The 109391-nt window shown below is 61.6% G+C and carries 123 protein-coding genes, 6 pseudogenes and 1 riboswitch (1 of these 130 running past the window's edge); of the genes and pseudogenes, 68 read left to right on the top strand and 61 right to left on the bottom strand.

Annotated elements, in window-relative coordinates:
• Positions 1–206: pseudogene (locus B9A15_RS10925) on the bottom strand (YkvA family protein); it reaches 184 nt to the left of the window's first position.
• A 134-nt stretch (positions 207–340) separates the two neighbouring features.
• Here B9A15_RS10925 and B9A15_RS10920 point away from each other — a divergent pair.
• The 10 genes from B9A15_RS10920 (at position 341) to B9A15_RS10875 (ending at position 9435) form a co-directional block, all read left to right on the top strand.
• Positions 341–640 (top strand): hypothetical protein, encoded by a 300-nt coding sequence (locus B9A15_RS10920; RefSeq protein ID WP_084410095.1) that lies wholly within the window; start codon positions 341–343, stop codon positions 638–640.
• A gap of 193 nt (positions 641–833) precedes the next feature.
• Positions 834–1199: a hypothetical protein gene (locus tag B9A15_RS10915; protein ID WP_139798334.1), complete on the top strand. Its 366-nt coding sequence runs from the start codon at positions 834–836 to the stop codon at positions 1197–1199.
• 193 nt (positions 1200–1392) lie between these two features.
• Complete coding sequence (locus tag B9A15_RS22970; RefSeq protein ID WP_170923263.1) at positions 1393–1776, top strand: PepSY domain-containing protein; 384 nt, start codon at positions 1393–1395, stop codon at positions 1774–1776.
• Positions 1777–1970: 194 nt separating this feature from the next.
• The gene (locus B9A15_RS10905) at positions 1971–2777 is read left to right on the top strand and encodes a COG4705 family protein (protein WP_084410091.1); all 807 of its coding nucleotides are present in this window, start codon (positions 1971–1973) and stop codon (positions 2775–2777) included.
• Between the two features lie 182 nt (positions 2778–2959).
• The gene (locus B9A15_RS10900; RefSeq protein ID WP_170923262.1) at positions 2960–4930 is read left to right on the top strand and encodes a bifunctional DedA family/phosphatase PAP2 family protein; all 1971 of its coding nucleotides are present in this window, start codon (positions 2960–2962) and stop codon (positions 4928–4930) included.
• A gap of 133 nt (positions 4931–5063) precedes the next feature.
• Positions 5064–5579, top strand: a complete 516-nt coding sequence (locus tag B9A15_RS10895) for a cytochrome b (protein WP_084410089.1) — start codon at positions 5064–5066, stop codon at positions 5577–5579.
• Between the two features lie 108 nt (positions 5580–5687).
• Complete coding sequence (locus B9A15_RS10890; protein WP_084410088.1) at positions 5688–7340, top strand: phosphoethanolamine transferase; 1653 nt, start codon at positions 5688–5690, stop codon at positions 7338–7340.
• Complete coding sequence (locus tag B9A15_RS10885) at positions 7337–7729, top strand: diacylglycerol kinase (protein WP_084410087.1); 393 nt, start codon at positions 7337–7339, stop codon at positions 7727–7729. Before B9A15_RS10890 ends, B9A15_RS10885 begins: the two co-directional genes overlap by 4 nt.
• A gap of 212 nt (positions 7730–7941) precedes the next feature.
• Positions 7942–8709 carry an outer membrane protein gene (locus B9A15_RS10880; protein WP_170923261.1) on the top strand — a complete coding sequence of 256 codons (768 nt, stop codon included), beginning with the start codon at positions 7942–7944 and terminating at the stop codon, positions 8707–8709.
• Positions 8710–8823: 114 nt separating this feature from the next.
• Entirely contained in the window at positions 8824–9435 is a 612-nt protein-coding gene (locus B9A15_RS10875) for a phosphatase PAP2 family protein (RefSeq protein WP_084410085.1), read from the top strand.
• Between the two features lie 153 nt (positions 9436–9588).
• On the opposite strand, the gene B9A15_RS10870 is transcribed toward B9A15_RS10875, so the two are convergent.
• The 5 genes and pseudogenes from B9A15_RS10870 to sorT form a co-directional block, all read right to left on the bottom strand.
• Complete coding sequence (locus tag B9A15_RS10870; protein WP_084410084.1) at positions 9589–10245, bottom strand: DedA family protein; 657 nt, start codon at positions 10243–10245, stop codon at positions 9589–9591.
• 467 nt (positions 10246–10712) lie between these two features.
• A complete protein-coding gene (locus tag B9A15_RS10865) occupies positions 10713–11177 on the bottom strand; it encodes a DUF411 domain-containing protein (protein WP_084410083.1) in 465 nt (154 codons plus the stop codon).
• A 122-nt stretch (positions 11178–11299) separates the two neighbouring features.
• A pseudogene (locus B9A15_RS23845) lies at positions 11300–11395 on the bottom strand (copper-binding protein); the annotation flags it as partial.
• Positions 11396–11506: 111 nt separating this feature from the next.
• Positions 11507–11842, bottom strand: a complete 336-nt coding sequence (sorU, locus tag B9A15_RS10855; protein WP_084410081.1) for a SorU family sulfite dehydrogenase c-type cytochrome subunit — start codon at positions 11840–11842, stop codon at positions 11507–11509.
• 266 nt (positions 11843–12108) lie between these two features.
• Positions 12109–13290, bottom strand: a complete 1182-nt coding sequence (gene sorT, locus B9A15_RS10850) for a SorT family sulfite dehydrogenase catalytic subunit (protein WP_084410080.1) — start codon at positions 13288–13290, stop codon at positions 12109–12111.
• A gap of 301 nt (positions 13291–13591) precedes the next feature.
• Here sorT and B9A15_RS10845 point away from each other — a divergent pair, with 301 nt between their 5' ends.
• Both B9A15_RS10845 and B9A15_RS10840 read left to right on the top strand, forming a co-directional pair.
• Positions 13592–14638 (top strand): YeiH family protein, encoded by a 1047-nt coding sequence (locus B9A15_RS10845; protein WP_084410079.1) that lies wholly within the window; start codon positions 13592–13594, stop codon positions 14636–14638.
• Between the two features lie 13 nt (positions 14639–14651).
• Positions 14652–15254 (top strand): uracil-DNA glycosylase, encoded by a 603-nt coding sequence (locus B9A15_RS10840; protein WP_139798333.1) that lies wholly within the window; start codon positions 14652–14654, stop codon positions 15252–15254.
• 305 nt (positions 15255–15559) lie between these two features.
• Here B9A15_RS10840 and B9A15_RS10835 read toward each other — a convergent pair whose 3' ends face one another.
• The 3 genes from B9A15_RS10835 to B9A15_RS10825 all read right to left on the bottom strand — a co-directional run bounded on the left by B9A15_RS10835 (position 15560) and on the right by B9A15_RS10825 (position 17781).
• The gene (locus B9A15_RS10835) at positions 15560–16366 is read right to left on the bottom strand and encodes an anti-sigma factor family protein (protein WP_084410077.1); all 807 of its coding nucleotides are present in this window, start codon (positions 16364–16366) and stop codon (positions 15560–15562) included.
• 21 nt (positions 16367–16387) lie between these two features.
• On the bottom strand, positions 16388–16873 hold the full coding sequence (locus B9A15_RS10830) for an RNA polymerase sigma factor (RefSeq protein WP_084410076.1): 486 nt from the start codon (positions 16871–16873) through the stop codon (positions 16388–16390).
• Positions 16874–16959: 86 nt separating this feature from the next.
• Positions 16960–17781: an extracellular solute-binding protein gene (locus B9A15_RS10825; RefSeq protein WP_084410168.1), complete on the bottom strand. Its 822-nt coding sequence runs from the start codon at positions 17779–17781 to the stop codon at positions 16960–16962.
• 352 nt (positions 17782–18133) lie between these two features.
• Between B9A15_RS10825 and B9A15_RS10820 the strand changes: the two genes are divergently transcribed.
• From B9A15_RS10820 to B9A15_RS10800, 7 genes are all read left to right on the top strand, one after another.
• Entirely contained in the window at positions 18134–19117 is a 984-nt protein-coding gene (locus tag B9A15_RS10820; protein WP_084410075.1) for a malate dehydrogenase, read from the top strand.
• Positions 19118–19275: 158 nt separating this feature from the next.
• A riboswitch (Fluoride riboswitch) is annotated at positions 19276–19342 on the top strand.
• A gap of 86 nt (positions 19343–19428) precedes the next feature.
• Positions 19429–19821 carry a fluoride efflux transporter CrcB gene (crcB, locus tag B9A15_RS10815; protein ID WP_084410074.1) on the top strand — a complete coding sequence of 131 codons (393 nt, stop codon included), beginning with the start codon at positions 19429–19431 and terminating at the stop codon, positions 19819–19821.
• Between the two features lie 22 nt (positions 19822–19843).
• The gene (locus B9A15_RS10810; protein ID WP_084410073.1) at positions 19844–20032 is read left to right on the top strand and encodes a hypothetical protein; all 189 of its coding nucleotides are present in this window, start codon (positions 19844–19846) and stop codon (positions 20030–20032) included.
• Positions 20033–20122: 90 nt separating this feature from the next.
• On the top strand, positions 20123–20428 hold the full coding sequence (locus B9A15_RS23170; protein ID WP_210190503.1) for a molybdopterin-dependent oxidoreductase: 306 nt from the start codon (positions 20123–20125) through the stop codon (positions 20426–20428).
• The gene (locus B9A15_RS23165) at positions 20425–20793 is read left to right on the top strand and encodes a molybdopterin-dependent oxidoreductase (RefSeq protein WP_210190502.1); all 369 of its coding nucleotides are present in this window, start codon (positions 20425–20427) and stop codon (positions 20791–20793) included. The genes B9A15_RS23170 and B9A15_RS23165 overlap by 4 nt, the downstream gene beginning before the upstream one ends.
• Positions 20794–20859: 66 nt before the next feature.
• On the top strand, positions 20860–21207 hold the full coding sequence (locus B9A15_RS23840) for a molybdopterin-binding protein (protein WP_210190501.1): 348 nt from the start codon (positions 20860–20862) through the stop codon (positions 21205–21207).
• Positions 21208–21216: 9 nt separating this feature from the next.
• Positions 21217–21621, top strand: coding sequence for a YidH family protein (locus B9A15_RS10800; protein ID WP_170923260.1), 405 nt, complete (start codon positions 21217–21219; stop codon positions 21619–21621).
• Between the two features lie 285 nt (positions 21622–21906).
• Here B9A15_RS10800 and B9A15_RS10795 read toward each other — a convergent pair whose 3' ends face one another.
• Complete coding sequence (locus tag B9A15_RS10795) at positions 21907–23109, bottom strand: IS256 family transposase (RefSeq protein WP_084410071.1); 1203 nt, start codon at positions 23107–23109, stop codon at positions 21907–21909.
• 265 nt (positions 23110–23374) lie between these two features.
• On the opposite strand from B9A15_RS10795, the gene B9A15_RS10790 reads away from it, so the two are divergent.
• From B9A15_RS10790 to B9A15_RS10780, 3 genes and pseudogenes are all read left to right on the top strand, one after another.
• Complete coding sequence (locus B9A15_RS10790) at positions 23375–23995, top strand: IS110 family transposase (RefSeq protein ID WP_084410070.1); 621 nt, start codon at positions 23375–23377, stop codon at positions 23993–23995.
• A 28-nt stretch (positions 23996–24023) separates the two neighbouring features.
• A pseudogene (locus B9A15_RS23835) lies at positions 24024–24416 on the top strand (transposase); the annotation flags it as partial.
• Between the two features lie 148 nt (positions 24417–24564).
• Positions 24565–24852 (top strand): annotated as a pseudogene (locus tag B9A15_RS10780) (multicopper oxidase domain-containing protein); the annotation flags it as partial.
• Here the strand turns inward: B9A15_RS10780 and B9A15_RS23830 are convergent.
• The 5 genes from B9A15_RS23830 to B9A15_RS10760 all read right to left on the bottom strand — a co-directional run bounded on the left by B9A15_RS23830 (position 24851) and on the right by B9A15_RS10760 (position 27552).
• The gene (locus B9A15_RS23830) at positions 24851–25147 is read right to left on the bottom strand and encodes an iron transporter (protein ID WP_416186716.1); all 297 of its coding nucleotides are present in this window, start codon (positions 25145–25147) and stop codon (positions 24851–24853) included. The pseudogene B9A15_RS10780 and the gene B9A15_RS23830 sit on opposite strands and share 2 nt — an antisense overlap.
• 577 nt (positions 25148–25724) lie before the next feature.
• The gene (locus B9A15_RS23635) at positions 25725–25850 is read right to left on the bottom strand and encodes a hypothetical protein (protein WP_280173790.1); all 126 of its coding nucleotides are present in this window, start codon (positions 25848–25850) and stop codon (positions 25725–25727) included.
• A 112-nt stretch (positions 25851–25962) separates the two neighbouring features.
• Positions 25963–26352, bottom strand: coding sequence for a type II toxin-antitoxin system VapC family toxin (locus B9A15_RS10770; protein WP_084410068.1), 390 nt, complete (start codon positions 26350–26352; stop codon positions 25963–25965).
• Positions 26352–26630, bottom strand: a complete 279-nt coding sequence (locus B9A15_RS10765; protein ID WP_244556902.1) for an AbrB/MazE/SpoVT family DNA-binding domain-containing protein — start codon at positions 26628–26630, stop codon at positions 26352–26354. Before B9A15_RS10765 ends, B9A15_RS10770 begins: the two co-directional genes overlap by 1 nt.
• 364 nt (positions 26631–26994) lie before the next feature.
• Positions 26995–27552 (bottom strand): recombinase family protein, encoded by a 558-nt coding sequence (locus tag B9A15_RS10760; RefSeq protein ID WP_084410066.1) that lies wholly within the window; start codon positions 27550–27552, stop codon positions 26995–26997.
• 233 nt (positions 27553–27785) lie between these two features.
• Here B9A15_RS10760 and B9A15_RS10755 point away from each other — a divergent pair, with 233 nt between their 5' ends.
• The 3 genes from B9A15_RS10755 (at position 27786) to B9A15_RS10745 (ending at position 28965) form a co-directional block, all read left to right on the top strand.
• On the top strand, positions 27786–28094 hold the full coding sequence (locus B9A15_RS10755; RefSeq protein WP_244556901.1) for an AbrB/MazE/SpoVT family DNA-binding domain-containing protein: 309 nt from the start codon (positions 27786–27788) through the stop codon (positions 28092–28094).
• Entirely contained in the window at positions 28087–28479 is a 393-nt protein-coding gene (locus B9A15_RS10750) for a type II toxin-antitoxin system VapC family toxin (protein ID WP_084410064.1), read from the top strand. The genes B9A15_RS10755 and B9A15_RS10750 overlap by 8 nt, the downstream gene beginning before the upstream one ends.
• 264 nt (positions 28480–28743) lie before the next feature.
• Positions 28744–28965 (top strand): hypothetical protein, encoded by a 222-nt coding sequence (locus B9A15_RS10745; protein ID WP_084410063.1) that lies wholly within the window; start codon positions 28744–28746, stop codon positions 28963–28965.
• Here B9A15_RS10745 and B9A15_RS10740 read toward each other — a convergent pair.
• Both B9A15_RS10740 and B9A15_RS10735 read right to left on the bottom strand, forming a co-directional pair.
• A complete protein-coding gene (locus tag B9A15_RS10740) occupies positions 28939–29334 on the bottom strand; it encodes a helix-turn-helix domain-containing protein (protein ID WP_139798343.1) in 396 nt (131 codons plus the stop codon). The two genes, B9A15_RS10745 and B9A15_RS10740, sit on opposite strands and share 27 nt — an antisense overlap.
• Positions 29335–29503: 169 nt before the next feature.
• Positions 29504–30193 (bottom strand): thermonuclease family protein, encoded by a 690-nt coding sequence (locus B9A15_RS10735; protein WP_244556899.1) that lies wholly within the window; start codon positions 30191–30193, stop codon positions 29504–29506.
• 215 nt (positions 30194–30408) lie between these two features.
• On the opposite strand from B9A15_RS10735, the gene B9A15_RS10730 reads away from it, so the two are divergent.
• From B9A15_RS10730 to B9A15_RS22960, 12 genes are all read left to right on the top strand, one after another.
• Positions 30409–30732, top strand: a complete 324-nt coding sequence (locus B9A15_RS10730; protein WP_084410061.1) for a hypothetical protein — start codon at positions 30409–30411, stop codon at positions 30730–30732.
• Between the two features lie 391 nt (positions 30733–31123).
• On the top strand, positions 31124–31378 hold the full coding sequence (locus B9A15_RS10725; RefSeq protein ID WP_084410165.1) for a type II toxin-antitoxin system Phd/YefM family antitoxin: 255 nt from the start codon (positions 31124–31126) through the stop codon (positions 31376–31378).
• The gene (locus B9A15_RS10720) at positions 31378–31803 is read left to right on the top strand and encodes a type II toxin-antitoxin system VapC family toxin (protein WP_084410060.1); all 426 of its coding nucleotides are present in this window, start codon (positions 31378–31380) and stop codon (positions 31801–31803) included. The genes B9A15_RS10725 and B9A15_RS10720 overlap by 1 nt, the downstream gene beginning before the upstream one ends.
• 119 nt (positions 31804–31922) lie before the next feature.
• Entirely contained in the window at positions 31923–34067 is a 2145-nt protein-coding gene (locus tag B9A15_RS10715; RefSeq protein WP_084410059.1) for a ParB/RepB/Spo0J family partition protein, read from the top strand.
• A 295-nt stretch (positions 34068–34362) separates the two neighbouring features.
• Entirely contained in the window at positions 34363–34647 is a 285-nt protein-coding gene (locus B9A15_RS23825) for a hypothetical protein (RefSeq protein WP_425292955.1), read from the top strand.
• A 141-nt stretch (positions 34648–34788) separates the two neighbouring features.
• Positions 34789–34980 (top strand): antitoxin VbhA family protein, encoded by a 192-nt coding sequence (locus B9A15_RS10705; RefSeq protein WP_084410058.1) that lies wholly within the window; start codon positions 34789–34791, stop codon positions 34978–34980.
• Positions 34977–36176, top strand: coding sequence for a Fic/DOC family protein (locus tag B9A15_RS10700; RefSeq protein ID WP_084410057.1), 1200 nt, complete (start codon positions 34977–34979; stop codon positions 36174–36176). Before B9A15_RS10705 ends, B9A15_RS10700 begins: the two co-directional genes overlap by 4 nt.
• Before the next feature lie 179 nt (positions 36177–36355).
• A complete protein-coding gene (locus tag B9A15_RS22525; protein WP_139798332.1) occupies positions 36356–36616 on the top strand; it encodes a hypothetical protein in 261 nt (86 codons plus the stop codon).
• 2 nt (positions 36617–36618) lie between these two features.
• The gene (locus B9A15_RS23630; protein WP_273506684.1) at positions 36619–36741 is read left to right on the top strand and encodes a hypothetical protein; all 123 of its coding nucleotides are present in this window, start codon (positions 36619–36621) and stop codon (positions 36739–36741) included.
• A gap of 702 nt (positions 36742–37443) precedes the next feature.
• The gene (locus B9A15_RS10695; protein WP_084410056.1) at positions 37444–41820 is read left to right on the top strand and encodes a strawberry notch family protein; all 4377 of its coding nucleotides are present in this window, start codon (positions 37444–37446) and stop codon (positions 41818–41820) included.
• Between the two features lie 143 nt (positions 41821–41963).
• A complete protein-coding gene (locus tag B9A15_RS10690; protein WP_170923258.1) occupies positions 41964–42995 on the top strand; it encodes a DUF7146 domain-containing protein in 1032 nt (343 codons plus the stop codon).
• Between the two features lie 186 nt (positions 42996–43181).
• A complete protein-coding gene (locus B9A15_RS22960) occupies positions 43182–43334 on the top strand; it encodes a hypothetical protein (RefSeq protein WP_170923257.1) in 153 nt (50 codons plus the stop codon).
• Here the strand turns inward: B9A15_RS22960 and B9A15_RS10680 are convergent.
• Positions 43304–43834, bottom strand: coding sequence for a ProQ/FINO family protein (locus tag B9A15_RS10680; RefSeq protein ID WP_170923256.1), 531 nt, complete (start codon positions 43832–43834; stop codon positions 43304–43306). The genes B9A15_RS22960 and B9A15_RS10680 overlap by 31 nt on opposite strands.
• Before the next feature lie 201 nt (positions 43835–44035).
• Here B9A15_RS10680 and B9A15_RS10675 point away from each other — a divergent pair, with 201 nt between their 5' ends.
• Complete coding sequence (locus B9A15_RS10675) at positions 44036–44299, top strand: hypothetical protein (RefSeq protein ID WP_139798331.1); 264 nt, start codon at positions 44036–44038, stop codon at positions 44297–44299.
• A 625-nt stretch (positions 44300–44924) separates the two neighbouring features.
• Here B9A15_RS10675 and B9A15_RS23820 read toward each other — a convergent pair.
• Positions 44925–45119, bottom strand: a complete 195-nt coding sequence (locus B9A15_RS23820) for a PDDEXK family nuclease (protein ID WP_170923255.1) — start codon at positions 45117–45119, stop codon at positions 44925–44927.
• Positions 45058–45411, bottom strand: coding sequence for a hypothetical protein (locus tag B9A15_RS22520; RefSeq protein WP_139798330.1), 354 nt, complete (start codon positions 45409–45411; stop codon positions 45058–45060). Before B9A15_RS22520 ends, B9A15_RS23820 begins: the two co-directional genes overlap by 62 nt.
• A gap of 430 nt (positions 45412–45841) precedes the next feature.
• On the opposite strand from B9A15_RS22520, the gene B9A15_RS10665 reads away from it, so the two are divergent.
• From B9A15_RS10665 to B9A15_RS10625, 9 genes are all read left to right on the top strand, one after another.
• Positions 45842–46237, top strand: coding sequence for a DUF3768 domain-containing protein (locus B9A15_RS10665; RefSeq protein ID WP_084410164.1), 396 nt, complete (start codon positions 45842–45844; stop codon positions 46235–46237).
• 137 nt (positions 46238–46374) lie between these two features.
• The gene (locus B9A15_RS10660; RefSeq protein ID WP_139798329.1) at positions 46375–46614 is read left to right on the top strand and encodes a FitA-like ribbon-helix-helix domain-containing protein; all 240 of its coding nucleotides are present in this window, start codon (positions 46375–46377) and stop codon (positions 46612–46614) included.
• On the top strand, positions 46611–47042 hold the full coding sequence (locus tag B9A15_RS10655; RefSeq protein WP_084410049.1) for a type II toxin-antitoxin system VapC family toxin: 432 nt from the start codon (positions 46611–46613) through the stop codon (positions 47040–47042). Before B9A15_RS10660 ends, B9A15_RS10655 begins: the two co-directional genes overlap by 4 nt.
• A gap of 962 nt (positions 47043–48004) precedes the next feature.
• On the top strand, positions 48005–48907 hold the full coding sequence (locus tag B9A15_RS10650) for a DUF2493 domain-containing protein (protein ID WP_084410048.1): 903 nt from the start codon (positions 48005–48007) through the stop codon (positions 48905–48907).
• A 440-nt stretch (positions 48908–49347) separates the two neighbouring features.
• Positions 49348–49629, top strand: coding sequence for a hypothetical protein (locus B9A15_RS23155; RefSeq protein WP_139798328.1), 282 nt, complete (start codon positions 49348–49350; stop codon positions 49627–49629).
• 147 nt (positions 49630–49776) lie between these two features.
• The gene (locus B9A15_RS10640; RefSeq protein ID WP_084410046.1) at positions 49777–50664 is read left to right on the top strand and encodes a helix-turn-helix domain-containing protein; all 888 of its coding nucleotides are present in this window, start codon (positions 49777–49779) and stop codon (positions 50662–50664) included.
• Between the two features lie 537 nt (positions 50665–51201).
• Positions 51202–51513 (top strand): single-stranded DNA-binding protein, encoded by a 312-nt coding sequence (locus tag B9A15_RS10635; protein WP_084410045.1) that lies wholly within the window; start codon positions 51202–51204, stop codon positions 51511–51513.
• Positions 51514–51616: 103 nt separating this feature from the next.
• The gene (locus B9A15_RS10630; protein ID WP_084410044.1) at positions 51617–51859 is read left to right on the top strand and encodes a type II toxin-antitoxin system prevent-host-death family antitoxin; all 243 of its coding nucleotides are present in this window, start codon (positions 51617–51619) and stop codon (positions 51857–51859) included.
• Positions 51849–52268, top strand: coding sequence for a type II toxin-antitoxin system PemK/MazF family toxin (locus B9A15_RS10625; RefSeq protein ID WP_084410043.1), 420 nt, complete (start codon positions 51849–51851; stop codon positions 52266–52268). Before B9A15_RS10630 ends, B9A15_RS10625 begins: the two co-directional genes overlap by 11 nt.
• A gap of 61 nt (positions 52269–52329) precedes the next feature.
• Here the strand turns inward: B9A15_RS10625 and B9A15_RS10620 are convergent, their stop codons facing one another.
• From B9A15_RS10620 to B9A15_RS10610, 3 genes are read right to left on the bottom strand one after another with little or no spacing between them, the layout of a single operon-like run.
• The gene (locus B9A15_RS10620) at positions 52330–54168 is read right to left on the bottom strand and encodes a type IV secretion system DNA-binding domain-containing protein (RefSeq protein WP_084410042.1); all 1839 of its coding nucleotides are present in this window, start codon (positions 54166–54168) and stop codon (positions 52330–52332) included.
• Positions 54169–54177: 9 nt separating this feature from the next.
• The gene (locus B9A15_RS10615; protein WP_084410041.1) at positions 54178–54402 is read right to left on the bottom strand and encodes a conjugal transfer protein TraD; all 225 of its coding nucleotides are present in this window, start codon (positions 54400–54402) and stop codon (positions 54178–54180) included.
• Positions 54377–54769, bottom strand: coding sequence for a TraC family protein (locus B9A15_RS10610; RefSeq protein WP_170923253.1), 393 nt, complete (start codon positions 54767–54769; stop codon positions 54377–54379). Before B9A15_RS10610 ends, B9A15_RS10615 begins: the two co-directional genes overlap by 26 nt.
• Before the next feature lie 208 nt (positions 54770–54977).
• Between B9A15_RS10610 and traA the strand changes: the two genes are divergently transcribed.
• From traA to B9A15_RS10590, 4 genes are all read left to right on the top strand, one after another.
• Positions 54978–58847 carry a Ti-type conjugative transfer relaxase TraA gene (traA, locus tag B9A15_RS10605; protein ID WP_170923252.1) on the top strand — a complete coding sequence of 1290 codons (3870 nt, stop codon included), beginning with the start codon at positions 54978–54980 and terminating at the stop codon, positions 58845–58847.
• Between the two features lie 118 nt (positions 58848–58965).
• Complete coding sequence (locus B9A15_RS10600; RefSeq protein ID WP_084410038.1) at positions 58966–59481, top strand: DotD/TraH family lipoprotein; 516 nt, start codon at positions 58966–58968, stop codon at positions 59479–59481.
• Positions 59478–60395, top strand: coding sequence for a type IV secretory system conjugative DNA transfer family protein (locus tag B9A15_RS10595; RefSeq protein WP_244556898.1), 918 nt, complete (start codon positions 59478–59480; stop codon positions 60393–60395). The genes B9A15_RS10600 and B9A15_RS10595 overlap by 4 nt, the downstream gene beginning before the upstream one ends.
• A gap of 18 nt (positions 60396–60413) precedes the next feature.
• Positions 60414–61643 carry a type IV pilus twitching motility protein PilT gene (locus tag B9A15_RS10590; protein ID WP_084410037.1) on the top strand — a complete coding sequence of 410 codons (1230 nt, stop codon included), beginning with the start codon at positions 60414–60416 and terminating at the stop codon, positions 61641–61643.
• Positions 61644–61986: 343 nt separating this feature from the next.
• Here the strand turns inward: B9A15_RS10590 and B9A15_RS10585 are convergent, their stop codons facing one another.
• The 3 genes from B9A15_RS10585 to B9A15_RS10575 form a co-directional block, all read right to left on the bottom strand.
• Positions 61987–64629 (bottom strand): AAA family ATPase, encoded by a 2643-nt coding sequence (locus tag B9A15_RS10585; protein ID WP_084410162.1) that lies wholly within the window; start codon positions 64627–64629, stop codon positions 61987–61989.
• Between the two features lie 400 nt (positions 64630–65029).
• On the bottom strand, positions 65030–65476 hold the full coding sequence (locus B9A15_RS10580) for a type II toxin-antitoxin system VapC family toxin (protein ID WP_084410036.1): 447 nt from the start codon (positions 65474–65476) through the stop codon (positions 65030–65032).
• Positions 65473–65727: a type II toxin-antitoxin system Phd/YefM family antitoxin gene (locus tag B9A15_RS10575; RefSeq protein WP_084410035.1), complete on the bottom strand. Its 255-nt coding sequence runs from the start codon at positions 65725–65727 to the stop codon at positions 65473–65475. The genes B9A15_RS10580 and B9A15_RS10575 overlap by 4 nt, the downstream gene beginning before the upstream one ends.
• Positions 65728–65901: 174 nt before the next feature.
• On the opposite strand from B9A15_RS10575, the gene B9A15_RS10570 reads away from it, so the two are divergent.
• Positions 65902–66327, top strand: a complete 426-nt coding sequence (locus B9A15_RS10570) for a hypothetical protein (protein ID WP_139798327.1) — start codon at positions 65902–65904, stop codon at positions 66325–66327.
• A gap of 9 nt (positions 66328–66336) precedes the next feature.
• The gene (locus B9A15_RS10565) at positions 66337–66657 is read left to right on the top strand and encodes a hypothetical protein (RefSeq protein WP_084410033.1); all 321 of its coding nucleotides are present in this window, start codon (positions 66337–66339) and stop codon (positions 66655–66657) included.
• 83 nt (positions 66658–66740) lie between these two features.
• On the opposite strand, the gene B9A15_RS10560 is transcribed toward B9A15_RS10565, so the two are convergent.
• From B9A15_RS10560 to B9A15_RS10515, 10 genes are read right to left on the bottom strand one after another with little or no spacing between them, the layout of a single operon-like run.
• Positions 66741–68996, bottom strand: coding sequence for a DotA/TraY family protein (locus tag B9A15_RS10560; RefSeq protein WP_084410032.1), 2256 nt, complete (start codon positions 68994–68996; stop codon positions 66741–66743).
• A gap of 6 nt (positions 68997–69002) precedes the next feature.
• Positions 69003–69488: a hypothetical protein gene (locus B9A15_RS10555; protein ID WP_084410031.1), complete on the bottom strand. Its 486-nt coding sequence runs from the start codon at positions 69486–69488 to the stop codon at positions 69003–69005.
• Entirely contained in the window at positions 69485–70651 is a 1167-nt protein-coding gene (locus B9A15_RS10550; protein ID WP_084410030.1) for a hypothetical protein, read from the bottom strand. The genes B9A15_RS10555 and B9A15_RS10550 overlap by 4 nt, the downstream gene beginning before the upstream one ends.
• Positions 70648–71223 (bottom strand): hypothetical protein, encoded by a 576-nt coding sequence (locus B9A15_RS10545; RefSeq protein ID WP_084410029.1) that lies wholly within the window; start codon positions 71221–71223, stop codon positions 70648–70650. The genes B9A15_RS10550 and B9A15_RS10545 overlap by 4 nt, the downstream gene beginning before the upstream one ends.
• A complete protein-coding gene (locus B9A15_RS10540; protein ID WP_084410028.1) occupies positions 71220–72002 on the bottom strand; it encodes a hypothetical protein in 783 nt (260 codons plus the stop codon). Before B9A15_RS10540 ends, B9A15_RS10545 begins: the two co-directional genes overlap by 4 nt.
• A complete protein-coding gene (locus B9A15_RS10535; protein ID WP_139798326.1) occupies positions 72002–72790 on the bottom strand; it encodes a hypothetical protein in 789 nt (262 codons plus the stop codon). The genes B9A15_RS10540 and B9A15_RS10535 overlap by 1 nt, the downstream gene beginning before the upstream one ends.
• A 38-nt stretch (positions 72791–72828) precedes the next feature.
• Entirely contained in the window at positions 72829–75843 is a 3015-nt protein-coding gene (locus tag B9A15_RS10530) for a hypothetical protein (protein WP_084410026.1), read from the bottom strand.
• A 3-nt stretch (positions 75844–75846) separates the two neighbouring features.
• Positions 75847–76245: a hypothetical protein gene (locus tag B9A15_RS10525; RefSeq protein WP_084410025.1), complete on the bottom strand. Its 399-nt coding sequence runs from the start codon at positions 76243–76245 to the stop codon at positions 75847–75849.
• 17 nt (positions 76246–76262) lie between these two features.
• A complete protein-coding gene (locus B9A15_RS10520; RefSeq protein ID WP_084410024.1) occupies positions 76263–76814 on the bottom strand; it encodes a hypothetical protein in 552 nt (183 codons plus the stop codon).
• Between the two features lie 6 nt (positions 76815–76820).
• On the bottom strand, positions 76821–77450 hold the full coding sequence (locus B9A15_RS10515; RefSeq protein ID WP_139798325.1) for a hypothetical protein: 630 nt from the start codon (positions 77448–77450) through the stop codon (positions 76821–76823).
• A gap of 343 nt (positions 77451–77793) precedes the next feature.
• Between B9A15_RS10515 and B9A15_RS10510 the strand changes: the two genes are divergently transcribed.
• The 5 genes from B9A15_RS10510 to icmT are packed head-to-tail and all read left to right on the top strand — an operon-like array spanning position 77794 to position 82161.
• Positions 77794–78615, top strand: coding sequence for a thioredoxin fold domain-containing protein (locus tag B9A15_RS10510; protein WP_170923251.1), 822 nt, complete (start codon positions 77794–77796; stop codon positions 78613–78615).
• Complete coding sequence (locus B9A15_RS10505) at positions 78612–79253, top strand: type IVB secretion system apparatus protein IcmL/DotI (RefSeq protein ID WP_084410021.1); 642 nt, start codon at positions 78612–78614, stop codon at positions 79251–79253. Before B9A15_RS10510 ends, B9A15_RS10505 begins: the two co-directional genes overlap by 4 nt.
• Positions 79250–80284, top strand: coding sequence for a DotH/IcmK family type IV secretion protein (locus B9A15_RS10500; RefSeq protein WP_210190500.1), 1035 nt, complete (start codon positions 79250–79252; stop codon positions 80282–80284). Before B9A15_RS10505 ends, B9A15_RS10500 begins: the two co-directional genes overlap by 4 nt.
• On the top strand, positions 80281–81711 hold the full coding sequence (locus B9A15_RS10495) for a DotG/IcmE/VirB10 family protein (RefSeq protein WP_084410019.1): 1431 nt from the start codon (positions 80281–80283) through the stop codon (positions 81709–81711). Before B9A15_RS10500 ends, B9A15_RS10495 begins: the two co-directional genes overlap by 4 nt.
• A gap of 3 nt (positions 81712–81714) precedes the next feature.
• Positions 81715–82161: an IcmT/TraK family protein gene (icmT, locus tag B9A15_RS23150; protein WP_210190499.1), complete on the top strand. Its 447-nt coding sequence runs from the start codon at positions 81715–81717 to the stop codon at positions 82159–82161.
• On the opposite strand, the gene B9A15_RS10485 is transcribed toward icmT, so the two are convergent.
• Complete coding sequence (locus B9A15_RS10485; RefSeq protein ID WP_170923250.1) at positions 82141–82746, bottom strand: DUF922 domain-containing protein; 606 nt, start codon at positions 82744–82746, stop codon at positions 82141–82143. The genes icmT and B9A15_RS10485 overlap by 21 nt on opposite strands.
• Before the next feature lie 284 nt (positions 82747–83030).
• On the opposite strand from B9A15_RS10485, the gene B9A15_RS10480 reads away from it, so the two are divergent.
• A complete protein-coding gene (locus B9A15_RS10480) occupies positions 83031–83699 on the top strand; it encodes a ParA family protein (RefSeq protein ID WP_084410017.1) in 669 nt (222 codons plus the stop codon).
• Here B9A15_RS10480 and B9A15_RS22950 read toward each other — a convergent pair.
• Both B9A15_RS22950 and B9A15_RS10470 read right to left on the bottom strand, forming a co-directional pair.
• Positions 83692–83940, bottom strand: coding sequence for a hypothetical protein (locus B9A15_RS22950; protein WP_170923249.1), 249 nt, complete (start codon positions 83938–83940; stop codon positions 83692–83694). The genes B9A15_RS10480 and B9A15_RS22950 overlap by 8 nt on opposite strands.
• A 695-nt stretch (positions 83941–84635) precedes the next feature.
• Positions 84636–85427: pseudogene (locus B9A15_RS10470) on the bottom strand (IS110 family RNA-guided transposase); the annotation flags it as partial.
• Between the two features lie 51 nt (positions 85428–85478).
• On the opposite strand from B9A15_RS10470, the gene tnpA reads away from it, so the two are divergent.
• The 3 genes from tnpA to tnpC all read left to right on the top strand — a co-directional run bounded on the left by tnpA (position 85479) and on the right by tnpC (position 87964).
• Positions 85479–85916: an IS66-like element accessory protein TnpA gene (gene tnpA, locus B9A15_RS10465; protein WP_084410015.1), complete on the top strand. Its 438-nt coding sequence runs from the start codon at positions 85479–85481 to the stop codon at positions 85914–85916.
• Complete coding sequence (tnpB, locus tag B9A15_RS10460; protein WP_084410014.1) at positions 85913–86260, top strand: IS66 family insertion sequence element accessory protein TnpB; 348 nt, start codon at positions 85913–85915, stop codon at positions 86258–86260. The genes tnpA and tnpB overlap by 4 nt, the downstream gene beginning before the upstream one ends.
• A 72-nt stretch (positions 86261–86332) precedes the next feature.
• Entirely contained in the window at positions 86333–87964 is a 1632-nt protein-coding gene (tnpC, locus tag B9A15_RS10455; protein WP_084410013.1) for an IS66 family transposase, read from the top strand.
• Positions 87965–88121: 157 nt separating this feature from the next.
• On the opposite strand, the pseudogene B9A15_RS10450 reads toward tnpC, so the two are convergent.
• From B9A15_RS10450 to B9A15_RS10420, 7 genes and pseudogenes are all read right to left on the bottom strand, one after another.
• A pseudogene (locus B9A15_RS10450) lies at positions 88122–89033 on the bottom strand (NAD(P)/FAD-dependent oxidoreductase).
• A 147-nt stretch (positions 89034–89180) separates the two neighbouring features.
• Entirely contained in the window at positions 89181–89903 is a 723-nt protein-coding gene (locus B9A15_RS10445) for a heparan-alpha-glucosaminide N-acetyltransferase (protein ID WP_170923248.1), read from the bottom strand.
• Between the two features lie 86 nt (positions 89904–89989).
• Complete coding sequence (gene lspA / locus B9A15_RS10440; RefSeq protein ID WP_273504400.1) at positions 89990–90514, bottom strand: signal peptidase II; 525 nt, start codon at positions 90512–90514, stop codon at positions 89990–89992.
• Positions 90515–90687: 173 nt separating this feature from the next.
• A complete protein-coding gene (locus B9A15_RS10435) occupies positions 90688–91323 on the bottom strand; it encodes a recombinase family protein (protein ID WP_084410010.1) in 636 nt (211 codons plus the stop codon).
• A gap of 61 nt (positions 91324–91384) precedes the next feature.
• Positions 91385–92092 (bottom strand): plasmid pRiA4b ORF-3 family protein, encoded by a 708-nt coding sequence (locus B9A15_RS10430; RefSeq protein ID WP_084410009.1) that lies wholly within the window; start codon positions 92090–92092, stop codon positions 91385–91387.
• A 44-nt stretch (positions 92093–92136) separates the two neighbouring features.
• Positions 92137–92316, bottom strand: coding sequence for a cation efflux transmembrane domain-containing protein (locus B9A15_RS10425; RefSeq protein ID WP_084410008.1), 180 nt, complete (start codon positions 92314–92316; stop codon positions 92137–92139).
• Between the two features lie 49 nt (positions 92317–92365).
• Positions 92366–93361: a cytochrome c oxidase assembly protein gene (locus B9A15_RS10420; protein ID WP_084410007.1), complete on the bottom strand. Its 996-nt coding sequence runs from the start codon at positions 93359–93361 to the stop codon at positions 92366–92368.
• Between the two features lie 235 nt (positions 93362–93596).
• On the opposite strand from B9A15_RS10420, the gene B9A15_RS10415 reads away from it, so the two are divergent.
• A complete protein-coding gene (locus B9A15_RS10415; protein WP_084410006.1) occupies positions 93597–94151 on the top strand; it encodes a L,D-transpeptidase in 555 nt (184 codons plus the stop codon).
• Positions 94152–94195: 44 nt separating this feature from the next.
• Here B9A15_RS10415 and B9A15_RS10410 read toward each other — a convergent pair whose 3' ends face one another.
• The 3 genes from B9A15_RS10410 to B9A15_RS23625 form a co-directional block, all read right to left on the bottom strand.
• Positions 94196–94930, bottom strand: coding sequence for a DsbA family protein (locus tag B9A15_RS10410; RefSeq protein WP_084410005.1), 735 nt, complete (start codon positions 94928–94930; stop codon positions 94196–94198).
• 90 nt (positions 94931–95020) lie between these two features.
• Entirely contained in the window at positions 95021–95815 is a 795-nt protein-coding gene (locus tag B9A15_RS10405) for a heparan-alpha-glucosaminide N-acetyltransferase (RefSeq protein WP_084410004.1), read from the bottom strand.
• Complete coding sequence (locus tag B9A15_RS23625) at positions 95815–95937, bottom strand: hypothetical protein (protein ID WP_273504392.1); 123 nt, start codon at positions 95935–95937, stop codon at positions 95815–95817. The genes B9A15_RS10405 and B9A15_RS23625 overlap by 1 nt, the downstream gene beginning before the upstream one ends.
• A 68-nt stretch (positions 95938–96005) precedes the next feature.
• On the opposite strand from B9A15_RS23625, the gene B9A15_RS10400 reads away from it, so the two are divergent.
• The 3 genes from B9A15_RS10400 to B9A15_RS10390 all read left to right on the top strand — a co-directional run bounded on the left by B9A15_RS10400 (position 96006) and on the right by B9A15_RS10390 (position 97670).
• On the top strand, positions 96006–96440 hold the full coding sequence (locus B9A15_RS10400; RefSeq protein ID WP_084410003.1) for a MerR family transcriptional regulator: 435 nt from the start codon (positions 96006–96008) through the stop codon (positions 96438–96440).
• Positions 96441–96533: 93 nt separating this feature from the next.
• Positions 96534–96782 (top strand): hypothetical protein, encoded by a 249-nt coding sequence (locus B9A15_RS10395; protein ID WP_084410002.1) that lies wholly within the window; start codon positions 96534–96536, stop codon positions 96780–96782.
• 363 nt (positions 96783–97145) lie between these two features.
• Positions 97146–97670, top strand: coding sequence for a hypothetical protein (locus tag B9A15_RS10390; RefSeq protein WP_084410001.1), 525 nt, complete (start codon positions 97146–97148; stop codon positions 97668–97670).
• A gap of 719 nt (positions 97671–98389) precedes the next feature.
• On the opposite strand, the gene B9A15_RS22945 is transcribed toward B9A15_RS10390, so the two are convergent.
• Positions 98390–98557 (bottom strand): hypothetical protein, encoded by a 168-nt coding sequence (locus B9A15_RS22945; RefSeq protein WP_170923244.1) that lies wholly within the window; start codon positions 98555–98557, stop codon positions 98390–98392.
• 124 nt (positions 98558–98681) lie between these two features.
• On the opposite strand from B9A15_RS22945, the gene B9A15_RS23370 reads away from it, so the two are divergent.
• On the top strand, positions 98682–99440 hold the full coding sequence (locus tag B9A15_RS23370) for a cell wall hydrolase (RefSeq protein WP_420537452.1): 759 nt from the start codon (positions 98682–98684) through the stop codon (positions 99438–99440).
• Between the two features lie 54 nt (positions 99441–99494).
• On the opposite strand, the gene B9A15_RS10380 is transcribed toward B9A15_RS23370, so the two are convergent.
• The 9 genes from B9A15_RS10380 to B9A15_RS10345 all read right to left on the bottom strand — a co-directional run bounded on the left by B9A15_RS10380 (position 99495) and on the right by B9A15_RS10345 (position 106728).
• Positions 99495–100271 carry a L,D-transpeptidase gene (locus tag B9A15_RS10380; RefSeq protein ID WP_084410000.1) on the bottom strand — a complete coding sequence of 259 codons (777 nt, stop codon included), beginning with the start codon at positions 100269–100271 and terminating at the stop codon, positions 99495–99497.
• A 183-nt stretch (positions 100272–100454) separates the two neighbouring features.
• Positions 100455–100802: a hypothetical protein gene (locus B9A15_RS22515; RefSeq protein ID WP_139798323.1), complete on the bottom strand. Its 348-nt coding sequence runs from the start codon at positions 100800–100802 to the stop codon at positions 100455–100457.
• A gap of 130 nt (positions 100803–100932) precedes the next feature.
• Positions 100933–101451 carry a copper chaperone PCu(A)C gene (locus tag B9A15_RS10375; protein ID WP_170923247.1) on the bottom strand — a complete coding sequence of 173 codons (519 nt, stop codon included), beginning with the start codon at positions 101449–101451 and terminating at the stop codon, positions 100933–100935.
• 74 nt (positions 101452–101525) lie between these two features.
• The gene (locus tag B9A15_RS10370) at positions 101526–102143 is read right to left on the bottom strand and encodes a hypothetical protein (protein WP_139798322.1); all 618 of its coding nucleotides are present in this window, start codon (positions 102141–102143) and stop codon (positions 101526–101528) included.
• A gap of 153 nt (positions 102144–102296) precedes the next feature.
• A complete protein-coding gene (locus B9A15_RS10365; RefSeq protein WP_084409997.1) occupies positions 102297–102917 on the bottom strand; it encodes an SCO family protein in 621 nt (206 codons plus the stop codon).
• A complete protein-coding gene (locus B9A15_RS10360; protein WP_084409996.1) occupies positions 102914–103399 on the bottom strand; it encodes a copper chaperone PCu(A)C in 486 nt (161 codons plus the stop codon). Before B9A15_RS10360 ends, B9A15_RS10365 begins: the two co-directional genes overlap by 4 nt.
• On the bottom strand, positions 103396–103866 hold the full coding sequence (locus B9A15_RS10355) for a DUF411 domain-containing protein (protein ID WP_084409995.1): 471 nt from the start codon (positions 103864–103866) through the stop codon (positions 103396–103398). The genes B9A15_RS10360 and B9A15_RS10355 overlap by 4 nt, the downstream gene beginning before the upstream one ends.
• Before the next feature lie 37 nt (positions 103867–103903).
• Entirely contained in the window at positions 103904–104494 is a 591-nt protein-coding gene (locus tag B9A15_RS10350; protein ID WP_084409994.1) for a methyltransferase family protein, read from the bottom strand.
• On the bottom strand, positions 104494–106728 hold the full coding sequence (locus tag B9A15_RS10345) for a heavy metal translocating P-type ATPase (protein ID WP_084409993.1): 2235 nt from the start codon (positions 106726–106728) through the stop codon (positions 104494–104496). Before B9A15_RS10345 ends, B9A15_RS10350 begins: the two co-directional genes overlap by 1 nt.
• 202 nt (positions 106729–106930) lie before the next feature.
• Between B9A15_RS10345 and B9A15_RS10340 the strand changes: the two genes are divergently transcribed.
• The gene (locus B9A15_RS10340; protein ID WP_170923246.1) at positions 106931–107761 is read left to right on the top strand and encodes an EipB family protein; all 831 of its coding nucleotides are present in this window, start codon (positions 106931–106933) and stop codon (positions 107759–107761) included.
• A gap of 213 nt (positions 107762–107974) precedes the next feature.
• On the opposite strand, the gene B9A15_RS10335 is transcribed toward B9A15_RS10340, so the two are convergent.
• Both B9A15_RS10335 and B9A15_RS10325 read right to left on the bottom strand, forming a co-directional pair.
• Positions 107975–108556, bottom strand: a complete 582-nt coding sequence (locus tag B9A15_RS10335; protein WP_420537454.1) for a transglutaminase-like cysteine peptidase — start codon at positions 108554–108556, stop codon at positions 107975–107977.
• Between the two features lie 561 nt (positions 108557–109117).
• On the bottom strand, positions 109118–109288 hold the full coding sequence (locus B9A15_RS10325) for a SpoIIAA family protein (RefSeq protein ID WP_170923245.1): 171 nt from the start codon (positions 109286–109288) through the stop codon (positions 109118–109120).
• Between the last annotated feature and the right edge of the window lie 103 nt (positions 109289–109391).

The following is a 109391-nucleotide window of genomic DNA, read 5'->3' as shown; positions in this document are numbered from 1 at the left end:
GCCGGGACGAGAACGAGATCATCGAGGAGCCCGAGGAGCGGAATAAAGTCCAGGATCAGATCGACGGGCGACAGGGCATAGGCCGTCGTCAGGAATGCGACCAAACGGGCGGCCAGGGGCGTTTCGGGATCACGAGCCGCCAGCCACAGGACGACGACGTCCCGCTTCAGCCACGTCGCCACAGCCTTCAGCCGATCGGCGAGGATCGAGAGGCGCTTCCGCAAGATCACGAAACCACAATCTTCCGTCCCGGATACGGCAATCTTCCGCTCCCATCTTGATCTCATGAGCTTGAGGGACGGCTCGTTAAAACGAAAACCCGATCCCACGGAGAAAGACAATGAACGCCTTCAGGAAGACTGCCTTCGCCGCTGTGGCCGTCGCCTCGATCATGGGCGGCTTCGCAGGCACCGGCGCCGCGAATGCGGCCCAGCGCACGGCCGACGACAATTTCGTGATGGTGCCGGGTTCGGACGCGAGCGCGAAGCAGGTCGCCGAGGACACCCGGATGGACATCGCGGAACACGGCTCCTGGTTCGCGCATGCGACGCCTGTCCGTCACCGTACCCTGGTGCCCGGCGACCAGTCGCTTCGCGATCATCAGGCACAGGTGGTTCGTGAACATATCGCTCGCGGATAATCGATCGCCTCGACGATCATTCTTTTGGGCCGCCGGATCTGATCTGGCGGCCCTCTCTGTTTTCTCGTCGATACTGCGGATGGACCAATTAAAACTATACAAAAACGTAGTCCTTCCGAAAAGAACGGGCAATCTGACGTGCATAGTTTCGGTTTCAGCCAAACCGGCGCAACCTCGATCAAGGATCATGACCATGAACGCCCTGAACAAGACCTTCGTCGCCCTGCTCGCTGCTGCCGCTCTTTCGACTTCGCTCGGCGTCGTGACCCCTTCCTATGCCGCCGATGACAACTTCGTCGTGGTCCCGGGTGACAGCGCTTCCAGCAAGGCGACGACCGACGAAGCCCGGACCGATGTCGCCGAACAGCCGGGTTCCGCCACCGACGCTCCTCGCGATACGATGAAGACTTTGGTGCCAGGCGATGAATCCATGATGGACAACAACGCCTCAGCCGTCCGTGAAAGCGTTGCCGGCCAGACTCCCCAGTCGGGGATGGCGACGGACGCCGACCAGGAAACCTATGTACCCGGAGATGGTTCGACCTCGAACTACAAGTGAGTTCCCGTCCTTCGAACTCAGCCTTTTCATGATGACAACCGGCCGCCTTCGAGCGGCCGTTTGTCGTTTTCAGGCTTCGCCACGGCATGCCGCTATACGCAGCCGTATAGTCTCGGAGCTTTTGACGTCATCTACGCCCCTCATCTTCCTTTCGAGCCACAACGAAACGGCTCCATCAACGAAAGGAAATCCCATGAAGAACCGCAACCGCATCACCGCCGCCGCCCTTGGAATGGCCGCGATCCTGGCCGCCGGAAGCACGGCCTTCGCGGCCGACAACGGCAAGGGCGAGACCGATCAGGCCGAGACGCAGAAGGCGATGTCCGCGACCGTCACGTTGACGGACGCCATCGGCAAGGCCGAGGCCGCTGTCGGCGGCAAGGCCTTCGACGCGACGATTTCCGACGAGAAGGCCGACAATGCCTGGGAAATCGAACTCGCGCAGTCCGACGGATCGGTGAAGACCGTCATGGTCGACATCAAGTCCGGCCAGGTCGACCAGAACGCCTCCGACGAGAACGAGACCGAGGCGAACGATCAGGGAGAAGAAGCCGAAGACGGCGAGATGGCCGACTGATTGGAAAAGACGACCTCCAGGCCTCTCCGATCGGAAGGACGCCCTCGCGAACTCTCGCGAGGGCGTTTTCGTGACCGATCACTCACATTACCGAAGCGTATTCTCCGCTCCATCGCACCGCGAAAGACGGGTCCTACAGAGGACGCGAACCGGACTTCGAGCCGGAATCGTCAACCTCTGGAAAGCTTCTCCCGATGACGGACAAACTCACTTCGACCGCGAGCAAGGTCGCTCAGGTCACGCTGGCATTCTGGATCATGAAGATCCTCGCGACCACGCTCGGCGAGACCGCCGGCGACTTCATCTCGATGACGCTCAATCTCGGCTACTATGTCGGTTTCGGTGTCACCTTCGCGATCCTGATCGCGCTCCTCGTCGCCCAGATCCGCTTCGATCGCTACCACCCGGCTCTCTTCTGGGCGGCGATCATCGCGACGACGACCGCCGGCACCGAAGTCTCCGACATGATGGACCGGTCGTTCGGCCTCGGCTACGCGACCGGATCGCTGATCCTCGTCGCGGGCCTCGCTGTCACACTCGCCATCTGGTACTGGCGGGACCGTGATCTCTCGGTCTATCCGATCCGCCGCAAGGATGCCGAGACCTTCTACTGGATCGCCATAGTCTTCTCGAACAGCCTCGGCACCGCCTTCGGCGACTGGCTGACCGACAATGCCGGCCTTTCGTACGTTCAGGGCGCGCTCGTCACGGCCGCCGTCATCGGCGTCGTCGTCGCACTGCATTACGGCACCCGCATCAGCCACGTGCTCCTGTTCTGGATCGCCTTCATCTTCACGCGCCCGTTCGGCGCGACCTTCGGCGATCTTCTGACCAAGCCTCTTGATCACGGCGGTTTCAACCTGCCGAGGGGTACCGCCTCGCTGATCACGCTCGCGCTTCTTGCCGGCGTCCTCGTCGTTTCGGAATATCTTTCCCGCAGGAAAGACGACCGGAACGATCCGGGTACGCTCGAGCGCCTGGAAGCTCGGGCAGGAGAGTAAACGAACGGCAGATTCTGCGACTGTAGCGGTCGCGGCGGGAAAAGTGGGACTCGGGGCAGGCTCGCCCCGGGTCCTTTTGCATGATCCGGCCTCCTATACCGAAGCGTATAGTTCGAGAAATCCGGCACGAAGCTTCGGCCCGTAGAGCATGGCAATCATTTCTGCCGCTCCGAGCCCTCCCGATGACCCAGACGCTTCTGAACCTCGTCGATCAGCACTTCGCGCTGGCCTACGTTTTCCTGTTCCTCGTCTGTATGGGAGAGGCGCTCTTCGTCGTCGGTCTCTTCGTGCCGAGCACCGTCGTGCTCGTCGCTGTCGGCGCGATGATCGGGGCGGGCAAGCTGCCTTTCCTGCCCGTTCTCGGCGTTGCGGCCGCCGGCGCTGTCGCGGGCGACGCGCTGTCCTACTGGATCGGCCATCACTACCGGGATCGCCTTCGCGGCCTCGGGCCCTTCAAGCGCTACGGTGCGCTGATCGACAAGGGTGAGGCCTTCTTTCACCGCCATGGCGGCAAGAGCGTCTTCCTCGGCCGCTTCGTGCCCGGTGTGAAGGCCATCGTCCCCGGGATTGCCGGGATGGCAGGCATGAGCATTCCGCGCTTTGCCACGGTCAACGTCGTTTCGGCCTTTGCATGGGCGGCCGCCCATCTAATACCGGCCGCCGGGGTCGGTCTCGGGCTGGCCCGCATCCATTCCCTCGATCCGCGCCTCGCGATCCTGGCGGCGGGTGGCGTGCTTCTCCTGCTGATCGCCTGGTATCTTGGAAAGATCCTGATCGGCTTCGTCGCGCCGCTCGCCTCCGGATGGCGTCAGAGCCGGATCGAACGGCGCTCCAGCGTCGAAACATGGCTCGCTCGGCTGGAAGTGCGCTTCCTGTCGAACGAGGCAAATATCGTCGGCCGTACGGCTGTGCTCGTTCTGGCGGCGCTCGCCGCAGGCGTCTTCATTCTGCTCCTCAGCAATCTCCTTCTCGATCCGGAACTGAAACTCGCCGACACGGCTGTCTACAACCTGCTTCAGGGATTGCGGACGAAGTCCGGCACCGACATCGTCACGGCGATCACCATGGCGGCGGACGGGTTCGTCCTCACGGCACTGACGGTCGCTCTCGTCGCATGGCTTGCCTTCCGGCGACATTTCCGGGTCGCGATCGCGGCGGCCCTGACGATGATCGGCTCGGAGACCTTCGTCCATTTCGTGAAAGGTATAATCCAGCGCCCACGGCCGACGGATCTCTATACCGGCGTTTCATCCTTTTCCTTCCCGAGCGGCCACGCGACGCTATCGATGACCTTCTTCGGCATCCTCGCCGTGATCATTGCTTCACGGCTTCGTCCCACAGGCCGGGTCGTCACGTTCGGAGCCGCGATCCTTGGCGGCCTGACGATCGCCTTCAGCCGCATGTATCTCGGCGCGCACTGGCTGAGCGACGTGTCGGCGGGCCTCAGTTTCGGCCTCCTGATGACCACGATCTTCGCCTTGACGACCCATCGCCGCGACCGGTCGATCCGACTCGCGCCGCTTGCCGGCATGCTCGCGATCGTCTTCACCAGCTTCTACGGCTTTCACCTCTGGCGCGACTATGCGACCTGGACCGAAAACTACGCGCCGGTGCTCGTCTCGAAGAAAATGACCGAGGCCGACTGGCAAAACGGCGGATGGCGCGATCTGCCTCGGCATCGGTTGACGATCGGAGGAGACCAGGCGACGCCGATCGTCTTCCAGACCGATCTGGACCCGCATGCGTTGACGCCGTTGCTGAAGCCTCTTGGCTGGTCGCGGGTGACGACGGGAGGGCTTCTGGACGCTCTTGTTCCTTCGAACACCGACCTCAATTCGCGACCGGCGCTGCCCGTCCTCAACGAGGGGCGGTTGCCTGTCGCGACGTTCGACCGACCGACTTCGGAAGGGCGAGACGTCCTTTCTTTCTGGCCGTCTTCCTACCGGATCGGACCCGATACACGCAGCAGGCCGATCCTCCTCGCAGGATGCTCGCACGAGACGTCCGAGCCGCTCGCGTTTGGCATGGCTTATTCCGACCTCGGCGCCTGTTCCGACGTCGCGGCGATCCGTTCCGGCCTCGAAAACCTCGCGGAGGCGAACCCGTCCGACATCCTTCTCATGCCGGCGTCGAAGGGCATGATCGCAGATTGATGCGCGGATACCCGGCGAATCCGAAGGAAATGGCGAGGATTACGAAATCGTATAGATCCGGCAAGGCGGATGACGATGGCAGAGGTTCAGAGGGGAAGCGGACCCATCCTTTCCGAACGGAGTGCCTTCGCCCATGTCCACCACCGTCAGCCGCGCCCACTGGACCGGCCTCAACGTCTTCCTTCACTGGACCATCGTCGTTCTGATCATTGGCCAGTGGATCGAAGGCGAATACATGATCGCCTTCTGGGACGGGACGCTGGAGGGCAAGGCGCTCGACCAGACGACCGTCCTCCTCGGCTACTCCCATATCGTGCTGGGAACCCTCGTCCTCGCCGCTGCGGCCGTTCGTCTTCTCGACCGTTTCGTCAACGGCCGCCCGCCCCATCCCGAAGGCGAGCCGACATGGGCCTCGACACTCGCGAAGGTGACGCATGTCCTCATCTATGTCGTGCTTCTGGTCATGCCGGTTCTCGGCCTCGCTGCATGGTTCACCGGCAATGACGATCTTGCCGGCTATCATACATTCTTCTGGAACCCGCTGCTGGCGTTGATCGGCCTTCACGTCGTCGGGGCTTTGGCGCAGCACTTCTGGTTCAAGACCGGTGCGCTCAAACGCATGCTGCCGGGCGTGCGACACGCATCCTGATCGTTCCCTCCCGCCATCCTGAACAGCTTCGGCTCGCTTTCCCGCGTTCTCAGGGCCCGAGAAGGCCAAGCCGAGGTGCCGTACTAATCGACGACAAAGTCACATTCCATGAAGCGTCCAAGCCTGACGAGCATCCAGTTGAGCATGCTCGTGACAGCCTTCGTTCTCTCCACCGCCAACGCCACCTTCTGGATGAAGGCCTGGACCTATTTTGAAGAATTTCCCGGCGCGCTCGCCGGGTTCGCGGTCGCGATTTTCCTCCTCGGCGCGTCGCTTCTGACGATGTTCTCGATGAAATATGTGATCAAGCCGGTGTTCATCGTCTTCGTCCTGATCGCGGCCGTCTCGTCCTATTATGTCGACACGTTCGGGATCGTCGTCGATCGCGACATGATCCGGAACGCGCTGGAGACGACGGCGGCGGAAGCCGGCGCACTCGTCACGCCGAACTTCATCGTTCACATGGTCGTTTACGGGCTTCTTCCGGCAGTCTTCATCGCGTGGGTCCGCATCCGGCACCGTGCCGTTCTGGCGAAGGCCAGATGGAACACGGCACTCATCCTGCCGTCGGTCCTCGTCGTGCTCGGCATCGTCTTTCTGAATTTATCGGTATTCGCCGCGACGTTCCGTAATCATCGCGACCTGATGGCGAGCCTCAACCCGGCAAGCGCTATCGTCGGCGTCGGGAAGGTGATCGACCGGCACTTCCAGAACCGGAACCAGATCCTGACAAAGCTTGGCGAGGATGCGCGCTCGACCCCTCGTGGCAACCGTGCACGACCGAAAGTCCTCGTCCTCGTTGCCGGTGAAACCGCTCGTGCGCGGAATTTCGGCCTCCTCGGCTACGAACGCGACACCAATCCCGAATTGTCGAAGCGGGACGTCATCGCATTCTCGAATGTCTCAAGTTGCGGAACGGCGACCGCAGTTTCCCTGCCTTGCATGTTCTCCGTCTATTCCCGAGACGATTATTCCGAAACCAAGGGAAAATGGACCGAGAACCTCCTCGATGTCCTCGGCCATGCCGGGATCGAAACGCTCTGGCTCGACAACAACACCGGATCCAAGGGCGTCGCAGACCGGACCGTTTATGAGTTTCTCCCCGATACTGCCGATCCGTCATTCTGCGAGGACGGGGAATGTCGTGACGATGTTCTCGCGAACCGTCTAAAGGAGGTGCTCGCCGGCGTGAAGAACGATACCGTCATCGTTCTTCATCAGATCGGCAGTCACGGGCCAGCCTATTTCCGCCGATACGGAGAGGAAGCACGGCACTTCGAGCCCGATTGCCGAACACCCCAGTTGGCGGACTGTACCAGCCAGGAACTCGTCAACGCCTACGACAACACGATCGTCCAGACGGACCGGAATCTCGGTCAGATCATCGATCGTCTTCGGGAACAGTCGGACCGTATCGACGCCGCCATGATCTATGTTTCCGATCACGGCGAGTCGCTGGGCGAGAGCGGGCTGTATCTTCATGCCGCTCCTTATTTCATGGCGCCGAAGGAACAGACGCATGTCCCGATGATCGCATGGTTCTCGGAGGCGTTCGCGAAGGACGATGGTCTCGACCAGTCCTGCATCGAGGCCCGAAGGGTCGAACCTCTCAGCCACGATAATCTCTTCCACTCCGTTCTGGGTCTGATGTCCGTCATGACCAAGGTCTATGATCCGGCTCTCGATTTCTCGGTTTCCTGTCGCGAAACCGGCCCGGGCGCCGGCAGCGCCCAACCTCAAGACGAGGAGCCGGGCGCTTGAACGAAAACGAGCCGGACATTCCGCCCAAACTGACCGGACCTGCCCACGTGCTCGCCGCTGCGAGCTATTCGCTGGGCGGTATCCGCGTCCTCTGGCGCGAGCAGGCGTTCCGCCACGAGATTCTCGGGGCTGCGATCATCTTTGCGCTCCATATCAGCCTTGGTGTTCGGATGTGGTGGATCGTCTTGCAGATCGTGCTCGTCGCAATGCTTTTCACCGCCGAAGCCCTGAACACGGCGATCGAGAAGGTCGTCGATCATCTCTCCCAAGACTGGAGCCTTTTTGCAAAAGAGGCGAAAGACCTCGGTTCGGCCTCCGTCTTTTTCCTGCTCATCGCGAACGGCGCTGTCGTTCTCATGAGCTGGTCGAAAGCATTCGGGCTAATCTGACGAAAGCGCTCTGCAAGGACGACGGCAGGTCCATATCATCCGTATAGTTCCGGCAATCTCGTGGCCACAGCGGAAGCATAGACAGGCGGCACGACGACGTCGTCAGGCGGACGGACTTAACCCCGTCCCGAGTCGCCACGATCATCGTCGATGCCGGTCCCCTGGTCGGGGCGTCGGGGGATCGGCTATGCATCAGTATGCCCCGAGGAGTGATGCTGTTGCGAAAGCTGGCAGTCATCGCGGCATCGAGCATGATGTCGACGACGATCGGCGCGTCCGCCGCCGATCTCGTCATACCCGAGAGGTCTCCATCCGAACCTATCGCCATCGTCGAGCCGAAGGGCACGTGGTCAGGCCTGTATATCGGTGGCCAGGGCGGAGCGGCGTTCGGCAGGGATGGTCCGGACGTCCTCTTCGACCCGACGCCGTTGTCCGCCACGACCGTCTACGACACCGGCAACCCGAAGGCAGGTTTCTCCGGCGGTGCGCGTATCGGTTACGATTATCGGATCGGCGATATCGTCGTCGGAGCGCTGACCGACATCAGCCTGATGAGCGGATCGACGGATCGAGGGTTTTCCGTCGGTGGCGTGGACTTCACCACCAAGGACAGGATCGACTATCTGGGGACTGTCAGGGGCCGTATCGGTTATACCTTCGACGATCTGCTTGTCTACGGCACCGGCGGCTTCGCCTATGCCGGGAGAAGCCAGTCGACCAGTGTTTCCGGTCCCTACGGCGGGTCCTTTTCCGAGAACAAGGACAAGTTCGACATCGGCTACACCGTCGGCGGCGGCATCGAATATCTGATCGATCCGCATGTCTCGCTCGGGCTCGAATACCTCTACACCGATCTCGGCAAGAGCGACTGGTCGGCGACGGGCCGAAACGCAGCCGGCGCGATCGACTTCAACGCCAGAACGAACGACCGGACCGATTTCAGCACCCTCTGGGCGACGGTCTCCTATCGCTTCGACTGACGGTCGAGGTCTGGTGCGGCGCATTCTGCGCCGCACTGTTACCGATCCGTATAGTTCCGGCCACACGCCCGCGAACCTCATCCGCGATCATCGGGCATCCATCGAGAGGATGTCATGCCTACCCAGTTCGACCTTTCACTGTTCCCCTTCATTCACGGCTTCGCCGCCGAAACGTTGGCGCCGTTCGAGATCGGAGCGGCGGACTGGCTGATCGCGCTCGTTCCGTTCGCCCTGATTGCACTCTGGCTTCGCGACAGGGACAGTGACCGGACAGACGGAGCCACGGCGGCGATCGCCGCAGGCATGGCTCTGGCCTTTTCCGGACTGATCTCGTTTCTTCTTTTCGAACCGAGACCCTTCATGATCGGTCTCGCGGGGAACGTCCTCGACCATGCCGCCGACAGTTCGTTCCCGAGCGACCACGTGGCCGTTATGGCAGCAGTGACCGCGAGCCTCGCCGTTGCCGGGCGTTCACGGATCGCCGCGATCCTCGCGACGGCGACCGTTCTCGTCGGCTGGTCGCGGGTCGCTCTCGGCGTGCATTTCCCGACGGACGTTGTCGCCGGCGCATCGATCGGCGTCTGTGCATCGGCGTTTCTCCGATCCGGCCTGCTGAGCCCGTTCGTCGCATTCGTCGTCCGCGTCGGGGAAACGGTGTCCGCCATGGCGGGGATCGACAAGGTCTCCGATTTCATCCGCAAACCGTCCCTGTTCCGCTCCCGTTGAGGTTGCCCATGCCACTCCGCCGTATCGACCTGCTCGCACTCGCCGTAACCGCCGGTTTCGCGGGCGAAGAAGCGAAATGGATGCTCTCGTTGGACGGCGATCAGCGCACCTCCATCGTATCGACCGATCGGGATTATGACTTTTCGGACCGGTTCAACGCTCTTGCCGAACCAACGACGCATTCTCGTCCGTTCGACGTTCCCGCTGTTTCTTCTGCCGCCGCCCGAACGTGACGACCCGGTAGACGTAGCCGAGGACAAGGAACGCGACGACCGCCTGCGTGACGGGATCGAGCCAGCCGGCGACAAGGTCGTACTGGGACTGGAGAACGTAGCCCGCGAGCGTCAGGAACGCAGTCCACATTACCGTTCCGAGCGCCGACCAGGCCAGGAACCGCACCATTCCCATCCGATTGATTCCCGCCGGCACAGAGATCAGGGTTCGAACGGTCGGGATGAGCCTTCCGAAGAAGACCGCGCTCGCGCCATAGCGTCGGAACCACGACGATGCCGTGTCGACATCGTCGGAAGTCATGGTCAGCCATCGCCCGTGGCGATCTGCGAGGCGCTTGAGCCGGTCGAGCTTAAAGTAGTACCCGGCGTAGTACCAAGGTAAGGCACCGAGAAGAGAGCCGATCGTGCCCGCGACCAGCACGCCGATCAGCGACAGATCGCCCTCGGCGGCGGAAAAGCCGGCGAGCGGCATGATGAGTTCGGAGGGAATCGGCGGAAAGATGTTCTCCGCGAACATCAAGAACGCGATGCCAAGATAGCCCGATTGCGTGACAAACCCCGTGATCCAGTCGAACATCGTCTTAGCCCCCGCCGTAAAATTTTTATAAAAACAAGATTATCTATCAAGCGTTCCACATTCGAAGTATACGAATTGGTATAGTTCTAGCGTTCTAGCTGCCGGCGCTTCTTCGAATGCGAAGGCGAAGCCCATCCAGCCTCCCCGAAAAGACCGGTTTCGTACATGCTCAGAAAGTCAGAAGCGCAGAAGATCTCGTAGCAGCATTGCGCCCGATCGCCGGCGCTTCGATTGCCGCAGAGATCGCATGAAAGCAGATTTCGCTGAAATATTAATTCACGCCGAAACCGCGCGATGTAACGGTACGGACCAGCGATTTGTCTCCGGCATTGGTAAGCCTTTCATACCCAAACCAATGGGGTTCTTCGCAAGGAGGCTGTCCGACCGGGACTCGCAGGTAGCTGCTTGCAGATCCACTGCCTGTCCGCATTTAAGGGACATGGTGGCCATGAAATCTATGCGAAGGCTCAACGCGGATAGCTCGCGAACACCTCGGTGGAGCCGTCCGCTTTGACGAGGAGTACGTCGTAAGGCGTGTTGCCGGATCCCATCCCCGGCGCATCCGCCGGCATGCCCGGAACCGACAGACCGACCGCGTCAGGACGTTCGGCAAGAAGCCGCTCGATCTCTGCCGCCGGAACGTGGCCCTCAATGGCGTAACCGCCAATAAGGCCGGTATGGCAGGAAGCGTGCTGCGGCGAGAAACCTGCCTCCTGCTTCCTGGCGTAGAGATCGGCCGAGGCGAGGTGGTCGACCGTCACGTCGTAGCCAGCGTCCTCGACATGTCGGACCCAGGCGGCGCAACAGCCACATGTCGGCGACGAATAGACCGTCATAGCCTCGCCGGCCTCAGTGAGAAACGTCGTCGAGAACAATGCGATCGCACCGGCTCCGAGAACGGCTCCGAGGGTCGTCTTCTTCGTAGCTGTCATTGTCAGTCTTCCTTCAAATGAACGTCTGTGAAGGGCTCGGTCACTACCGATTGGAAGGACCGAGCTTGCAGTGTCGGATCGGAGGACCTGGCGCCTTGTCGCATTGGCCCCCCGCAGAGGCGTCACTTCATCTCTGTGACGGTCAGCTTGCCGCGCACGCGCTCGGCAATGAACTCGATCGCCTCGCCCGCCTTCGCCCTTTCGAGCATCGCTGGGTCCCGGTCTTGTTGTCGCTGATGATCGAGAGCCGTATACAAAACCAATGGTCCGATGACGTTAAAACGTTGTGCGCTTCGACCGATCCGAAACGACGGGCCGAGCGCCATGCGCTACTCCTTCCCGGCGACCTCTGCCACATAGGCCGAAACAGTCGCGATCTCGTCGGCCGTCAGGCTGTCTGCGAACGCCGGCATTACGCCGATACCGCTCTTGACGGCTGCGGCGACGCGGTCCGCGCTCGGCTTCAAATCGTTAAGGTTCGGGCCGATCGCACCGGACGCATCGGCATCGGCGAGCGTGTGGCAGACGGTACAGGCTGGTTCAGCCTTCTTGGTGAAGATTTCACGACCCTCCTCAACATCGACCGATGGGTCGGCGGCAAGGGTTGGGAAACTCGCGAAACACATCGCGAGCACGGCGAAGAGTGACGTTGATCTGATGGGCATAGCTTTCAGTTCCTTTCGAAAGCGATTTAAGGGGTTCGTACGTGACATTCGGCGAAGGTGCGCGGGAACCAGGCGTGCATGGGAGCAGCGTCCCGCCACTCGGTCGCGGAGCAGCTTCGGGAGTGCATCGAATGTCGGTCGTCACAACCTGCATCGGGTTCGGGCCTTTGGCATACGAGGCCCGAACCCGATGATGAAGAGCAAGATCTCTCGAGGGTGCCGGCGTCTTCGGGCGATAGAGCACCGGCCAGTTTTGCGGCGCAGCGTCAGCTGACAGTCACGTCCACCGCATGAGCCCGCCAGCCGTTGTTGCCGTAGCCGCGCTCGTTGGGCGGGAAGTCCTCTGGTTGAGACAGCCCGTCTGCCGCCGTCGCCCGGCTCGCGAGCGTGTGCTGCCCTGCAGAAAGATCGGCGATCAATGCGAACGGTCTCCAGGCGTAAGGACCCATATCGGGTCCGAGGAACCGGGCTTCCGTCCAGGTCTCGCCACCGTCGGTCGAGACTTCGATGGTCTTGAGCTCGCTGATGCCACCCATGGCGACACCATGGATCTGCACCTTTCCGGCGGACGCTTTCTCGAGCGGACCGGTGATCCAGGATTTGACACTCATCTCGAACATCGAGGGCTGCGAGGGATCGCCTTCGACACCGATCGGGCGCATGCGGTAGCCGGTCTGTTGGATCTTCGCCGGCGACTGGTCCGCGGTGAGCGCGAGGCGCTTGATATACTTAATGTTGTTGACCCCGAAATAGCCGGGCACGATCAGCCGCAGCGGACCGCCATGGGCGAGCGGCACCGGCTCGCCATTCATCTCCCAAGCGAGGATCGCGCGCTCCATCGCGTCGATCGGGACCGAACGCTCGACCTGGACCGTCTCGGGTGGCAGGCCCGCAGGGATCTCTTCGCCGCCCGTACCGGTGAGCCATTGACGACCCTCCGCAGCACCGCCCATCGCCTCGGCGAGAACCCGTACGGGAACGCCGGTCCACACGACGTTGCCGGCTGCACCCGTCGCCCACTGCGAGCCGCTCGTCTCGTGATCGAAGAAGGCCCGGCCGTTGCCGGAACACTGGAGAACGCACACCACGGTCTCGACGCCGAGGGTCTTCATTTCACCGACGGTCATCGAACCCGGGTTGGCGAACCCTTCGAACTGGACCTCCCAGGCATCGCGATCGGCGACGATGTCTTCGGACGGCGCCGGCAGGTTGTTGCGGATGTAGAGATCGCTCGAGGGCGTGACGAGCGCGTCGCCCTGGGCGGCACGCTTGGTTTCCAGCGTCTGGTCGGTGTGGACGATGAGATCGTCGGCGTCCTTCCATGAGGCATAGGCCGGCAGCTTTCCACCGTCCTGCGCGAACGCTGGCATGCCGTAGGCCGCGACCCCTGCAAGCCCTGCGGAACCCATCAGGAATTGGCGGCGCTTGATGGCGAGTGTGTCGATCATGGTTTCCTCCCTTTATCGAACCCGGAGCCGCCATTTTCGACCGATTAACCCCGGGGCGTCGTCGTCGAGACCCTCGCGAATTGCTTCGGCAAAATCGCAACTCCTCATTTCAGACGCGCGAGGCACGCCGATTATTCCATAGACGATAGAATGGGACGGTTTTTTCGAACAACGGGAATAATCGACGACGCTGACGCGTCGGCACGAACAGGAGATCGCTTCGCCGAACGGACCGACCGCCATAGACCGAGACCGCTCCGGCGACATTCGTTGGAGCCGAGGAAAACATTTGGGATCGAACATGAACAATACCAGCGAAACGACAGCTTCGTCCGGAGCCGGTCCTTGGACCGGACTCATCCTCACCGCTGGTATTGCCGCCGCGTCTTTCGCTCTGCGAGCCATTCCCGGCGTCGACGTTCTGTCGCCACTGATCTTGTCGATCCTCATCGGGATGGCGCTGCATAACACGGTCGGCACGCCGGCGGTGGCCAAGCCCGGCGTCCAGTTCTCGCTCAAGGTCATCCTCAAGGCGGGCATCGTGCTGCTTGGACTGCAACTCACATTTTCCCAGGTCGTCGAGGTCGGCTGGCTCGGCGTCGCGATCATCACCGTGACGCTGGTCGCGACTTTCGTCTTTACCAAGTGGCTCGGCGCACGCCTCGGCATCGATCGCAAGCTAACCGAACTCATCGCCGCAGGGACGGCCATTTGCGGGGCCTCGGCGGTGATCGCGACAAACACTGTAACGCGCGGCAAGGACGAGGACGTCGCCTACGCCGTCGCCTGCGTGACGGTATTCGGCTCGCTGTCCATGGTTCTGATCCCGCTGATTGAGACGACCGTCCTGCAACTCGGTCCGATCGCCTACGGGCTCTGGTCCGGCGCGACGATCCACGAGGTTGCGCAGGTCGTGGCAGCCGCCTTCCAGCAGGGCGAGGCTGCGGGCCATTACGGCACCATCGCCAAGCTCACACGCGTCATGCTGCTCGCGCCGCTCGTCCTTGCGCTTGGCTATTTGGCCCACGAGCGGATGTCGGGTTCTGGCGAGAAACAATCCAGCGAGGACAAGTCCGGTGGTGGCGTGCCGATCCCCTGGTTCGTGTTCGGCTTCGTGGCGATGGTCGCGGTTGCCTCCACCGGTATCGTACCAGCTGCCGCGGACCCCTGGCACCAGGGACTGACGCAGTTTCTCCTCGCCATGGCGCTCGCCGCGATGGGGCTCGAGACCGACATCCGCAAGCTGGTTGCCGAAGGGGCACGCCCGGCGATCCTCGGCGCGGCGTCCTGGCTCTTCATCGTCGTCCTCGGGCTCGCTCTCGTCGTCGCGACCGGTGCCGGTCACTGACGAAGGACGAAGCGTGACCGCACCCCTCTCGTCTCAGCTGGAACGGACGGCACGGCTCACCGCCTGCGGTGAGGTCCACATGTCGCGGCTCAACATCTACTGGTGGAGCCTTCGAAGCCGCGGCTGGGACGTGCCCCATTTCGACCCGTTGGACGGTGGAAGCAATGCTAAGCTGCTCGTCCTTCTGGAGAGGCCGGCGCGGCAGGGAACGGCGCCGCGCTTCGTCTCTCGCGACAACCCGTCGCCGACGCAACGAAATCTGCGACGTTTTCTGTCCGAAGCCGGGATCGAGCGAAAGACGACGGTGCTATGGAACCTCGTCCCCTGGCTTCCACCGATTTCGAGCAAGCGAAACCTTTCCCCGCGCCGGGCCGAGATTGAAGGCGGGCTCGTAGAAATCCCGCGGTTTCTAAACTGTCTTCCCCATTTGCGCGGGGTCCTGCTCGCGGGTCGGACTGCAGCCTGCGCGGCCCCGGTCGTCACAGAATGCCGGCCAGAGCTCACGGTCTTCCGGATGCCGCATCCCTCGCCGATCCTTCTCGCCACCGATCCCCGTTACGCGACGACGATCGCCGATACGCTTGCGAGGGTTGCGCAATATTTGGAGATCAGTTGACGAGCGTCTTATTAAAACGGTGAGATCGCCGGGCGCAAAAGCGGCTTCAAAATTTTCCGATCGCCAAGCGCATGTGACCCAGGACATTACAGTATCAGGAAAGGCCTACTCCCCGAGGTGTCCAAGCCGTCCGAGCCTTCGATAGACAGCGACGGGTTGGGCCAACGTCCCTGACCACCGGGCACTGAGACAGGTTTCGGTCATATTCGTCCATACCTGACCGAAAGTCTCTGATCACTCGGAGATGGGCAAGCGGAAACATTGGGCTCAATTTTCCGACGGACCGGTGAACAACCGCCGAAGTCTCACGCGCAGCGAGGCGCAGCGTCGATCCGGTTCCGGAGTTCGGCAAAGACGAGGTGCCCTTTGTCGCGGCGCGTGACGAGGCGCAGATAGGTCTCGATCGCTGCGAACCGCTCCCTCGCCATGCTTCCCGCGATTATCTCGTAGGTCTTTCCGCCCGCGGACCATTGGGCGGAAAGGTTCGTCCCGGCTCCGGTCACGATGGGATCGCTACCGTAAAAAAGGCTGAGCCGGCATGCGTTCGGGCCGGCATAGTGGACAAAGCTCCCGTCCTTGGTCTCTGCCGTCGCAACGATCTCCATGCCGGCAATCGAAAGATCCGGAAAGGGTCCGTCGGTGGCCGCGGCCGGTCGCAGTGTGTCGGTTCCCCGCGGATGCAGAGGTACGGACAGGAAGCGTTCGTGCATGCCGACAAGGGTCGTGGGCCCGTCTGCGGCGCGAAGGAAAAGCCCGGCCGCGACGACAAAAAGGGCGAGGCACGCTGCGAGCGCAAGACCTAAGCGTCGCGACCTCAGGAACGTCGTCGGTCGCCCGGTCCTCTGAAAGATCCCGAGGACGTCCTGTCCGTTCGGGCTGCTTCCGGATTGTGAAACCGAAAGCGGAGCTATGCCGGGCCTCATGCGACGAAGCGCAGCTGTCTGTGCGTCCAGCTTTTCGAGCATCGCCGCGAGCGCCGGCTCCCGGCGCAGCCTTTCCTCAAAGGCGGCCGCCTCCCCCGGCGCCATTTCGCCGTCCATGTAGGCGGACAGGCTGTCCCAGTCCCGATCGGCCAGGTCACCGCTGTCCGCGCCATCCGTTTGCAACGACATCTTCTTTCCGCGCTCCAGTTGTCAGCGGTCCGGGCCATCGATCCGTTCGCGCAGCGCGCGGCGCGCGCGGCTGATCCGGCTCATCACCGTTCCGCACGGCACGCCAAGCACCGAAGCGGCTTCGTCATACTTGAGTCCCATGACGTCGATCAGGAACAGGATCTCGCGGGTCTGCGGCGGCAGCGCCTCGAAGGCCATGCGGACCAGCATGTCTCCATGCGAGTTTGCGTGCGCGACGTCATTTTCGCGGACCCCCGCTTCACGTTCGCAATAGTCCCTGCGTACCTTCGAGCGCCTTGCCGCATCCGTTCTGAGATTGCGGACGACCCGGAACATCCAAGGCCGCAGCTCCTCGATCGCGCCGGGCGGATCGGCGGCGGTCAGCGCCCGGGTCACGGCCTCCTGCACCATGTCCTCCCCGTCCTCGCGTCGTTCGCAGATCGAGCGGGCGTAGGCGTTCAGTTCCGGCAGGAGGCGTTCGAGATGGGTGCGGAGCGCCGTGGACATGGACCGGCTATAGCGCCGGTCTGATCCTTTCCGCAATGCAAGGGGTACCAGTGTCGCAAATCGTTCCGCTGCGTGGTCGCGGCAGATTAGCGCTGCCAGCCCTCGGTTGCCATGATCGTCTGGGCCTTCTGCGATACGAGGAAATCGAGGAACTCCTGCGCCGCCGGATCGGCCTTCGGCGAGATCACCACGTTGACGTCCCGCCAGATCGTACGGTTCTCGTCGATCTCGACCATTTCGAGAACGTCCTGATGGGTCAGCGGCCAGTTCGGCCAGGTGATCCAGGCATCGGCGTCCTTTTCCTTGAACTGGGCGAAACTCGCGCCCGAACCGAGGGCGTAAGCGACGATGTTCTTCCGGAACCGGGCGATGTCATCGAGGCGTCCGAGCCGTCCCGCAACGTCCTCCCAAGTTCCCGTCCCGGACGTGTTGTAGACGCCGGCACCTTCCGTCACGACGATCTTCATGCCGTCCGCGAGAAGGTCGTCGAAGCCTTCGATACCCTTCGGATTGCCGGCCTTCACCGCGATGACGGTCGGACGGATGTAGATCGGCTCGACCTCTTCATGGTCGAAGGCAGGATAGGTGAGCAGAAACGCGGTCATGGATTGCTCGGACGTGCCCCACATGATGTCGGCGTCGGCCTGGGCATCAGCGGACCAGGCCGATTCCGGCCCGGCAACGATCTCGACCTTGTTCCCGGTTTCTTCCTCCCAGACGTCCGCAACCTTGCGAAATGCCGTATGCGGACCGCCGGCGCCGTAGAGCTTCACCACGCCGTCCTGCGGCGCATGCTCGATCGACGGATCGGCGAGATCGGTCTTGCCGATCCGATCGGCGACGGTGTCGGCGAATGCGGGGCCTGACAGCATCGCCGCGGCGAGGGCAAGCGTGGCGGTTCGGGTCATCGTCATGTTCCTTCCCAATCGTTGTCGGAACGCGGAACCGCGCCCGTCATGGAAGGAACGGCTGGGCCGGCCCGATTATTCCAAGTCTTCCGAACCCGGTATGTGAGCCATCCGCCGCCGATCGATGTCCCTATACGCGAGGGATTGCCCTCGGCCCGGCCTCAGGGGCGGTCTTCAGGGCGGTTCCCGTGTCGTCGTGATCCCTTTCACCACACCCCCGAACTCCCCGTCGCGGTAATCGATCTGCTTTTCATATTGAAACGAGCAGCATTTCTCGTTGGTCGGATCGTCGCGGAACGCCAAATTCCAGTCAGGACATTACGAACGACCGCTTCAGGCAGAGGACACCCGCATGACCAAAGCTCCCCTTCGCATCGCCGTCAGCGGCGCTGCCGGACAGATCTGTTATTCGCTGCTCTTCCGGATCGCCGCGGGCGACCTCTTCGGCGCGGATCGACCCGTCGCGCTTCACCTTCTCGATCTGCCGCAGGCGCAGAATGCAGTGCGTGGCGTCGTCATGGAACTCGAGGACTGCGCCTTTCCGCTTCTTTCCGACGTTGCCGTCACCGACGATCCGAACGCGGCCTTCCGCGACGTCGATGCCGCGCTCCTCGTCGGCTCGCGGCCCCGCTCGAAGGGCATGGAGCGGCGCGATCTTCTCTCGGCGAACGCGGAAATCTTCAAGACGCAAGGAGCGGCGCTCGATGCCAATGCGAAGCGCGAGGCGAAGGTGCTCGTCGTCGGCAACCCCGCCAACACCAACGCCTTCATCCTGGCCGAAAGCGCACCGAATTTCCCGCGCGACAACATCGCCTCTATGATCCGTCTCGATCACAATCGTGCGCAGGGGCAGCTTGCGGCCAAGGCGGGGGTGGGCGTCGGCGAGATCGAGAAGCTCGTCGTCTGGGGCAACCATTCGCCGACCATGTTCGCCGACTGGACGTTTGCGACCGCGAACGGGCGTCCGCTCGCCGAGACGATTTCAGACGAGGCCTGGTACCGCGAAACGCTGATCCCGATGGTCGCCCAGCGCGGCAGCGCGATCATCGAAGCGCGGGGTGCCTCGTCCGCCGCCTCGGCGGCCAATGCCGCGATCGACCATATGCGCGACTGGATGCTCGGCTCGGACGGCCGCTGGGTGTCGATGGGCCTTTCGTCGACAGGTGCCTACGGCATTCCCGAAGGCCTCTACTGCGGCGTTCCGGCAACCTGCACTGCCGGTTCGATCGAGCGGATCGAGGATCTTAAGATCGACGAGTTCCAGCGCCGGAAGATCGACCGGACGGTCGCCGAACTCGTCGAGGAGCGCGACGCGGTCCGGGCGCTCCTTGCCTAATCGCCGAGGTCTGCGTCGTGTCGAACCTTCTGATGGCCACATCGGCGGATGCCGGAATGACATCCACACGTCATCCGGCGACCGCATCGAAGCCGATAAAAGATCGCGCCGCGAGCCTCGTCTTGCCTTGGCGATCGATCGGTCGTATCTTTGCAACGATGATGGATGGGGATGGAGTCCCCCGATAACCGCCTCGTCTTCGAGGCTGATGGCTCCTACCGCACGGGCGCGTTTCGAACGGCCGGTGGTAGGGCTCTGTCGTCTGCCGCTCCGATCGTTCGTACCGCCCCACCGAACCGGAAAGGGCGCATATGAACATGCTTATCGCCATCGCAGGAGCAGGGATCGGCGGAGGCTTGCGGCACGCGACGAACCTCGCCGTCGTCCGGCTTCTTCCCGGCCTCTCGTTTCCGTTGTCGACGGTGATCGTCAACGTACTCGGCTCGTTCGCGATGGGCATCCTGATCGAGGTCTTCGCGCAACGCAGTGCGAACGACCATCCGCTCAGCCTGTTCCTGACGACGGGCGTGCTCGGCGGCTTCACGACCTTCTCGACGTTCTCCCTCGACGCCATCTCCCTCTACGAACGGGGCGAATTCGTCACCGCGACACTGTACGTTCTCGGTTCAGTCCTGGCCGCGATGGCGGGGCTCGTCGCGGCACTCTTTCTCATGCGCACCGTGTTCGCCGGCGAAGCGGCCTGACGAACAAGGGGAGAACAAGGCGATGGATGACAACAGAAAACGGCAGGATCCAGAAGTCGAAGAGGTCAATGAACTCGCCGACTACGAGCGTCGGCGCAGGGCGTCGAAGGGGGCGAGTCCCAGGCAATCAAGGTCCGTCACATCGTGGATCATCGCGGTCGTCGTACTGACCGCCGCTGCGCTGGTCATCTGGGCGGTACTCGGCTCGTGATCGACGCGATGCTTCTGCTTCGGAACGAGCCGGCGCCCCCTTTGCCCGAAGCATGCTGTTCCCCAAGCCATAACGCGAGGAATTGAAACCATGACCGAAACGTCCGTCCGCGACACCAACCATACCTTTCTGCAGAACGACGATTCCCTTAACGTCGAGACGCGGTCCGAGCGGCTTCGGGATTCCTTCCTCACCAAGCAATCGGACTTCTACATTCGCTGCCATGGCGATGTGCCGAGCCTGCCGGACGATCATCCGATCAAGATCGTCGGTGGTTCCGGTAAAGAGACGACGGTTTCGGTTGCGGACCTAAAGGCGAGATTCAAGACGCGCACCATTGCGGCGACGCTCCAGTGCGCGGGCAACCAGCGTCAAGAGATGCAGGCTACCAGATGACGACCGGCGACGGCTGGGGCATCGGGGTGATCGGCAATGCCGAGTGGACCGGCGTTGCGCTCCGTGACGTGCTCGGCGGCATCGCGATCGATCCGTCCACAGCTCATGTCGCCTTCGGTTGCGCTGACGCGACCACGGTCGCAGGCGAGAAAACGAAATTCGGGATTTCGATTTCGATCGAGAAGGCGTTGCACGCGGACACGCTGCTCGCCTGGGCGATGAACGGCGAGCCGCTGTCACCGGAACATGGCGCGCCGCTGCACCTCGTGGTCCCGGGCTATGCGGGCGTGCGCAACGCCAAATGGGTCGAGACGATCGAATTGCGTTCGGCCCCGTGCGAGGCGCCGACGCAGAGCCGGGACTAGAAGCATTTCCATCCCTCCGTCTCGCAGGACGAAGCCGACTGAGACACCGCCCTGAAGATCAACGAGATGCCGGTCAACTCGGCGATCTGGATTCCCTCCGACGGCGCTTCGCTCCCGGCCGGTCCTATTCTTATCGCGGGGTACGCCATCGCGTATGGCCGCGCAGTCGCGCGGGGTGACGTCTTGAGCGATGGTGGAAAGACTTGGCGTTCCGCGGAGATCGACGAAACGGGCACGCCTCGGACTTGGGTCCAGTGGTCCGCCGAGTTTGAGTTGGAAGCCGGAAAACACCAGCTAGTTGTCCGCGCGGTAGACGATGCGGGTCAAGGTCAGTCCGATAGCACGGAAGGCATCTGGAACTTCGCTGGCTATCTCTGCACGAGTTGGCACCGCATCCACGTCACGGTCGCATGAGGTTCGATCGTGCCCGAGGATGACGCGGTCGCCTCGCGGACGGAACTGGCCGGCGACCGCACGGACCTTGCCGAAGATCGAACGATCCTGGCGAATGAACGCACGTTCGCCAGTTGGCAGCGCACGGCACTCGGCGCGATCGGTGTCGGGATCGCCTTCAATGGACTCTTCAACGAGATCGATCCGACCTGGGTCGCCAAGGCCGTCGCGACGCGGTTCATCGTCCTCGGCCTGTTCATCGTCGCGACCGCGCAGCTGAAGGCCTCGATGGTCTCGCATCGCCCGGAAGCCCATTGGATCAGCGCGGTCCAGACATCCAGCTTCTGGATCATGACGATCACCTTATGGATCGGAGGTCTCGGCCTGATCGCTGCGATCTGGCTCATCACCTATCCGGGATACGCCTTGCGATGAGACATTTTCTCGTACGCAAACGGGCAGGCAGCGTTTTTAGTCTTCCGCACGAAACCTGCCGGTCCGGTTTTGGCCGATCGGCCAGAGCGCGCTTTGCGTACCCATTCGGACCCACAGGGGACGCTTGTCTTATGACTTTCTGTGCCGATCAGGCAAACATGAACCGCCGCGGAAAGGGGTCCTATCTTTTCGCGGCGGCGAGGGATGGATCGCCCGGACGCTGGGGTTGTGTCCCGATGCGTGGTGTAGGAACGCCGATCTCGGAGGGTCCGAGATCATGTTTCGTCAGGCGTCCAGCATGGGCAGGCTGACGATGGGATTGTCGCAGACCTTTGCGAGGGTTTCCAGAGACATGTAGCGGCGCGAGACGGCCCACTCGTCGTTGGTCTCCAGCATGAGAGCTCCGACGAGGCGTTTGACGGCAGCATCGTTCGGAAAGATGCCGACGACATCCGATCGGCGTTTGATCTCGCGATTGACGCGCTCGAGCGAATTCGTCGAGGCGATCTGCGGCCAGTGGTCGTCCGGGAAGGCCATATAGGCGAGGACGTCCTCGCAGGAGGCGTCCATCATCTCGGCGAGCCGGTCGAACTTGTTGGTGCGCATGTGATCGGCGACCTCGCGCCAGCGGCGGCGGGCATCGTCGTGGGTCTCTTGGGCAAAGATCGTCTTCAGCATGGCGATGACGGCGGGACGGTGCTGCTTCGCGCCGACATGAGAAAGGGCGTTGCGCATCCAGTGAACCCGACATCTCTGGTGGGTTGCGGAAAAGACCTTGTTCGCGGCAGCGCGTAAGCCCTTGTGATCGTCGCTGATAACGAGCTTCACGCCCCGCAGTCCCCGATCGGCGAGCGAGCGCAGAAAGCTCTTCCAGAACGTCTCGGCTTCCGATGGCCCTGTCGCGACACCGAGGATCTCACGGCGACCGCTGGCGTTGACGCCGACGGCGACTATGACGGCAGTGGAAACAATGCGCCCGCCTTCGCGGACCTTCAGATAAGTGGCATCGATCCAGAGATAGGGCCATTCGCCCTCGATCGGACGGGAAAGGAAAGCGTTCACCCGTTCGTCGATCTCGCCGACCAGGCGGCTCACTTCGCTCTTGGACACGCCGCCGGCACCCATGGCGCGGACGAGGTCGTCCACAGAACGGGTCGAGACGCCGTGAATATACGCTTCCTGGATCACCGCAACGAGGGCCTTCTCAGCGGTGCGGCGCGGTTCGAGAAAGCTGGGAAAGTAACTGCCCTTCCTGAGCTTCGGGATCGCCAGATCGATCTGGCCAGCCCGGGTATCCCATGCTCGCTCTCGGTATCCGTTCCGGTGGTTCGTGCGATCCGGGGTCCGAACGCCAGCAGGGGCACCTGTGCGCGCTTCGATCTCCATCTGCATCGTCCGCTCGGCGGCGAATGCCAGCATGTCGCGGACAAGATCGGTGTCGGCCTCTTGCTCGATGAGGCTGACGAGCGCAGTCTTCATATCGGTCATCGTAGTCTTCCTTCAGGTTCAGGTTCGCAATCCGAACCCTACCGAAGATCGACGATGACCGCCGCAAATCCGCTCGTTTCGCTACGGCGCTATGGAGGGCGCATTCGCTCGCGGATTTACGCAGTTCCTACACCATCTGTTGGGACGCAGCCGACGCTGGCCGTTTGACGGGCCGAATTAGAGTTTGATCACCCTCGTCTTTTCTCGAAGGCCTGAACGGATACCCGGACTCTGGTTCCGGACGACAAGCAGAGGCTCGGAAAAGATGACAGAGGCTACCATCGGCATCGACATCTCGAAAGACAGGATCGACGTTCACCGTCTGCCGGGTGGCGAGAGCCGGCAGTTCGCCAACGACAAGACCGGCCTCAGGGCCTTTCTGCGTGGGGTGGAGCGAAGCGGTGAGCCACCCGCCCGAATCGTCTTCGAGGCCACCGGTGCTTATCACCGCGCTCTGGAACGCCGGCTCGCCGAGACCGGGCTTCCCGTCGTCAAGGTCAATCCGCGAAACGCTCGGCGCTTTGCCGAGGCGGCCGGACGGCTCGCCAAGACCGACCGGATCGACGCGGCGCTCCTGGCCCGGATGGGAGTTGCCCTCTCGCTCGAACCATGTGCTGTTCTGAGCCAGACCTTGAGCGATCTCAAGCAGATGATCGTCGCGCGCGAGGCGCTGATCAAGGACCGGACCGCGGCGAAGAACCGGGCGAAGGTCATGACGATCGCTGTCCTGAAGCGTCAGAATGCCGAGCGGCTGAAGCAGATCGAACGCCAGCTCGTTGCGCTCGACACTGAGATCGAGGCGCAGATCGCGGCCGAGCCCGATCTTGCGCCGCGTCTGGGCACCGATCGGACAGCGCCCGACCGCCGTTTTCCGTCCTCGCTATGAATGGCTGTAGGTCACCGCATTCGTCTCACCACAAACCGGGAACAGCTTTTTCTATCTGTCGAACGGCGTCTCGAAACGCCTGTTCGAAGAACTCCTGGCGCTGCTTGCCAGAGAAGCCGGAACTGGACCGGACGAAATCATCATCGTCGTTCTCGACAATGCTGGGTGGCACGCTCCGCCCGATCTTGCCATACCTCCGGGCGTCCGGCTGGCTTTCCTGCCGCCCTACACGCCGGAACTTCAGCCCGCCGAGACCCTCTGGGTCCTCGTCGACGAGCCCATCGTCAACCGATCGCTCGATACCCTCACCGAACTCGACGCCCTCGTCGCAAAGCTGTGCGTCCCTCTGACAACCCAAACCGACCGAATAATAAGCCGCACCGGATACAATTGGTGGTTCAAAATCTCAAACCCGAGCTAATCCCCCGGATTTGGTATAACTCTCTGATGAAGAAACGGATTTGTCCAAGAACCGATTTCCGCTTCTCGGTCCGATGCCTGAACTCTCCAGAAGAACAATTCGGGTTCCACACAACTGAGGCTCGCCCATGAAGAAGCAAGTCCAGATCTGCACCGACGGCGGCTGACTGCGCCCGGAAGCACGCTGGCCGGAGGTGACGATCGACATTCCCGTCGGCGCGATGCGCGCCTACGAGTTCGATGCGGTCCATCCCGGCGACTGGGCGCTCCATTGCCACAAGTCGCACAGTGCGATGAACGCCGTGGGTTACGACGTGCCGACCTTCATCGGCGCGGACAAGTCGGCAGTGGCGCGTAAGGTCAAGCTGCTGCAACCGGACTATATGCCGATGGGCACCGACGGCATAGCGGATACGGCCGAGATGTCGATCGCGGTCATTCGTGCCCGGTTTCGATCCTGATCTTCTCGAAAGTAACCTCGACCGGATCGGCGTAGCGCTTGCCGTTCTTCTCGTCATGACGCGGAAATGTCGGCGGCGCGATCTTGACGCTGAGGTCGTAGACGCCGTCACCTGGAAGCTTCAGGTCCCGGCCGTAGTGATAGAGCCCGGGATGCCAAAGGAATTCCGGCTTGAAACGCACGATCTCCTGGCCCTCCAGCGACAGCGTGCAGTCGATGTCGAGATAGGGGATGAAGCGGTGATCGGCCGCGTCGAGGACAGCGATCTCCATGTGACAGTTCATGTCGGATGGAGCCTCGATCCATTCGAGCTTTCCGTCCTTGCGGTGGAACATGCCTTCGGCGCGTTCCTGTGCAAAGGCGACGATATAATCCCCGGCCCGCATCTTGCCGCCGGTGTCGGCGACCTTCTCTGCCATGTAGTCGAGCGAGGCAAGATATTTCGCACCCTCTTCCTTGGCCATTTTTAGTTGGTTCTGGTCGGCCTCGTCGCTCGGCTTTGCCGGCGGCATCTTTGCGTCAATTCCGGTCGCTTCGGTCATCGCGTTTCTCCCTTGGGAATTGTCGGCCCACATGCAGCAAACAGGCGCAGCGTCGTCTTCGTTCCAGTTCGATTCCCCAATCGTTCCGATCTCAGATGAATCGGTCTTCGCGATCTGTCGCCGCCGGATAGCGGCGTACGGGATCGGACAGGCAACCGGGGAAGAGATTACGGCCGCTGGCACGATCGGTAGTTCCGCAACACTACATCGCTGGCTGAGAAAGCGGTCGCCGTCGCGAAATACCTAGGCGCCACGAGGGCCTGATCAAAATCCGATAAGACCACGCGACGGGTCCGAATACGGATGATCAACGGCGCAGATACTTGGTGGCTGCCGCCGCGCAAAGGCCGAGAACGATCAGAAACACGATAGCGCCGAGACCCGTGCCAAGCGCCATTCCTCCCATCTGCCCGATGCCCTTCATCGGCAACATGTTGTCTGTCAGAGGTCGGCAAATGAACGGCCACTTCCTACGAGTATCGCTTTGAAAGGGACATTCGTCTTGCAGCCAGTAAAAGCCGAGACCGGGACAATGCAGTAGATCGTCAGCGGACCAGGACAACCTTGACGCCGAGTTCGGCTTCCACGTCTTTCCACGCTCGGTCCGCTGTCACGGCAGGTACATCGAGTTGGCGGGCAAGAGCAAGGCAAGCGCGATCGCCGTGGCTGAGTCCGAGATGAACCGTCGCAATGCGCATGAGACCGGCCTCCATGGCGAGTTCGGCATCGAGCGCTCGCACATCGAGACGGAGCGCTTCGACCAGTCGAGGAACCGCCTCGGCAGGCACTCCTTTGTCGACGCTCTTCGAAACGACTTCCTGAAGGTTGATCGCGGAGATCGCGGCGTCGCGAAGCCAGCGTCTGGCTTCTGCAGCGCCGGTCTCCTCGTTGAGATCCACGAACACGGCCGAGGTGTCGACGACGCAAGACGGCATTAGGATGTCTCGCCTTCGGCAGACCGGTTTCCAAGATCGCGGTCATTCTCTTCGCGTCGGTCAGCGATGACCTCGTCCGCAATTTCTGTTCCTGGTGCCACGTATTCTCGAAAGATGGCTCTGGCTCGATCCAAGGCAGCGTCCGGAGTGGTGAGATGAACTTCACCATCGACCAGTTCGGCCATCACGTGACCGCCCTTCTGCACTCCGAGCTTTTCACGCAATGCGACAGGCAGGACTAGACGACCATTTGGGAGAACATTTACACGGATCATCATACTGCCCTTTCTCAATATATGGGGCCTAGACCTAGTGTGCCCTCTGGTGGCTCACTGGTCAAAATGTATTAGAGTGACCAAAAATAGAACATGACCAATCACCTGCCTTAGTCAAGAATGGTACGCTCATATGTGACCATTTATGAGCATTTTCAACGAAAAGCCTCATAAAGTAGATTATGCCACTTTCGCGCATGCGCGATAGCGCTGAGTACGTTTTCAATACAGTTTCTCCGTCCGGCTTGTCCTTTGTTGTCAGTTTCAGAAGACGCTCTCAGTAATTACCGGAAGTGCTCTGCAGCGAACTGAGCGGAGGGCGACATTCACTTCACGAGTTCTCCGGCCAAGAGCATTCGTCGGCGCGTCAGGCGACGTTGGCATTTCCCAACAGTCGGTAGACTGACGCTCGGCCAATCTTCATCTGCTTGGCAATTGCGGCTGGGCCGAGCTTCTCTTCCGCATAGAGCCGTCGCACTTCTTCGGCATCAATGGCCGGCTTTCGGCCGGTGTAGACGCCGCGTGCTTTGGCCGCTTGAATACCTTCGAGCTGCCGCTCGCGCCTCAGATTGGTCTCGAATTCGGCGAAGACGCCCAGCATATCCAGGAACGCCTTACCGGCAGCCGTTGCTGTGTCGACCGGCTGTTCGGTGGCGCGTAGAGCAACGCCGCGTTCTTTGAGATCGTAGACGATATCCTGCAGGTCCTTCATCGAGCGGGCAAGCCGGTCGATGCGGGTGACGACGAGCGTGTCGCCGGGACGCAGAAACTCAAGCAGGATGGCAAGTTCGGTCCGGCCATCGCGACGCGAGCCACTTTTCTTCTCCGCGCGGATGACGGTGCACCCGGCGGCGCGCAGAGCCGCTTCCTGGAGGGAGAGGTCCTGATCGGTGGTGCTGACACGAGCGTAGCCGTAAAATGACATGGAAATGGCCGAAACTGTCTCGTTAGAGTCTAGAGACCTCCCGCATAGCGTCTCGGAATCTCAAAAGCAACCCAAATGAGACGGCGGCGGGTGTCTCGCGGCTTCGTGTTTTTAGGGTAGACCCAAGCGGACGTGTGGGAATCACATCAATCCGAATTTTGGAATGGTTTGGGTGATGAGGTCTATTGCTCAGTTTAGTACCAAGATTCCATATTGGTAATACGATCTGAAAAATGTACAACAATCTCCAGATTGGTGTGACAGAAAATCTTACTTCCAGTGGAGACTTTGAAATGTCATCTCAGCGGGTCAAGATTGTGGAAGGCGGGAAATTAGTGATCCCGGCGGCCTTTCGGCGCGAACTCGGGATTAATCCAGGCGATACCGTTATTGTCGAAATGGCGGAGGGTGAGCTTCGGGTCCGCTCCATTCCATCGGCCATTCGCCGCGCGCAGGAACTGGTCAAGCAGTTCAATCCCGATGGCCGGTCCATGGTCGACGAGTTGATCGCGGACCGTCGAGCCGAGGCGGAACGTGAGTAGCCCGTATGTCCTCGACGCCTCCGCACTCCTTTGTCTTCTCAATGCGGAGAAGGGATCGGAGAAGGTCGCAAACGTCCTGCCTCAATCGGTCACCAGTTCGGTTAATCTGTCCGAGGTCGCCGCCAAGCTGTCCGATCTCGGGATGGATTCCGACGCGATCACGAATGCCCTTATCCCGCTTCATCTCAAGATTGTCGCATTCGATGATGCCAATGCCATCGCGGCGGGAACGATGCGCGCAGTCACGCGCTCTGCCGGTTTGTCGTTTGGCGACCGCGCCTGCCTTGCCTTGGCGGGCAGTCTCGGCGCGCCTGCCTTGACGGCGGACCGCGCTTGGAAACCCGTCGCCAAACTCTTGAATATTAGGATCGAGTTCGTGCGATAACCGCCGAATGATGGCTTCTCACGAACGCGTCATTTGGTGTCGCCACCGCTAGGTCGCATCTGCATTCAGGGATTCCGTTCCGGCACAAAAGGCCGCCGACTGGGTTCTCGATCAAGCCGCTTTGGCGGACTCGAAAGCGCTTGGTGAAATGGCCGCCTGACGCGGCCAGAGACTCAAATATCGCCATCGCCACGATGAACCGCTATTTCTGCGAGCGGCGGTCCCCAACAGGATCGCCGCTCTTGTCATGTCGCGAGGATCGCAATGGTCGACCTGTCCCAGTTTTCTCAGGAGCATAGCCCCGAGGCACTCGAGGCACGCATGGCGCTGCTGTGCGAGGATCCCGCGTGCAGCGATTGGCTGAAGGACGCGATCCGATCCGCGCTCGAACGCGATCCAGTGGACGCGGCGAACGACGCCGAAATCCTCGCCGATCTGCTTGCAAAGCGCTGCAATTCCTTACTCGGCAGCGCGGATCGCAGGTGATCGGGCCGTAGGCTCGCCGGCAAGGCTTTCCATGATCCTCAAGACGGCCTTGCGAATGTCTCGGTCGGGGATGGCCTTGAACAGCCGAACAGCACGATCGTCCTCGGTTTCGACGACCGGAGGACTGGAATCCGGCTCCAAGTCGATCTCGGACTTATCCAAGAGTTCACTTCCCGTCAGCCCAAACGATTTTGCGATCTGGCAGAATTTGCCGACCAACATACGGTTCAAGCCCTTCTCGTATTTTTGAACCTGCTGGAATGTCAGACCAAGAGCTCGGGCAAGTTCGGCTTGCGACATATCCCGGCTTCGTCGCTCTCGGCGATGGCGTCCGCGACGGCGTCGTCGATGCCGGCGGCCTCCTGCCATAGCCGCTCCACTTCGTCGGATATCGGGCCTTACGGTCCTTTGCCGGGGGGGGCTGCGTGGCATGAGGGTTTGTGGCGCCATATCGAATTCTTCGCCTTTCAATGCCTGAGAAAGCGGTTTGCCGTGATACTATCTAAGATGCGGACGCTCCACCAAAATACAACCAAAGCTAACGCTCCGCCCGTCGCCAGCCGGCGGCCTGTGCCTCCTCTTCGGAACAGAAGTACCGCTCGCCGCGGCCCTCGCTGATCCGCACGCGGTCGTAATCGGCCTGCCCCGGCATATGGTAGATTCGCCCATTGCGGCTGATATTGCCCTTGATCTCGCAATCCGTGCCGGAAGAGCTGACAGGCTGTTCGGCCGCTTCCTGGCGTTTGCGGTCGCGCCACTCCCAAGGCATGACGAACTTTCCTTGCCAGAGACCGACGCCGGCGGTCTTCGCCTCCTCTTCGTAGCCGGCATAACGCCCGTCGCTGTAGCGATCGAATTCGACCGCCCAGCCTGAGACCACCATGGCCGCGTTGAGTTCGAGCTTGCCGACCGAGCATGTTGCGAGAGGCCGGCCATAGCCGTCGAAGCCGCTCGCCTCGCAAGTTACCGGCTGCGAGCCGATCAGCGAACGCAATCGATCGGCCGCCATGACGCCGCAGGGATAGGTGCTGCCGCGGGCGTTCTCGCAGGTCTGGTGAGTTTCGGGCGTGTCGATGCGTTCCAGGCGGATGTTGTTCGGGTAGCCGTCGATGTGGAGCGTATCGCCGTCAACGACCCGAGCCGGCCCGGACATCGTTTGCCCACCTGCGCCCTGGACGCCAAGCGCCAAGATCGCACCGATCCAAAGGATGGTCGCAAGCCGCATCATTCACATCACTCCATCGCCATCCGCGCCTGCCATCCCAATCGTGAGGACTGATGGACGCCACTGACAGTTGCGCCGTTGCTGGCGCATCACGTCGCCGAGGTCAAGTGATTGGATTCCTGAACGGTTCGAGCGAAGAGGGAGAGACAGGCGAGCCCGAGACGACGGGCTCCAAAGGGAGAGAGAGGCTCTCCCGGCTCGTCGGAGGATGACATCCGATGATGCGCCAATACGCACCACCACGGTTTCGCTACGAGACAGTCTTCGACTCCCATTTTGCCTTGCCGGTCGGGACGGTCCCGATCGGAACACTCTTCCGCTTCGAGCCTTCCCGCGGTCGCACTTGGCGCCCTCGCAAATGCATCGTTCGCGCCTGGAAGACGCGGGAATACCCCCTCCACATCCAGCGCGGTGTTTGGACGAAGGTCTATCTCGCTCGCGGCGGTCACCTGGCCGTCGTCGAGGACTTGAGCACCGGCCAGCTCTTCGAACTCGCCGATCATCACATCCTGCGCGAACTCGACCGGGAGGACGTGCGATGACCGACCTTTCTCCTACGTCTCAGCAACCCCTCGATCTTCTCGGCGCGGCGACAAAAGCACCTCCCCCGCGCCGCAGGCGCGGGGCGACGACCTTATCTGGCCCGGTGCCCGACGTGTGTCTGCGGTCGTTGCGAGCACGAAAGCGCTTGGCATCGGATTGCTCTACAAGGGCGACGATTTCAGCCAGACCGATATCGGGTCGCGCCTGCCAGATCAGTAAGCGTCTGAAAGGGACGATAAAACGGGAGCCAGGGTGGAAGGGCTTGGAGAGAATGCGGCGGTGGCGACGAATTGCTTCGCTCAGTAACGTCTTGGCTGAGCTACCATCCTATAGATTGCCACGATCGTTTCGCGGCGCTATGTAGTGAAGTAACTACAATAAGGAATGGCCATGCCGATCGTTACCATGACCAGCCGGCAATTCAATCAGGACACTGCCGGCGCGAAGAAGGCCGCGCAACAGGGGCCGGTCTTCATCACCGATCGCGGACGGGCCGCCCATGTGCTCCTCACAATCGAGGACTATCATCGGCTCCGCGGTGAGGAGACCTCGCTGCTCGCTGCTCTCGCACATCCGGCCAGCGCTGACATCGACTTCGAGCCGGAACCGATCGCGACGCCGTTGCATCGTGTCCCGGAGTTCTGATGTTCCTCCTCGATACGAACGTGATTTCGGAGCTGCGACGGCCCGATCGGACCGATCCTGCCGTGCGTCATTGGGCGAGTTCGTGGTCGATTGCCAATTTCTATCTTTCGACGATCACCATTCTTGAAGTCCATCTCGGCGCGCTGCGCCTGGAACGGCGCGACAAGGTGCAGGGTGTGGCGATCCGATCCTGGGTCGAACAGCTTCTGGATCAGTTCGACGGCCGCATCCTTCCACTCGATTCAGGCGTCGCGCTCCGCACGGCCGAGCTTCATGTTCCCGATCCGAAGTCGGATCACGATGCGATTATTGCTGCCACGGGTCTCGTGCATGGCATGACGGTCGTCACGCGCAATGTCAGGGATTTTCAAGACACCAGCGTCGAGCTTCTTGACCCATGGACGTCAGCGACGTTGGGCGGTTAGCGTCTGACGATTGCAGCGGTGGAGGCACCGCAAAGAGGAAGAGGGAAGGGGAGCCCGGTTGACGGGCTCAACAGGGAGAGAGTGGCTTTCCCGGCTCGTCGCGATCAGGAGATGATCCGATGAAGTCCACCACCATTCGCAAGATCGCCCTTTCTCAGCTCGACCTTTCACCGAAGAACGTGCGCAAGGCCAGCGTCACCAAGGCCGAGGATGAGGCACTGGAGGCGTCGATCGCCGCCCATGGGCTGCAGCAGAATCTCGGTGTCGAGCACGCGGAGGACGGCCGCTTTCTCGTCTACGCGGGCGGCCGTCGCTTCAACGCCCTGTGCCAGCTTCTCATCAAGGGTGTCATCGAAGCCGACTACAAGGTTCCTTGCACGATCAGCGAGTCGGACCAAGCCATCGAACTCTCGCTCGTCGAAAACGTCATACGCGCCGGCATGCACCCGGCCGACGAGTTCGAGGCGTTCAATCGCCTGATCGAGGGCGGCGCCAGCGTTGAGGACGTTGCCGACCGTTTCGGCACGACGGTGAAGCATGTGACCCAGCGCATGAAGCTTGCTCGCGTTGCGCCGGAGATCGTCGCGCTCTATCGGGATGGCGAAATCCGTCTGGAAGTTATTCAGGCTTTTGCCGTGTCCGACAGCCATGATCGTCAGCGCGAGATTTTGGAGCGCGTTCGGTCGTATTTTCACTGGGGCGATCACGCTGTCCATCAGATCCGCCAGACACTGACCGAGACGTTTGTTTCGGCCAGTTCCCGGCTTGGCCGTTTCGTCGGCATTGAAGCCTATGAAGCCGCTGGCGGCATTGTCACGCGCGATCTCTTCAGCAACCACGATAGCGTCCATCTCAATGATCGCGACCTCGTCGAAACCCTGGCGATCGCCAAGCTTGAGGAGAGGGCGGCTGAGCTGCGCAAGGAATGGCGCTGGGCTGAAGTCATGATCGACCTGCCCTACGACGCGGCCTCCCCTTACGGCCGGGTCTACCCGGAGGTCGTCGAACTGGAGAGTCCTGAACTCCAGCAGGAATGGGACGAGATCGAGGAAAAGCTTAAAGCCTATGGTGAGTTGGACGAGCTGACAGCGGAGGACGAGCAGGATATCGAGCGGCTGAATGCCCGCTGGGAGGAAATCGACGCTGCTTTTGCACCCGTCGAAATCTACACCGACGAGGTAAAAGCCATTGCAGGCTGTCTCGTCGCAATCGACCATGGCGGCACGATCCGCATCGAGGCCGGCCTGATCCGGCCCGAAGACATGCCGGCGCCACAGACCGAGGACGAAGGCGATAAGGCGGCAGCGTATGTCCCGGATGCTGAAGCCAAGGAACCCGCACTTCGTATCATGCCGCCGCGCGCTGTTGCCAGCCATGTCAGCGCTGACGGCAAGATCGACAACCCTCAGACCGTCGCGCTGAAGGACGCGGGCTTGACCGGTGCGCTCGCTGACGATCTGAGGGCCATTCGCCATCAGATTACCCAGGCACACCTTGCCGGCGATTTCAGCGTGGCGTTCGACCTGATGCTCTACTCCATGTGCCAGGGCGTCTTCGGCTCGTACCTCAGCAGGGGAAAGCCGATCGACGTCAAACTAACGCCAGTCATGGTCACGGCGTCGCGGCCGCACCTTGAGGGGACGGTCGCAGAGCGGATGCTCGAGACGCTGAAGGCCAACCTTCGGCTCGACTGGATGAACCTGCCGAAGCCGGAAGATTTCGCGGCAATGTCGGCTCTGCCATCCGATGACAAGCAGGCTTTGTTCGCCTTTGCGGCCTCGCACGGTCTGACGCAGCAGCTCTCGGTCGATCATCGTGCCGATCCGGTGTTCGAGGCCGCCGGCAACCGGCTCGGCGTCGATGTCGCCGCGTGCTGGCGTCCGACGGCCGGGAACTTCTTCGGCCGCGTCACCAAGGACCACATGATGACGGCCGCACGCGAGACCGTCAGCGAGGCATGGGCCGAGGATCACAAGAGCTACAAGAAGGGCGCGCTCGCAGACATCATGGAGCGGGCCTTCTCCGAGGACGGTCAAGCTCGCGCCGGCCTCAGCCAGGACAAGGCCAGCCGGACCGCGCGGTGGCTGCCGGATGGCATGGGCTTTTCGGCGGAGATCGCCGAGGCCTCCGAAGCTGATCCGGCCGAGGAACCGGCCGTCGAGGTTGAAGCTCTCGGCGACGATCAGGAAGCACCGGTTGCCGGTGACGACGGCGACGAGGACGACACAGCTCTTCCGGCCTTTCTGACGACCGACGCCGCCTGAACCCTTCCATCATCCCAGCGGCCAGGCCGCTGCCTTCTCACCCGCCGCCGGATTCCGGCGGCGGCTTCCCTCATATTCGAAGAAGGAAAACACTCATGTCTGCTTCCATGATTTTCGACCACGTGCCTTTGGGCTCGATCGTCTCCTAGTCGGACGGCACGCCGCGTCCACCCGAGCGGCACAACAAGAAGCTCGCGAGCTGGAAAACCCGCAACTCTCAGGGGCGGCTAATCAGCAAAGCTGTGGCGACAGTGCTGACGAGCAGCACGATTCCCGCCGCGTTCACGCTCCATGAATGCGACTACGGCGCGATGGGATCGTCGTCATCCGCGTCCAACGGACTTTCGGTGTCGATAGTGCCTTGACCTTCAAGGTCGTCGAGGCGCCGGCGGTCGGTTCCGTGCGGAATTTTGACCGCCCAGGCGATCGGGCAGAACTCGTTCATCTGGCGCCCGACCAAGCCAGCGCAGAGGCGTGGCTGAGCGTTCACGGCTATCCGAATGCGGTCTTGTGTCCGGTGACGAATGAGGAGGGCACTGCAACCATCGGCGAAGCCATGATTGCGGCCAAGGCCGCATAGATTTACGGGGAGCGCCCGACACAGTCTCCAGCCGGGCGCCCTCCGACTTCAAGGAATGATACCGCGTCAAGCCGCATCTCAAAGTGGCATTGCCATGCTGACCTGGCGTATAATCGATCGGTAATTCTGGAGCTGAAATTCATGACTGACGACTATGAAGAAGCCGAAGTCGCTCGCCGCCGCGACGCGATTTCTCATGCAAAGCATAGCCTTGCTCTTGAGGGCCTTACGGTATCCCCGAACGCGGCCGCACTGCTCGAGGACGTCGCCAAGGGCAAGCTGACCTTCGACGAATACCGGGCCAAAATTCTCGCGGCGGAGCCCTCCGAATGAGCGACACGCTCGGCGATAGGGACAGCTACGCTCGCCCTTCCGGCGTACTGCACAACAATTTCGATTCCGACGACGCCGATTTCGTTCGCCAACGCGAGGCGGACCTGACGGCCGCCCGCATTGCTGAATTGCGAATGGGCCGAGGCCCACATCCGACCTTTGACCGGGACCATCTTTCCAAGCTCCATCGCTTCATCTTCCAGGACGTCTATCCTTGGGCCGGCCATATGCGGAACGAGCGGTTTTCGGTCGGTGACGTCACCTATGAGCCGGTCGAGTTCCTCACCAAGGGCACGACCACGTTTCTTGCTCAGTCGCGCTTCGACTACGGCTTTGCCGAAGCGATAAAGGACGTGCCGGGGAACGGTGATCTTGGCAATGATCGAGAGACATTCGCCAAGGTCGCCGGCAAGATGTTCGGCGAGTTGAACTACGTGCATCCGTTTCGTGAAGGCAATGGCCGTACCCAGCGCGCCTTCGTCGAGGACATTGCGCGTGCTTCGGGCATAGAACTTGATCTGCGGGTCATCACCCGCACACGCATGACCGACGCATCGACGGCAACCGTTGCCGATCCGGACGCGCCCGACATGGTCTCGATCCTGCGGGATGCCGCCGATCCGGCGCGTCATTACGCTCTGGCCAAAGCTTACGATAGCTTGCGTACACAGGGGCTCAATCCCCAGGCCTATAATGTCGAGGTGGCCGCTGAGGGACAAAAGATCGCCGGGCAAAGGTTTGCCGGCAATGCGGCGCTGACTGGCATTATCGTTTCGCAAAATCACCTGATCGTCGCACCTTCGCGCGACGTTCCGGTCCCCGATTTGGCGGGCAAGGTGAGCTTTGTCAGCTCGACACCTCTTAAGGAGGCTTTGAAAGCCGAGTACAACAGGAGCGTGACGCAGGATCTGACGCCGGAGGAACTTGCCCGACGTTTCAATCCGAAGGACCGCAGCATCGCCGAGGGTAACGACGTCCTCACACGCGCCCATGACGCCTTGGAGCGAGCGATCAAGACGATCGACCACGAACTGGGTGTGGATCATCCCAAACGAGATGCAGCCGTTGCAAACGCCGCGGAGATGATCCGCGACAACATTGAACATGGTCGCGGCCATAGTCGGGATTTGCCTGATCACGCGGTTGCGCACGCGACCGGTCGTCCCATCAATCGAGGATACGGGATCGCTCGGTAGTGTCAGCCCGGACGCAGCGAATCTCGGACGAAAACCAGAAGTAAGATTTGAGGCGGACTCTATCATTGAGCAATTAAAACCGGCTCTCCTGAAGAGGAGAGGCAGGGATGACGAGGCGAGCCTTCGGCTGACAGAGCCAGGCGAAACGTCCGAAACCGAATCCCTGGAGGGCCCATGATTTGAACGACGAAACCCCAGATCGCGTTCACCACGCACTGAATAAACTCAAAAATCGACGTTGGAACGAGAGGATCAAGAGTTATGCGAGTTTCAGCAATAGTTTGGGTCTCGGTGTGATCGGCTTCGGTGTCTTGCGCTTCGTCTCCGATAACGAGACGGAAAGACCGTCGGGCTGGGTTATCGCTGGAGCGCCTGGAACGGCTATTTTGTGTGTCGCGGCCGGATCCTATATTCTCGGCTATTTGAGATCGGAGGACTGACTATGAGCAGTTTACCCCCGGAGATCATCGTCGGCTTGATCGCAGCCGGAATTTCGGTTGCGTTGGCAATTGGAGTTCATATTGCCAGCAAGCGGATGGATCGAAAATACGGCAAGTCGCCATGAGATGGCATGGTGAGTTCGCAGCGACAGCAATACACAGATTATGACGCACGAGAATGATTTTATCGTTGGCTTCTTTCTTGGCTCCATCGCGACGTCAGTCTTCACCATCGTGATCATTTCCCTCGCTCGCTTGTGGGTGCGTTCATATTTCGAACGTCGCCAGATGGATTTGCGAAAGTAGCGTCGCATCGAAGGGCCTTCCGAGGCCCTTTTTTCGTGGACGGATTTGCCGTCGATCAACCCTCTTTGCCTCGCCGATTTCATTGGCGCGTCTTGGCGATTGTTGCCACCCTAAAGTGCAAGTAGTTTTAAGCCGGGGGACGAAGATCGGGGTTTGGTCTGCACCATGTTGGATTCGATTGAGAGGCAGGTTCGCGCCTTAGCCGACCGCATCCTCCAGCGTCGGAAAGAGCTTGGCATTCCAGAGGACGCCAAAGCGCCAGTTGGGATGGTCTCGGTGTCCGATTGACCGATAGCCCGGCCTGAACGCGGCGGCGTTCGGCGGAGGGCTTCAAAACAATCGCCAATCCGAAACGGTCGCGCCGCTGAGCGAGTGGCCAAACGGGATCGTGCGTCCTGTGACGGGTATCGATGTCCAGCCGTTGAAGAGAGAGGAGAGAGAAGGGCCGCGAAGGGCAAGCCTTCGCCGGGTCGAGAGAGAGCCGGCGGGGCGCCAATCCTTCCAAACGATGGAGCCCTTCGATGACCCTTTCCGAAGCAACACCCAGCCTCTTCCTCGAAGCCGCCAGCATTCCCGCCCACCGCGCAATCTTCCAGGCGGGAACCGCTTTGTCCCGCACCTTGGAGCAGGGCCGGCGGATTGATGCCAAGAACCAACGCGGTGTCATGGAGGCCGCCTTCGGTGGATCGGACGCCGACGGTCTCTGGACATGGAAGGATGCCTATGAAGCGACCGAAGTCGCACAGCTCCTGTTCCTGAAGAAGTTCGGCGCCGCGATGCGCCGCAAGGCCGGTTCGGTGGAGGCCTTCCTCGCGATGATCGAGCGCCTTGCCGGTCTCGCGCCGACCCAGACGAAACGCTCGGAGGACGCTCAAGTCCTTCAGCAGTTTTCGACGCCCCTCACGATCGCTCTCGCAGCCGCCGAGGCCGCCGCGATCGACGAGAATGATCTCGTGCTGGAGCCTTCCGCCGGCACCGGCATGCTGGCGATCTTCGCGCGCAATGCCGGCGCTCGCCTCGTCCTCAACGAATATGCCAAACTCCGAGCCGAGCTTCTGGCACAGCTCTTCGAGACCGACGGGGTGACCCGCTTCGACGCCGCGACGATCCATGATCGGCTCGATCCGAGCCTCGTTCCCTCCGTCATCATCATGAACCCGCCCTTTTCGGCCTCGCCCAAGGTCGAAGGGCGCTACAAGGCCGGCACCGCGCGGCATATCCGTTCTGCTCTTCAGCGCCTGGCTCCCAAGGGACGTTTGGTGACCATCACCGGCGAAAGCTTTTCGCCCGCGAACCCGGCCTGGCGTGATGCCTTCGAAGAGCTTCAGTCGGTTGGACGCCTCGTCTTTTCCGCGCCGATCGCCGGTACGGCCTATGCCCGTCACGGCACGACGATCGAAACCCGCCTGACGGTCTTCGACAAGGTGCCGGCGACCGACGTCTCTGATTTCTCAGGCTGTCAGGATGTCGTGCCCTGCAAGCCGTCCGATCTTCTCGCTCTCGTTCAAAGCCGCTGCCCCGCTCGTGTCGAGCGGCCATGCGCTAGGTCTGCTTCGATTCCTGCCGCTGCGTCCCCGAAATCGGTGACACGCAGCCTCAAGGATCTCCGAGAACAAGCCCGCGCCGAAACGCAGGAACTCGCCCTCGAGCGCAACAAGCACAAGCTCGATGGGGTCGAGACGGCCCCGGTCGACTATTTGCCGAAGGCGTGGGCGCCAACCACCAAGGCGCTGACCGCTTCGCTCTACGAGCCCTACGATGTTCAAAGCATCGACATCGAGGGCGCGCCCGAACATCCGACCCAGCTCGTGCAGTCGGCGGCCATGGCCTCCGTCGCGCCGCCCCTGCCGACCTATCGGCCGGTTCTGCCGGCGCGGCTTTTGAAGGATGGCGTTCTCTCAGCCGCTCAGATCGAGACCATCGTCTATGCGGGCGAAGCGCAGTCGGGTTTTCTCAAGGGCGAATGGGCGCGTCACCCCGACACCGGTGAGCTGGTGCGGGCGGCAAGCGGCGAGGGGCGGCAAATCCGCCGCGGCTATTTCCTCGGCGACGGCACTGGCTGCGGCAAGGGCCGGCAGGTCGCCGGCGTCATCCTCGACAACTGGCTTCAGGGTCGTCGCAAGGCGATCTGGCTGTCGAAGTCGGATAAGCTGATCGAGGACGCACAGCGCGACTGGACCGCGCTCGGCGGTGCTGCCTCCGACATCGTGCCCCTGTCGCGCTTTCCGCAAGGCTCCGAAATTCGGCTCGGTGAGGGTATCCTGTTCGTGACCTACGCCACGCTTCGCTCGGCCGAGCGACAGCATGGCGACCGCATCAAGGCGAGCCGCCTGAAACAGGTCACCGACTGGCTCGGTGAGAATTTCGACGGCGTCATCGCCTTCGACGAGGCCCATGCCATGGCAAACGCGGCCGCATCGGGCTCGGAGCGCGGCGAGAAAAAGCCGTCGCAACAGGGTCGAGCCGGGCTGCTTCTTCAGGACGCCGTGCCCGGCGCTCGCATCCTCTATGTGTCGGCCACCGGCGCGACGGAAGTCGCCAATCTCGCCTACGCCTCGCGTCTCGGTCTATGGAGCACCGGCGACTTCCCGTTTACGACACGTTCGGCCTTCGTCTCTTCGATGGAAGCGGGCGGCATCGCGGCGATGGAGGTCATCTCCCGCGACCTTAAGGCGCTCGGTCTCTACACCGCACGCTCGGTCTCCTATGACGGGGTCGAGTATGACATGCTCGTCCATGAGCTGACGCCGGCCCAGGTGGAGATCTACGACTCCTATGCCGACGCCTTCCAGGTGATCCATTCGCATCTCGAAAGAGCGCTGGCGGCCTCCGGCGTCACCAGCGACGAGGGCACCTTGAACCCTGCGGCCAAGAGCGCCGCACGCTCGGCCTTCGAGTCGAACAAGCAGCGCTTCTTCTCGCACCTGATTTGCACGATGAAGTGTCCGAGCCTGATCCGGTCGATCGAGGCGGATCTCGTCGCCGGCCACGCTGCCGTCGTGCAGATCGTGTCGACGTCTGAATCCCTGATGGAACGGCGCCTTGCCGACATCCCCGCATCCGAATGGGGCGATCTCCAGGTCGACGTCACGCCGCGCGAGTACGTCATGGACTATCTCGTCCATTCCTTTCCGACGCAGCTCTTCGAGCCCTACACCGACGAGGACGGCGTTCTGCGTTCGAAGCCCGTGGTTGATCCCGATGGCAATCCGGTCTTCTGCCGCGAAGCCGAAGCGTCCCGCGACGCCATGATCGAAAAGCTCGGCGCCCTCGCGCCGGTTCAGTCCGCCCTGGATCAGCTCATCTGGCATTTCGGGACGGAGGTCGTCGCCGAAGTCACCGGCCGCTCGCGGCGTATTATCAAGACGAGCGACAACAAGCTCAAGGTCGTCAATCGCCCAGCCTCGTCCAACCTCTCGGAAACATCGGCCTTCCAGAACGACGACAAGCAGGTTCTGATCTTCTCCGACGCCGGCGGCACGGGCCGGTCGTATCACGCCGATCTTTCGGCCAAGAACCAGCGTCTGCGGGTCCACTACCTGCTTGAGCCCGGCTGGCGTGCCGACAACGCGATCCAGGGTCTCGGCCGAACCCACCGCACCAACCAGGCCCAACCTCCTCTCTTTCGGCCCTGCGCCACCAACGTCCAGGGCGAGAAGCGCTTCCTGTCGACGATCGCCCGGCGTCTCGACACGTTGGGTGCGATCACACGCGGCCAGCGTCAGACCGGCGGTCAGGGGATGTTCCGCGCCGAGGACAATCTCGAAAGCACCTATGCGCGACTTGCGCTACGGCGCTTCTTTGCCGCCCTTTACACCGGCGCGATCAAGGCGTGTTCGCTAACGCGGTTCCAAGAGATGACCGGCCTAGACCTTCTGGACTCCGATGGAATGCTAAAGGAGGAACTGCCACCGATCAGCCGCTTCCTCAACCGCTGCCTTGCGCTTCGGATCGCGGACCAGAACGCGATCTTCGCGGAGTTCACCGGCATCCTCGACGACATCGTTCAGGCGGCGATCGCCGGCGGCACCTATGATGCTGGCTTGGAGACTTTGACGGCCGAAAGCTTCAAGATCGTCGAGCGTCGGGATATCTTCGAAGCCGCCTCCGGCGCCAAGACGACGGCGCTGACCGTCGAGGAGGTCCAGCGAAACCGTCCTTTGACGCTCGATGACGTGCGCGAGATGGCCAAGCAGCACTGCGACGCCCGCCTTCTCGTCAACGAGCAGTCTGGCCGAGCAGCACTCGAGCTTCCGTCGTCGGGTCTCATGAGCGACGACGGCAATGTCATCGAGCGGGTCAAGCTCTATCGGCCGATGACGACGGACTCCATGCTTCTTCTCGAAATGCAGGCCTCGCATTGGAAGCCGGTGCCCGACGCCGATTTCGAGACCGCCTGGAATGCCGAGGTCGCGGCCGTTCCCGAGTTCGCCACCTCCCGCATCATCATCGTGTCCGGGCTGCTTCTGCCGATCTGGGATCGGCTTCCCGAGGAGAACATGCGCGTCTACCGTCTTCAGACAGACGACGGGGAGCGTGTCATCGGCCGTCTCGTGACGCCCGAACAGCTCGGCGCGGTCTACGCCAAGCTCGGTCTCGACGGAACCGTGACCCTGACGCCGAAGGAGGCTCGGGTCGCAGTGATGGATCGGGGCGCGACCGTGCCGATCGGCAACACTCTCAACTTGAGGAAGTCGCGCGTTATGGACGCTTATCGACTGGAGGTGGTAGGCTTTACGCCTGACACCCTGAAGCACCTCAAGTCCCTCGGATGCCGCACGGAAATCATTTCCTGGAAAACCCGCGCCTTTATTCCGTTGATGGATCTCACGGTTCTGACGGCGGTGATGGACGCGTTCCAGCCACTCGAGCCTGCGCCGGAAGCGATCGCGGCCTGAGCGATGACGGCCGCGACGGCGGTCGCGGCGCGTCCCGCCAAGAGCCAGAGACAGGACCGGTTGAGGCGAAGGCGTCGACGGAGAGTTCGGCATCCGCCGCGCGCGAGACGTTTCGCGCGCGCCGAGCCCGAGGGATGAGGACCATGGAAAGCGCATCGGACTTGGCAGAGGCACTGGCCGCGCGCGCCGAACCGTTCTGTCGGGCCTATCTGCCCGATGGAACGCTTCAAGGAGACTATTGGGCCGTTGGTGATGCCACTGGCACACCCGGCCAGAGCATGCGGGTGCGGCTCGCCGATCGCTGCGGCCGCTCCGCCGGCAAATGGCGGGACTACGCTACAGCGGAATTCGGCGACCTTCTCGACATTATCGCCCATGTGAAGGGGCTGTCGGATTTTGCGGATGTCGCGAGTGAAGCGCGAGCCTTTCTCGGCCATACCGACGCCCAACGCGTCGAACCCAGCGCCAAGACGCCGGCGATCCAACAGAGCGACTTACAGGAAAAGGCCCGCCGCCTCCTCGGCACTGGCAAGCCCATCGCCGGAACACCCGTCGAAGCGTACCTCAAGAACCGCGGCATCCGCCGCTTCGGCCGCGCGCTGGCCTGGCATCCGAACGTCTTCTATCGCGCCCCCAGAGGATCGAAGATGTCGCCCGAACCGGCCATGCTGGCTTCGATCACCGACAATGCCGGGCGCACGACCGGGGTCGCGCGGACCTGGCTCGATGTCGAGCGGCGCTGCGTTGCCGACCTGGAAGACCCCAAGCGCGTCATGGGCACGCTTTATGGCAACGCCGTGCGCTTTGGCCGCCGCGACAGTGTGCTCGGCTGCGGCGAAGGGCTTGAGACCATGCTGTCGGTCGGGACCGTGCTGCCGTATCTTCCGCTTGCGGCCTGCCTGACCGCGACGCATCTCGGCCTGTTCGAGATTCCAGACCACGTCGCCGAGGTGTGGATCTTCCACGACGAGGATGAGGCTGGCCGTCTCGGCGCCGCCCGGCTTGCGCGGCGAGCCCGAAAGAGCGGCCGTCGCGTCGTCATCCACGGCCCCGTGTTTAATGACTTCAACGACGACCTTACGGATATCGGCGAGGAATTCATCTACGGTCGGATGCTCCACGAGATCGGTCCGATCGTCGAGGCCTTCGCCAGGCCCGGCATGGGCCCCGCATGAGGTTGAGCGGACATGATGGCGGGCGACCATGTCTTGATGAGCAGGATGTCGCATCTGACGAAAGGCGAATGATTCCAATAACTCAGCATTAGGCTATCACGTCTTATGCTTGTGTTCGAGGAATCAGGAAGCGAGACGTCGAAAGTGCCGGAAACCACGCTCGACCTCATTGAAGGATGCCTTTTCATGATCGCCGCCATCGGATTTTACGCGGCCGTGTCGACCGGCCTTCTCGTTCCGAGCGATGCGGCCGCTACCGTGACCGGATCGCAAGCGCTCGAACCAAATTCGGTTCGGGTGCCAGATTATCAGGGTGAGCCGGTCCGGTCGGGCGGCTGATTGCCGGACGCCGCCGCTTTGTCCGCGCGAGCCTTTCGCTTCGTCGCCATTCTTTCTAAGAAGCGCTTGCGCGAATAGTCTCGGTCCTCCTCGTTCACGGGCTCGACGGGCGCTCCGTCGATGTCATGGCGCATCGAGTCCGGCTGCGCGGCGGCCAGGAGATAGGACGTGTTGCTGGTATAGACGCGAACCGCCTTTGCCAGATCGCGAGAAGACACCTGGGGCCGGCGTCTCGCATGAAGGGCTGAGCCCATTCCCTTGATGAAGGGCCTCATCACCGCGTCCGCAGCGGACGGCAAGACCGCAGCAGGCTCGGTAAGATAGGAGTTGATCTCAGCGGCCAGGCGCTTCGCTTGGCCGTCGGCCGTGATCGGTCCTTTCGATTGCGCCCAAGAACCTCGCGGCGCGTCCTGACTCTGTTTTCGCTCGCTCGTCTGCGTGGCTTTTCCTGGCCATGTCTCCGCCGGCTTGGTCACCTTCGCGATTCGCGCGTCGTTCAAGAGGGTCTCCTTCCAAAGCGCTTTCAAAGCCAGCCAATCCCGAGATTGCGAACCCTTAGCCGAAGATCGCGCCACCGCAATCGCTTCGCGGTTCTTCACTCACGTTGCGACCCTTCGGGTGCGGCCGCGCGCTCCCCAGCTCAGCCAGGTTTCGCGGGGATTGGTCCCGCATCGAAAGCCACTTATATTTTGGAGACCCTCATGAAGATCGACCGGCTCAAAATCGTGGAAGGTTTGACCGGCGCGGGCATCGAGCACGAGAACGCCGTGATCGCCGCCACGAAGATCGGCGAGGCCTACGACGAAGCGGAACAAGACATGGCATCTAAGCAAGACCTGGATCTCATCGCCGAGCGCTTCGAAACGAAGATCAACGCCGCGATCAATCGCCAAATCCTCTGGGCCATCGGGACCTTCGCGACGTTCACCGCCATCATCCTCGCCGGCTTCAAGCTGCTCTCATAGCGCTTTTGCAAGGCCCGCCTCGGAGGGCCTTGTCTCATCCGGCTTTCGCTCCCGCCGCGATCGACAGCCACTCCCCACCTGACAATCTGCAATCTCCCGAACCCGGACGCTGAGGACCGACCGGCCATCGAGGCCGGACGGCCCTCTTTCGCGGTTCCAGTGCCAGGAATCTTTGCCTGCTCAGTCGGCCAAGGATACGGCGGCGCCTGAAAGGCCTCAAGGACGAGCGGTCCCTCCAATTTCGCCGCCGCTCCGCGTTGCTCCGCAACACCAAAATCGGCTCCTCCACTCGCCGGCTATGCCGGTCGCTCCGCGATCCCTGACCCCTTCCAGCCCCCGCCGTCGCGCTCGTCATCTTTCACACTCTCAAGGAGATGACGATGCTTATCGAACAGCACATCGAGGAACTGCGCGCCGAGCGCGGAATGCCGTCGAGCGCGAAGAGCGTCAGTGGATCATCGCGGAACTCGCCAAGGCGGAAGCAGAGCTCGAAGCGATCCTCAGCGATCCCCTCGAATGAGGGGTATTCGCATGATCGACAGTTCAAGAGCGGGCTTGTCACGCTCGTCGCCCCCCGACTTCGCCTCGAGCCTCCTTGCGCAATGATTGTGTTAGCGGGCCGTAATCAGGCAGCGGCCGTCAAGAAGGCCGTGCGTTCGCGAACGATGGCGAGATTTGGTCGTGGTTTCGAGGGAAATCGAACGATGCGACAATCGCCGGCCTCCAACATCGCATCACGCTGACGGTCCCGATCGGCGTCATGGCTTTTGTCGTCCAACTCGATCACCGCCTCGACACGCCCCGTATCCGGATCGATCACGACATAATCGACAATCTTCTGCGCGAACCTCCCCCCGGATCTGCCAGAACTCCTTTTTGCTCACGCCGCGCTTCGGCTTCAAAAGCGCGCCCATCGAGACCTGGTAGGACACATGATGGCCCGGCAAGACCACCTGGAGAATGCCGAGCATCTCAATTTCAGCCTTCGTCAAAAAGGGGCGTCTTTCGATCTTCAATTTCGAAGACCCCCGGCCAAACCAAATCGACCCTACAAAGAGCACGAAGCCGATCACGGCAATCAACGCGATGGTGTTAAAGCTCAAGTCGGTCATTCTCTGACCTATGAAATCTCCCGCGCTCTTTTCGTCAACGAGAGGTCGTATTTGCAATCCCAAGGGTGTAGATCAATGCCAATCCCGCGCTCACGCGGGACCGCGCCCTAGTAGTGCTGTAAGCGGCACTCCCCGAGCCTTCCCATCCCGGTCTCCCTGCGGCCCAAGAGCGGTAACGCACGTCTCGTCCCGAGCCGCGCACGACCGCGGCCGCATGGTCGCCCAGGACGACAAGTCTCGGCCCGTCCGGGTGCCGGTCGCTTGGGCGCTCCTGCGCCGGAGCAGAGAGGAAGAGAGAGGGACGATTGGCTGAAGCCAACCAGGACGAGCGAGAGCGCGTTGGGCTTCAATCCTCCTCCTCTTTCTGAAAGGCCTTCCCATGGCACAGTTCCAATGCACCGCTTGTGGCGCGATCGAAACCCTCGACCATATGATCCCCGATTGCTGCTCATCTTGCGGTTCATCCCTCGTCAAGCTCAGGCGCGCTGAAGCGATCGCGGCCAAGAATGATGCGTTTCGTCGAAACCTGTTTTTTCTTGATCAGAAGGAGGCGCCCGACGGACGGATGGTCGTGACACAGGGCATCGGCAATCTCGGCGGCGCTCTGATCGCTCTCATTTTGCGGGCAGTGGCCTTGCAGACCACGTTCCCAAAGGATGACGATCCTTACGGCGAACACGACTTTGGAACCGTGACCATCGACGACACCACAGTGTTCTGGAAAATCGACTCCTATGACGCGGCCTACGAATTTGGCTCGGAAAACCCGCTGGATGACGCCATGACCCGACGCGTCCTGACCGCTATGCTCGCGGAGGAGTATTGAGCGCGCCAGTGATGGATTTGACGGCTCGAAGCCATTCGGTTCTTGCCGTATCTCCAGGAGCATCCAAAAGCCGCCAGTTGCTTTGATAGCACTTCCGCAACGTGCTATCATTTTGCGATATCGCTGGAATTCTCTCGATGGCTCAAATCACCATTCGCCGCCTCCCGGACGAGGTTCATCGCGCTTTGCAAGCTGAGGCGGCGCGTGAGGGGATCAGCGCGGAAGAGAAAGCACGCCGTCTTCTCACCGCCGGCTTGTTTCCAAGGGGCGAGATGCCCTTCGGTGACTGGCTGAATGCCTTGGCGCGCGATCTGGATCTGGACGATGTCACCTTCGAGCGCGATCGATCCGGGATCGAGGCGCCATCCTTCGAATGATCGTGTTAGATACCAATGTCCTCTCGGAGATGATGAAATCATCCCCCGATCCAAATGTCTCCGCGTGGCTCAACGCGCAAAAGCGCTCGACGCTTTGGCTCACGACGATCACGGTCGCGGAGCTGAGATACGGCGCCGCGCGATTGGCGGAGGGGCGTCGTCGCGCCGCCCTGGAGCACCTGATCGATACCTATGTCGACGAAGGGTTTCCCGAGCGCATCGCGGCCTTTGATCTCGCGGCTGCATCACTCTTCGCCAGACATACGGCGGATGCCGCCAGACAAGGTCGCGAAATCGCTGGCTTTGCCGACGCCGCCATAGCCGCGATTGCTTTGTCGAAAGGGTTTTCGGTCGCGACCCGCGATACCGGCCCGTTCCTCGCCATGGGCGTCGACGTGATCAATCCATGGCGCGTCGATGACACGTGATCAGCCTTCAGCGCGGTCGCGAATGCTGTTGAGCCGCATGGCTCGTTGTCGCCCTCATCAGTCGCCATCATTGTGCTCGATCGACATGCTCCAGCCGATTGTTTTTAGTCGTGACGCTGGTGAACACCACCGGCTGCCATAGGCCATTCCCGGCACATCTCCTGTGCTGCCGCCGGCAAGCGTTCTGTGCCGGCCCATTCGTTGACCGCCGAGGACGCGGGATCGCCGTTCGATCGTCCTTGCCGCTCGAACGAAGTCGACTTGAGAGTACCCGGCTCGTGCTTACCTGCACGACCTTAGTCCGCCAGCCCTTCCAATCGCCGCGATGCGACATCGCGCCGTGAGGATGCCTCGCAACCGTGCGCGTTCGAGCTTGCGATGTTCTGGGTTTCGGACGCGATCACCGGCAAGGCCGAGAGGCTGCTTCCCTGAGAGCCGCTGCCGTCGATCCGCAGCCTCGTGTGTTCGGAGTCCTGTAGCCCCGATCTGTCATTGCCCGGCTGTCGTCAGCTCCATTGGAACATCCGCGATGAAATGATCGCCACAAGCATGACCTCATCTTCCGTGGCGGGTTTGGAAGGTGTGTCACGGTCTGCGTGACGCTCCCTTCGACGAAGGCTTCGCCGCGACAGTCGCGCTCTCTTCTTCCTCAGCCTTCAAGTCATTCACCCAAAGCGCGGCGGATCGATGCGGGGAGGATCGGAACTTCGTGGGACACCATCGGGAGGGCCATGCAGTCCGGGATCCCCTTTTCCTTGGGCTCGACAGGACGCGCGAGAGCGCGCTCGCGTCGAATGCAAGGCGGGATCAACCTAATTTCCCCGCCCTGACGGGCTCCTCGCCCAACAAATTAGGCTGCTCCTATCGCCTCTCGGCCAACGCCTCGCCTTCGGTGCATTCGCCACGCCGTCGAACCTCTTCGGGGGGACCCGGCCGCAAGGCCCAACCCGAAGGAGAAACCCATGAACGCTTTCCTCAACCCCGCAAGCTCGACCGCCTACCTGTTGGAAGAAATTGCGCTCTTTGGCGTGATGAGCGGCAAAGGCGAGCGCGACTACCGACCGCTGCCGGAAGCCGAAGACGTCGCCGAGAAGGTCGGCGCCATCATGCAGACCATGGCCGACCTCTTTCTGCAAACCCGCCTCGAGGGCGAAGCCGAGGAGATGCTGTGGAGCGTCGTCAATGGTTTCCATCGCCGGGTGTCCCACACTCAAAAGCGCCTCGACGACAAGGCCGGCGAGGTCAAGACCGCCTTGGGGCAGCAGGACGGCTCCGAAATCAAGGATGTCGAGCTGCAAGGCCTGACCGACGAGTGCCGCTCTCTCGAGGAAGCCCGAAATGCCTTCGAGGCCATGCGTGAGATCGCCTCCGAGCACTTCCAGGTTATCACGGGCAAGCCTTGGCTGCCGCGCACCGGCTCGAAAATCTCTCACGGCGCGACGACGGCCGCGGCGCTGGACGGCCGCCAGTATCTCAAGGCCAAGACGCACAAGGAAGCGAATGCCGGCTGCCCCGAGGGCACGCGTATCGCCTTCTCCGGCGGACAGGACTTCGAAGATGTCGACGCGATCTGGGGCGTGCTCGACAAGGCCAAGACGAAATATCCCGACATGGTCCTCTTGCACGGCGGGGGCCGCAAGGGCGCCGAGTTGATCGCGTCCCGCTGGGCGGCCAATCGTGGCGTTCACCAGGTTGCCTTTACGCCGGACTATTCAATCGGCCGAAGCGCGCCATTCAAGCGCAACGATCAGATGCTCGCTGAAATGCCGCAGGGCGTCATCGTCGCGCCAGGCGGCGGGATCCAGGAGCAGCTCATCCGCAACGCACGCCAGAAGGGCGTCGCTGTGAAGAGAATTGGCGCCTAACGGCGCCATCCCATCTCCGAATAACACAACCTTGAAGAACAGCACCGAACCGGGGGCGGGATGAGCCCCCGGGGAAATGCCATGGCATTGATCACGAAATGTAACGTTCTTGAAATAGAACTCTGTGGCCGTCATGCCAGAACCCCCTGCAATCTCGCATAATCAGAGATCGACCGAAGGTCTGCACCATCAAAATTGGTAAGTTAGCCGTCGCTTTGAGGTGCGCGAGGCGGGTCGGGATGATTTCACCTACAACTGGAGATCTGTGATCGGGCCTTTCTGTCGCGAGCATTGCGTAGCGGTGACATGAAATGGAAAATCTTGCCGGGCACGCCGGACGCTTCCTTGTCCGAATCGCATTGCGGGGTGATACTGCAACCGACCGAATCTTTGGAGTCGGCCGCGTAAGCATCCGTTTTACTAGTTATGGCTGAATGGCAATGGCCCGATCGAACCGTCCTGCATCATATGGAGCTGAGGCTGTCTCCGCTTTGCGTATGCGCAAGCGAGAGAAGGGTTTTCGGCAGAGCGAGATTTTTCTCCACGAGACCGAGATCCAAATGCTCGATCGTTTGAAAGCTCGCTTAGGTCTGCCGTCGCGGTCTGCCGCCATCAGCGCCGTGATGGCGTCCACGAATATCGACGCCATCACGCCGACCGTCCTTCAGCGCATGCCAAATTTCGCGCGCTGGAACGAGGATCAAAACGAGGAGACGCAATAGGCAAAGAAAAAGCCCCGAAGCGGGAGCCGCGGAGCATCTTCTCTGAATGATTTGACCGTCATCAGAGTTAGCTCCTTCCAACGACAATGTCAATACGAATCGCGGTTTCCCGCCACGGCCTAGCTTTGCCTCGCGCAAGGAAGGACCATGACGGAAAAACAATGGCGTTCGCCCATCACCAGGCGAGCGCAGGCGAACGCGTCCGATCGAAACCCGATCGCGACCGAACGGGGAATTGTTGCCCGCTGGCAGGCGCCGCGCGATCTCTTAAGCGGCCTCGACACGCAACAAGAGCCGCACGAAACCTTCGTAAAGCGCGCCGCGATTTGGCGTGAGCATCGCGAGGGGCGGATTTCCATCGAGGAAGCCTCGCGACGATCGGCATTGGTCGATAAACCGGCCAGCTCCGGCCCGGTCGGCATGCGCGGCCAAGGCGGCGGCCCCGGTCAGCCCCGGCCACCTGCACCGCGTCCTCGAGCGACACGATCAGCACCCGGTGACAGCCGGCAATATTCCAATCCGATGGCGACGACGGCGGCGCGTGACGATCGCCTGACGCCGCAGGCTAAAGCGCTCCTGCAGGTCATTCGCGCACGCGTCGGCAAGGGCTATGAGACGATCTGTACGAAGGGTGGGCTCGCCGGCGCGATCAGCCGCTCAACGCGCTCGATTGCGCGTTATCTCCGCGACCTGGAACGCTGCGGCTATCTTAAGACATCGATCCGTCGCGACGGACGCGGCTACCATCTGGGTCTCGTTCTGACGATCACCGAGAAGGTCCTGCCGTTCTTTGCCGAGACCAAAGGCCTCGCCCGCTGGCTTGGCGACAGCGTCTTCGGCCGAGGCTTCATGCCCTTTGCAACGCAAACGCTTGGCGGCGCGAGTTGGCCGGCATCGGCGACGCGCACAGATCTTTTTAGCGTTCAGGGTATGACAAATCTGTCGTCCAACAACCAAACCAGAAATGATTCTTACCTTGAGAATTCAAACGGCCAAAGAATAATAGCGGGGTCGGGGCAGTATCCGCCCGATTGATCACCGTTCAGCACGGTCACGACGCTCCATTACAGCCCACTCGCAGCGATTTTGGATCCTGCGGCTGATCCCCTGTGTCAAGCGAACAAGCTCCGTTCTCCAGGCTTCTATGTGTGTTCTTTCGCCGACAATCGGAGCTGTTGATCCGTTCAATTCCAATCTTTCTTTAGCGGCCCATCTTTACCCGATGCCGACCCAGAGCGATGTCTCGAGATGTCTTCGACCGCTCACCATGCAGCGCCCATGGCTGCCGTGTTCCCTGGCTCGAATCCCTGACGATCAATTCCGACAGCGACGGACGAAACTGGCCGGCTGCCATCGACGAGAAGCGGCGAGGTCGACGATTGTTATGTCGAGGTCGCTGGTCCTTCGTGCGCCGGGGTTTCTTCGAGATGCAAACTGGCCTTTCGCCCTCGCTATGCGGTCAAGCGGAATGACGGTTTCCAGCTACGCCGGACCCTCCGCAATTCCGCCTGACCGCGCTCACGCCCGGCCCTTTCGTATGCATCGAAACCCGATCACGAAAGGATCAGCCTCATGTTCACCGTCAACCGTTTCACCGTCCTCGGCAATGTCGGCAGCGTCACCGTCCTCAACGGCGCCACCAAGGTCTCGATCGCCACGGACCGCAGCTTCAAGGACAACTCAGGCAAACGCCAGCAGCGCACTGACTGGGTGCCGGTGACGATCTTCAACGAGAAGATGGCCGCGTGGATCGCCGAGAATGTCTCGAAGGGCCATAAGGTCTATGTGGAAGGCCGCATCAGCTCCGGCTCCTACGGCGAGGGCGACAATCGCAAGTTCTCGACAGACCTGATCGTCGACAAGTTCAACTCGCTGGAGGACTGAGGATCAGAGCAAGCGCGGCGGGCCTTGGAGCCCGCCCCAATGCTTGCCGTTTTCCAGAAAATCTGTATATTCTGAATATATGAACAAATTAGGATTTTCTGTCATGAAGAGCTTCCCCGCTGCCGATCTGACCCGCAAAACGGGCGATCTGTTCGAGGCTGCTACAGTGGCCCCCGTCGCGATTACCAAGCATCGCAAGCCGCGTTTTGTCATCATGTCGATGGAAACGTTCGAGGCCATGACACAAGGCCACAAGACGCAGCGGTCTTTCGAAGTGGCGAACATGCCCGATGACCTAGGAGCATTGCTGGACAGGGGCATTGAGGACTATCTGAATGACCGGTGACTTCCCTAAAGCCGGGCAGGTTTTCGGCTATCACTTCCTTTGGCAATGGCAGGCGAAGCGTGGAGAGACCGAAGGTCGAAAAAAGCGCAACGTTTGTGCCGCTGTTGTCGTCACGAATGACCGAGGCAAGCACGTTGTCTTCATAGCCCCCATCACCAAGCAGGAGCCGGACGACGATCGCGCAGCCATTGAGATTCCGAAGATCGAGGCACGTCGCGCGAAACTTGATACCGATATCCGCCTTTGGATCATTCTCGACGAGATGAACAGCGATATCGTCGAAGAGTCCTATACGCTCGAGGAACGAACGGCGAAGGGCGCTTTCAGCCCGGCTTTCACAGAAAGCATCGTGCGCGGCATTCTCGCCATTCGTAAGGCGGGCAAACTTCGAGTGACAGGGCGAGTTTAATCAGGCGGCCGCACGGCGCGCGGGACCGTACTCTCGTCCCTTCGAATGACGATCGGGGCGGCTATGCCGACTTCCGTCGCGGCGTTCCGGTCTCATCGATAATCCAGCGATCGGCGCTAGGAAGATCATCGGTTTCCTTCGCACCTGGGACGGTCGTCGATTGCTGTTTGAAGTTTGCGACCGTCGTCTCGCGCTCCCGCATCAACTGGCGTCCTTCCTCAAGCCAGTCGGCCGGTTCCCAATCCGCTCGGTATGTTTCCTCAGAAACGAAGGGCACGAGGATCTTGCATAAGACAGGACCGACACCGGTGACCAGAACGTCGATCCCGGTCTTCGACATCTTGTGCCACATCCCGCGATGGACATTCAGGTTCGTGGCGAAGTCGAACGCCGTGAAAGGCTCCTCCTCGCGTTCGTTTCCGGCATCGTAGGAGCCGGTCGCCGTCGGCGTCATCTTCTTTTCGCGAATGCGGGTCTTGCCGAACATCGACGCCAGATCATGGGCGCCTTCGCCGGGCTGTGTCTGACAGCAGATCTTCGTGCCAATTGTCGAGAACCAGGCCTTGTAGCTCTCCCGCCCATAGTGCTTGGCCACCTGTTCGAGAGACTGAATGCCGAAGACAAGCGCGACACCCTTGGCGCGTCCGGTCATGAGAAGATCATCGACCTTTTCGACCTTGGGCAGGCGAGGAAACTCGTCGAGAAAGAACCAAAGCCGTCGTGTACTGCTCTCGCTCAGATAGTTCGACTGAACGGCATCGGACGCCATTTCGACGAAGGTCGATATCCAGGCGCCCGACAGCTCGTCGTGATCGCCGGATCGGGCGATGATCACCGTCTTGGGATACGACTTCCCCTCGTCGAAAATGAACTCGCGGATCGAGAAGACGGGCCGATCCTTGCTGTCATTCCAGGCGATGCTCAAAAGCTTCAGATTGAGAAGATGAGCGAGCAGCGTCCCGCGTGTTCCTTCCGACTGTCGGGGGTCGGCCGAGAGGAAGGCCTCGGCCTCCGGGTAATACTGCTTAGCGACGGTGACCAGCACATCGAGCGGCTGCGTGACCTCACGATTGAGATCGGCCCAGCTCCACTCGGTTCCCCGGTCGCGCATCAGCCGCATGATCATCCCGGTGCAGACGGCCCGCGCTGTTTGGGTGAAAAACGGGATGTCGCCATCACGGTCTGGGACTAAGTGGGCCGACAGCCGGATCGCGCTCGCTTCGTCCTGGACGTCACGGGCGATGTCCCATCGCCAGCTCCGTGCGTCATGCGGCGCTAGCAGGACATAAGGCTCGTCGGGGTCCATGGCCGGAAAGCGTGCGACCATGTCCGGCTTATAGGCGTAGACGATCGATCGATCGCCGCGTTTGACGACACTATGGGCAAGGTGAAGAAGCGCATTCGTCTTGCCGCTGCCGCTTGCACCGACGATCGCGTGAGATTGAACCTCACGTGCGGTGGTCATCCGCCAGCCAGGGAACCATTCGACGCCCTTCGGCCCGGTCTCGGCTTTGGCTTGCCGCTTCAAATCTTCAAAGTCACCGACCGAAAATCCCGACAGGACCATCAGATAGGGCGTCGTGAAAACGCGCAGATAGAACGTCACCAGAAAGCACCCGAGGCCGACGATCGTGGGCGCGATCACAAATGCCTGCCGTGCGTGAACCTTTTCCAAATCGGGATAGCCATTGAACTCGAAGAGCCGCCGGCATTCAAAGAAGGATCGCGGGTCGAGGCACATGACGGCATAGTCCGTCGTCAGATGCATGATCGCACCCGACGCCAGCCGCCAGTATGTGTCATTGAACAGATAAAACCAAAGGGCCACCGACAGGCCAAGTCCCAAGACGATCGCGCCGAAAGACCACGCGATCGGCGTCGGGCGACGATGAACGATCATGGAAATCTCTCATGAGGAAGATGCGTTGAAGGCGCGCTGACCTCTGAAGCGCATTCGCGTTTTGGTCTCCGGATCGGCAGACTGCTCCAGGCCCTCGATCAGCAGCCCGAGGATGAACGCCTTGTCGGCGTCTCCGAGACCGGCTTTGACGACAAGACCGCCGAGTTCGATCTTGTGCCGCGTCTCGGCCGCTCTGCGACTGCGGGCGTCAGACGTTCGCTTGAGTTCCGTCATGACTACTCGAAGCCGTTGTCTGAGACGAAGGCTTTTCCGGCGCCTTTGTCTGCGAACTGTCGGACCCATTGGCCTGAAATCGAGCGGCCATATCTTGCAAAGCGCTTTGGAGCGCGACATCCGACAAATCGAGATCGAAAATGCCGGCCTTCCGGGCCATTTTACCGAACTCCAGTTCCTCGGATTTTTCGGCGACCTTCAGTAGCTCGTCGATCCGATTCCTCTCCGCCAGAAGCTCCTGACGCGATTTGCGCGGCTTTCTCATCGTAGTCTCCTTAATGCACTGCAATCGTCGGTTATCGAATGAACGCCGTGATCGCCACCATGATGTGGCGTCAACCTCGAAATGGTCCCGCGCACGTTGCAACTTGGCAACGTTTCCCTCTTTTCGGCCTTGATCGGGCCTTCGCGAAAGGCGCCTAAGTGGCACGGTCGCAGCACTTTCCGACCAGGCCCGCGGCAGCATCCTGATTTTATCAGGCGCAATTATGGGATTGCGATCTCAATCCCGCGCTGGCATGTCTGATGTCGTGGCTAGGGGAAGCCACTCAGTCGTTTTGCTCACGGACGTTCGCTTGGCCATCTTCCATCTTCGGCAAAGCTATATTGGGCGCTCCCAAGGCATGAGCGTCGTGCGCTCGGCTGCCTATCGCCATTCCACCCGAATGATGGTCGATGAGCGGGGCCGCACCTACGACTACTCAGGCAAGAACGACACGATTCATTCGGAGGTCGCGTTTCCGGATGACGCACCGGCCTGGATACGAGACCTCGCTCATGCCGAACCGACGGCCGCTGATATTCGGGTTTCCGGTCCTGAAGCAGTTGAGGTTTCCGAACGCTTTTGGAACGCGGTCGAAGCGGCCGATCAACGCGCCAACGGGCAGTTTGCCAGGGAAACGACGCTGGCTCTTCCGCAGGAGCTCTCGGCCGAGCAGAATATAGCGTTGGTGCGTGAGTTCGTCGCCTCGGAGATCACGCCGAAGGGCTATGTTGCCGATTGGGCCTTTCACCTTCCCGATCACGCCCAACACAATCCGCACGTCCACATTCTGACGACGTTGCGGCCGCTGACGGAGGACGGGTTTGGTCGCAAGTCAGTCGCGTTGGAGAAGGACGGCGAGTTTGTCCGCAAAAAGAACAGCCAGCTCGTCATGCAGCCTTGGGCGGGCGGACGTGCCGAGCTGCATGGCTGGCGAGAGGCGTGGGCGGATCATGTCAATGTCGCTTTGGCGCGGGCGGGTTGCGAGCAGCAAGTCGACCATCGCACGCTGAGGGCACAAGGACTCCCAGACCTTGAACCGGGTCTCCATAACGGACCGTCGGGGCATCTCGACAAGCGCGGGGTCGATGCCGAGACGGAAGCGCGGAACGCGGAGATCCGCCGGGAAAATTTTAAGCGGCTTCAGGCCGATCCGGGCCTCGTGATCAAGGGGCTTTCCCGCCAGCTCTCAACCTTCGACAATCGGGACATTGCCCGCTACATCCGTCGCTATGCCGGTCCCGGGGACGATGTGGCGGCGTTGATCATGCGGGTCGGCCAGCATCCCGATCTACAGGCGGTTCAAGCTGAAATCCATGACCCGGAAACGAACCGCGTGGTGCAGCAATCGCGCTTCACCTCCAGCGAGGTCATCGAGGGCGAAGCGCACATGATCGAGGATGCGCGGTCGCGCGCCGAGGATCGGTCGTTTCGACCTGACGATGCCGTCAAGGGCAGCGCGCTTGAGAGGGCTGAGCGAGCCCAGGGGTTCGCGTATACGGGCGAGCAGCGGGCGGCCATCGATCATCTGCTACGGGCCGAGGGGATCTCGGTCATGGTCGGCTTTGCCGGCGCGGGGAAGTCGACGGTCTTGCGCGCCGTCAAGGAAACCTATGCCGCCGAAACCCGCGCCGTCGTCGGGGCCGCGCTGGCGGGAAAGGCGGCGGAGGGTCTGCAAGCGTCGGCAGGGATTGAATCCCGCACGATCGCGTCATGGGAACGCTCCTGGGACAATGGCCGGGGTCATTTGAACCAGGGGGATATCTTCGTTCTCGACGAGGCCGGCATGGTCGCCTCGGCACAGATGCAGCGGGTTGTTCGCCGTCTGGACGAGTGGGGCGCGAAGATCGTGCTGGTGGGAGATGGTCGACAGCTCCAGCCGATCGAAGCGGGCGCGGCCTTCCGGGCGATCGCTCACGAAATCGGCTATGTCGAATTGAACGAAGTCCGCCGTCAGCATCGATCCTGGCAGGCCGAGGCCTCCGTCGCGTTCGGACGCGGATCGGCGGATGAAGCGCTCGCCGCCTATCACGAACGCGGACATATCCATGTCCATGGTTCGCGCGAGGACGCACGGTCCGCGATCATCGCGGCCTGGCAGCACGATTGGTCAGCCGGCGCCGATGTCTTGATGCTCGCTCACACCAACAAGGACGTTCTGACGCTCAACGCGGCGGCGCGCGAGGTTATCAAAGCGGACGGAGGGCTTTCCGAGGAGGCGCCCTTCGTCACGGAACGCGGGATGCGGCACTTTGCCGAAGGCGACCGAATCATCTTTCTGGAGAACGACCGCGATCTCGGCATCAAGAACGGAACGCTTGGGACTGTCTTGCTAGCCCGCTCGGGGCATCTGTCGATCGCGGTCGAGCATCTCGATGCGCCCGTTACGATCGACCAGTCGGAATATGCCAATGTCGATCACGGCTACGCGCTGACGATCCATAAGACGCAAGGGGCGACGATCGACAAGGCGCATGTCCTTGCGACCGGGACGATGGACGCGCAGCTCTCCTATGTCGCCATGACCCGCCATCGCGATGATGTCACGATGCACATCGCGGCCGACAGCTTCCGGGGCATCGCACCTGACGGCCCGGGTGCCATGGACGACTATCTGCAACGGCTGTCACGGGAGGGATTGAAGGATACGACGCTCGCCTTCGAGGCGAGCGAGGACTATCGTTCGGCGCGCGCGTCGATCGCCGAGCGACGGGCAGCCGAGATGCCGAACTGGCTTGCTCGTTTCATCGACATTCGCGGTTGGGCGCAACCCGACGAAGTTCGGGCGGCCATGCAGACGTTCGCCGAAAAGTTCACCCGTCGAGCTTCGGCGCAGGAAATCGATGTTCCGTCGCCGACGTCGTCGTACCAAGCGCCGGCGAGAACTGTTCCGCCGCTTCCCGAGCGCTTTAGCGGCATCGTCACGCGGCTCGAACACGTCCGGCTTCATTCCGATCGGATGGGAAACGAGGGCGTCGCACGTCGGGAAGCGTTCCATCTGGCCGACCACGCTCTCCATGGCACGCCGCGCGCCCATCAATTGCGACAATGGGGCATGGATGTCGGCGATCTGGCGTCGCCGAGCCAGGTGATGGCGATCGGACGAATCTTCGATCGCGCGAAGGCGGAAAGCCTGTTGCCGGAGCTTCCTTCGGCAAGCCTATCGTCGCTTGAAGCCAACTGGCGAGAGGTCTTCGCGGTATCCCGCGCCATCCACGATGTCGATCTCCTCGATGCTGCGCATGCAATCCATTCGAGCAAGCGGGCGGAGCGTCTTGAGGCCGAACTCGAGGCGCAGACCGCACCGGTGGCGGACGAGAAGATCGTCCCGGATAATGATGTCGCCCGTGAAACGACGGGCAGTGCCATCGGCGTGGATCTGCTGCGCAACGATCCACCCGCGCCGTCCTATCTCCATGTCGCTCTTCCAGCGGTCAAGGCTTGGCCGGAAACCGCCGAGGCGACAGCGTCGCGTTTGACGAAAGCCGACCCCAGTCTTCACCGTTATGAGGCACGGCTTGCGGCGAGGGCCGGCGAGATTTGGCGCGAGCCGGACAAGGCTTGGGCGGCCTTGAAGCCGATGATCGATGCCGGTCAAGTCAAAGAGGCATCGCAAATGGTTCGGGACCACCCGAACACGTTCGGGCCGCTCAACGGAAGCCGAACCGTCTTCATGAGAAACGATGCCGAGCGGCAAAAGGCTGAGAACCTCCTGCCGGCCTTTGCCACGTCACTCGGTGAACTCGCCGACCATGAACAACGCCTCTACGCCAAGCATCTCAACCAGGAAAAGTCCTGGCGCGCGGTCAACGCCATTCCGACACCGGCCTTGTCCAGTGACGCGCAAAAGCTGTTGAACCGGCTCCTTTCCGGCAACGACATCACCTACAAACCCGACGTCGATCTCGATCGACGCTACGAACTCAGCAAGGTTCTCGATACGCCGGCATGGGACGAGCTGAAATCCGTCAGCGCCGACTTCAAGCGCCGCTTCCCGAGCGAGGATCGGGGACCAGCTGCGTTGCCGGGCCTGTCGAAAAAAATCGCGACGGATGCAGCCCGTTTGCGTTTTGCATTGCCGCAAGCCGAGACGAACGGAATCGACCATCTCGATCGCGAGCGCTATCAACAACGTCTCGCCCTCGATCGCGCTCTCGGCCGCGATACCGGCCTCAGTCGCTGATCCGCAATTTTCGGCTGTAACTCACGAGTCACAGTGAGCCCTTTAAGCCTCGGACAAGGTTGAAACAACCTGCGGAACAAGCCACAGGAGCCGCACGAGTTTCTAAGGGGCGTTGAGTATGCAGAGGGACAAGCTGCGTTTGCTGGCGGTCATCGCGCCGGCATTGCTGTTCACCGGCTGCGCGAGACCGGTGGCCGATCCGTCGCTGGCCGGTGTCGAAGCCTATATCGATCAGCAGACGGCCTTTACCGTCGACAATAAGGCATACGCCGCCCGCTACAGCGCGCTGGCGAGCACCAATCCCAACGCCGTCGATGTCGTCCCGTCGGCGATCCAGAACGAGTGGCTCCTCCTGGTCGACGGCGATTTCAACGGCACGGTCGAGGACCTGACCAAGAAGATGGCGGCGCTTCTCGACTACCGGGTGGCGGCCGATGGTGAAAAGCCACCCTCCCCGATCTTTGTCGCCGTCCACCAATACAATCTCTCGGCTATCGGCCTTTTGCGAGAAGGTTTCGCCCAAGCGCGCACCCGCGCGACGCTGACCGTCGATCAGTTCAATCGCGTTTTGACGGTCCACTATCTGCGGCCCGAACAGAGCCCGGTGCCGCACCAGGACGATGTGATCCTATGATGCGCTCGAAGCTTCTCCTCATTCTCCTTGCGGGCGCAGCGCTGTCGGGCTGTGTCACCAATCGCGACTATGATCCGGCCACCGGTACGATCGCGATCAGCGAGGACGAGATCGCCCCGACGCCGCTGATCGGCGGCAACGACATTCTGGCCAAGGGCGCGCCGCCCGTCGACTTCAGGACCTTCAAGAAGCGGGCGAGCTCGGGCAAATACGCTGTCACCGAAGTCGAAAAGCTCCGCCAGCAGGTTCTTCGCGACGCCGCCACCGCCTATGCCGCCCAGGCGGGCTATTACAAGCGTGCCTATGACATCATGCGCCAGCTCGAGGTGGACAGTCCGAAGCTCTCGAAGGCTTTCGACTTCAACCGCGTCGTCTATGTCACGCCGAAGGAAGCCGGCTTCGTCGTGCCGCCGATCGTCACCCGCGGAACGTCGGCGCTGCAGATCAACGACACCGGCACGAAGTCCGTCGCCTCGGACGAATATTACCGCATCGAGCGGCCGGGCCATCTTGTCGGCGTCGTTCCGACCTGGCGCGACTACCTCGTCCTGCCGCTCGAGGAGCCCAACGAGCCCGATCCGGAGTTCATCCCCGCCGACGACGACGAGCGGCAGATCTGGGAAGCCTATCTCGATGAAGGCTGGCGCGCGGGCGTTGCCCAGGCCGACGCCGCCCTCAAGGCCAACATGAACGAGCTGCGTCGGGATTATCTCGGCATGGTCGAGTATCGCCGCCTCGTCGATGCCGGGCTGATCACGGAACTCGCGATCGTCTGGGAGGAGCGCAAGACCACCGGCGACATCAACGAGCTCTTCATCGGCGAGCGCACGGTGAAGATCGTCGATGCGGCGACCTTCGTCCATAATCCGAAGAAGTGGAAGCCGGTCACCCGGCGCCTTGCCAAGGCAAACTGACGGGGTGGGCCGCGGCCGATGATCGACCTCAGCCTATTCGACGAGGCTCCATTCGATCCGGGACAAAGCCATTGCCCGATCCTGAAGGACGAACCCTCCCGCTTCGACGGCGGCCATGAAGAGCTGTTCGATCATCTGATCGTCGGCGCGGCACTCAAAGGCGCGTCCGACATCACGATTCAGACCGAGACACGGCCGCGCGTTCAGATCCATGGGCGGCAGCACTTCGGGATGGTCCGACCTCTCTCGGCGACCGAGGTCGAAATCATCCTGGTCCGGCTCTGGGGCAGCAACGACGCCTCGGCGATCATCCGCCAGGCCCGCGCCCTCGACTTCTCCTATGAGGTTCGGGTGAAGCGCGGCCAGCGCCAGCGCTACCGCGTCAACGCGACCGGCATCCAGAAGGATGGCGTCAACGCGATCGAGATCACGCTTCGCGCTTTGCCCGAAACAACGCCGACCTTTGAAAGTGTTTCGCTAGAGCTGGAACTTCGCGACCATCTCGTCCCGCGATCGGGGCTGATCGTCATTGCCGGGGCCACCGGCCAGGGCAAGTCGACGACGATGGCGGCGATCACGCGCCATCATCTGGAATCCGACCCCGCCCGCAAAATCATCGACCTGCAGGCGCCGATCGAGTTCGCTTATACCGACATCCTCAACGACCGCGAGGATCGGGCCTCGGTCATCGGCCAGTCGGAAATCGGCGAAGGCCGCAATCTTCGCACCTTCGCCGAAGGCGTCTGGACCGCCCTGCGCAGGGCACCCCAGGTCATCAATGTCGGCGAGGCGCGCGATCGCGAGACGATGACGGCCGCGATCGAGGCCTGCCTGACCGGCCACATCGTGAATACAACGACCCATGCCGGCTCGATCGCCGAGGCGCTGCGGCGCATGGCGTCGGTCTTTCCGGCCGAAGAGCGGGAGGGACGCGCCTTCGACCTCATAACCTCGCTTCAGCTCTGCGTCGTTCAGCACCTGATCCGCACCGGCGACGAGCGCGGCCGCGTGCCGGTGCGCGAATATCTTCTCTTCGACGATGACATCCGCCAGCGCTTCACGTCAGTCCCGGTTGGAAGCTGGACCGATGTCGTGACAGAGCTTCTCGAGGAGCCGCCGGACGGTGCGCTTGCAAAGCCGCTCTGGCGATCCGCGGTCGATCTTGTTCAAGCCGGGCAGATTACCAGGGGCGAGGGAAGGCGCTTCATACCGCGTTCGAAATACGACCTGCTGACTCCGCTAAGTTGATTGTGGCATTGTTCGTTCCAAGCCCTTCGATTGGCGTCAGTAATATCGTCTGGGGTCATCAGGCAATAGTACGGGGTACGGATAAGCCCGCAAGCGGAATGCTGTCGTAGCTCCGTTTTGAAGCACCACTTCCAAAGCCGACTGCCCGCAATCCACCCATCTTGCACATTGGAGGACGGTCAGTTTCCTCTGCTTCGACGATCCTTTAGCGTATATCTCTCCGCCCTATGTGTTGACCTCAAGCGGGACGGTTGCGGTGCCTAGCCTACGTTTTCGACGATCCTCTCACCGGGCGCTGTTTAGCCCCTGCAAGCGCTGATCGTAGTCCCGACAGGCAGCGCTCCTATCTCTTTGGCTTCATGCCGGGCCGCGCCGCCTCGACAGCGTTCTTGGCTTGCTTGAAGTCGGCGACCAACACCTCGAGCGCCTTCAGGTCAGCTTCGAACTCGTCTGGCTTGGGGACCATCACTGTGTCGGAGGCGGGATTGTCGTGGCTATGCGTGTTGGCCTTCGTCATGCCATCGTGAAAGCGGATTGCAAGGTCGTCCGGCAACGTCACGTATCGCAGCATCTGCGTCTGGATCACGTCGCTTCCGCGGCGCACGATGTCGCTGAAGATGACTTCCTCGACCACGCGTTCGTAGGCATCGCGTAAACGTCCGTAGAGCCCCTTCACCTCGAATTCATAGTCTGCCGGGCTGGTGGCGCGCAGCTTGGGCAGCGACGCAGACTTATTCTTGATATAGCCGATGCGCTTGGCAACGTTCAGCCCCTTCCAAGCCATGCCGGCAGGGTCGACCTTGCCTGCGGCGTCACCGTCGCTAAAAACAGCGATTGTGACCGGTTCGATGCCGACCGCGTCGGCCGCCTGACACAGCTCGTTAAAGAAGACGATGTCATGGGTGAACACTACAACCTGCCGCTCCTTCGCCTCCCTAGCGATCCGCGCTGCGACGCGCGCGCTGCGGTCGCGATCAAGCGACGACACGGGATCGTCGACGATGATCGCGCCGGATCCATCCGTCAGCGCGACCTCAGTTAGAAAACCGGCGAGCGCCAGCGCGCGCTGCTCGCCCTCACTCAGGATCTGCGATGCAACCTTCGTCAGCGTGGTACCCGGATCCGTCTGGAACGCCGCAACCGTCTGCCCGCTCTTCCGGGTCAAATTGATCTTGAGATGGCCGATGTCGAACTCGTTACGCTCCTTCTCGAACCTCGTCACTACCGCCGTCGTTAAGTGTGTATCGATCAGTTCGTTGGCGCGCTTCGTGATGCCGGTCGTTGCGACCGAAGCGATCGCCTTCGCGTATGCCGTATTGAGCAGCATCAGATCCCGATGGGTCACGAGCTTTGCTTTATTGGCAGCGAGGACCTTCAGGTCCTCGAGTGCCGCCTTCTCAACGGCAAGCCGGTCGCGGCCCTCGGTGTCTTCGGCGGCTGCCAAGGCTTCCTTGTCGGCGGTCAGCTTCGCCGCTAGGGTCTGCATCCCGGTGAGTGGTGAAACCAGCTCGGAGACGACCTTGCGCTCGCTGCCGTCTAGCCGGGCCGCCGCGTCCTCGATCCGCTCACTTGCGGCCTTCTGGAAGGCCAACAGTGTGTCCGCTAAACTAGCATCGCGCGACCGCACCTGCTCGAGCCTCTCGGTGAAGTCATCCGCGCGGAGTTTCGCAAGTGCGGGCAGCGCCAACTTTGCCTCGACGAGGGCCTGCTCGGCTACGGACGCGGCCTTGTCGAGAGCGTCTTCCATATAATCTCGAAAACGTTTCATGCGCTCTGCGCCCTCCGGTAAAAGCGGCTGCTGGCACAGGACGCACGCCGCCGGGTCGTCCTCGGCGCCGGTGACTGGAAAGTCTTGGCCGGGGTAGGCCTCGGCAACAGAGAAGTCGCGCGCGGCTACCCACAACTGGCGCCAACTCTCGCTGCCTACTCCCTTGAGGGGTTCGTCGTCGAACAGGTCGCCTGCGGCTAGCTTCGCGATGTCACGCGCCGCGATCGCTTTATCGCGAAGAACCGTTAACGCGTCGAGCGCCTCGTCGGACAGCGACGTCAACGCCTCTCCGCACTCGCCGGCGACGGCTGCGACCCACGACAAGAACGTGGCGAGGTCGGTCTTTGCAGTCGATCCCGAGGAAAGAAGTGTCCCTATCTCGTCGATGCGTGCGTCGTTCGCCTCCGTGAACTTCGCGGCCTCCTCGATCTGTTCGTCGGTGGTCTTCGCGTTGACCGAAGCGGCGAAGCGTTGCGCGGCCGTGTCGCGAACCGGCGAGAACATCACCGCGCTCAGCTGGATCTTGTTCCCGGCGGCGATCGCCTGCTCGGCTTCCAGCTTTCTCTTGAGTTCCAAGCAGACAGCATTGAGGCGATGCAACAGAGCCAATCCGAAGGGAAGGAAGCGGATTTGGTTGCCGCTATCGACGTAGAGCTGAGCGGACGCCGTGTCGAAAACCGAGACCTGCATCAGTTGGGGTGCCGCTGGCATGCCAGCGGCCCACGAAATCGCTTCATCACCAGCGCCAGCATCAACGATGATGTCGGCCGACTGCACGCCGTCGCCGCTTCCGTAGACGTCGGCGAGGACCTTAAGCGTCGTCGTGTTCTCGATCCGAGTGCGGCACGCCGTTCGAAGAATGCGAACGAACCCGCTCTTGCCGCTGCCATTGCGGCCATAGACAATGGTCAGCGCGTCTGGACAGAAGTTCAGCGAAGCCTTGTCGGCCAGCCGGTTCACTCCCTCGACGTTAGCGATCCCCTTGAGCGTAATCGGCGCCTGCTTGCTCCCGCCGAAATGCTCTTTCGCAAACGGCACAGGTGCCGGCGGCGCCTCCGCAACGGCGAGGCCTGCCTCGGCCTTAATTATCGCCAGCAACTCGTCTAAGTCATCCTCGGCCAGCTCGTCCGTCGTTGCTAGGCGCCGGAGACAGTCCTGACGCCAAGCCGCTTGCCCGACCGACCAGCCGATGATGTCGTCGATCGGCTCGTTCGCCATGCTTCTCTCCGGTTCGCCTTCGTCTGCGCAAGTGCCGGGCTCGAAGTCGTCAGCACCGTCCCGCCCGAGAACGCCCGTCATCGAGAAACGAGTCAACCCAATTGGCGCACCGGATCGATTTGTGACGTGGCTCTCGGACGGTGCAACAGAGGATTTCGTGTGCAAAGGATGGCTCAGTGCACTCGCCGCTTCCGGCCCGCGGCGGTGGAAACGAGATGCAAAATGAACGACTGCTTTGAGATAGAGCGAGCGTCATTTGGAACGGCGCCGGTGGGTCGTCAGAAGTCTTTAGCCTGCAAACGGGATGCGAACATTCGCTACCGTAAATCCGTGTCCGAATAATGCACGGAGGCTACGATGGGTCGGCAGTTGCTGTTTGATGGCGGACCTTGGAATGGAATCAGGATTTCATACTCGTCGTCGAAGCGATCTCAACTGAAAACATTCCGAAATGACGCGCGTTGCGTGTGACCACGATCAGATCGTGAGCCTTCGCCGTCCCGGCAATCAGGGCATCGGCCATCCCAGGCGCATTACCGGCCGAGATCGCTTCGGCTTCCAGGCGGCCGCCAAGTTGTGCCGTCTCCAAATCGACGCTCAGGATCTTGTCATCGAAGCCTTTGACCAGGCCGGAGACCCAACCGCTAAGGCTTGCGGCTTTCGCGGTCGCTCCACGACGATTGAGCCGCTCGATGCCCTTCTCGAGTTCATGGATGCTGACGACCGACAAAAAAAGGCGCCCTTCTTGATCGGCCTTTTCCAACCAGGCATTGGCCTCGGCCGACAAGTCTGTCCGACCGGGTGCTAGCATCGAAATCACGTCGGTATCGAGGAGAAACCCTTTCACAGTTCGGCGTCCCTTGAGGGCGCCGAATTTCGTTCGAAGAGATCGTCGTCACCGGGAAATGTCCGAAGATAGTCGAGAAGGCCGGATTGGCGTCGCCCCATCGCATGTTGAGCAAGCTCCGCAGCCTCGATGGACACCAACGCCGCGACTGGTTTGCCATGGCGGGTGATGGTGACGAATTCGCCGGCGATCGCCTGATCGACCAAATTCGAAAACCCTGCCTTAGCGTCCTTCAAGCTGATGACAGACATTATCGGATTCCTTGACATTGTGGTCACATATGACCACTATCAACTTGTGCGAATTCGAATGCAAGGCGCGGTTTTCGCGAAGGTATTTACGATCGGCGGCATCGCCGATCCTGCCTCATTCCCTCCACCCGCCTTTGCCATGACGGGTTGCATTCACTGGACTGGAGGATATCGATGCGACGAACCGTTTTGAGCCTATTGGGGATGACGGCCATCGCGTTTTCGGCAAGCGTCTGTGGTGCGACCGCCGAGGACGCTGAAAAGCCGCGCGGCGAGCACATTCCGCACACGGCGGTTTGGGTCGAGCTGGCGCCTGCTTCGAAGTATTTCGATCCAGACAGCAGGTATGGAGATGTTTACGGGGACGAGGAAGCTGTCTTCATCACGCACGTAGAGGGAGCGCCTCTACCAGAAACGGTCGGTGACCAAGCTTACACGCCAAAAGTTGGCGATTTGATAGAGTGGGCGGAGGTCAGTGACATCTACGATGTCGAAAAGCTCATGAAAAATATGAAACGCGCACATAAATACCAAGATAAAGCAACACTCAATGTTATAAGAGGAGAGCGGAGGCTGATGGTTATAGTTGATTTTGATTAGGAGAGAGGCATGGCTTCGATGCGCTGGGCAAGGCCTTATCGGAAACCGCCCAATCATCTGACAGATCGCGAATATCGCCTGCGCAAGCGGGTTTTCTGGACGCTCTATTTTGTCATCGGCACGCCCTTTTATGCCTCGCTCGGCCTCTGCATGATGGCGCTCGCTCCGATCATCATGGCTATCGGGTTGCTGCCTCACGTCATCGGCACCTGGAGCCACCAGACTTTCGAGACGAAGGTGCTTTTGATCGGAGCCGCGACCTACCTCGTCGGAGGTTTCTCTGTCATCGAATTCATCAAGGCCTTCTATTTGAAGGACAAGGAATTTTGAGATTGGCTCGACAGAGCGTTCGTAATGAATAAGGGCGGCGCCGAGGTGACACCGCCCTTTTCTATTTGTGTCTCCTATCGCCTTCAGGATTTGGGCGGGTAGCGACTGATCGCCTTTGGATGCGAATAGCCGTCCATCTGGCCTTGCGGGCTGCTGGCATGGGATTGGCTCGCGGCATTGCGGGCTCCGATCCGCCCCTGTGCGCTTCTCCCACCACCGACAAGCGCGCCGCCGCCGACGCCGCCAGCAGTGAGGCCTGCGCCATGGGCCTTCGCTGAGGTCGAACCGTCGAGGTCGCCGCCGATATCTTCGAACCAGCGGAAGACGCGGGCCGGGAACTCCGCGATCAGCGCGAAGGAGCGCTCGATGATCAGGAGATAGACGAAGGCCATGAACAGCATGACGATGAGGACGCCGAAGATCCACAGCATCGACATGACGCTGTCGCCAGTCAGCGAGGCCGAGGAGGTCAGGGCGTAATAGAAGCCGCCATTGATGAGCGTGCCGGCGACCCGGAACAGGATCATGCCGATGAAGAGCCCGAACAGCATCAGCACCGGCGTCAGGAAGACCGATAGGAGCAAGATATAGCCGCGCCGACCTTGCCGCCCGCCAAGCCCTTCCTGGTCCATGGAGAGATGTGCCATCGCCCAGAGAGGCGCTGCAAAGATTGCCTCGACGATCAAGAGCAGAAAGGCGAGAACGCCGAACACCCAAATGATGGTGGGGAGCATCGGCAGAATCCAGGCGAGGAACATGCCGGCGAGCGCCATGCCGTTGAGGAGCCAGCCGCAGACCGTGCCGATGAAGCCCACCGCGCCGCCAACGAGCGGGAAGGCCGCCAGCACTGTCAGGGCCGTGATCGCCGTCGCCGAAATCGCTGCCATGGCGTTGCCGAAAGTGACGAGGCCAAGCATCGGGTCTTTGTCTGCGGCCGGGCTAAGAAATTGGGCTGCCTGGGACATGCTTTGCATCGAAGGCAGATAGGACGTCGTATCCCCACCGGAATCGGCGAAGACGACGCGCTCGTTGGTGAAGGCCTTCAGGTTCGATCGCGCGACGGATTCATTCCACCAGTTGACCGTGAGTGCATAGGTATTGCCGATCTCGGCGAGGAAATCGCGGACGTTCTGGTTCGTGTCCGAGAAGGGCCACCAACTGCCCATCTGCGATCGTATGGCGCGGAACGTCCCGCCCATTGGGTTGGTAGCGGCGCCGATCGCGTCGCCGGGCGTCATGACGGGTAGCATCTGTAAGATGCTGCTCGCATCCGTCGAATAACGAGCCATGGTCTGATAATAGAATCCGGCGCGCGTCCACCCATTCGCTTTCAAATTGCTGGCGAGATCGGAACCGTCGGTATCCTTCATGGCGGCCTCGACCTTGTCTTCCGCCGTCTCGGAAATCGACCCTGTAAACGGGTCGACGGCTTGCTTGTGAGCCTTACGCCATGCACTCATGTCCTTACTGAGTTCACGGCTTGCCGGCATTTCCTCGCGCGTGCTGGCGGCCGTCGCGACCTCTTCCGCGACAGGTCTGACCCTCTCGATCATCCCGTTGACCGCATCCTGCATATTCGAGAGCCAAGTGTCGTAATCGCTGCCGACGTCCTCGGCGATGCGCTTGAACCCCGACGTCGCTTCCGGCAGCTCGATCTTGCCGCAGGCGCCCTGATGGCCAGACAGCGAATAGGCATAGACCCGCGAGTTGCCCCCGGCCCATCCCGCCGTCATCTGTTCGAGATCGCCCGCCTTGGCGACCTCCTGATTGTAGGACGCCATGCAGAGCTCCATCCGCCAGAGCTGTTGGATGAAGTTGGCATCGAGGGACACGAAGTCGGGTGCCGCAACCGGCATGTTCTGATCGATCACCGCGTCGACGGCCTCCGACCAGAAAAAGGTGGCCGTCGCCGTACCGGCGCGAGTGACATAGGCCACACCATGCTGAAGGCCGTTATAGCCGCCCGGCAGCGGGATCAGCATGGCGGCCGCGACACAGAGCCGGATCGGCGCCCAAAGCGCCGAATGCCGCGCGCCGAAGACAGACCCGTCATGGGCGGTTTCGGTGACCGCGACGACGATGTTGTAGACGAGAAGAAGAACGCCGACGGCGAAGAAGATGACGTTGAAATTCGTCATCAGGGTCGAAATCAGCGTCTCGTCGGCGCCGCCGACCCCATCGGTCACCTCGAACAGCCCCGATCCGAAGATCATGTTGAGGAACTCGTTCGACTGCGGATCACCGGCGCCGGTGAAGATATCGGCGATGCTGATATCGGCGGCCGCGGCCGAGCCGGTGAGAAGCGCCATGGCGAACAGCGTGGCGAGGATCCTCAGCATGGCGGCTCAGTCCTTCTCGATGATCTGCATGTTCCGGGGAAGCCGGTCGTTCAGATATTCGGCAGGGGGCGCAAAGCGGCCTTGCTCGATCTGCCAGGCTCGGAAGTCGGCAACGATGGCCCGTGTCCCGAACAGAAGAGCCGCGCCGAGCAGCCCGATCAGAAAATACCAGGTTATGAACCCGCCGACGAAACCGAGCGGGATCATGATCAGGCAGGCGACCCCCATGACGGCAAACACCTGCTTCTGGTTCGACCAGCCGGTATGGGCGTTTTGGATATCGGCCGCCGACAGATTGGCCGACATCTGGCGAAACCGGGCGATACCGCCATCATGATCGCGACCGAAAAAACCACGCCGATCGAAACGGCGCGGTTTGAGGGTCGAGGCGGAATCCGCGACGAAATCCGCCCCGTCCTTGGCAACGCCCGACATCCGCCTGACACCGCCGATGCCGGACACCCGTCTGAAGAAACCCCGCCGCTCGCTCATGACCCGCCTCCAGCTGCCGGGATGTTGGTTGGGATCGCGGTCGAGGTGCCGTCGGACTGATCGAGATTGACGGCGAGGTTCGCCGCCTGGACGGCGGCCATGCGCTGCTCGAGCTGAAACCGCATCCAGTTGACGTGAAGGTTCAAGGCCATGGTGAGCGCCATTTCGCGGGCGACGGCCGCCGGCGACATCTTGGCGAGCTGCTGATGCCAGTCGGGATTGGCAAAGCGCGATTGCACGAAAATGTCGATCGCCTGCTGGTAGGAGACCTTGTCGCCAACCGTGTTCGGATAGGCGTCGGTGACGGCGCCCTTCGCCCAGTTCGCGAGTTCGGCTCCGCCCGTCGGCGCCGTCAGTTCGCCCAAATGCGCAAAGACCGCCGAGGCGGCGGAGCGACGGGCGTCGTCGACAGTGCGGGCGGCAATCTGTGCCCTGCCCTGCGGTGTCTTGGCTTCGGCTTCCGAGATCGGCCGGGCAGGCGTCGGATCGACGATGTTGTCGATCAGCCGCGCCAGGATCTTGACGTTATCCTCCTTGGAGGTGTCGAGGGTCTGGTTTTCGGTGAGGAACCGCAGATCCGACGTCGGATCGAGATAGCCGCCATAGCCCTCATAAGTGTCGCGGGCGCTGACGATTTCGGAGGCGACGGCGAGGCCACCGGAGCGCACGGCCGCACCTTCGCCGCCGTTGCCGCGCGAGCGATTGCGCGAGATGTTGACGACATCGTTGCCGCCGAGGCCCTGGACCGATTGACCGCCGCCGAAGGAGAAGATGCCGGTCAGGTCGGTGCAGGCGGAGGCCGCCGGATCGTAGCGGCCGCCCTCGGCTCGCGCCCGTGCTTCCTGTCTCGCACGGGTCGTGTCATTGATCTGCGCGGCTTCCTCGATACGACGGTTGGCTTCCGTGGTCTGGGCCTGATAGCCCGAGACCTGCGCGGTGCCTTGTGTGATCGCCGCGACGATGGCGTTCTGCGCCGTCACCACCGCGCTCGTCGTCTGGTTGACGGCCGCGGTCGTCTGATCTTGATGGGCGCTCAGATTGGCATTCATGTTGTGGATGGCGCTCACCACGCAGCCGTCACAGACGGCGGCCGCCGGCACGACGCCTGACAGGATCGTGCCGCCGGCGAGTACCGCGCCGAGAAAACTATGACGCGCGCTCATTGGTCGTCTCCAGACTGTTCGTAAAGCTCGCGCAGCGCCGTGCCGGCGTTGACGTCATAGGACGGATCGATCGTGATCTGTCCCTGGCTGCCGAAGCCGACCGACGGACCGTCGAAGTTCACCGACACGGAGGAGTTCTCGAAGCCGGGAATGCCGAGATTGTCGAAACTCGGCAGGGTCAGCGCGGAATTGATCGGCTCGGTCAGCTTGGCGAATTGCTCCTGCGCATAGGAGCAGATCTTCGCCTCGCCGGCGGCGATCGCCTGGTTGAGGATGTTGTTGATATTCGGAAGCGAAATCAGTGTGTCGAGATTGATGTTGAACAAGCTGTCGAGGCAGCCCATGTCGGCGATCGGCTTCGGCAGCTTGAGCGCTTCTTCGGCGCGCTGGACTTCCTGCTCGATACCGGTGCGGATTGCGGTCGTGAGCTGATTGGCAATCCCCTGATCGCATCCCGCGCCATCGACCTTGAAGAGCTGGCTGATCGCGTCGTCGAGCCCCTGCGCCGAGGCGGGCGCCGGCGTCAAAGCCGCGATCGCGACAAGTCCCAGAACGAGCCCCCACGTCCTCATTGTCCCCCTGCCCCCGCTGTCAGATTTTCAAGACGCCCCTGGAAGGGCGGAATTTCCTGGATCATGGTCGGCCGCTTTGACCCGAAGCCCGGAAAGCCCTCGGTCGCGTCATACATGCCGTCCTGGCCGTAGCCGTCGGCATAAAGCGAGTCCCCCGAGCTGCCATCCCAGGTCGAACCTGACGCGTCGGCCATGCGCTTCATCAGGTAGTCGTTGAGTTCGGCGTAGCTCGAAAAGCCGTTGGCGGAGAGGTAATCCGCCGGCAGGACGCTCGGATCGAAGCCGGACGCGACATAATCGTTGAGAGCGCCGACGCCCAGGAAGTGCGCGGCCGACAAAAGCCCCTCCTCGGTGATCGTCACCCCGTTGACGGTTGTCCCGATCGCGGCGCGTGTCGCCGAGGAGAAGGCGCTGGCATTGCTTGCCGTGAACCGATCGAAGGCGGCATCCTGAAGATTGTGGCCGGCGTCGGTGTAGCGCAGATCGTCGACGGAATAGACGCCAGCGTCGTGAGCCGCGTCGTTGAACTCGTAGCTCGACCAACTCTTTTTCGACCCGCCGGTAAAGGTCATGTACCCTTGCGCGGCGAAGGTCGACGGGATGAATTGGTAACGGCCGAGCGCCTCGGTATGGCCGCCAGCGTTGTAGACCGAATAGCTGCCGCTGCTCTCCTTGCCGGAGATATGGTCCTGATAGCTCTGACTGACGGCGGCAAACACCTGGATCGTCGGCCAGACCGCGACCGACAGAACGACGAAGAGGCTAAACGCTCGCCGCATTACTCCGTCTCCGTCCCGGCGCGAACGATCGGTTCAGCACCGAATGTCAGCGCGACCTGCCCATTGCCGGGGCTCACGATGTCGACGGTCGTCGGATGCATGACCTCGATCATCTTGTAGCCCTTGGGGTCTCGAAGACCTTTGCCCTCCCGGACGTCCGGACCAAGGGAATCGACCCGCGTCAGGACCTTGCCGCCGTCGACGATCAGGACGGGACATTCGGAATTGCCGCAGAAGGCGGTCCCTTGAAGAAATATCGCCTTTTCGTCGCCGGACTTCAGGTCCATGTCGACGACGGAGAGATTGGGCGGTGCCACCGTCTCGGGCAGGTTCAGATTGGCCTTCACCCAGTCGATCGCGAGCTTCATCTCGTCCTCGCTCGCCTGGCGGTATTTCGGGACATCGCCATAGGGCATGGCGTAGTAGTTCTTGCCGTCCCACTCCCAGGCTCGGCCCTCATGGATGATGGATTTCAGGCCGGTAAGCTCATCGAGCTCGCCGATCGCGAGGCTGTCGCCCTTCTCGCGCCAGATGTTTGCCCAGCCATTGTCGGTATGAAACAGGACCGCCACTTCACAGTCCTTGGCGCAGGGCTTGCGCGATCCGAGTTGGACGGCGAGCTGATCGCTCATGCCGTCCTTCGGCTCGATCAGCCAAAAGCGCTTGGCCGCGACATGGGCAAAGCGCTTGCCATACATGGCGCGCGCGACCGCCGTTGCGTCCTCGTCCGGCTTGTCGAAGTCGATCGTCTGCGTCGCGACCGTCTGGCCCATGGCCGTTGTCGCCATCACGCATGCCGCCAATAGGGCGGCCAGTCCCCTCAGCATCACGCCTCACCCATTTCCTTGATCAATTCGTCGGCGAGCGACTTCAAGACGTCGTCGCGGGCGCGGTCATCGACCGCCTCGCCCCGGTCCTCGAGTTCGGCAAGCCGGCGTTCCAGCGCCCGTTTGGCCGACCCGGAGGGAAAGCGCTTCGCCAGAAGCTGCCGCGCGGTCTTCGAACCGAGCCGGTCGTAGAGGATTTGCCGAAGGGCCGCGTCCTCGGCCGTGGTCGACAGCGCCCAGAGCTCGATCGGGCCCGGCTCGTTCATCAACATCTGCACGTAGGTGCCCGAGCGCAGATACATCATCGCAAGCACCGGGGCGCCCTCGCCCTGGATCGGCCCGCGCAGATTGGCCATCGCCTCTCTCGCGGAGGGACCGAGACCATAGCGTTCGCAGATCGCCCTGCGGCTTTGCTCGGACGGCACGTTGCAGAACCAGAAGCTCGTCGCGAGTTCCTGAATGGACGAGTCGAAATCGTCGAGGAGCTGGCTCGCCAACGAAATCTGCACACCGGCCTTACGGCCGACGCGGACATCCTGAACCACCTGGTCGCGGATGCCGAGGCCGCCGGTCAGATGGTATTCGTCGAAGCAGAGCCGCTTGGGCATTTTGCGATTGTTCTCGACCCGGCGAAGGTGGAAATCGCGATAGTCGGTCGAGATCGGAAGCCCGCGCAGCTCGTCGGCATTGAGCCAGAAATCGCTCGTCACCGCCTGGCGAGCCATCATGTACATGATCGCCGTCTGGCGCCGTGCCTGCGGTCCGGCCGTCGAGGTGACGTCGGCAAGATCGAAGGCGATGACGCGAGCGTTGGAAAGATCGAAGCGCGTCGGTTTCGCAAGGATCGGAAAGTCGCGGATCGCGCTGGTCATCATCCGCTGGAATGCAGTCAGAAGACCCTCGGAGGTCTTCGTCCGCATTTCCTTGAACGGCTCCTTCACCGTCGGCTCGTTCGAGACCGAGATCAGATCACCAAGGACGGGGACGGCCAGGCGTTGCGCGAGAGCGGCTTCGTGGGCGCGGCCCTTGTCGAAGAGCGCGTCGGTGATTTCCCACCACGTCGTTTCGGCATCGATTTCGATCCCGGCCTTGGCGATGGCGTCGTCGATTTCGTAGCTCTCGCCTTTTCGGTAGCGCTTGGCCTTGTTGCCGGCGAAGCTCTCATAGGCCGCATCGATCGTGGCGGCCGCCATCTGGGTGATGCCATCGAGCGGCGCGTCTTCGCCGTCTGGCGTGCAGATGAGCGAGATGAGATTGATCAGATAGGCCCGTTCATGGGCGACGGGCTTACGCAGTCCGAGCTGGGTGTCGAAGGGATTGACCGCATAGCGGTCATCCATCTTGAGCCGGTGATAGACCGCCTCGTGCCGCCGATGGACCGGCAGGGCATCGCGGATCAGGCTGATCAGGCCGGAGCTGGAGGGTCCGATGTCGATGATCGAGATTCGGGGCAAGAGCCCCTCGCCCGTCTCCGAGCGCCCGGTCTGGCGCGACAAAGCCACCCCGAGATTGATCGTGTTCATCAAAACCGACTTGCCGGAGCCGGGTGTCCCGACAATTACGTCGACGGAGGCAAGCTGTTCCGACGAACCCGGCTGATAGGGCCAGAGCTTGCCGTCGCGGGTGCGCAGCAAGACCGCACCACTTGGCCAAGGGCTTGCCGGGCGCGCGATCGGGGCAAGCGCCAAGGCTTCGCCCATGGAGGCGGAGGCAGCCGGCGCCGTCGAGGCCGACGTGATGCCGAGCGAGGATGACATGATACATTCCAGCGGATCGCCGACGAGCGCGTCGGTCTGGCAGTTGCCCCAGCGCTCGACCGTGCGTCTGAGGGTCGAGACGTGTCGGCGGAGCGCCTTCACCTCGTCCTTCGGCGCCCAGGCGGCGAAGGAGGCGCGCCAGCGGATTACGGTGTCGCCGGCGCCGTCCCACTGCCGGAGCTGCTCGAACGCTCTGCGGATGCGGCCGTTCGAGATCGCGGCCGTCCAGGTGAACAGGCCCGCATATTGCTCCTTGAAGACCTGTCCCTGAAACCCGCCGCTGTCGAAGCTCATCGAGCAGCGCCAGGCGATCTTGTCCTCAGCTTCCAGAATGCGCCGGATGAGCGCATTGAATTCGACGACGATTTCCGGCCCGAGTGTGATGTCGAAGCCGGAGGCGACATGATTGCCGATCTCGACCGTGTGCTGATCGATGACCTCGCAGTGATCGGTCATGAGCTGGCGGGAGATGATCGGCCAAAGCAGGTTCGAGATATCGCCGCGACGAAGTTCACGGTCATTCGCCGGCATGCGCGCCCGCACCTTGTCGCCGGGCAGGACGCCTTTCCAGGCGCGGCCCTCGGCCATGAAGTCGGGATTGATGACGCCGCGCATGACGGACAGGGCTTCGTGGGTCGTCAGCCGCTCGAGCACAATGCCGGTGTTCGAGAACTCCCGCACCAGGGCGTCGCCGACACTCACATGGCGGGTCAGAAGCGATTGAAAGCCGATGCCCGGCTGCTGCGCGGAGGTGGCGGGCTTGCGAGACTTCAGCGTTTCACGAAGCTCAGCCGTGTCGTCCTTCCGCTCGGCCTTGCTCATCAGTGACGGACGCGACCACAAGACGAGATAGGAGCGTTCGCCCGAGAGCTTCTTCGGCAGAAGCGCCCGGCGCTCGCTGAGGAGATCGACGAGATCGAGACCGCTGTCGGCGGCGGTCTTGCCGGTCGTCCGGACAATCGTCTCGATGTCGGACTTTGCCAAATCCGGCGCATGGCCGAACCAGAGCTGGATCGAGTGCCCCGGTGTCGACAGATAGGCCGAGAGCGCGATGCGCAGATGTTCGACGGCGACGCTGACTTCCGGCCCACCGGGGATCGAACGGAACCCATCGAGCGCGAAGACGCTCGACAGGCTTCCGTCATCCGAGACGAAGCTGTGCTCGTCCTCCGTCGTCACCAGACGGCAATAGCCGTCGAGCGACGATTTCAGGACAGAGCGGGCCGCGAAGGCGGCGAGGCCGTCGAACAGTCCCATGGTCTACTCGACCGAGCGCAGCGAACCGTCGATCGACGCGGTGGAAGCGCCGTCACCAAAAAGCGTCGCGACGCCCGTCCCCATTGTGGCGGGCAGAGCCAGAAGCAGCGCGCCGGCAACGGCGAAGGTCGCAGCCCGAGCGGGCGACGCGCTCGGATCACCATGATGGCCGCCCTGCTTCATCTTGTAGAATGTGAGGCCCATCATGATCAGCGAGCCGATACCGAGGATCAGGCCGCCGGCCCCAAGGAGATCACCAAGCGGGCCGAGCGTGCCGGTGCGCACCGTGTCGGCGACGGCGCCGAAACCTTGGCTGCCCTCAGCGAAAGCGGATGCCGTGCCGGCGAGAAGGGCTGCGGCCGCGAAGGGCAGCCGGCAAGCGAATGCGTTCATGCGTTTCATGTCAATCAGTCCCCCATCTATCCGATGATCAGGTTTTCCAGCATTTGAGCGAACACCACGATGTTCGCGGCCAAGGCGCCGCCCACGAGATGGGTGACGCCACGTCCCACCAGACCCGACCCTGGTTGCTGGGGAGCCTGGTTGAGAAGAAAGAGCCCGCGGACGACGCCGACGAAGCCGATGAATTGCACGACGGTCAGAACCGCGACGATGATCTTCTGTGCCACTTCCGTGGACGCCGGCGCCAGCATTTCCGGCGCGTAGGCCAAAATCTCGGTTGCCGCGACCGGCTCGCTGTCGCCGTAAAGCGAAGCGACCGCCGTAAAAAGCGTCTGCGGGATCGCGATCAGAAGGCTGCCGACGGCAATGTGTGCGACGACGATAGCCGCCAGGCTCCGATCGCCATAGGCAAGAGAGGACATCTGCCCGTTGCCGGTCGACCGTGAAGCGATTGTCACGCCGCGAATGATCAGCGCAATCCCTGCAATGAAGCAGAACGCGACGACGACTTTCTCGAAGGGCGGTATGAGCCCCTGGACCCGCTCGACGAAGGCAACGAACTCGTCCATTGCCCCCTACTCCGACGCCTCGCTAGACTGACCCTCGTCAGCCTTCGCGGCACTCGCTTTCGCGGCGACCGGAGTGACGACCTCATGGTGAGGCCGCGCTTGCGGGATCGGCGCCATGGCCGTCTGCCGCATGAGATCGGGATCGACGCCGTCGGTCAGACCGCCCATGTCTTCCGAAACCATCCCCTCTGCCATAGCCCCATCCCCTTTGAGACCATCATCGCCACGTAGCGCGTCGAGAACGTTGCGGCGCAGCACTTCTTCCTGCCCTTTGAGATTGCGAAGCTGATCGATGATGCGGGCCACGACCCCACGCGGACCCGACAAGAGTGCAACTTCACGCCGCAACTCGTTATTGGACGTTTCCAGTCTTGTCAGCCGGTTTTGCACGGCGGCAAGGCTGCGCTCGATCCGCACCAATCGATCGTTGTCGCTCGCAATGGTATCGCTTTTTGCCGTTGCGATGGTTTGGCGGAATGCTGGCGAATTAAGTAAAAAATAAGATGCAGTGAGCGTTATTCCAATAAAAAACAACAAGCAGAGAAGTGTAATTGCTCCATTTTGAGGCAAAAAGCGGCTATCCACTGGTGGGGATTGCTTATCCGCCGTCCAGCGATCATTTTGCTTTACTTTCATAATTGCCTCTTGCAATGCCGCTGATTTTCGGTATTCATCGCATACCCCATATGTGACGATAAAAAATCAACATTGCTACTTCGCCGAGGCGTTAACCTTGTGCGAGGCTTACTAATTCGAAGCGTGGGGAATCAAGGCATTGCGAACTTTTTTATGCGTGGTTCTGGCTGGGTGTGGCCTCGCAACCACAACATACAATTCCACAGCTCAAACTGTCGGACTGATGAATGGGGACGAAAGTTCCACTCGTCCGAAAGTTGTTGTGCAATCGGAGCAGCCGGTGTTGCAAGATGGGGATCGCGCGACCCCGTTTGCGACGCTCTCGGGGCTCCAAAGCTGGATTGTGACCGGAGCCGATGGCAATCGGCGGATCGTCTTCACGACGAATGACGGCATGACCATTGAGGGGAAGATGCTCACGCCTGACGGCCGTGATCTGACCGCTGCCCTTCTTGGTCCAGGCGCCTCCCCGATGGCCGCACCGGCGAGCGAACAGGACGCGTCCGTCGGCTCATCTCAGCGTCTAGCCCCGGAGCCCGTAACAGCTCAATCGCAGAGCGCGTCTTCGACACCGGAGCCCCAGACCATAGCGGCCCAGGCTGGCAATGAGGTGATGGTGCCGGCCAAGGCGACGACCTTGGACGAGCTCCTCGATCAGGCAACGCGGATGTCGGTTTGGTTCTCTGCCGGCAACCCGAAACCGAATGCCCCCGTCGTCTATATGATGGCCGATCCGACATGCCCTTATTGCGCCCAGTCGGTCGACAAGCTCGCCTCCAAAATCGAAAGCGGTGACATCGATCTCCGGGTGATCCTGGCGCCAATCCGCAATCAGGACGCCGTGTTCCAGGCTGCTTCGATCCTTCAGAGCCAGGACCCCGCAGGCGATTTCGTCACCCATGAGCGCTCGCAGGTCGGCACGACCAGTTCAACGCTCACCATGTTCGATCGCACGGCGATCAACCCCGATGTCGTGCGTGGTCTCCAACGCAACGTGGCCTGGGGGCGCCTCAACGGCGTGAAGGGCGTGCCGTTCTGGATCTATCAGGGGCCGGACGGTGCCAAGGTGCGAGCCGGCCTCCTTGCCGACGACATGCTTTCGGAAATCGAGCCGCTTCCCAAACAGCCCGCTTCTTATCCGCAGTCAGAGGAATCCGCCCAATGAGTGCTGTCGACTATGGCGCTGCCGAAAGCGTCTTGATCCGCTCCGGCACCTACAAGACCGCCTTCAAGCTGATGACGGCCTATGCCTCGTTCATCACTCTCGTAGCCGCCGGCGCTACGGCATCGACCATCTATCTTGCCACCCATCAGCCGGCTCCGCGCTACTTCGCGACGGGGAGCGACGGCCAGATCCTGCCGCTCATCCCGCTCGACGAGCCGCATCTGTCGGCCGAGCGGGTGGCCAACTACGCGGTGGAGGCCGTCACCAGCGCCCTCACCTACCGGTTCGACCGCTATCAGGATGATTTCCAGGCCGCCCAGGACTTCTTCACCCAGCCGCGTGGTTGGAACTCCTTCGTCAGCGCCGTCCAGGACTCCAACGTCCTCGACATGGTCAAATCCCGCCGGTTCAACTCGACAGCCGTTGCGCAGAACGCCCGCATCGTCCGGCAGGGCGTCAGCGCTGACGGCGTCTATGAGTGGGTCGTTCAGATGCCGGTGCGCGTGACCTTCCAGTCGGCCTCCGAGGTTACCAGCCAAGACCTCACCGTCACGGTCACCATGCAGCGCGTCCAGACCTATCAGACGCCTGAAGCCATGGCGATCTATCGCTTCGTCACCTCTCCCGGACGGTCATGATGACAGCCAGAATGCGAATTCTCGTCGCCTGCTTGTTCCTTGGCATTTCCGGTCCAGCCCTCGCACAGTCCGGCAACGATCCGGTCATCACGCCACAATTGCCGCCGCAGAGCGCGGTCAGCCAACCGGCGACCACGGGAAACCAGCCACGGGGATCCCAGTCGGGTGGACAGAATCAGCCGCAGAGCCCGATTCTCGGCGCCCAAGGGTTGCTCGAGTCCCTCGACGATCTTAATCGGCCGCTCTCGCCCGAGGAAATCACCGCATACGGCGCGGCTCTCCAGCAGCAATTCCCGCTGACGCCGGAACTCATCCGCGATTATCGCCGGCGCCTCAACGCCATCGAAAATGCCCGCGCCGCGCCTCCGACCGGCCATCGCCCGCACGCCTTGACGCGGACGATCCGGGTCTCGCTCGGCACCAACGGCCCGACGCCCGAGGTTCTCACCTCTCCCGGTGTCGTCTCGGTCATTTCCTTCTTCGACCGCACCGGCGCCCCATGGCCCGTGGCGTCTTTCGTCGTCGGCCGCGAGGACGCGTTTCAGGTTTATGCCATGCAGGAGGGCTCGAACCAGCTCGCGCTTTCCCCGCTCGTCACCCACGGCTATTCGAACCTGGCGATTTCTCTTGTCGAAGAGGATCAGCCGATCGTCCTTGATCTTCAGACCAGCGAGAAGCAGACCCACTATCGGCTCGACCTGAGCGTCAACGGCCTCGGCCCCAACGCGGTCATCCCGGCCGTCGCGCCCAAGGAACCGAAGATGGACGCCAGCGACGATCTGATGATGGCCTTCGTCCAGGGCGCCGATATCCCACGCAACGCCATCCCGCTTGCGACCGACGACGGCGACGTCTCCGTCTGGCGCTACAACAACAACTACTACCTGCGCACCAACCAAACACTGATCTCGCCGTCCTGGCAGGAGACGCTCTCCGGGCCAGGCGGCATCAAAGCCTATCGTATGCGCCCTGCTCCCGTTGCCCTGATCTCACGCGGCGGCCGGGTGACAAAAGTGAGGATCACTCGATGACCGACTTGATCGATCCGCCCCCCGAGGACGGCGAGACCGAAAACGCCGTGAGCGAAGTCCAGACGGTCGAAGATCGTGAGACCGCGCGTCCCGCGATCGTCAAGCGCCGCCGCGGCACCAGCCGCGTGACGACCGCCATCGCGGCAGTTTTGCTCGCCGGCCTTGGGGGCACGCTTCTCTATAACTTCTCCGGCGCTACGCCCCTCGAGCGCTCGCATGTCAGCCGGGTGCCCCCGACGATCGACGGCACGCCTGGTGGCGTCGAACTCGCCGCATCGCCCTACTATCAGGAAACCGTCATGTCGGCGAACAGGAAGGGTGCGGAAGCCGCTGCACAGACTCCCGGCAAGAGCTTCATCGCCACCCCGGATCAGCCGGTTGAAGACAATCCGATGCCGGTTCAGGTCGCGCAGATGCCGACACTGCCACCACCCAATGAAGAGCCGAAGGCTGCCCCCAAGCCCGAACCGAAGATCGTCTATCGCGATCGGATCATCGAGAAGCGGGTGGAAGTTCCGGTGGCGCCGGCGCAGCCTGACTGGAGCCGCATCCGGTCCATGGCCGACGGCATGGACAAGCAGGCCCGCGACATCGCGGCTTCTGCGGCTCCTCCAGGCACCGAACACGAAATCCTCGTCAAGCAAGAGCTTTACGAGGCCCCGGATGGACGCCCCATCGGCGTCCAAGTCGGTCGTTCGCGCCAACAGCAACAAAACACCGGCCAGGCGCCCGCTGTCATGGCGCCTTTGAAGTCGACCTTTCCGGCCGATCTCATGACGACCTCGCCCTACTATTCCGGCCATCTGGAATACGAGCCGAAGCTGCCGGTCGATGTCGGCCGGAAACTCGGCTCCGGTGTCGAAATCTTCAACGGTGACTATTTCGCCGCAGCCGGCGACATCAACATGGCGGTGGTTCTCAACGGGTCCGACACCGACACGCCCGGCCCGATCGTTGCCAAGCTCCTGAGAGGACCGCTCAAGGGCGCTCGCCTGATCGGCACCTTTGCCCCCAATCGGGAAACGACGGCGATGATCGTCACGTTCAGCCGCGTCATCCTTCCGGACGGCACCAACATTGATGCGTCCGCTTACGCGATCGATGCGGCGACGGCCTCACTCCCCGTCAAATCAGACTACAGCGGCCGCTATCTCCAGCGTTACGGTCCCAAGCTCGCCGGCGCCTTTCTCAAAGGTTTGGGAACAGCGCTTGGCAACACCGGCAGCTCCGTCGCTTTGACCGGCAACGCCGCGATCGTCACCAGCCGCGAGCAGACGACGAAGGAGGCGATCTATTCCGGTGTCGGAGAGGTCGGCGAGCAGCTTTCCGACGAGATCAGCGACCTTGGCCCGCAAGGGCCGATCGTGACCCTCAAACCCGGCAAGCTGATCGGCGTTCTGTTCATGGAAAACGTCGCACGGATCTGACCCATGGACGATCGGCCCAACATCTTCGGCGCTCCTGTCCTCTGGCGATACACCATGCGCTCGCCGAGGCTGACGATGTTCGATGCGCGGCTCGTCTTCTTTGCTGGCCTGCCGATCCTGCATTTTCGGATATGGACCGTACTTCTGTTTGTGGTCGCGCTCGTCGTCTTTTGGCTAATCGAGCGAGCCGGTTATCGCCTGCCGTCGGCTCTAAGAGCGCTGCGCTCTTCGCTCGCAGGCTCCGCAAGACCAGCAATGCCGCGCAGCTTCTATCGGCCAGCCGTGAGCACGGCGTTCGAAGGCCACCCTCTTTTGCCGCAGCCTCGGGTGAAGGCGGCCGCCAAGACAATGGCCGAAAAGGTCGATCAATCGACGAAGGCCAGACGCAAACCGAAGCGTTCACGGTCGAAGACCGACTCCGCGGAGCCGTCAGCCTTCCCGGCCGAATAGTTCCGTCGACATTTTACGCTGTTCCACATCATACCTGCGCTGGGCCTTTTGATGCAGCGCGTTGATCGCCAGCGCCGCCTTTTGGACGGCAGCGCGCATTCCCTCGCAGCTCGTCGCTGCCGGCAAGGTCTTGATGGCGTCGATCATCTTCGCGCGATACTCTCGCGCGATCTCGACATGCTGCGCCTCGTGGACACGCAGGTAAGCAAGCATTCGATCGAAAGCGGCCGTGGCATTGGCTGCTGCTTCGCCGGTATGGTGCCATTCGGGGAAAGTCAAAACTGCGTTCATGTCGACGGCGACGTCGCTCGCGACACAACCACCCTGGCCCTCTTCGAAATTGGCGCGCGGCTGAAATGAAATGGAGGCCTCGCCGATCCCCATTTCCGGCCCGTTTTCCATGGCGGCGCGCTGCACGCTCGACCACAGATCTTTATAAGACGATCCGGTCACCTGGTAGGTGTCGGTGCGGACGTTGATCGTTCCGTCTGGACCTTGATCGGACTGTGTTGTCCCGACGGCTGCTTCGGGAACGACGGCACGGGGTTGGGTGACGGGTTCTTGGGCGCTGGTTTGGGTCGCCAATGCCGATAGCGCCATTGCTCCCAAAGGCATGAGTGCCCAGAGGCAATTTCGTCTCAATCTCATTCTCCGATTTCTCTGACCCACTATCCGAAGATTAGTGCGCTGACTAACGCCATTCAAAAGTCCGATTTTAATATACCGGAAATGCATCGGAATTATATAGGAAAAGCACCAGAAAAGATTTTGCTTTTTTACGGATTAATAATAGGTCTAGGAGATAAATTCGGTACTAGAAACAAATCCGGTTACAGATATAAAACCGATTACGAAATTCGGAGACCGCAATGCCCGTCATTGTCATAGCGAGCCCAAAGGGTGGCGTCGGCAAGAGCACCTGCGCAGTGCTGTTAGCTACAGAGTTTGCTCGTTTGGGAGCACAGGTAACGGCGATCGATTGCGATCCCAATAGATCGCTGTCCCGATGGGCTGATCGCGGTATCCCAACAGGAATATCGGTTCATGGTAGCGTGACCAAGAGCGATATTGTCCCTCTCATCAAACGCTCTGACGGCGACGGCAGGATCGTCGTCGTTGATCTCGAAGGCGTCGCCTCTCAGCTTGTCAGCCGTGCCGTATCCCAGGCTGATCTTGTGATTGTTCCTATGCAGCCAACAGCCCTAGACGCTGAAATCGGTTCTGAAGCTCTCGCCCTCGTCAGAGAAGAAGAAGAATCGCTTGGCCGCACCATCCCTCACGCGGTGGTCTTGACGAAAACTGGCGCTGCAATGAAAACGCGCGTTCAGAAAGAACTCGAAGGCAATCTGAAAGAGGCTGGAGTGGACCTCATTGAGCCTTCGCTAGTCTCTCGGTCGGCGTTTTCAGAGATTTTTGCGTATGGCTTCGATCTTCAGACAATGATGGAAGATCCGTCTGTCTCCACGGGGGGCAAGATCGACAAAGCCCTTGAGAATGCTCGTTCTTTCACGGAGGCAGTTTATGAACGGCTCAAATAGGCTTTCCGGCCTCTCGGGCCTCAAGGCTCGACCAAAACCATCTTCTTCGGAAGACCTTGATCGGGCCGACCGGGTGGGGGAGGCAAGGGGCTTTGTCGACCGCAGCCCCAGGAAAAAGCCCGGTCGCAAGCCGAGCAAACGAACCTTTCAACTTCACCCAAAGGTTTTGCCAGATGTTGGCCAACTGATTGCCGACGAAGCCGAAGCCCTTGGCCTTACGCAGGGCCAGTTTGTCGAGCAAATGTGGTCGGCATATTTGGAGATGAAAAACCGGTAATTAAAATTACCCGAAACTTCCCCTTTTGGGTCTGTTGAGTGCTCACAGCACTCAGAATATAACGTCTCGATTGCGCTTTAATTCCGGTACGGGAATTAAATCCGGTGATTTCATTGACCTAAAACAAATCGCATACCCGTAATGCATCTATTGTCTGCGCTGTACGAATTTGCATCATGAAGATGGTTCGCGAACCGCTATGTCGTCCAACGCCAACGCTTATCTGGGTGCAAAATCGGTTTGAAACCGATATAAGATATATTGCAGGTAATTTACCGCACCGGAACCAGGTATTGTGGAAATGGAAAAAGAGAATGATTTCGCGGCCTAGCGTCGCCGGGGTATGTGCTCGCAGCAACCGAATTGTTCTCAGAGTCCTCTCTGATTGGGGTCGTTGAGGTCAAGCTGCTCCTTCGTCGATTTTGGCCTCTGCCCTCGCGGGTCACACGCTTCTCTTCGCGGTCGGCGCCCGGGCTGCCGCATGATGGGGTCAGGAGAGCAAGGCGTCCCAATCTGTTTCACGACCTGAGCGGCATGCCGCCCCGATCTGGACTCTCAACGGGATCGTCCGGCCCTTCGTCCCCGCGGAGGCGAGGCCTTCACCCTTTCGGGCGAAGCTCTTTCGTCGCCGGCGATGTCAGGCACCGGCAGCATTATCGTTACACGGCGATGGCTGACGGTGCCTTGCCGAAGCGGAACACCATCTGGTCACGCCACATGCTGTGCAGGATCACGGCGAGTTTGCGGGCGACCGCGACCCGAGCGCGGGCCATGCCGCGTCGCCTGGCGATGGTCATGCCCCACGCCTTCAGGCTCGACCAGACTTTCGACCGTGTCAGCAGGGAATGCGCGGCCTCGTAGAGTGCGGTTCGTGCCAGTTCATCACCGCAGCGGCTGATCCGACCAGTCACATCGGTCTCGCCGGATTGGTATCGCGTCGGCGTCAGCCCGAGATGAGCGCCGACGTCGCGCGAATGCCGGAAGCGTTCGGGATCGTCGATCGTGGCACGAAAGGCGAGTGCGGTGATCGGTCCAACGCCTGGAACGCCCATCAGCCGCCGACAGACCGGCTCGTCCCGCACGATGGAAAGAACCTGCTTCGTCATTCTGGTGAGTTCGGCCAGCATGGTCGCGAGGACCGACAGAAGCGGCTCGACCAACGCCGTCACGGTGGGGTCGCCGATGACCATCTCACGCACTTTTGCCGCGAAGTTGGCGCGGCTCGGCGTTCCAAGCTTGGTGCCGGCCTCTCGAAGGATCGCACGCACGACCTTCTCGATCGAGCGCATCTCGTTCAGCATCGTGCGCCGGGCGACCAGCGCAGAGCGGAAGAGCCGGCAGGGCCGCGACTTCACATGCACCTGCCGGAACCATCCCATACGCATGATCTGCGCGAGCGCCCGCGCATCGTTGCGATCGGTCTTCACAGGCATCGGGGGAGCCGCCTTGTTCTGACCGGGCTTGATCGTCGAAGTCCTAGGGATAGCCCTAGGAACAGTCCTATGACGAAGACGATCGAGCTGATCTCGGGAGGCGGCGGCAGACGCCGGCGCTGGACTCGCGAGGAGAAGGAGCGGCTGGTAGCGGCGTCCTTCGAACCGAATGTGTCGACCTCGCAGGTGGCACGGTCGGCCGCGATCTCGGTCAGCCAGTTGTTCCGGTGGCGCAAGCAGCTCTGCGAGCGAGCCGAGAGTGTCCCGGTCACGCCCCTGCTGCCGGTGCTTATCCAGGATGAGTTCGCTGCTCAGCCGGTTACAAAGCCGGCGGCAAAGCCTTCGAGGCGGCGGTTACGTCCTGCCCGGATCGAGATCGAGCTGGCGGAAGGCCGCATTGTTCGGGCCGACGCGGATATCGACATCGCCGCGCTCGCGCGCATTCTCGAGGCGGTTGATCGACTGGGTTCGCCGTCGGTCTCGTCGAAGACGAGAACCAAAGAATGATCCCGGTTCCAAGCGGCGTGCGGGTCTGGCTGGCGGCGGGGCATGTCGACATGCGCAAGGGCTTTCCCGGTCTGTCCCTCATGGTCCAGGAGACGCTGAAGCGCGATCCGGTGAGCGGCCATCTGTTCGTCTTCCGTGGCCGCCGCGGCGACCTGATCAAGGTGATCTGGCACGATGGTCAGGGCGCCTGTCTGTTCACGAAGCGGCTAGAGCGCGGCCGCTTCATCTGGCCTTCGCCAGCGGATGGGACGGTGACGATCTCGCCGGCGCAGCTCGGCTACCTGCTCGAGGGGATCGACTGGCGCCATCCGCAGAGAACCTGGCGCCCGAGTTCGGTCGGATAGCATAAACTCCTTGTGTTGCAGGGGTTCTGTGGCAGAATCAACCTTACCAAGAACTGCTTCGAGCCTCCCGCCATGGCCGCCGCGCCGGACGACATCGCTGCCCTGAAGGCCGCTCTTGCAGCGGCCGAACGGCGTGCTGATCTGGCGGAGGCCGAAGTGGCCAACAGAAGGGCGAAGGCCTCGCACGCCGAGGCGCTGATCGCGCATCTGACGCTGGAGATCGAGAAGCTCAAGCGTGAGCTCTATGGATCGCGTTCGGAGAAGAAGGCGCGTCTCCTCGACCAGTTGGAGATGCAGCTCGAGGACGCCCAGGCGGCCGCGACCGAGGACGAACTGGCGGCCGAACAGGCCGCGGCGAAGACGACGGTCGTGCAGGCCTTCATCCGCAAGCGTCCCTCGAAGAAGCCGTTCCCGGAGCATCTGCCGAGGGAGCGGGTGGTCGTTCCGGCGCCGACCTCGTGCCCGTGCTGCGGCTCGGCCAGACTGTCGAAGCTCGGCGAGGACATCACCGAGACGCTGGAGGTGATCCCGCGGCAGTGGAAGGTGATCCAGACGGTCCGGGAGAAGTTCACCTGCCGGGGGTGCGAGACGATCACCCAGCCGCCGGCGCCGTTCCATCCAACGCCCCGCGGCTCCCTCGGCCCGAGCCTGCTCGCGATGATCCTGTTTGAGAAGTACGGGCAGCATCAGCCACTCAACCGGCAGTCGGAGCGTTACGTCCGCGAGGGGATCGACCTCAGCCTGTCGACGCTCGCCGACCAGGTCGGCGCCTGCGTTCATGCTCTTCGCCCGCTTCACGACCGGATCGAGCGGCATGTCCTTGCCGCCGAGCGGCTGCACGGCGATGACACCACCGTGCCGATCCTGGCCAAGGGCAAGACGGTGACCGGCCGGGTCTGGGTCTATGTCCGGGATGATCGCCCGTTCGGCGGCGCGGCGCCGCCGGCAGCTCTGTTCTACGCCTCCCGCGACCGCACGGCCGATCATCCCGAGCGCCATCTCGCCGGCTTTGGCGGGATTCTCCAGGCCGACGCCTACGCCGGCTACGGTCGCCTATATGCTATGGAGCGAAGTCCGGAGCCCGTGATCGAGGCGCTGTGCTGGGCGCATTCTCGTCGCAGGTTCTTCGAGCTCGCCGATATCGCCCGAAGCGCCCGGCGGGGAAAGAACGCGGCGCCGATCTCGCCGCTGGCGCTGGAGGCGGTGAAGCGCATCGACGTCCTGTTCGACATCGAGCGTGAGATGAACGGTCGCTCCGCCGAAGAGCGCCTTGCCGCTCGGCAGCAGCAAAGCGTGCCTGTTCTCGCCCATCTGGAGGACTGGATGCGCACCGAGCGAGCGCGTCTGTCGCGTCATGCGCCGGTCGCCAAGGCCATGGACTACATGCTGACACGCTGGGAGGGCTTTGCCCGCTTCACCACCGACAGCCGGATCTGCCTCAGCAACAACGCTGCGGAACGCGCGCTACGCGCCCTGGCGCTTGGCCGCAAGTCGTGGCTCTTCGCCGGCTCCGATCGCGGAGCCGACCGCTGCGCCTTCATGCTGACGCTGATCGCCACGGCGAAGCTGAACGACGTCGATCCCCAGGCTTGGCTCGCCGACGTCCTCGCCCGCATCGCCGACACACCGCAGTCCCGCCTCGGCGAACTCTTGCCGTGGAACTGGACAGACAAAGATCATCGGGTCGAGCGGGCAGCCGCGTAGCCAAAGCGCAGGACCCGCCCGCCGCGGTCCATGCCGGTCCATGCCGGATGGTTACAAAGGGGGGCACGAAATCCTCGTTTCTGAATGATGGTTCAGGGAGATTTGCTGATCACAGATCCAATGATCGGCCGTCGCCGGCGACGGCCGCGTCCTGCCATCATGACTTGGCGAGACCGTCTTTTTCGCGGAGGTCGTTGTGCAGGGTCGTTGCGGCGATGGCCGCATGACCCATCGCAACGCTGATCTGGTCGAGGGCATGGACGATGTCGCCCGCGGCATAGATTCCGTCGCGGCTGGTTCGCTGCTTCTGGTCCACGGAAATGCAGCAGCCGTCTCCCATCTTGAGGTCGAGCGCCTGCGCAAGCATGTCGTTGGCATCGGAACCGAGCGCTGGGTAAACCGTGTCGAACCTCAGCTTGCTGCCGCCTTCGAGATGCGCGGTCACTTGCTCGGCGCTAAAATCCAACTGCTCCAGCGAATGGTCCTCTATCTTGATACCTAGACGGCCAAGGAGGACGCGATCATCCGCATCGATCTTTATGGCATCGGTCGCGAATATTGTGATGTCGTCGGAATAGGTTCGCAGGAACAAGGCTTCGGCAACACCTCGCGCGTCGCCTCCAATGATCCCGATCGCTTGACCGCTAGCCTCGTACCCGTCGCAGACCGCGCAATAACGCAACTGGCCGCGATCGAGAGCCGAACGATGCGTTTCCGCATCGATAGCTGGACGACGATTCCGAGTGCCAGTCGCCAGAATGACGGTACGAGTCTCGAGTAGAACGCCTTCCCCTTTCGCCAGGAAGCGGTCAGCGTCCTCGTCGATCGTCTCGATGCGGCCTGATATGAACCGGGTCCCGTAGCGCTCGGCTTACGTCCGCATGCGGGCCAACAGTTCTTCACCCCCTATGCCATCCGGGAAGCCTGCGTGGTTGTGAGATCGTGGGATCCACCTCGCCCGGCTGTTGCCGTCGTCGACCAAAATCACTTTTCGATGGAAGCGCGCGAGGTAGATCGCAGCCGTCAGGCCCGCCGGTCCCCCGCCCACGATCAGACAGTCGATCCTCATACGGTCCATAACGCGATCATCGGCCAGCAAGGCCGCTCCGGTTTCGACTGCTGAAATCTCGCCTACGACCGTCATGCGCTCGGTAGGACTGCTTCCGTGGTCGCGAGGGTGAAGGGCTCGATCCCGCACTGAACATGGAGCCTGTCATCATCGTCCCGAAAGACGTGCGATCAGGGCGATGATGGCGAACAGGGGCGGCTGATGCAGCAGATAGATCGCCAGCGTGTGTCGACCCGACCAACTCAAAGCGGTGATGAGGCGGCCACCTGGATTGGTCCAAGACGCCCAACCACAATATCGATCCAATACGATGCGGGTGCAGGCCATGCCAGCGAGCGTCGCCGCGCCCCAAGGCAGCACCGGCCAAAAATCGTAGGACGAAGGAGCGTTCATCGCGAGCCCGGTCCAGGCCCACGTGAACGGATCAATGGGTGAGAACTGGACCATGAAAGGCGCGGCAACCAGCACCACAGCGACCATTAGCGTTAACGCAGGCGAAGCCTTCAGGAAGAAGACGCCCATGAGCGAGGCGGCCGCGATACCGTGCAGGATGCCGAAGTAGACGAACTCGTCTGGAAACAGGTGCCACGTGACGGCGGATATTGTCACCGCTCCGGCGGCGAGCATGCCGATGCGGCGCAAAAAAGCTCTCCATCGGACCTGAGCCGGATGCGCCAGAACGAGGCTGACCCCGACGACGAACAGGAACAGGCTTCCGCCCGCACGCGAGACGAAGGCCATGGCCTGTCCGAAGACCCAGTCGCCCTGGATGAAATCGAAGTACCAAAGGTCCCAGACGAGGTGATAGGTGACGACGCCGCAGATCGCCACGCCGCGCATCGCATCCACGAGCGGGTAGCGTGGTGACATCGGGGCTTCTGCCTCGCGCGTCCGCGACGTCATCAATTTGGCAGCACGTTCGGGCGTTAAGACGGTGCCGTTGAACCCTTCCGACATCAGGGGGTGACCCGCTTCGCTCGGAGCGAAGGAAGCAAGGTCGAAAGCAGCAGGAGCGCTCCAATGCTGATCCAGACGTCGGCGAGGTTGAAAATGAAGAAGGATCGGTCGCCGATATGAAGATCCAGGAAGTCGGTGACACGACCGTCTCGGGCTCGGTCGATGACGTTTGGTATGGCGCCTGCGAGAACAGCCGCCAAGGCGAGTCGCTCGCTACCCTTGGCACGCACCATCCACGTCGCAAAAAAAAGGGTTAGAAGCGCCGTCGCGATCAAGAGCGCGGTTTTTGCCGCCGGATCATCGAAGGACAAAAGGCTGAAGGATACGCCTTCATTGTAGCCCAGCCGGACAGATAGCCAGGGCAGGATTGCAATGGGCGGCTGGTACGGTTGAAGCACCGTCTGAGCCCACTCCTTTGTTAGAAGATCGATGACACCCCCAGCCATGACGGCGATGAAAGGGATGTATGACCTCCTCGACGATGATGGGCTCGCTGTCGCGCTCTGCGGCAGGGGTGATTCCATCGCCTTGTTAACCTGCATGATGCCGTCCGCCGCTGCTTTCAGTTTCGCATCTGTAGTTCCTCAAGTGGCTAGAGGAGCAAGCGGAAACTTCGCTGGGGCAACGAGTGGCTTTGAACCGTCCGGTCCAGCATGATCGCGTTGACGGCCGCCGAGAAATGCGATGGCGAAGCCTGTCAGATTTCAGTCGATGGCATCACTGATGCTCGTTGCGCACTAGACAGCTTGGCGAGGAGGGTCCGGCTGCATCCTGTCGCGTTCATGATCTCGCGCCACGTGCGGCCATCGCGCAGCATGGCCGCGATCGCGGCGTTCCGTGACGTATTGGCGGGACGCCCCTTGTAGAGCCCGGCGGCCTTCGCACGCGCAGTGCCTTCGGCTTGGCGCCGACGGCGATCCTCGTAATCCTTGCGCGCGACCGCGGCGAGAACGTCGAGCATCATGTTGTTGACGGCCGCGAACAGGCGGTTTGTGAACTCGTCTGTCGGTGCGGCCAGGTTCCACGACGTCGGTAGATCGAGCGCGACGATGCGGACCTGCTTGGCATCGATCTCCGCGCGCAGCTTCCTCCAGTCCGGCGAGGTGAGGCGGGACAGGCGGTCGACTTGCTCGACCAGCAGAACGTCGCCTGGCTCGCAGTCTGACAGAAGGCGGAACAGCTCGGGCCGGTGCAGCTTCGTACCGCTCTCGTTCTCCATGTAGCGGGCTGCGATCCGAAACCCTCGCTCGGCCGCGAAGGTGTCGAGCGCTCCTCGAGCTCGCGACGCGTCCTGCTGCGAGGTTGAAGCGCGGAGATAGGCGCGGACGAACATGGCATGATCCGTTTTGGATGGTCTTTCTAGCTTTGGTCCTTTTTACGAGGTCGGAACACTATTACAAGACCGCGATTTCCCCAGTCCTCGAAAGGCATACCCAAAACGCATCAGCTGGACCCCAGCGCCGACCGCGATCGTGCGCCTCTTGAAGCTCTTCAGCTCCATCGGCCTTCTGCTCGGCCCATTCGCGCTTCAGTTCCGCGTTCACGTCACGCCGGTTAAAGCGTTCGGGCTCAAAGTGCCGCAGGGGATCGTCCTCGTCCTCGTATCCATCGATCTCATCATCGTCGTCCCCGCCGAACCACGGCGCGAATTTGCCAAAGCCTAGACGCTCGACGAATGCTGCATAACCCTCCGGTCCGCCGATATCTTCAGGCGGCCCGGCGCGAGCGCCGCCGACACAGATTGGATAGAACTTCCTGTCCTGGCGTTCTAGCCGGGCCTCGATGCGGATCACATGCACCCAGAGGTCACCGAAGTCATATTCGTAGAGAATACGCTGACGCAGCCGGAAGCGAAGGTCGGCCAGCATGATTTCGTGACCGTTCTCCCAATGCCGCTCGCCAGTCCACATCGTACGGTAATGGCGGCCGTGGATGTGGAAAGCATGAAGATGATAATCCTCCCAGCCGAGCACGATCTGAACAACCCGATGAAATCCGTAGAGCGTCGTGTCGGCGGGAATCAGCACGCGTCGCCAGATCATCGGCGAGATGCCAAGAAGGCTGATCTTCAGCTGGTAGATGGTGTTCGAGGTGTCGGACATGACTTCTGGAGCCTAGCCCAACCATCGGAGCGCCCCCAAGTTTTTCATGCTCTCCAACACGTAGCGGCATCGCTGGCGTTGTGGGCGGCATCGGCAAGCACCGAGAGGCTGCCGGAGATCAGGCCCCCGACAATCTGAGCCACCGTGATGCCGACATTGAGCGCGATCACAATCAGCAGGCACTTTCCCCTGCCTGCCGCGCTGCTTTCCGAGTGGTCGTGCATCAGTTTCGCCTCTCCAGTATCAATTGATGGACCTCACACAAAGCGCGGTTCAGCCTTGCTCCGAGTGTGGGCTTCGATCCGCGCCGCCCAAAGGTGCGCTTGAAATTCCTGGCCGGTACTGGCTGAGGATGGAAGGGACGGAGGCGTGTCGTCGCTCAAATTGACGGATCCATGCTGCGAGCAGGACGATGCCGGCGACTATGTAGATCATGCCGCAAATCACCCACATGATGAGACCCGCAATCTGCTGGTCTTCGAGCGGCGTCAGGCCCCAGGTGAGCGGACTGTCGCCATAGCCGAGGTAGAGCGGTCTGGGAGCAAAGGTGAGGAGCGCGCCGAGTAATCCTGTATGCATCATCGTCAGGAACGACAGACCGGCCGTCTCGGCATATCCGACACCTTGCCGACGGCCCGCGTGGGCCAGCGCGTGCCAGAACAAAAGACCGCCCATGAAAAAGCTGAAATGCATGGCGGCGTGGATCGCACCGTTCTCGAGAGCGGCTTCGATGGCGCTGGGAGCATGCCAGCCCCAAAGGACAAGTGCTTCGATCACGAAAGCCGGGAACGGCAGCGTCATCCAATTCCAGAGCTTGCGCAGCAGGCGGGCTCGTAGAAGAGCTCCGACAACTCGCCGACCGCGAGGCGGAAGGCTCCAGACCAGGATCACCGGGCGCCCGAGCCAGAGCAGCGGCGGAACAACCGCGGTCAGCACGATGTGCTGTGCCATATGCGCCGAGAACAGGACTTCCCCGAGCGCGTCGAGCGGCCAGACCATCGCGAGAAAGAAGCTAGCCATGCCCGCCGCGAAGCTCGCGACTTTCCATGGGGCGATCCCGCGCCCGATCCCTGCCCGGCGCCATAGCTGCCCGACTCCCACCGCATAGCCGGCAGCGATCACCACGAACATGGCGAGGACAATCGGATCCAACGTCCAGGCTGACGAAAGATCGGCGGGCCCCTCCGGCGAGCTAGCCATATGCGCTTCGGCAAGTCGGGGGAGCAATGTTAAAGCGCCAAAGAATACAGCGACGCTCGCCAGATACATACCTAGACGTCTTTTCCAGAAATGATTGTCCCTAATGCACACTGATTTTATCCAATCAAAGCGAAAGACAAACAATCCAAAAAATGGACACGGGCTTAGGCATGCTTGGCCTAAACTCTGCGTTGCTCGCGAGGACACCGCATTTTTGTGAGGCACTTGTCTTCCTGGGCAACCAAAGATTCACGGTTCTTGGCTTAAAATATCAGTCACCGCATAATGATGCAGGAGACGAGAGATGACCAACCGACGGAGGTTTTTGGCGGGCATCCTTGCATTCGCCGCGCTGCCAGAACCGGCGGCTGCACATGATGTGTTTCAGCTCGATCCGCGATATCTGCCGCAAATCGTTCTTCTCCCCGGATACGAGCCCGGCACCATCATTGTCGACCCGAAGGCGAAGTTCCTTTACCTCATGGAGGAAGCCGGCTATGCTCGACGCTATGGCATCGGCGTCGGCCGGGCAGGTCTGGTCTTTTCCGGCGCTGCCGTAGTCGGAAGAAAGGCTGAATGGCCGCGATGGACGCCTACACCGAACATGATCAGGCGCGAGCCGGCAAAGTATGCCAAATACGCCGGCGGCTTGAAGGGCGGCCCGGGAAACCCTCTCGGCGCCCGGGCGCTTTACCTCTACCGCAACGGTCAGGATACCCTTTACCGGATCCACGGGACCACCGAGCCATCCTCCATCGGTAAGGCCGTCTCGAACGGCTGCATCCGAATGATCAACGACCACATCATCGACCTCTATGATCGCGTCAGCGTTGGAGCCGAGGTGGTGGTAGTGCAGTGACCACTCACGTGTCCTTTGCTGCGGCCGTTCGACCACTTCCCTGATCACTCAAGCTTCTGTTCAATGACGGCGGCCATCTGCTCGGGAGACAACGCGCCGGCGTGCTTGTCGCCATTCACAAAGAAGGTCGGGGTCGCATCGACGCCGAACTCCTGCTGACCGCGCTCCTGCGTTTCAACGATCTTCTGCTGGAGTTCCTTATCGTTCAGGCAGGCGGCGAAGCTTTCCTGGGTGAATCCGGCCAGCTTGGCGATGTTGAGGAGCGCCGTCGAGGCGTTTTCCGCCCTCGCCCACTTGTCCTGCTGCTGGAACAGGACATCGATCATCGCGGTGCGCCTGGCGTCGTCTTGCGTGCAGCGCGCCAGCATGAAAGCTGCCAGCGCGCGCGGATCGAACGGGAACTCCCGGATGATCAGCTTGGCCTTGCCGGTGTCGATGTAGTCTGCCTTGATCGCCGGATAGCTGTTCTCGTGGAAGTTTGCGCAGTGGCCGCAGGTCATCGAGGCATATTCGACGATGGTGACGGGCGCGTTCGGATCGCCGATCACAATGTCGGGCAGCGGGCCCTCGGCCATCAACTCGGCGACATCCGCCGAGCCAGAGGACTCCGGCGCCTCGACGCCTGTGGCAACGCCCGCTGCTGAAGTTGCCGTTTGCGCCGTCTCCGCCTCGGTTGCCGGTTGTGCCGCTGCGCTGGTGCTCCCGACCGCCGAGCATCCGAGGATCGCGAGAAGAAAAACGCCCGGAACGAGCCCTGCGATTTCGCGAGGTGGCTGCATTGAAGTAACTGCTTGAGCTCTGCGTCGGCTCATAGGTGCGATCACTGCTGGTCTCCATAATTTGAGGATGATGGGCGGGCCTCCGACCGTCTATGTCTCCGAAAAGATGGTGAAGACGACGAAGCCGATAAACAGAAGCGGTTGGTGGAGAAGGTAGATGGGCAGCGTCTGTTGCCCGATCCACGCCACTCTCCTGACAACGGCTCCGTTTGCAGGCTTTGGCGGTGCATCCCGCACTGCTCGTCTGGACAGGAAAAGCCGAGTTGAGCCAACCCCGGCGAGCGTGACGCCGAACCACGGAAACACGGGAACGAAGTCGTTCGCCATCGGGGGCTCGGCGGCGAAGCCGATCCAGGCGAGGATCCTGGGATCGAAGAGAGATGTCTCGAAGAAGAGAGGCGCCGCGAGCATCGCAAGGGACGCCAGGAAGACGAGCCCAATCGGAAGACGGAGAAAGGCGAGCCCGAGGACCGAGGCCACCGCGATCGAATGCAGGACCCCGAAATAGATGAACCCTTCGGGAAACAGGAAATAGGTGATGATCGAAATCGCGGCTGCGGCGGCGACAAGTTTGACGAGCCGTTTGAGAAACTTGCGCCAGAGAACTTTGCTGTGGTGGGCCAGGACAAGGCTGACGCCGGCGAGGAACATGAAGGAGCCGGCAAGGACGCGTGCGAAGGCCGTTACCGGCTCGCTGAACATCAGATCGGGCGTAATGTACCCGAAGAAATTCAGGTCCCAGCCGAAGTGATAGACGACGACGCCGATGATGGCCAAGCCGCGCCATACATCGACGAAGATGTACCGAGCGGACGGGGCAGGCTTGGTTTGGACGTCGCTTACGCCGGTTGCGGTGTCGTTCCGGCTTTCAAAGACAGCCGACATCAGATGCCGCGGCCGCCAATCAGGAAACAGGCCGCTCGGCGTTCTGCTGCCAGACGAGCCTGCTTCTCTGCAAGATCGGTGGAGCGCACAGCGCCCGAACGTCCAGAAAGGGAAGAGGTCATCGAACAGCTCCTTGATCATCGTCCTGGCCGCCCTTAGCTCCTATAGCAACTAGAGGAGCAAGCGAAAAATGGCTGAGCGTGGATTTTCCATCGGCGAGGCTTCAAAGCGCAGCGGTGTGAAGGTCACGACCATCCGGTTTTACGAGGAAATCGGCCTGATCTCGTCTCCGATCCGCACCAGCGGCAACCGTCGCCAGTACGGCGAAGAGGAGATCGACCGCCTTACCTTCATCCGGCATGCGCGCGAGCTCGGGTTCGAGATCGAGGACATACAAGGTCTCCTTGCCATGGCAGAGAGGCCCAACGCCTCGTGCCAAGAGGCCGACCGGATCGCCCGTCATCACCTCAAGGGAGTGGACCACCGGATCAACCAGTTGAACCTGCTTCGCAAGGAGCTTCAGCGCATGATCGATGAATGCGGGCACGGGCGGGTGTGTGACTGCCGCGTCATTCAGACGCTCGCGGACCACGCCCATTGTCAGCACCACTTGGCGAGCGGGTGAGTTCGGAAGGCCGCCGAAGTATCGCTTGCTCCTACAGCGGCTGGAGGTTTTATCCACGTCTTCAGTCAATGGTCCGCTGGATGGAAAGCGCTGATGAAACGATTTCTGCACAATCTGGCGGTCGGAATATGCTCCTTGGTTTACGCCCTTGTCGGCCTCGTCTTCGGCGTGTGTACGGGCTTCATCGTCGTGCAGCTCATTCAGCTCATTTTCGGTGTCACCATGGTCTCTCCGGCCGTCCGGTGGGCGGTTGCGGGCTGGGCGATCGTCCTCGCGGTGTTCGCCGCCAGCGCGTATCTCAGGTCGCCCGCCGGCGATCGGTTCTCGCGAGGGGAGAGCTGATCTGGGAATAATTGCGGCCTGTATGCCAGGGTCGGGGACCGGTGCCCGATTTCCCGCTTCAGTCATCCCAAGGAGCCGCAAGTCCATAGCGGCGACCAGCACGAGCACGGAGAGAAACAGCACTGCGGGATCGAGAAGTTTGTCTTTCGGATGAACTCGTCTCTTGCATGCGTTCCCTGAGATGACCTAAATCAAATTCTGTTCTTCGAAGCTCTTCGCCGCCTGGATTGCTGTTTGCGCCCCCTCGAGATCTCCTGCTTCAAAGGAGAGGCGCTTTGCTCGCCTGCCGGGGCATATGCGCACAATATCCGGAATCCAGTGTTATGTTCGGCAAGCTTATGATTGCATGCGATGCGACGCGCCATGACTTGGATCCGAATGCAGCGCAACCGATGGGTTCTGGACCAGCTTGATCTTCGGCCGGATCAGCGCGTCTTGTTGCTCGGCTGCGGAACCGGCGACGATGTCGCCGGATGTCTGGCTCGGGGTGTCTTAAAGGTGGTCGGCATCGAGCGGTGCCTGTTCAAGCTCGTGCTGGCCTGCCGCTTCCATCGCGTGCCGAGGCTAATGGGAACTCTCGGTTTGCGTTGGGGCGATCTGCAAACGGCGAGCGACCTGGGGACGCCTTTCGACCGGGTGCTGGTGAAAGCGCCCCCAGGCTCGTTGGCAGCCGAACTCAGGCACTTCTCTCGTAATCTTCGAGGCAAGACGCGGGCTGGGGGAGCCATCGCCGTCGTGACGGAGTGCCAGTCGTCATGGCAGGATGCCTTTGCCGTCGGCGAAGACATTCGGCTGACCTTGATCGGTTCCGGCTGGGTCGGAACGAGCGTCCAGCAACGCCGCGTTCGAGAGTGCTGGGTCATGTTCATCGCCGCAACAGCTCCGTGAGAATTTTCCTCAACTGGCAGGAGATGCGCTCGCAACTGGCCCCTTCGTTCTGTTCCACTCAGGCCTGCGAGGCGCTCGAACTCTCCACCCTGCTGGTACGTGTTTCCGGTATTCCCGGTCCGCTCTTGTAACGTGCGCCAGAGACGTGGGCCTCACGAGCGCGTGTCGGGCCTTCGACGCCTTCACTATCCCGATCTCCAGGTTCGAAATCGATCTGAGTCGTGGCGTGATCGATCCCGAAATCCTCATGCAGGCGCTCCTATGCCGACTGCACGACCGCCCGCGCGTCGGCGGACGGGCCGGGGATACTGACCAAGGCCTGTTGCTTGATGCATTCATCACGGGACAGCGGATCCAAGTTCTCGACCATCTCCCACGAGAAGCCCGAACAAACTGCATCAGAGAGCGGAATAGGGACGGCTCGCGGGCACAGGCTCAAGGGACCGGCACCTCCGCGGCGCCTATGCGTCGACGTTCAGCGCGTTTGGCCGCTCGCCATATTGTTGCCTCCCAGGCCCCGTTAACCCCTCGCTAAGGTTAATATCTGATTCTCGGCTCAATCCTGAATGGGGGGCAGAAGCCGGGCATGCCGTTTACGACTTCGAAAAAGAGATTGACTGCCGCGTGAGAGCTCTCATTCACTCGGCCGCGGTGCGTGCCGGCCTGGTCACCGCAATTTCGATCCTTCTGGTCCCGGCTTTGACCGAAGAAGCAGCGTTTCAGGAAAGATCGGCGGCTTCGACTGACGCGACCGGCTTGGCCGAACAGTTGGCAAGCGTCGCCGCGACGTTCGAAGCCACGGAGCTCAAAGAGGCTGCGCTTCCAGCCCCAGCCTTCCCCGCTTCATCGGCAAAGACCTTGAGCACCGTCCCGGTCCCGCGGTCCATGGCGTCCTCCACTCTTGCTGAAAAGGGCGGGCGTGTCATCGCCGCATCTGGGGAAACCCGCCGCAGGCCTATCGGAGCGCCGCAGAGCATCCTTCGAGCAGGTCTCGCGGTCGGTGATGCTGAGATGCGCACGGCGCTCGCCGGACCGCAATCGGCGGAAAGTCGTGTCCTGAGGGCGATGAGCTTCCGCTCCAGGAAGCCGGATTTTCAACCGGCTCAGGCTGAAGAGGGCAAATCTGACAGGCCGGTCAGTTCCCGCTTCGCCGCGCTCGCGCCGAACGCTCCTCCGGTTGCCGGCGCAGCTGGGGAGAAGGAAGACGAACTCCTGACCCTCGCCTATGCTCCGGCACCCGGACCGCGATCGAAATCGGCTGTGTTCGATCACGTTCTGAAGCGCGAGCAAGGTTTCATTCCACCGCTCGGGCCCAAAGATCACTCCTGGGCGGCAACGCCCCTGCCGGTCGCCGCCTATTCAAAAAAGGAGCAAAGCTGTCTTGCCACCGCCATCTACTTCGAGGCTCGTGGCGAGGACGAAAAGGGCCAGGCCGCCGTTGCGCAAGTGATCCTGAACCGCGTCCGCAACCCGGCCTATCCGAACACCATCTGCGGCGTGGTGTACCAGAACCAAAGCTGGAAAAATCGGTGTCAATTTTCGTTCGCCTGCGACGGCATCGAGGATCGCGTCATCGAACGGCGCGCCTATGCGGTCGCCGAGCGCATCGCGCACAAGGTGACGGCCGGAGAGACCTGGATCCAGGCGGTGGGGTCCGCGACCAATTATCATGCCACCTATGTCAAGCCGCGATGGGCGAAGGCAATGGAACGGGTCGACAAGATCGGCCGTCATATCTTCTACCGCACGTTCGCGGGCGGGTGGGATTAAGGCGGTGTGGCTGGCGCACACATGCCTGCTGGATCAAGGGTCTCCCGTGGATGCTTAGGCTGACACCGCAGTTGCGGGATCCGGGATGACCACGATCGGGGCGCCATCCGGAACGCGGCTATAGATATCGATGACGTCCTGGTTCAGGAGCCTGATGCAGCCGGAGGAGACCGCCCGTCCGATCGACCAGGCCTGGTTGGTGCCATGCACGCGGTAAAGCGTGTCTCGCCCGTTCTGGAAGATATACAGCGCCCGCGCTCCGAGGGGATTATCCAGACCGGGCGGCATGCCGCCATTGGCGGCGCTGTACGGCGCCAGCTCGGGCTGCCGCTCGATCATTTCAGCGGGCGGGGTCCAAGTCGGCCATTTGCGCTTGTAGGAAATGACCGCACGTCCCGACCAGGAGAAGCCATCGCGGCCGACCCCGATGCCATATCGCATGGCTTCTCCGCCTTCCCTCACGAGGTAGAGATACTTGGCTGGCGTGTCGACGACGAGGGTTCCGACGCGTTCGTCCGTTGGATAATCGACGACCTGCCGCCAAAGCCGCGGCTCAAGTCTCTTGACGTTGACGGCGGGAATCGGGAACCGTTCGTTCGGCATCGCCTGGTACATTGCGGGGACGACGGGTTCCGGTTCGGGAACATCGGCGACAACCAAGCGCGCGCGCTCCTGCGTGGCCACGCAACCTGACAGGGCGACGGCGGCCAGCCCGACCAGGAAGACGCGGCGATGGACATTGCCGACGACGGTGCCAGGACGGTGGTGAGATGAACAGGTGGGCAGAGATTGACCGTCGGACGTGCTCTGCCGCTTCTTGAGATCGGACATGCCTTTTCCTCGGAATTGGATCGGACCACGCGGCACAAAATCCTAATCGGATCCTGGAACTCGCGTTCGCTGGTTCATGGATGAACGCGCCCCTGCGACAGGAGCTTTAAGAGTGCTCGCTCTGCGGGCAGCACCGGCCCCGAAATGAAACGCGACGAAAGCGTTCGCGACAGATGATTCTTCTCAGAGCGAAGGAATTGGCGGCCGATCAATAAGGCCTGGCGTGCAGCCTGATCCGAGGATCGTTGTGTCCGAATAAGATGTTGAAAAAGCCTTGAGGGTGACGAGGGCGGGCGGGCAAGCCTGTACGGCCGCCGCCTTGCAGTGCTGGTTGTGGGGCTGACCGGTCTCGCTCGACTCCGCCGGTGCCGGTGTCCGGCTGCTGGTGAAATCCGCTGCCGTCACGACAAACACCAATGCATCCCTATCCAACGCGAGTGGATCGCTGCAAAGGTCGGATACGGCCTTCGCATGACCTACCGCCCCAAGCAGGAAACAAACCAGCAACGCATGTCGGATGAAGGTGGTCATTTAGCGCTTATACAAGGGGTATCGTTGCCTTCGACTTAAGCTGCGAGCAGGGTTTGGGATTTCGCTCGCCAAACGAAGCTGGACGTCATCGAGGCATGCCCAGCCCATGGAACTCGCTATTCACGTTCCCCTACATGTGCTCGATCAGCGGCATGCCGTGATGGTGGTCCTCGATCTCGGCCCTCTCGGCCCTGACCTGCGCCACGACCACTTCCGAGGCTCCATCCGCATAGAAGACCTCCAGATCGATTTGTTCGCCCGCGCGAGGCATCCTTTCACCGGGATCGATCGACAGATAAACTCCTCCAGGGCGCATCAGCAGCTCGGAATGTGCAGGAATGGAAAGTTTTTCGCGCATGACTGCCTCTGTTTCGGCTCCGGTTTTCATCGTCTGCACGAACTTGATCTCCTCGAAAACTTGGCTGCGGACGTCCGTGATTATCGCGCTTTGACCGGTCCCGTTCCAGATAATTAGATAGCCCTCCAGCCGAGGCTTGCTGGATTTGGATGAGATCAGGATGTCCGAATGCTCGACGACAATTGCGGATAAGGAACTTGGCTCTAGGTCGCCGTCGGCGGCCAAACCGATACTGCTTTGAACGATGAGGACGGCAGCGGTCGCGAGCAGCGGCAGAGGACGAAGGGACATCGTGTGGAACCTTGGAAGGGCATCCGGCGGCGCTGGGGCATCTACCGATCGATGGGAGCACGTCATTCGGGCCCTCACGTGTTCATTTCACGCAAGGTGTTGATGTACGTCTCCGGGAACAGAAGCGACGGTGGTGTCCGCAGGCCCATATATTGAGCAATGTCCCCGACGAAGGCGCTGCAATTGTAGAGAACGGCATGCCAGACCGGCGAGCTGGCCTGCAACTCTCGAATGTAGCCGACAACGTCGTCATACTCGGCCTTGGTCAGATCGATACGATAGTTCGCGGTCATGTACTGGTCCTCAAGATCGCCGTCACTGGGTCCGGTTTCCGAGGGAACGGGGATGATGTGCCCAAGCACGTAGGGAATGTCGCTGGTCGAGGCAGGGTGGAGGCCTGCAACTTCACGGGTGAGGATCTGCCCCTGAGCGTTGCGCTTGCCGAACATCGCGAAGGTGTGGCCGTAGCTCTCTGCCGTGCGCGCTCGGAACTCCAGATAGTAAAGGTCCTGAGTTGCCTCCGTCGAAGTGCCCGCCGTCGACGGGGCCGCGCCGACCGCCGCATCGATTGCCAGCGCCGCATTCGACGGCGCTGGCAGGGACGACATATCGGTCGAGCTTCCGGTGGACGTACAACCCGCCGAAAGAGCGCACATGACGCCCAGCACCGCATTCCTGAACGGCTTCGTCATCCTTGGTTCTGCCTCACTTTGTTGTGTCCGCGTCGATCCCTCGTCCGGCATGACCGGTTGTATTTGTTGCGTGGGGCCGATCAATCGGCAAGCATAACAGGCCCACTGAGAACCTAGCTGTATATCCGTGTTTAAGCTGGCACTTGGCGCAGCTTAGATTGCGAGCAGGCGTTCGATTTTTTGCCTCTGCACCTCGGTCGATTCATGAATGTCCAGAGTTCCGAAGAAACTGCCCTCCCGGTCGAACAGGTAGACTCCCGCCGAGTGGTCCACGGTGTAGTTCCCGTCCTCGAGTGGGACGACCTCGCGATAGGCCTTAAAGGCGGAGAACGCAGCGTCGACCTCCTCCCCCGTTCCGGTCAATGCGACGATCCTTGGATCAAAGGACTGCAAATATTCCTTCAGCCGCTCCGGCGTGTCGCGCTCCGGGTCGCCTGAGATCAGCAGAACCTGCAGATCGTCGCCTTGCGGCCCCAGCTCATCGAGCAGCACGGAGAGTTCGCCGAGGGTGGTCGGACAGATATCGGGGCAATTGGTGAAGCCGAAGAACAGCGCCACGGGCTTGCCTCGGAAATCGGACCAAGTCCGCCGTTGTCCCTCGTGGTCGATCAGCGAGAACTCCCCGCCGATGTCGGCGACACTGGTCGACGCCGCGGATCCGGACGGCGGTTGGCTTGCGCTTTGCAGAACCATCAGTCCTGCTGCGGAGCCGAGCATCAGGAAAAGCGCGCCGACCGCGGCCCAGAGCGTCCAGCGGAACGCGCGCAGAGTCATCGGCCATGCCCTTCGTGCTGGTCTGCAGCCGTTTTCGCACTGCCACCAAAGCCCTCGACCGCGAACTCGATCGGGACTTCGCCTGCCCGCTCGAAGAGAAGGGTGCCGAAGAAGGCCTCACCTTCCTTGATAGGTTCCTTCAGGCCGGTCAGCATCGCGTGCGTGCCGCCGGGCTCCAGCGCGACCGTTGCCCCTGGAGGGATGGCAAGGCCGCCCTCGACCGGGCGCATCCGAGCCACGCCATCGACCGTTTCGGACGTGTGAAGCTCGAACCCTTCCGATACTTCGGCCGAGCCGCCGACCAGCCGTTCCAGCTCGGACCCGTTGTTGGTGATCGCCACGTAGCCTGCGCCGGTCGGCGCGCCCGGCGGCGTTGTCCGCGACCAGGGATGACCGATGACGAGGTCTCCGGCGTTAAACTCATGTGCGGCGGCCGCCCCACTCAGAGCGACAGCCATGGCAATCGTGATCGGCAGTCTCATTGCGCGGAAGTCTCCTTCTTCGGATAGGTCGCGTAGATATCGGCCGTCCCGTCCTCCCGGACGATTAAAACGTCGTAGGGTTCGTCGCTCTCGCCCATGCCGGGTGATCCCGCCGGCATATCGGGGACCGTCAGGCCGATTGCGTCGGGCCGCTCCGCGAGGAGGCGGCGAACTTCCTTCGCCGGTACATGGCCTTCAATGATGTAGCCGTCGACGAAGCCCGTGTGGCAGGAGGTCTGGCCCTGCTTCAGGCCGGCGTTCATTTTCTTGGCGTAGAGGTCCGCCATGGGAAGGTTTTCGTTCGTAACCTCGAAGCCGGCGCCCTCCAGATGCTTGATCCAGCCGATGCAGCAGCCGCAGCCTGACGTCGAGAAGACCTCGACACTCTCGGCTGCGGCCGAGGCGAGCGAGGAGGTCATGAGCAGTCCCGCGATCGCCGCCAATCCCGATTTCCCATATCCGTGCATTTTGTTCTCCTTGTCTGTTCCGTGCCGGAAGGCCGCTTCAAACCCACCGACGAACCTGTGTCCGATATGCGGCGTATTGCGCTCCGAAGGCGTCCCCGAGGTATCGCTCTTCGTCCCGCACCTGGATCTGGCAGGCGAGCCAGAACACTGCCGCGCACGCGATCATGACCGGGGACGACAACGCTGCGGCGAGCCCGACCGCCAGCGTCAGCATTGCGAGGAACACCGGGTTGCGCGAGAAGCCAAATAAACCCGCCGTGACCAGCGCGTCCGGGGCGGCGTCCGGAACGCCAACCCGCCAGCGCCGTCCCATGTTCGACTGCGCGAACATCGTCAGAAGCGAGCCACCCAGCGCCAGCGCCAGCCCGGCATACCGCATCCAGGCCGGATCGGCGAAAAGCGGCACCAGGACGGCCCAGTCCAGGCCCGCCGCATGCCCGGCCGTGCTGAGCAAGGCCGCGACGACGCTCACGCGGAACAGGCCCTGCGCGACCTGCTGCCGGGTTGATCCGCCGAAGCCGTAGGCCTTACGCCCAATCTCGGACGAGGTTCGCCGCGTGGCGACCATCAGCCACAGGCAGGTCGCCGCCAGGAAGACAAGGGGACCGAAGCGAAGGAGATCCTCCATCAACCTGCCTTCCAACCGAGCAGCCGCATGGCGTTGGCCGTGACCAGCACCGTCGCGCCCGTGTCGGCGAGGATAGCGGGCCAAAGCCCGGTGATGCCAAGGAGCGTCGTAACCAGGAACACCGCCTTCAGCCCTAGCGCGATCGTGATATTCTGACGGATGTTGCCCATCGTCTTGCGGGAAAGGGAGATCATGTCCGGGATGTCGCGGACCCGGGCGTGCAGGATGGCGGCATCTGCCGTCTCCAGCGCCACGTCCGTTCCCCCGCCCATGGCGATGCCGATATCGGCAGCGGCAAGCGCCGGTGCGTCGTTGATGCCGTCACCCACCTTAGCGACGAAATAGCCGCTGTTCTGAAGCTCGCGGACAACCTGTTGCTTGTCCTCGGGCAGGAGCTCCGCTCGGGCTTCGATGCCAAGTCCTGTCGCTACAGCATCCGCGGTCCGATGGTTGTCGCCGGTCAGCATGATCGTCCGGATGCCCGCCCTCTTCAGAACCGCCAAGCCATCTTTGGCATCCGGGCGGGGCTCATCGCGGATGGCGATGAAGCCTGCAATCGTGTCATCCACAAGCGCCACAGAAACTGTCTTGCCCTGCCTGTTGAACTCGGAGATCGTCTCTTGCTGTTCCTGCGAGATTGCTGCGCGCTTGGAGGCGGCCTGAGGAGATCCAAGGAAGACCCGTTCACCGCCGACGCTACCAAGAACCCCTTCTCCGGCAATCGCCTCTGAATCAGAGGCTGGGGGGATCGGCACGCCTTCAGCCTTCGCTTTCTGCAGAATGGCGATAGCGAGGGGATGACTGGAACCCTGTTCCAGCGCCGCAGCAAGCGACAGAACATCCTGATGAGATCGCTTCCCCGGTATAACGGCCGTGACGGACGGACGCCCCTCAGTAAGCGTTCCCGTTTTGTCGAGCGCGACGACGGTAATTTTGCCAAGCCCCTCAAGAGCGGCGCCGCCCTTCATCAGGAGACCCCGCCGGGCGCCTGCGGAGAGACCTGCCGCGATCGCCGCCGGCGTCGAGATGACGAGGGCGCAGGGGCAGCCGATCAGAAGAATGGCGAGACCCTTGTAAATCCACTCCTCCCACACGGCGCCGAACAGGAGCGGCGGCAGGATTGCGGTTATCGCCGCGACGACCAGCACGCCAGGGGTATAGAAGCGTGAGAAGCGGTCAATGAAGCGTTCCGTCGGAGCCTTGCTCTCCTGTGCCTCCTCGACCAGCCGCACCACGCGCGCGATGGTGTTGTCGGCCGCCGCGGCCGTCACCTTGATGCGGAGCACGCCGTCCGTGTTGATCGTGCCGGCGAAGACAATGTCTCCCCCACCCTTGCGTTTCGGAACGCTCTCGCCGGTGACCGGCGCCTCGTCGATTTCGCTCAATCCCTCGACGATCACCCCGTCCGCCGCGATGCGATCGCCGGGACGAACCATGATGATCGAGCCGACTGTGAGGCCTTCGGCAGGAACTGCCATCGTCTCACCGTCCTGCTCCAGTAGCGCCGTCCTGGGAACGAGATTTGTAAGGCCCTGAATGCTTTGGCGCGCCCGCCCGGCGGCAACACCTTCCAGCATCTCGCCGATAAGGAAGAGGAGCACGACGGCGGCCGCCTCCTCCGTGGCATCGATGATGACAGCGCCAACGGCGGCGATCGTCATCAGCATTTCGATCGAGAACGGCGTTCCGAACCGAGCCGCCACCACTGCGCGCCGGGCGATCGGGATCAGGCCGACGGCGAGCGCGAGGAGAAAGGCCCAGCGCTCGATGGCGGGGAAAGCCAGACCGGCGAGATAGGCAACGGCCAGAGCCGTCCCACAGGCAAATGACAGCAGCGCCTTCTGGGTACGCCACCAGGGTTGGTCGCCGGCAGACTCATGAGCATGCGAGTGAAGCTCGTCTCCATGATGATGCTCGTGGTTGTGTTCTGAATGCTCATGTGCATGAGAATGCGCACAGGTTGTTCCTTCGGATCTTTTCCCTGAGTCGCTATCTGCCGCGGCCGCGCCGTAACCGAGATTTCTTACCTGCCGTGCGATCGCTTCGCCCGTCAGATCCTCGCCATGGGTCACCGTCATCGTACCAGCCGCGACCGAGACCCCCACGTCTTCCACGCCCGGCAAGCGCCGGACGGCAGTGTCGATTTTGGCGGCGCAGGAGGCGCAATCCATGCCGCTGACGCGAAAACGTGTCTGATGAAGCACCGTTGCCACCGCAAGACCCTCGAAATTCATGAGAGGCAAGCTATTTCCTCCAGCGACTGGAGGAGCAAGGGAGAAAATGCAAAGAGTTGCCCTGATCGTTGCGGCGTCAAAGGCGAGGAAGAGATCAAGGTGGCACGATCTGCTATTGCGGGAAATCGGCCGTCCGTGGTGGCCCATGGCGAGAGCCGGCGGGCAAGCCAATCTCGGGATTTGCAGAAGGAAGGCAGTATCGATGGCAAGGTTCATCGGCCTTCTACCGGTGGTTCCAATCGCCTTAATGGCGAGTGGATCGCTCGCCGCGACGCTCGCCCCGCATCGAGCCGTTTATGATCTCGCTCTGACCTCGAGATCCATGGATCTAATCGACGGTTCGGGCCGGATCGCGATGGAATTTCGACAGGAAACGTGCGGGACCTTCGATCTCGACTACCGCTTTGTCGCCCGTTTCGAGCGCGAGGATGCCACCGTGGTGACCGACCAGCAGACGGTTTCCGCCGAGGATGCCGCCGCCAACACGTTCACCTTCACCACGAGAACGTTCGTTGATGGCGCTGCGGCTTGGGTGATCCGGGGGAAAGCGACCAATTCGGACTCGTCGACAAGGGTCGAGCTGGAAGAGCCTGAAGCGAGAAGCTTCGACCTTCCGCTATCCGTCTTTCCGTCTGCCCACACCATGGAGCTGATCGAGAAGGCGAAGGCCGGCGAGAGGATCGTGGAGACCAAGCTCTTCGACGGCGACAATGAGGCCGATAAGCTCCTTTCCACGACGGCCATCATCACTGCGGTCGGAGAGGAGACGTCTTCCGACGAAGGTGTGGGGCGGGTGACCGACGACGCTCGCGAGGTGCCCGAAAAACTCGACGGATTGCGGGCCTGGGAAGTGAAGGAAGTCTACTACAACAGCGACAGCGATCCCGACGGGCTGCCGCTCTTCGAAACCACTTACACCCTCTACGAGAACGGCATTTCCGGAGAGATCGCTTTCGAGACGGGAGACTACGGGTTCGCGGGGACGTTGACCCAACTCGAGCTCTTCGAAGTACCGGACTGCCGGCCGCAATGATCGTGAATGGATCACAGCGAAAACAAAAAGAGTTCACCGGAATCCGCTCTTCCCATTCTCCGTGCGTTGGCGAACAGCTCCTCGAGAGGGATGCTCAAGGCACCGCCACGTCCGCTGCAATAGGAAGGTCGGTTAGATTGGAGGATCTCGCATTGTAAAGCAGTAGGGTCCATCCTGCGGGGCGGGCCTTCTCTTCAGCCGGCCATGTCCTAATCAACGCACGCTTCCGACCAGTATCCCGCGATCGTCGGCGATCCCGACCCATTTGCCGGCGTGCTTCTCGGACTGGCGCTTCAGGTAGAGATAGACCGTATCCTCCCAGTCGAGGACGCGCTGATCGAGATTGTCGAGGATGAAGTCGCCGCGGTCGGTGCGCACGGTCAGAACCGCGTGGCCGGCGCCGCTCGGCTGGCGCAGGACGGTGATCAGAAGCGCGGAGCGAGGAAAGCCTTCGCGCTCCAGCATGTAGCGCTTCAGAAGAGCGTAATCCTCGCAATCGCCTTCGGTGGTCGGATAGGACCAGAGCTCGGGAACGCCGTGCATCTCCTCGTCGGTCCGCGGTGCGATTGCGACATTCACCGCATCGTTGATTTCGAGCATCGTCTGCCAGGTGCGATCGTCGAGCCGCGCTTTGGCGACGATGTCGTTCTGCGTGCAGTCCTGCGGATAAATCTTGCAGAATTCGTAGTGCCCCACCGGCTGGGAGGTCGGCCCGGTGACGGCCATCTCGGCGTTGGCCTCGTGACCTGAAAGAAGCAAAACACCCAGTGCGATGGTCAATGCGGTATTGCGAATGATGTTATGCACTGTCGTGTCTCCCTGTCGATGCAAGGGGAGATTGACATCCTAGATTTACTTCCAATCCAATTTAGATCCGACAATTTGTTCCAAATATGCACCGAGGAATTCAGGACTTATACTTGCAAACGATTGAATGGAATACGGCGAATTTCGCCTCGGACGGCAAGGGTCCGGCAACCCTAACGATGCCCGGCTTTACGGTGATTGACGAGCCGAAGCCCCGCCTTGTTGTCCTTAAGGCAGGAAGGTTAACGCGCCAGGCCGATGTGACCCCCTCGCCATTAACCATGCCCCTGACGCTCGGATCCCGCGAGGTTGTGCGGGATTAAGCAAAGGTTAACGCCAGCCGATTTTCGGGTTAACGCGCGAACCGAGTGGACCCGCGACAGGCCGAGGCAGATAAAAAATATTCGAGAAACAAGGCAAGTGGTGGAGGAAGCGAGATTGCCGCCGAACCTTCGCTGGAAGAGGGCGTCTCGGATGCAGCGGCGCGTCACAGGCAAACGGCAGTAGCGGCCAATTCCGATATGCCTCTTATCTCTTGGATGCCCGTTTCTACCCGTCGCGTGCCCAGGCGATGGCGGCGTCGCGTTCGCTTGTATCGAACCATTTCAGCTTGGCGCCCGTCGCGAGATCGGCAGCCGATGCGCCCCATTTGATCCAGGCTTGATCGGCGACCATCGCGACGCGTGAGAGATCGTCGCTGCGCTTCGCGTCGATCTTCATGTCCTGCCTGTACCGGGGCAAGGATTTGAGACAGGATTCTGGGCTTAAGCGGCTTGCCTGATGTTCATGCTTTGCTCTTGTCTGATCGCCGCCGGCGGTCTGT

Origin of the sequence: Fulvimarina manganoxydans (assembly GCF_900176465.1) — a bacterium.
Classification (GTDB): domain Bacteria; phylum Pseudomonadota; class Alphaproteobacteria; order Rhizobiales; family Rhizobiaceae; genus Fulvimarina; species Fulvimarina manganoxydans.
This window is presented reverse-complemented; position numbering and strand designations above follow the sequence as displayed.

Bases quoted from the DNA above. Each gene is read 5' to 3' on its own strand.
- B9A15_RS10920 (WP_084410095.1), top strand. From the start codon at position 341: ATGAACGCCTTCAGGAAGACTGCCTTCGCCGCTGTGGCCGTCGCCTCG.
- B9A15_RS23165 (WP_210190502.1), top strand. From the start codon at position 20,425: ATGACGACCGGCGACGGCTGGGGCATCGGGGTGATCGGCAATGCCGAG.
- B9A15_RS10350 (WP_084409994.1), bottom strand. From the start codon at position 104,494: ATGGAGGATCTCCTTCGCTTCGGTCCCCTTGTCTTCCTGGCGGCGACC.
- B9A15_RS10405 (WP_084410004.1), bottom strand. From the start codon at position 95,815: ATGTCGGCTGTCTTTGAAAGCCGGAACGACACCGCAACCGGCGTAAGC.
- B9A15_RS10675 (WP_139798331.1), top strand. From the start codon at position 44,036: ATGAAGATCGACCGGCTCAAAATCGTGGAAGGTTTGACCGGCGCGGGC.
- B9A15_RS10410 (WP_084410005.1), bottom strand. From the start codon at position 94,930: ATGCAGCCACCTCGCGAAATCGCAGGGCTCGTTCCGGGCGTTTTTCTT.
- B9A15_RS22520 (WP_139798330.1), bottom strand. From the start codon at position 45,411: ATGACCGACTTGAGCTTTAACACCATCGCGTTGATTGCCGTGATCGGC.
- B9A15_RS10545 (WP_084410029.1), bottom strand. From the start codon at position 71,223: ATGAGGACGTGGGGGCTCGTTCTGGGACTTGTCGCGATCGCGGCTTTG.
- B9A15_RS10480 (WP_084410017.1), top strand. From the start codon at position 83,031: ATGCCCGTCATTGTCATAGCGAGCCCAAAGGGTGGCGTCGGCAAGAGC.
- tnpC (WP_084410013.1), top strand. From the start codon at position 86,333: ATGGCCGCCGCGCCGGACGACATCGCTGCCCTGAAGGCCGCTCTTGCA.
- B9A15_RS10870 (WP_084410084.1), bottom strand. From the start codon at position 10,245: ATGTTCGACTGGATCACGGGGTTTGTCACGCAATCGGGCTATCTTGGC.
- B9A15_RS10375 (WP_170923247.1), bottom strand. From the start codon at position 101,451: ATGTCCCTTCGTCCTCTGCCGCTGCTCGCGACCGCTGCCGTCCTCATC.
- B9A15_RS10515 (WP_139798325.1), bottom strand. From the start codon at position 77,450: ATGAAAGTAAAGCAAAATGATCGCTGGACGGCGGATAAGCAATCCCCA.
- B9A15_RS10550 (WP_084410030.1), bottom strand. From the start codon at position 70,651: ATGAGCGCGCGTCATAGTTTTCTCGGCGCGGTACTCGCCGGCGGCACG.
- B9A15_RS10390 (WP_084410001.1), top strand. From the start codon at position 97,146: ATGACTTGGATCCGAATGCAGCGCAACCGATGGGTTCTGGACCAGCTT.
- B9A15_RS10900 (WP_170923262.1), top strand. From the start codon at position 2,960: ATGACCCAGACGCTTCTGAACCTCGTCGATCAGCACTTCGCGCTGGCC.
- B9A15_RS10820 (WP_084410075.1), top strand. From the start codon at position 18,134: ATGACCAAAGCTCCCCTTCGCATCGCCGTCAGCGGCGCTGCCGGACAG.
- B9A15_RS10650 (WP_084410048.1), top strand. From the start codon at position 48,005: ATGAACGCTTTCCTCAACCCCGCAAGCTCGACCGCCTACCTGTTGGAA.
- B9A15_RS23630 (WP_273506684.1), top strand. From the start codon at position 36,619: ATGAGCAGTTTACCCCCGGAGATCATCGTCGGCTTGATCGCAGCCGGA.
- B9A15_RS23170 (WP_210190503.1), top strand. From the start codon at position 20,123: ATGACCGAAACGTCCGTCCGCGACACCAACCATACCTTTCTGCAGAAC.
- B9A15_RS23370 (WP_420537452.1), top strand. From the start codon at position 98,682: ATGCGCACGGCGCTCGCCGGACCGCAATCGGCGGAAAGTCGTGTCCTG.
- B9A15_RS10895 (WP_084410089.1), top strand. From the start codon at position 5,064: ATGTCCACCACCGTCAGCCGCGCCCACTGGACCGGCCTCAACGTCTTC.
- B9A15_RS10615 (WP_084410041.1), bottom strand. From the start codon at position 54,402: ATGACGGAACTCAAGCGAACGTCTGACGCCCGCAGTCGCAGAGCGGCC.
- B9A15_RS10500 (WP_210190500.1), top strand. From the start codon at position 79,250: ATGATGACAGCCAGAATGCGAATTCTCGTCGCCTGCTTGTTCCTTGGC.
- B9A15_RS10590 (WP_084410037.1), top strand. From the start codon at position 60,414: ATGATCGACCTCAGCCTATTCGACGAGGCTCCATTCGATCCGGGACAA.
- B9A15_RS10345 (WP_084409993.1), bottom strand. From the start codon at position 106,728: ATGAATTTCGAGGGTCTTGCGGTGGCAACGGTGCTTCATCAGACACGT.
- B9A15_RS10360 (WP_084409996.1), bottom strand. From the start codon at position 103,399: ATGAGACTGCCGATCACGATTGCCATGGCTGTCGCTCTGAGTGGGGCG.
- sorT (WP_084410080.1), bottom strand. From the start codon at position 13,290: ATGATCGACACACTCGCCATCAAGCGCCGCCAATTCCTGATGGGTTCC.
- B9A15_RS10570 (WP_139798327.1), top strand. From the start codon at position 65,902: ATGCGACGAACCGTTTTGAGCCTATTGGGGATGACGGCCATCGCGTTT.
- B9A15_RS10660 (WP_139798329.1), top strand. From the start codon at position 46,375: ATGGCTCAAATCACCATTCGCCGCCTCCCGGACGAGGTTCATCGCGCT.
- B9A15_RS10530 (WP_084410026.1), bottom strand. From the start codon at position 75,843: ATGGGACTGTTCGACGGCCTCGCCGCCTTCGCGGCCCGCTCTGTCCTG.
- B9A15_RS10845 (WP_084410079.1), top strand. From the start codon at position 13,592: ATGAACAATACCAGCGAAACGACAGCTTCGTCCGGAGCCGGTCCTTGG.
- B9A15_RS23825 (WP_425292955.1), top strand. From the start codon at position 34,363: ATGCGACTACGGCGCGATGGGATCGTCGTCATCCGCGTCCAACGGACT.
- B9A15_RS23840 (WP_210190501.1), top strand. From the start codon at position 20,860: ATGCCGGTCAACTCGGCGATCTGGATTCCCTCCGACGGCGCTTCGCTC.
- B9A15_RS10425 (WP_084410008.1), bottom strand. From the start codon at position 92,316: ATGCACGACCACTCGGAAAGCAGCGCGGCAGGCAGGGGAAAGTGCCTG.
- B9A15_RS22960 (WP_170923257.1), top strand. From the start codon at position 43,182: ATGATCGCCGCCATCGGATTTTACGCGGCCGTGTCGACCGGCCTTCTC.
- B9A15_RS10445 (WP_170923248.1), bottom strand. From the start codon at position 89,903: ATGTCACCACGCTACCCGCTCGTGGATGCGATGCGCGGCGTGGCGATC.
- B9A15_RS10905 (WP_084410091.1), top strand. From the start codon at position 1,971: ATGACGGACAAACTCACTTCGACCGCGAGCAAGGTCGCTCAGGTCACG.
- B9A15_RS10505 (WP_084410021.1), top strand. From the start codon at position 78,612: ATGAGTGCTGTCGACTATGGCGCTGCCGAAAGCGTCTTGATCCGCTCC.
- B9A15_RS22515 (WP_139798323.1), bottom strand. From the start codon at position 100,802: ATGACCACCTTCATCCGACATGCGTTGCTGGTTTGTTTCCTGCTTGGG.
- B9A15_RS23635 (WP_280173790.1), bottom strand. From the start codon at position 25,850: ATGTTGCCGATGAAGGGCATCGGGCAGATGGGAGGAATGGCGCTTGGC.
- B9A15_RS10525 (WP_084410025.1), bottom strand. From the start codon at position 76,245: ATGAAACGCATGAACGCATTCGCTTGCCGGCTGCCCTTCGCGGCCGCA.
- B9A15_RS10695 (WP_084410056.1), top strand. From the start codon at position 37,444: ATGACCCTTTCCGAAGCAACACCCAGCCTCTTCCTCGAAGCCGCCAGC.
- B9A15_RS10575 (WP_084410035.1), bottom strand. From the start codon at position 65,727: ATGTCTGTCATCAGCTTGAAGGACGCTAAGGCAGGGTTTTCGAATTTG.
- B9A15_RS10705 (WP_084410058.1), top strand. From the start codon at position 34,789: ATGACTGACGACTATGAAGAAGCCGAAGTCGCTCGCCGCCGCGACGCG.
- icmT (WP_210190499.1), top strand. From the start codon at position 81,715: ATGGACGATCGGCCCAACATCTTCGGCGCTCCTGTCCTCTGGCGATAC.
- tnpA (WP_084410015.1), top strand. From the start codon at position 85,479: ATGACGAAGACGATCGAGCTGATCTCGGGAGGCGGCGGCAGACGCCGG.
- B9A15_RS10745 (WP_084410063.1), top strand. From the start codon at position 28,744: ATGGTCGACCTGTCCCAGTTTTCTCAGGAGCATAGCCCCGAGGCACTC.
- B9A15_RS10365 (WP_084409997.1), bottom strand. From the start codon at position 102,917: ATGACTCTGCGCGCGTTCCGCTGGACGCTCTGGGCCGCGGTCGGCGCG.
- B9A15_RS10640 (WP_084410046.1), top strand. From the start codon at position 49,777: ATGACGGAAAAACAATGGCGTTCGCCCATCACCAGGCGAGCGCAGGCG.
- B9A15_RS10340 (WP_170923246.1), top strand. From the start codon at position 106,931: ATGGCAAGGTTCATCGGCCTTCTACCGGTGGTTCCAATCGCCTTAATG.
- B9A15_RS10770 (WP_084410068.1), bottom strand. From the start codon at position 26,352: ATGCCGTCTTGCGTCGTCGACACCTCGGCCGTGTTCGTGGATCTCAAC.
- B9A15_RS10435 (WP_084410010.1), bottom strand. From the start codon at position 91,323: ATGTTCGTCCGCGCCTATCTCCGCGCTTCAACCTCGCAGCAGGACGCG.
- B9A15_RS10760 (WP_084410066.1), bottom strand. From the start codon at position 27,552: ATGTCATTTTACGGCTACGCTCGTGTCAGCACCACCGATCAGGACCTC.
- B9A15_RS10520 (WP_084410024.1), bottom strand. From the start codon at position 76,814: ATGGACGAGTTCGTTGCCTTCGTCGAGCGGGTCCAGGGGCTCATACCG.
- B9A15_RS10625 (WP_084410043.1), top strand. From the start codon at position 51,849: ATGACCGGTGACTTCCCTAAAGCCGGGCAGGTTTTCGGCTATCACTTC.
- B9A15_RS10325 (WP_170923245.1), bottom strand. From the start codon at position 109,288: ATGAAGATCGACGCGAAGCGCAGCGACGATCTCTCACGCGTCGCGATG.
- crcB (WP_084410074.1), top strand. From the start codon at position 19,429: ATGAACATGCTTATCGCCATCGCAGGAGCAGGGATCGGCGGAGGCTTG.
- B9A15_RS10635 (WP_084410045.1), top strand. From the start codon at position 51,202: ATGTTCACCGTCAACCGTTTCACCGTCCTCGGCAATGTCGGCAGCGTC.
- B9A15_RS10720 (WP_084410060.1), top strand. From the start codon at position 31,378: ATGTTCCTCCTCGATACGAACGTGATTTCGGAGCTGCGACGGCCCGAT.
- B9A15_RS10875 (WP_084410085.1), top strand. From the start codon at position 8,824: ATGCCTACCCAGTTCGACCTTTCACTGTTCCCCTTCATTCACGGCTTC.
- B9A15_RS10790 (WP_084410070.1), top strand. From the start codon at position 23,375: ATGACAGAGGCTACCATCGGCATCGACATCTCGAAAGACAGGATCGAC.
- B9A15_RS10830 (WP_084410076.1), bottom strand. From the start codon at position 16,873: ATGTCCACGGCGCTCCGCACCCATCTCGAACGCCTCCTGCCGGAACTG.
- B9A15_RS10620 (WP_084410042.1), bottom strand. From the start codon at position 54,168: ATGATCGTTCATCGTCGCCCGACGCCGATCGCGTGGTCTTTCGGCGCG.
- B9A15_RS10420 (WP_084410007.1), bottom strand. From the start codon at position 93,361: ATGTATCTGGCGAGCGTCGCTGTATTCTTTGGCGCTTTAACATTGCTC.
- B9A15_RS10795 (WP_084410071.1), bottom strand. From the start codon at position 23,109: ATGACCGATATGAAGACTGCGCTCGTCAGCCTCATCGAGCAAGAGGCC.
- B9A15_RS23155 (WP_139798328.1), top strand. From the start codon at position 49,348: ATGGCCCGATCGAACCGTCCTGCATCATATGGAGCTGAGGCTGTCTCC.
- B9A15_RS10665 (WP_084410164.1), top strand. From the start codon at position 45,842: ATGATCCCCGATTGCTGCTCATCTTGCGGTTCATCCCTCGTCAAGCTC.
- B9A15_RS10835 (WP_084410077.1), bottom strand. From the start codon at position 16,366: ATGTCGTTGCAAACGGATGGCGCGGACAGCGGTGACCTGGCCGATCGG.
- B9A15_RS10415 (WP_084410006.1), top strand. From the start codon at position 93,597: ATGACCAACCGACGGAGGTTTTTGGCGGGCATCCTTGCATTCGCCGCG.
- B9A15_RS10395 (WP_084410002.1), top strand. From the start codon at position 96,534: ATGAAACGATTTCTGCACAATCTGGCGGTCGGAATATGCTCCTTGGTT.
- B9A15_RS10355 (WP_084409995.1), bottom strand. From the start codon at position 103,866: ATGCACGGATATGGGAAATCGGGATTGGCGGCGATCGCGGGACTGCTC.
- B9A15_RS10600 (WP_084410038.1), top strand. From the start codon at position 58,966: ATGCAGAGGGACAAGCTGCGTTTGCTGGCGGTCATCGCGCCGGCATTG.
- B9A15_RS10540 (WP_084410028.1), bottom strand. From the start codon at position 72,002: ATGCGGCGAGCGTTTAGCCTCTTCGTCGTTCTGTCGGTCGCGGTCTGG.
- B9A15_RS10865 (WP_084410083.1), bottom strand. From the start codon at position 11,177: ATGACAGCTACGAAGAAGACGACCCTCGGAGCCGTTCTCGGAGCCGGT.
- B9A15_RS10725 (WP_084410165.1), top strand. From the start codon at position 31,124: ATGCCGATCGTTACCATGACCAGCCGGCAATTCAATCAGGACACTGCC.
- B9A15_RS10560 (WP_084410032.1), bottom strand. From the start codon at position 68,996: ATGCTGAGGATCCTCGCCACGCTGTTCGCCATGGCGCTTCTCACCGGC.
- B9A15_RS10430 (WP_084410009.1), bottom strand. From the start codon at position 92,092: ATGTCCGACACCTCGAACACCATCTACCAGCTGAAGATCAGCCTTCTT.
- B9A15_RS10715 (WP_084410059.1), top strand. From the start codon at position 31,923: ATGAAGTCCACCACCATTCGCAAGATCGCCCTTTCTCAGCTCGACCTT.
- B9A15_RS10595 (WP_244556898.1), top strand. From the start codon at position 59,478: ATGATGCGCTCGAAGCTTCTCCTCATTCTCCTTGCGGGCGCAGCGCTG.
- B9A15_RS10735 (WP_244556899.1), bottom strand. From the start codon at position 30,193: ATGATGCGGCTTGCGACCATCCTTTGGATCGGTGCGATCTTGGCGCTT.
- B9A15_RS10890 (WP_084410088.1), top strand. From the start codon at position 5,688: ATGAAGCGTCCAAGCCTGACGAGCATCCAGTTGAGCATGCTCGTGACA.
- B9A15_RS10755 (WP_244556901.1), top strand. From the start codon at position 27,786: ATGTACAACAATCTCCAGATTGGTGTGACAGAAAATCTTACTTCCAGT.
- B9A15_RS10810 (WP_084410073.1), top strand. From the start codon at position 19,844: ATGGATGACAACAGAAAACGGCAGGATCCAGAAGTCGAAGAGGTCAAT.
- B9A15_RS23625 (WP_273504392.1), bottom strand. From the start codon at position 95,937: ATGACCTCTTCCCTTTCTGGACGTTCGGGCGCTGTGCGCTCCACCGAT.
- B9A15_RS10380 (WP_084410000.1), bottom strand. From the start codon at position 100,271: ATGTCCGATCTCAAGAAGCGGCAGAGCACGTCCGACGGTCAATCTCTG.
- B9A15_RS10700 (WP_084410057.1), top strand. From the start codon at position 34,977: ATGAGCGACACGCTCGGCGATAGGGACAGCTACGCTCGCCCTTCCGGC.
- B9A15_RS10400 (WP_084410003.1), top strand. From the start codon at position 96,006: ATGGCTGAGCGTGGATTTTCCATCGGCGAGGCTTCAAAGCGCAGCGGT.
- B9A15_RS10825 (WP_084410168.1), bottom strand. From the start codon at position 17,781: ATGACCCGAACCGCCACGCTTGCCCTCGCCGCGGCGATGCTGTCAGGC.
- B9A15_RS10585 (WP_084410162.1), bottom strand. From the start codon at position 64,629: ATGGCGAACGAGCCGATCGACGACATCATCGGCTGGTCGGTCGGGCAA.
- B9A15_RS22945 (WP_170923244.1), bottom strand. From the start codon at position 98,557: ATGGACCGCGGGACCGGGACGGTGCTCAAGGTCTTTGCCGATGAAGCG.
- B9A15_RS10765 (WP_244556902.1), bottom strand. From the start codon at position 26,630: ATGATGATCCGTGTAAATGTTCTCCCAAATGGTCGTCTAGTCCTGCCT.
- sorU (WP_084410081.1), bottom strand. From the start codon at position 11,842: ATGCCCATCAGATCAACGTCACTCTTCGCCGTGCTCGCGATGTGTTTC.
- B9A15_RS10915 (WP_139798334.1), top strand. From the start codon at position 834: ATGAACGCCCTGAACAAGACCTTCGTCGCCCTGCTCGCTGCTGCCGCT.
- B9A15_RS10730 (WP_084410061.1), top strand. From the start codon at position 30,409: ATGATGCGCCAATACGCACCACCACGGTTTCGCTACGAGACAGTCTTC.
- B9A15_RS23830 (WP_416186716.1), bottom strand. From the start codon at position 25,147: ATGGAGATCGCTGTCCTCGACGCGGCCGATCACCGCTTCATCCCCTAT.
- B9A15_RS10535 (WP_139798326.1), bottom strand. From the start codon at position 72,790: ATGGCGACAACGGCCATGGGCCAGACGGTCGCGACGCAGACGATCGAC.
- B9A15_RS10495 (WP_084410019.1), top strand. From the start codon at position 80,281: ATGACCGACTTGATCGATCCGCCCCCCGAGGACGGCGAGACCGAAAAC.
- B9A15_RS10630 (WP_084410044.1), top strand. From the start codon at position 51,617: ATGAAGAGCTTCCCCGCTGCCGATCTGACCCGCAAAACGGGCGATCTG.
- tnpB (WP_084410014.1), top strand. From the start codon at position 85,913: ATGATCCCGGTTCCAAGCGGCGTGCGGGTCTGGCTGGCGGCGGGGCAT.
- B9A15_RS10690 (WP_170923258.1), top strand. From the start codon at position 41,964: ATGGAAAGCGCATCGGACTTGGCAGAGGCACTGGCCGCGCGCGCCGAA.
- lspA (WP_273504400.1), bottom strand. From the start codon at position 90,514: ATGGAATCACCCCTGCCGCAGAGCGCGACAGCGAGCCCATCATCGTCG.
- B9A15_RS10565 (WP_084410033.1), top strand. From the start codon at position 66,337: ATGGCTTCGATGCGCTGGGCAAGGCCTTATCGGAAACCGCCCAATCAT.
- B9A15_RS22970 (WP_170923263.1), top strand. From the start codon at position 1,393: ATGAAGAACCGCAACCGCATCACCGCCGCCGCCCTTGGAATGGCCGCG.
- B9A15_RS10880 (WP_170923261.1), top strand. From the start codon at position 7,942: ATGCTGTTGCGAAAGCTGGCAGTCATCGCGGCATCGAGCATGATGTCG.
- B9A15_RS10370 (WP_139798322.1), bottom strand. From the start codon at position 102,143: ATGACGAAGCCGTTCAGGAATGCGGTGCTGGGCGTCATGTGCGCTCTT.
- B9A15_RS10740 (WP_139798343.1), bottom strand. From the start codon at position 29,334: ATGGCAGGAGGCCGCCGGCATCGACGACGCCGTCGCGGACGCCATCGC.
- B9A15_RS10655 (WP_084410049.1), top strand. From the start codon at position 46,611: ATGATCGTGTTAGATACCAATGTCCTCTCGGAGATGATGAAATCATCC.
- B9A15_RS10555 (WP_084410031.1), bottom strand. From the start codon at position 69,488: ATGAGCGAGCGGCGGGGTTTCTTCAGACGGGTGTCCGGCATCGGCGGT.